The organism is Aeromonas sp. S16(2024) (genome assembly GCF_041403065.1).
Lineage (GTDB): Bacteria > Pseudomonadota > Gammaproteobacteria > Enterobacterales > Aeromonadaceae > Aeromonas.
On sequence record NZ_JBGLQX010000015.1, the window covers coordinates 1 to 115343 of the forward strand.

General features: G+C 62.4%; 79 protein-coding genes, 4 tRNA genes and 2 pseudogenes (1 of these 85 running past the window's edge). 32 read left to right on the forward strand and 53 right to left on the reverse strand.

What is annotated here, in order from left to right:
- Positions 1 to 103: 103 nt before the first annotated feature.
- Positions 104 to 1327 carry a DEAD/DEAH box helicase family protein gene (locus ACB030_RS12520; RefSeq protein WP_371160166.1) on the reverse strand — a complete coding sequence of 408 codons (1224 nt, stop codon included), beginning with the start codon at positions 1325 to 1327 and terminating at the stop codon, positions 104 to 106.
- A 326-nt stretch (positions 1328 to 1653) separates the two neighbouring features.
- Here ACB030_RS12520 and ACB030_RS12525 point away from each other — a divergent pair, with 326 nt between their 5' ends.
- Together ACB030_RS12525 and ACB030_RS12530 are read left to right on the forward strand one after the other, a co-directional pair.
- Positions 1654 to 2238, forward strand: coding sequence for a bifunctional 2-polyprenyl-6-hydroxyphenol methylase/3-demethylubiquinol 3-O-methyltransferase UbiG (locus ACB030_RS12525; RefSeq protein ID WP_024941336.1), 585 nt, complete (start codon positions 1654 to 1656; stop codon positions 2236 to 2238).
- The gene (locus ACB030_RS12530) at positions 2235 to 4805 is read left to right on the forward strand and encodes a DEAD/DEAH box helicase family protein (protein ID WP_041204617.1); all 2571 of its coding nucleotides are present in this window, start codon (positions 2235 to 2237) and stop codon (positions 4803 to 4805) included. Before ACB030_RS12525 ends, ACB030_RS12530 begins: the two co-directional genes overlap by 4 nt.
- A 123-nt stretch (positions 4806 to 4928) precedes the next feature.
- Here the strand turns inward: ACB030_RS12530 and ACB030_RS12535 are convergent, their stop codons facing one another.
- From ACB030_RS12535 to ACB030_RS12550, 4 genes are all read right to left on the reverse strand, one after another.
- Positions 4929 to 6146, reverse strand: coding sequence for a J domain-containing protein (locus ACB030_RS12535; RefSeq protein ID WP_041211539.1), 1218 nt, complete (start codon positions 6144 to 6146; stop codon positions 4929 to 4931).
- 160 nt (positions 6147 to 6306) lie between these two features.
- A tRNA-His gene (locus ACB030_RS12540) sits at positions 6307 to 6382 on the reverse strand.
- A gap of 124 nt (positions 6383 to 6506) precedes the next feature.
- A tRNA-Arg gene (locus ACB030_RS12545) sits at positions 6507 to 6583 on the reverse strand.
- 36 nt (positions 6584 to 6619) lie between these two features.
- A tRNA-Pro gene (locus ACB030_RS12550) sits at positions 6620 to 6696 on the reverse strand.
- A gap of 203 nt (positions 6697 to 6899) precedes the next feature.
- Between ACB030_RS12550 and folD the strand changes: the two genes are divergently transcribed.
- A complete protein-coding gene (gene folD / locus ACB030_RS12555; RefSeq protein WP_005326697.1) occupies positions 6900 to 7757 on the forward strand; it encodes a bifunctional methylenetetrahydrofolate dehydrogenase/methenyltetrahydrofolate cyclohydrolase FolD in 858 nt (285 codons plus the stop codon).
- A 115-nt stretch (positions 7758 to 7872) separates the two neighbouring features.
- On the opposite strand, the gene ACB030_RS12560 is transcribed toward folD, so the two are convergent.
- The 3 genes from ACB030_RS12560 to ACB030_RS12570 all read right to left on the reverse strand — a co-directional run bounded on the left by ACB030_RS12560 (position 7873) and on the right by ACB030_RS12570 (position 11200).
- A complete protein-coding gene (locus ACB030_RS12560) occupies positions 7873 to 9036 on the reverse strand; it encodes a PLP-dependent aspartate aminotransferase family protein (RefSeq protein ID WP_371160170.1) in 1164 nt (387 codons plus the stop codon).
- Positions 9037 to 9131: 95 nt separating this feature from the next.
- The gene (locus ACB030_RS12565) at positions 9132 to 10160 is read right to left on the reverse strand and encodes an isopenicillin N synthase family dioxygenase (RefSeq protein WP_371160172.1); all 1029 of its coding nucleotides are present in this window, start codon (positions 10158 to 10160) and stop codon (positions 9132 to 9134) included.
- Positions 10161 to 10561: 401 nt separating this feature from the next.
- Entirely contained in the window at positions 10562 to 11200 is a 639-nt protein-coding gene (locus ACB030_RS12570; protein ID WP_371160174.1) for an NAD(P)-dependent oxidoreductase, read from the reverse strand.
- Between the two features lie 101 nt (positions 11201 to 11301).
- Here ACB030_RS12570 and ACB030_RS12575 point away from each other — a divergent pair, with 101 nt between their 5' ends.
- Entirely contained in the window at positions 11302 to 12204 is a 903-nt protein-coding gene (locus tag ACB030_RS12575) for a LysR family transcriptional regulator (protein ID WP_371160176.1), read from the forward strand.
- 61 nt (positions 12205 to 12265) lie between these two features.
- Here the strand turns inward: ACB030_RS12575 and ACB030_RS12580 are convergent, their stop codons facing one another.
- Entirely contained in the window at positions 12266 to 13006 is a 741-nt protein-coding gene (locus ACB030_RS12580; protein WP_371160178.1) for an SDR family oxidoreductase, read from the reverse strand.
- A gap of 191 nt (positions 13007 to 13197) precedes the next feature.
- On the opposite strand from ACB030_RS12580, the gene ACB030_RS12585 reads away from it, so the two are divergent.
- The 3 genes from ACB030_RS12585 (at position 13198) to ACB030_RS12595 (ending at position 17447) form a co-directional block, all read left to right on the forward strand.
- Positions 13198 to 14184, forward strand: a complete 987-nt coding sequence (locus tag ACB030_RS12585; RefSeq protein WP_371160180.1) for a helix-turn-helix domain-containing protein — start codon at positions 13198 to 13200, stop codon at positions 14182 to 14184.
- Between the two features lie 267 nt (positions 14185 to 14451).
- A complete protein-coding gene (locus ACB030_RS12590) occupies positions 14452 to 16596 on the forward strand; it encodes a TonB-dependent siderophore receptor (RefSeq protein ID WP_371160182.1) in 2145 nt (714 codons plus the stop codon).
- A 65-nt stretch (positions 16597 to 16661) separates the two neighbouring features.
- Positions 16662 to 17447: a siderophore ferric iron reductase gene (locus ACB030_RS12595; protein WP_371160298.1), complete on the forward strand. Its 786-nt coding sequence runs from the start codon at positions 16662 to 16664 to the stop codon at positions 17445 to 17447.
- 66 nt (positions 17448 to 17513) lie between these two features.
- Here the strand turns inward: ACB030_RS12595 and ACB030_RS12600 are convergent, their stop codons facing one another.
- The gene (locus ACB030_RS12600; RefSeq protein ID WP_205641871.1) at positions 17514 to 18449 is read right to left on the reverse strand and encodes a LysR substrate-binding domain-containing protein; all 936 of its coding nucleotides are present in this window, start codon (positions 18447 to 18449) and stop codon (positions 17514 to 17516) included.
- 161 nt (positions 18450 to 18610) lie between these two features.
- Here ACB030_RS12600 and metE point away from each other — a divergent pair, with 161 nt between their 5' ends.
- On the forward strand, positions 18611 to 20875 hold the full coding sequence (gene metE / locus ACB030_RS12605) for a 5-methyltetrahydropteroyltriglutamate--homocysteine S-methyltransferase (RefSeq protein ID WP_371160185.1): 2265 nt from the start codon (positions 18611 to 18613) through the stop codon (positions 20873 to 20875).
- 282 nt (positions 20876 to 21157) lie between these two features.
- Positions 21158 to 22279 carry an HPP family protein gene (locus ACB030_RS12610; protein ID WP_371160187.1) on the forward strand — a complete coding sequence of 374 codons (1122 nt, stop codon included), beginning with the start codon at positions 21158 to 21160 and terminating at the stop codon, positions 22277 to 22279.
- A gap of 69 nt (positions 22280 to 22348) precedes the next feature.
- Here ACB030_RS12610 and ACB030_RS12615 read toward each other — a convergent pair whose 3' ends face one another.
- A complete protein-coding gene (locus ACB030_RS12615; protein ID WP_371160189.1) occupies positions 22349 to 24280 on the reverse strand; it encodes an amidohydrolase in 1932 nt (643 codons plus the stop codon).
- 183 nt (positions 24281 to 24463) lie between these two features.
- Between ACB030_RS12615 and ACB030_RS12620 the strand changes: the two genes are divergently transcribed.
- A complete protein-coding gene (locus ACB030_RS12620) occupies positions 24464 to 25162 on the forward strand; it encodes a TetR/AcrR family transcriptional regulator (RefSeq protein ID WP_162627377.1) in 699 nt (232 codons plus the stop codon).
- Positions 25163 to 25216: 54 nt separating this feature from the next.
- Here the strand turns inward: ACB030_RS12620 and ACB030_RS12625 are convergent, their stop codons facing one another.
- The 12 genes from ACB030_RS12625 to nrfA form a co-directional block, all read right to left on the reverse strand.
- Complete coding sequence (locus tag ACB030_RS12625; RefSeq protein WP_371160192.1) at positions 25217 to 26470, reverse strand: D-amino acid dehydrogenase; 1254 nt, start codon at positions 26468 to 26470, stop codon at positions 25217 to 25219.
- Positions 26471 to 26623: 153 nt separating this feature from the next.
- Entirely contained in the window at positions 26624 to 28144 is a 1521-nt protein-coding gene (locus tag ACB030_RS12630) for a cryptochrome/photolyase family protein (protein WP_371160194.1), read from the reverse strand.
- Positions 28144 to 28284, reverse strand: a complete 141-nt coding sequence (locus ACB030_RS12635) for a DUF2256 domain-containing protein (RefSeq protein ID WP_371160196.1) — start codon at positions 28282 to 28284, stop codon at positions 28144 to 28146. The genes ACB030_RS12630 and ACB030_RS12635 overlap by 1 nt, the downstream gene beginning before the upstream one ends.
- A 159-nt stretch (positions 28285 to 28443) precedes the next feature.
- Positions 28444 to 29364 (reverse strand): D-alanyl-D-alanine endopeptidase, encoded by a 921-nt coding sequence (pbpG, locus tag ACB030_RS12640; RefSeq protein ID WP_371160198.1) that lies wholly within the window; start codon positions 29362 to 29364, stop codon positions 28444 to 28446.
- A 353-nt stretch (positions 29365 to 29717) separates the two neighbouring features.
- Positions 29718 to 30170 (reverse strand): NUDIX pyrophosphatase, encoded by a 453-nt coding sequence (locus tag ACB030_RS12645; RefSeq protein ID WP_371160200.1) that lies wholly within the window; start codon positions 30168 to 30170, stop codon positions 29718 to 29720.
- An 82-nt stretch (positions 30171 to 30252) separates the two neighbouring features.
- Positions 30253 to 31434: a heme lyase NrfEFG subunit NrfF gene (gene nrfF / locus ACB030_RS12650; protein ID WP_371160202.1), complete on the reverse strand. Its 1182-nt coding sequence runs from the start codon at positions 31432 to 31434 to the stop codon at positions 30253 to 30255.
- The gene (locus ACB030_RS12655) at positions 31431 to 31994 is read right to left on the reverse strand and encodes a DsbE family thiol:disulfide interchange protein (RefSeq protein ID WP_371160204.1); all 564 of its coding nucleotides are present in this window, start codon (positions 31992 to 31994) and stop codon (positions 31431 to 31433) included. Before ACB030_RS12655 ends, nrfF begins: the two co-directional genes overlap by 4 nt.
- Positions 31991 to 33949 (reverse strand): heme lyase NrfEFG subunit NrfE, encoded by a 1959-nt coding sequence (gene nrfE / locus ACB030_RS12660; RefSeq protein ID WP_371160206.1) that lies wholly within the window; start codon positions 33947 to 33949, stop codon positions 31991 to 31993. Before nrfE ends, ACB030_RS12655 begins: the two co-directional genes overlap by 4 nt.
- Positions 33950 to 34235: 286 nt before the next feature.
- Positions 34236 to 35189: a cytochrome c nitrite reductase subunit NrfD gene (gene nrfD / locus ACB030_RS12665; RefSeq protein WP_371160300.1), complete on the reverse strand. Its 954-nt coding sequence runs from the start codon at positions 35187 to 35189 to the stop codon at positions 34236 to 34238.
- A 36-nt stretch (positions 35190 to 35225) separates the two neighbouring features.
- The gene (locus ACB030_RS12670; RefSeq protein ID WP_371160208.1) at positions 35226 to 35918 is read right to left on the reverse strand and encodes a 4Fe-4S dicluster domain-containing protein; all 693 of its coding nucleotides are present in this window, start codon (positions 35916 to 35918) and stop codon (positions 35226 to 35228) included.
- On the reverse strand, positions 35915 to 36514 hold the full coding sequence (nrfB, locus tag ACB030_RS12675; RefSeq protein ID WP_371160209.1) for a cytochrome c nitrite reductase pentaheme subunit: 600 nt from the start codon (positions 36512 to 36514) through the stop codon (positions 35915 to 35917). Before nrfB ends, ACB030_RS12670 begins: the two co-directional genes overlap by 4 nt.
- A 51-nt stretch (positions 36515 to 36565) precedes the next feature.
- Positions 36566 to 38008, reverse strand: coding sequence for an ammonia-forming nitrite reductase cytochrome c552 subunit (gene nrfA / locus ACB030_RS12680; RefSeq protein ID WP_371160211.1), 1443 nt, complete (start codon positions 38006 to 38008; stop codon positions 36566 to 36568).
- Positions 38009 to 38739: 731 nt separating this feature from the next.
- On the opposite strand from nrfA, the gene ACB030_RS12685 reads away from it, so the two are divergent.
- Positions 38740 to 54123, forward strand: coding sequence for a retention module-containing protein (locus ACB030_RS12685; RefSeq protein WP_371160213.1), 15384 nt, complete (start codon positions 38740 to 38742; stop codon positions 54121 to 54123).
- 79 nt (positions 54124 to 54202) lie between these two features.
- Here ACB030_RS12685 and glpC read toward each other — a convergent pair whose 3' ends face one another.
- The 4 genes from glpC to ACB030_RS12705 all read right to left on the reverse strand — a co-directional run bounded on the left by glpC (position 54203) and on the right by ACB030_RS12705 (position 59135).
- On the reverse strand, positions 54203 to 55405 hold the full coding sequence (glpC, locus tag ACB030_RS12690; RefSeq protein WP_371160215.1) for an anaerobic glycerol-3-phosphate dehydrogenase subunit GlpC: 1203 nt from the start codon (positions 55403 to 55405) through the stop codon (positions 54203 to 54205).
- Between the two features lie 99 nt (positions 55406 to 55504).
- Positions 55505 to 56788: a glycerol-3-phosphate dehydrogenase subunit GlpB gene (glpB, locus tag ACB030_RS12695; RefSeq protein WP_371160216.1), complete on the reverse strand. Its 1284-nt coding sequence runs from the start codon at positions 56786 to 56788 to the stop codon at positions 55505 to 55507.
- A complete protein-coding gene (gene glpA, locus ACB030_RS12700) occupies positions 56778 to 58451 on the reverse strand; it encodes an anaerobic glycerol-3-phosphate dehydrogenase subunit A (RefSeq protein WP_371160218.1) in 1674 nt (557 codons plus the stop codon). Before glpA ends, glpB begins: the two co-directional genes overlap by 11 nt.
- A gap of 228 nt (positions 58452 to 58679) precedes the next feature.
- Entirely contained in the window at positions 58680 to 59135 is a 456-nt protein-coding gene (locus tag ACB030_RS12705; RefSeq protein ID WP_371160220.1) for a YchJ family protein, read from the reverse strand.
- A 131-nt stretch (positions 59136 to 59266) separates the two neighbouring features.
- On the opposite strand from ACB030_RS12705, the gene ACB030_RS12710 reads away from it, so the two are divergent.
- On the forward strand, positions 59267 to 60934 hold the full coding sequence (locus ACB030_RS12710; RefSeq protein ID WP_371160222.1) for a methyl-accepting chemotaxis protein: 1668 nt from the start codon (positions 59267 to 59269) through the stop codon (positions 60932 to 60934).
- Between the two features lie 104 nt (positions 60935 to 61038).
- Entirely contained in the window at positions 61039 to 62250 is a 1212-nt protein-coding gene (locus ACB030_RS12715; RefSeq protein WP_371160224.1) for an ROK family protein, read from the forward strand.
- Positions 62251 to 62394: 144 nt separating this feature from the next.
- Here ACB030_RS12715 and ACB030_RS12720 read toward each other — a convergent pair whose 3' ends face one another.
- The 3 genes from ACB030_RS12720 to ACB030_RS12730 form a co-directional block, all read right to left on the reverse strand.
- Complete coding sequence (locus tag ACB030_RS12720; protein WP_371160226.1) at positions 62395 to 63909, reverse strand: transglycosylase SLT domain-containing protein; 1515 nt, start codon at positions 63907 to 63909, stop codon at positions 62395 to 62397.
- 208 nt (positions 63910 to 64117) lie between these two features.
- Positions 64118 to 65803 carry an aspartate:alanine antiporter gene (locus tag ACB030_RS12725; RefSeq protein ID WP_025327138.1) on the reverse strand — a complete coding sequence of 562 codons (1686 nt, stop codon included), beginning with the start codon at positions 65801 to 65803 and terminating at the stop codon, positions 64118 to 64120.
- A 772-nt stretch (positions 65804 to 66575) separates the two neighbouring features.
- A tRNA-Asn gene (locus tag ACB030_RS12730) sits at positions 66576 to 66651 on the reverse strand.
- A 132-nt stretch (positions 66652 to 66783) separates the two neighbouring features.
- Here ACB030_RS12730 and uvrB point away from each other — a divergent pair.
- The 3 genes from uvrB (at position 66784) to ACB030_RS12745 (ending at position 69781) form a co-directional block, all read left to right on the forward strand.
- The gene (gene uvrB, locus ACB030_RS12735; RefSeq protein ID WP_371160229.1) at positions 66784 to 68796 is read left to right on the forward strand and encodes an excinuclease ABC subunit UvrB; all 2013 of its coding nucleotides are present in this window, start codon (positions 66784 to 66786) and stop codon (positions 68794 to 68796) included.
- The gene (locus tag ACB030_RS12740) at positions 68793 to 69050 is read left to right on the forward strand and encodes a YkvA family protein (protein ID WP_025327135.1); all 258 of its coding nucleotides are present in this window, start codon (positions 68793 to 68795) and stop codon (positions 69048 to 69050) included. Before uvrB ends, ACB030_RS12740 begins: the two co-directional genes overlap by 4 nt.
- Before the next feature lie 80 nt (positions 69051 to 69130).
- Positions 69131 to 69781 (forward strand): DedA family protein, encoded by a 651-nt coding sequence (locus ACB030_RS12745; protein ID WP_371160232.1) that lies wholly within the window; start codon positions 69131 to 69133, stop codon positions 69779 to 69781.
- Positions 69782 to 69893: 112 nt separating this feature from the next.
- Here the strand turns inward: ACB030_RS12745 and dsbB are convergent, their stop codons facing one another.
- Both dsbB and nhaB read right to left on the reverse strand, forming a co-directional pair.
- A complete protein-coding gene (dsbB, locus tag ACB030_RS12750; protein WP_371160234.1) occupies positions 69894 to 70415 on the reverse strand; it encodes a disulfide bond formation protein DsbB in 522 nt (173 codons plus the stop codon).
- Between the two features lie 86 nt (positions 70416 to 70501).
- Positions 70502 to 72076, reverse strand: a complete 1575-nt coding sequence (nhaB, locus tag ACB030_RS12755) for a sodium/proton antiporter NhaB (protein ID WP_371160236.1) — start codon at positions 72074 to 72076, stop codon at positions 70502 to 70504.
- 333 nt (positions 72077 to 72409) lie between these two features.
- Between nhaB and fadR the strand changes: the two genes are divergently transcribed.
- On the forward strand, positions 72410 to 73123 hold the full coding sequence (fadR, locus tag ACB030_RS12760; protein ID WP_205641857.1) for a fatty acid metabolism transcriptional regulator FadR: 714 nt from the start codon (positions 72410 to 72412) through the stop codon (positions 73121 to 73123).
- A 59-nt stretch (positions 73124 to 73182) separates the two neighbouring features.
- Here the strand turns inward: fadR and ACB030_RS12765 are convergent, their stop codons facing one another.
- The 4 genes from ACB030_RS12765 to ACB030_RS12780 all read right to left on the reverse strand — a co-directional run bounded on the left by ACB030_RS12765 (position 73183) and on the right by ACB030_RS12780 (position 80417).
- Positions 73183 to 74703: a SpoVR family protein gene (locus tag ACB030_RS12765; protein ID WP_371160239.1), complete on the reverse strand. Its 1521-nt coding sequence runs from the start codon at positions 74701 to 74703 to the stop codon at positions 73183 to 73185.
- Positions 74704 to 74713: 10 nt separating this feature from the next.
- The gene (locus ACB030_RS12770) at positions 74714 to 75985 is read right to left on the reverse strand and encodes a YeaH/YhbH family protein (RefSeq protein WP_371160241.1); all 1272 of its coding nucleotides are present in this window, start codon (positions 75983 to 75985) and stop codon (positions 74714 to 74716) included.
- Between the two features lie 24 nt (positions 75986 to 76009).
- The gene (locus ACB030_RS12775; protein WP_005327853.1) at positions 76010 to 77932 is read right to left on the reverse strand and encodes a PrkA family serine protein kinase; all 1923 of its coding nucleotides are present in this window, start codon (positions 77930 to 77932) and stop codon (positions 76010 to 76012) included.
- A gap of 562 nt (positions 77933 to 78494) precedes the next feature.
- Positions 78495 to 80417 carry an ATP-dependent DNA helicase RecQ gene (locus ACB030_RS12780; protein ID WP_371160243.1) on the reverse strand — a complete coding sequence of 641 codons (1923 nt, stop codon included), beginning with the start codon at positions 80415 to 80417 and terminating at the stop codon, positions 78495 to 78497.
- Between the two features lie 337 nt (positions 80418 to 80754).
- Between ACB030_RS12780 and sstT the strand changes: the two genes are divergently transcribed.
- Positions 80755 to 82005, forward strand: a complete 1251-nt coding sequence (gene sstT, locus ACB030_RS12785; protein ID WP_205641853.1) for a serine/threonine transporter SstT — start codon at positions 80755 to 80757, stop codon at positions 82003 to 82005.
- A 764-nt stretch (positions 82006 to 82769) separates the two neighbouring features.
- Here sstT and ACB030_RS12790 read toward each other — a convergent pair.
- The 3 genes from ACB030_RS12790 to pabB form a co-directional block, all read right to left on the reverse strand.
- Positions 82770 to 84068, reverse strand: a complete 1299-nt coding sequence (locus ACB030_RS12790) for a serine/threonine transporter (protein WP_205641852.1) — start codon at positions 84066 to 84068, stop codon at positions 82770 to 82772.
- A 191-nt stretch (positions 84069 to 84259) separates the two neighbouring features.
- Positions 84260 to 84850: a CoA pyrophosphatase gene (locus tag ACB030_RS12795; protein WP_371160302.1), complete on the reverse strand. Its 591-nt coding sequence runs from the start codon at positions 84848 to 84850 to the stop codon at positions 84260 to 84262.
- 55 nt (positions 84851 to 84905) lie between these two features.
- The gene (gene pabB, locus ACB030_RS12800) at positions 84906 to 86282 is read right to left on the reverse strand and encodes an aminodeoxychorismate synthase component I (RefSeq protein ID WP_371160246.1); all 1377 of its coding nucleotides are present in this window, start codon (positions 86280 to 86282) and stop codon (positions 84906 to 84908) included.
- 210 nt (positions 86283 to 86492) lie between these two features.
- Here pabB and ACB030_RS12805 point away from each other — a divergent pair, with 210 nt between their 5' ends.
- Entirely contained in the window at positions 86493 to 88016 is a 1524-nt protein-coding gene (locus tag ACB030_RS12805; RefSeq protein WP_371160248.1) for a fumarate hydratase, read from the forward strand.
- 160 nt (positions 88017 to 88176) lie between these two features.
- Here the strand turns inward: ACB030_RS12805 and ACB030_RS12810 are convergent, their stop codons facing one another.
- Positions 88177 to 88656, reverse strand: a complete 480-nt coding sequence (locus ACB030_RS12810; RefSeq protein WP_371160250.1) for a cell division inhibitor — start codon at positions 88654 to 88656, stop codon at positions 88177 to 88179.
- Positions 88657 to 88889: 233 nt separating this feature from the next.
- Here ACB030_RS12810 and ACB030_RS12815 point away from each other — a divergent pair, with 233 nt between their 5' ends.
- Both ACB030_RS12815 and ACB030_RS12820 read left to right on the forward strand, forming a co-directional pair.
- A complete protein-coding gene (locus tag ACB030_RS12815) occupies positions 88890 to 89087 on the forward strand; it encodes a DUF4250 domain-containing protein (protein ID WP_005323525.1) in 198 nt (65 codons plus the stop codon).
- Positions 89088 to 89483: 396 nt separating this feature from the next.
- Positions 89484 to 91958: a glycogen/starch/alpha-glucan phosphorylase gene (locus tag ACB030_RS12820; protein ID WP_371160252.1), complete on the forward strand. Its 2475-nt coding sequence runs from the start codon at positions 89484 to 89486 to the stop codon at positions 91956 to 91958.
- Between the two features lie 64 nt (positions 91959 to 92022).
- Here the strand turns inward: ACB030_RS12820 and ACB030_RS12825 are convergent, their stop codons facing one another.
- The 3 genes from ACB030_RS12825 to trxC form a co-directional block, all read right to left on the reverse strand.
- Positions 92023 to 92577, reverse strand: a complete 555-nt coding sequence (locus tag ACB030_RS12825) for a cytochrome b/b6 domain-containing protein (RefSeq protein ID WP_205643365.1) — start codon at positions 92575 to 92577, stop codon at positions 92023 to 92025.
- 308 nt (positions 92578 to 92885) lie between these two features.
- Complete coding sequence (locus tag ACB030_RS12830; RefSeq protein WP_371160254.1) at positions 92886 to 94271, reverse strand: DASS family sodium-coupled anion symporter; 1386 nt, start codon at positions 94269 to 94271, stop codon at positions 92886 to 92888.
- A gap of 154 nt (positions 94272 to 94425) precedes the next feature.
- Positions 94426 to 94866 carry a thioredoxin TrxC gene (trxC, locus tag ACB030_RS12835; protein WP_371160257.1) on the reverse strand — a complete coding sequence of 147 codons (441 nt, stop codon included), beginning with the start codon at positions 94864 to 94866 and terminating at the stop codon, positions 94426 to 94428.
- A 154-nt stretch (positions 94867 to 95020) separates the two neighbouring features.
- On the opposite strand from trxC, the gene ACB030_RS12840 reads away from it, so the two are divergent.
- The 3 genes from ACB030_RS12840 to ACB030_RS12850 all read left to right on the forward strand — a co-directional run bounded on the left by ACB030_RS12840 (position 95021) and on the right by ACB030_RS12850 (position 101669).
- Positions 95021 to 97819 carry a response regulator gene (locus ACB030_RS12840; RefSeq protein WP_371160259.1) on the forward strand — a complete coding sequence of 933 codons (2799 nt, stop codon included), beginning with the start codon at positions 95021 to 95023 and terminating at the stop codon, positions 97817 to 97819.
- A 142-nt stretch (positions 97820 to 97961) separates the two neighbouring features.
- Positions 97962 to 99698: an ABC transporter transmembrane domain-containing protein gene (locus ACB030_RS12845; protein WP_371160261.1), complete on the forward strand. Its 1737-nt coding sequence runs from the start codon at positions 97962 to 97964 to the stop codon at positions 99696 to 99698.
- 219 nt (positions 99699 to 99917) lie between these two features.
- Positions 99918 to 101669 (forward strand): ABC transporter transmembrane domain-containing protein, encoded by a 1752-nt coding sequence (locus tag ACB030_RS12850; RefSeq protein ID WP_371160263.1) that lies wholly within the window; start codon positions 99918 to 99920, stop codon positions 101667 to 101669.
- A gap of 56 nt (positions 101670 to 101725) precedes the next feature.
- Here ACB030_RS12850 and ACB030_RS12855 read toward each other — a convergent pair whose 3' ends face one another.
- Positions 101726 to 102907, reverse strand: a complete 1182-nt coding sequence (locus ACB030_RS12855) for a hypothetical protein (protein WP_371160265.1) — start codon at positions 102905 to 102907, stop codon at positions 101726 to 101728.
- A 430-nt stretch (positions 102908 to 103337) separates the two neighbouring features.
- Between ACB030_RS12855 and ACB030_RS12860 the strand changes: the two genes are divergently transcribed.
- Positions 103338 to 103811, forward strand: a complete 474-nt coding sequence (locus tag ACB030_RS12860) for a DUF4442 domain-containing protein (RefSeq protein ID WP_371160267.1) — start codon at positions 103338 to 103340, stop codon at positions 103809 to 103811.
- Positions 103812 to 103981: 170 nt separating this feature from the next.
- On the opposite strand, the gene ybcJ is transcribed toward ACB030_RS12860, so the two are convergent.
- The 4 genes from ybcJ to ACB030_RS12880 all read right to left on the reverse strand — a co-directional run bounded on the left by ybcJ (position 103982) and on the right by ACB030_RS12880 (position 107016).
- Entirely contained in the window at positions 103982 to 104215 is a 234-nt protein-coding gene (gene ybcJ / locus ACB030_RS12865) for a ribosome-associated protein YbcJ (protein ID WP_010674882.1), read from the reverse strand.
- A 172-nt stretch (positions 104216 to 104387) separates the two neighbouring features.
- Positions 104388 to 104792, reverse strand: a complete 405-nt coding sequence (locus ACB030_RS12870) for a MaoC family dehydratase (RefSeq protein WP_371160269.1) — start codon at positions 104790 to 104792, stop codon at positions 104388 to 104390.
- Positions 104789 to 106573, reverse strand: a complete 1785-nt coding sequence (locus ACB030_RS12875; RefSeq protein ID WP_371160271.1) for a class I poly(R)-hydroxyalkanoic acid synthase — start codon at positions 106571 to 106573, stop codon at positions 104789 to 104791. Before ACB030_RS12875 ends, ACB030_RS12870 begins: the two co-directional genes overlap by 4 nt.
- A gap of 92 nt (positions 106574 to 106665) precedes the next feature.
- Positions 106666 to 107016: a phasin family protein gene (locus tag ACB030_RS12880; protein WP_205643364.1), complete on the reverse strand. Its 351-nt coding sequence runs from the start codon at positions 107014 to 107016 to the stop codon at positions 106666 to 106668.
- 302 nt (positions 107017 to 107318) lie between these two features.
- On the opposite strand from ACB030_RS12880, the pseudogene ACB030_RS12885 reads away from it, so the two are divergent.
- From ACB030_RS12885 to pdxY, 3 genes and pseudogenes are all read left to right on the forward strand, one after another.
- Positions 107319 to 107910 (forward strand): annotated as a pseudogene (locus ACB030_RS12885) (VC2662 family protein).
- Between the two features lie 78 nt (positions 107911 to 107988).
- On the forward strand, positions 107989 to 108744 hold the full coding sequence (locus ACB030_RS12890) for a DUF429 domain-containing protein (RefSeq protein WP_371160273.1): 756 nt from the start codon (positions 107989 to 107991) through the stop codon (positions 108742 to 108744).
- A 336-nt stretch (positions 108745 to 109080) separates the two neighbouring features.
- Positions 109081 to 109956 (forward strand): pyridoxal kinase PdxY, encoded by an 876-nt coding sequence (pdxY, locus tag ACB030_RS12895; protein WP_371160275.1) that lies wholly within the window; start codon positions 109081 to 109083, stop codon positions 109954 to 109956.
- 38 nt (positions 109957 to 109994) lie between these two features.
- Here pdxY and ACB030_RS12900 read toward each other — a convergent pair whose 3' ends face one another.
- The 4 genes and pseudogenes from ACB030_RS12900 to ACB030_RS12915 all read right to left on the reverse strand — a co-directional run.
- A complete protein-coding gene (locus ACB030_RS12900; RefSeq protein WP_025327104.1) occupies positions 109995 to 110288 on the reverse strand; it encodes an antibiotic biosynthesis monooxygenase in 294 nt (97 codons plus the stop codon).
- 113 nt (positions 110289 to 110401) lie between these two features.
- Entirely contained in the window at positions 110402 to 110908 is a 507-nt protein-coding gene (locus ACB030_RS12905) for an N-acetyltransferase family protein (protein WP_371160278.1), read from the reverse strand.
- A 101-nt stretch (positions 110909 to 111009) separates the two neighbouring features.
- A complete protein-coding gene (locus ACB030_RS12910) occupies positions 111010 to 111402 on the reverse strand; it encodes an NUDIX domain-containing protein (protein ID WP_371160280.1) in 393 nt (130 codons plus the stop codon).
- Positions 111403 to 111455: 53 nt separating this feature from the next.
- Positions 111456 to 111572: pseudogene (locus tag ACB030_RS12915) on the reverse strand (adenylate cyclase); the annotation flags it as partial.
- Positions 111573 to 111842: 270 nt separating this feature from the next.
- Here ACB030_RS12915 and ACB030_RS12920 point away from each other — a divergent pair.
- From ACB030_RS12920 to ACB030_RS12935, 4 genes are all read left to right on the forward strand, one after another.
- A complete protein-coding gene (locus tag ACB030_RS12920; protein WP_371160282.1) occupies positions 111843 to 112688 on the forward strand; it encodes a DUF5718 family protein in 846 nt (281 codons plus the stop codon).
- A 133-nt stretch (positions 112689 to 112821) separates the two neighbouring features.
- The gene (locus tag ACB030_RS12925; protein ID WP_371160284.1) at positions 112822 to 113154 is read left to right on the forward strand and encodes a YnfA family protein; all 333 of its coding nucleotides are present in this window, start codon (positions 112822 to 112824) and stop codon (positions 113152 to 113154) included.
- Positions 113155 to 113188: 34 nt separating this feature from the next.
- Complete coding sequence (locus ACB030_RS12930; protein ID WP_371160286.1) at positions 113189 to 113650, forward strand: N-acetyltransferase family protein; 462 nt, start codon at positions 113189 to 113191, stop codon at positions 113648 to 113650.
- 49 nt (positions 113651 to 113699) lie between these two features.
- The gene (locus tag ACB030_RS12935) at positions 113700 to 114137 is read left to right on the forward strand and encodes an acetyltransferase (protein ID WP_371160288.1); all 438 of its coding nucleotides are present in this window, start codon (positions 113700 to 113702) and stop codon (positions 114135 to 114137) included.
- Positions 114138 to 114210: 73 nt separating this feature from the next.
- Here ACB030_RS12935 and ACB030_RS12940 read toward each other — a convergent pair whose 3' ends face one another.
- On the reverse strand, positions 114211 to 115343 hold the 3' portion of the coding sequence (locus tag ACB030_RS12940; RefSeq protein WP_371160290.1) for a DEAD/DEAH box helicase. The gene runs 268 nt beyond the window's last position; the window shows 1133 of its 1401 coding nt (coding positions 269–1401); its start codon lies beyond the right edge, outside the window; it ends in the stop codon at positions 114211 to 114213.

Genomic DNA, 115343 nt, shown 5'->3' on the forward strand with positions numbered 1-115343 from the left:
AGACGGAAGCAAAAAATCGCAGGAATGAGCAGTGAATATCTGGAAACGGTACTCAATGCGGGTCTCAAAAAACTGGGTGAAATTTAACAAAATGTTCACGCTCTCACCCTGCCCCATAGGCTTGCGCCGCATTAAGGCTTGTGAAGTGGTGTGCTTCTCGATTGTCATGGTAGCCACAGGCTCTGCCAATGTTCGCTTGTACCACTGCCGCAACACTGGTTACCGTACTGTCCCAGGTGGCAATGAGCCGCTGTTTCATATCTTGACCAAAATTAATCCCTGCGCGACAGCCTGCTACGGTAATAGCAATGAGCTTTTCGTCAAAGTCGATGCATTCATCGAACTCTTTTTTAAATCGTTCAATGGTAGTTAATTGGTCTTCTGGGACACCGCTGAGATCTTTGCCAAGAATATGAACATTCTGATCTGCAAATCCTGCTTGAATAAAACCAGTTTTTGCCTCCATGGCGGCACCTGGCGGCACCCTGACCAATACCCATCCTGCACCTTCATGTTGTTTAAGTAAACTCAGCAGCTTCGCTTTGGCTGGTGAGTCATCGAGAATATTCCTCGAGTCAGAATCCAATCCCGTGACTTTATTGGAGCGCAGCATTTCCCTAACACCGTAGTACTCGTTACTGGTGCGATGGAATACCAATTTGGTATTAAAATCACGCCGTAAAATTGAGTTGCGAGCTGCCTCTTCGGCTGCTTCTGCTGCTTCAATAGCCTCTTTTTCTCTATGATTATGTTTTGCTATTTCTTCTTCGTGTTTGGCAACATCGTATTCTGTCTCTGCCGCATAGAGAGCCCCAAAAGGCGTCGCAGAGATAAAAACTACTTTGCAATCTTTATTCTCTTTTTCGAGGTAATCAAAAACCTTGCAGTACCGTATAGCTGCCGCATTTGAGCCATAGTGACACTCGTCGATCAGGATCAGTTTGGGCGGATTGCCTTTAAAGCTTCGCTCTAAATCTTGGTCGAATCGAATAAAGTTACTAACAACCACATTTTTAGCATCTGCCAGATCTTTTTCAGCCTGCTCTAACAAGGCAACGTCAGGCATGGTTACCAAATAGAGAGTATCTTTGAGCTTGGAGCGGTCGCAGACCTCTTCATCAGTCAGTGACAGACGTTGCAAACAACAAAGAGCGAGTGCCACACCAGACTTGCCTGCTTGCATCTCTGCCGCAGTGATAACTGCACGGACGTTTCCCTTTAGTGCATCGAATGTCTTTTGTGCTGCGATACGTTGGTGATCATGTAATTTCCCACCAGTCAAAATGAGGTAGATTTTTTGTCTCAGAGAGTCGGCTTTAGCTGTCATGGAAGAGAGGTCAGTTCAGTTAATGAATGATACCACTAGTTTCACACAGCTCGTTGCTGACTCCAACAAAGAGCCCGTAGAACGTACGATGCTTATCGCCGGTTTATTGGGGCGCGAACCGGCCTCAAGCCATCCAAGTGTAAATTCGTAGTGAAGATTCTACTTGTCCAAGAGCAGATCACTCTGGTCGCTGCAATCAGTGGGAAGATAATCAAGGTGCCAGTTGGCCTTCCCGTACTGCGGATTGTCTGAAATGGCGCTGACTCGATTTTTTTACCCCTATCTCTCTGTTAATCTGGGCGTTTTCTGCTAGGTGCCTGCTTACTATGTCTATCGATTACTACAACCAACACGCCGATAGCTTCGTCGAAGGCACGCTGTCGGTCGATATGCAACCGCTTTACCAGCGCTTCTTGCCTCTGCTCGCCGCCGGCGCTCATATCGTCGATGCGGGCTGCGGCTCTGGGCGGGACAGCCTGTATTTCCATCAGCAAGGTTTTCGGGTCACAGCCTTCGATGCCAGCGCGGAGCTGGCCCTGCGTGCCGAGCGCCTGCTTGGTCAGCCGGTGCAACTGTGCCGTTTCGAGCAGTTTGTGGCTCCCGTGCCGGTCGATGCCATCTGGGCCTGTGCCAGTCTGCTGCATGTTCCCCGCGCCGAATTGGATGCCGTAATGGCCCATCTGTGCCAGCAACTCGCCGACGGTGGTCTGCTCTATTGCTCGTTCAAATATGGGGTAGACGAGACCGAGCGCGATGGCCGAGCCTTCACCCAGTTGGATGAGGCGGGGCTGCACGCCCTGATCACGCCGTTGCCGCTGAGCGAGGTCGAGACTTGGCTGACGGCGGATCGACGCCCCGGCCGCGAGCAGGAGCGTTGGCTTAACGCCATCGTGCGCAAGGTCGGGTCATGAGTGCACCCGTGCTCATCAGCGGGGGAGAGGCGGGGGATCCGGAGTTCAACGATCCCCTGTTGCCACATCTGCTGGACGCCATCGCCCGTTGTGGCGAGGGTAGCCGCATCGAGTTGTGTGTCTCCTTTATTCGCCAAAGCGGGCTGGTGCTGTTGCGCGGTGCCCTGCACGAGGCGTTGGCGCGAGGAGCACGGCTTCGGGTGATCACCTCGGACTATCTGGAGGTGACTCAGCCGGTGGCGCTGCGCGAGTTGCTTAAATTTGATCCCGCTCGCTCTTGCGCGCTGATCTACCAGAGTCAGGGCAATCGCGGCTTTCACCTCAAGTCCTATCTGTTTGTCCAGCACGCAGCCCAGTATCTAGGCGAGCAAGTTGGCCAGGAAGGGTCGCCAGCGGTGCTCGGTGGCCAGGCGTTTCTCGGCTCCAGCAATATCTCTGCCGCCGCCCTCACCGAGTCGCTGGAGTGGAACTGGTCGCTCAGGGCTGAGCCGAGCGGCCCCAGCGAGCCGCATCACAGCCTGCGTCAGCTCGCGGCTCAAATCGATCGGCTGGCGCAAGACGCGCGGGTCGTGCCCCTTACCCACGACTGGATCGATGGCTACCTCGCTCGCTATCGGCAGAGCGCGCTGCGGGAGTTGCGGGTGCTCACTGGGGATCATCGCAGCAGCGCTGAGCAGCTGCGTGAAGCCCCCATCCCCAACAGCGTGCAGCAAGAGGCGCTGATGGCGCTGCAAGCCGCGCGGGCACAGGGGCATAAACGGGGTGTGGTGGTCATGGCGACCGGCCTTGGCAAGACTTGGCTCGCGGCTTTTGATGTGCGCCAGATGCAGGCGGCCCGCCTGCTGTTTGTTGCCCATCGGGAGGAGATCCTGACCCAAGCGCGCCAGACCTTCTTGCACATGGTGCCGCGGGCAAATTCGGGCCTCTATCATGGTCAGCAGCAGGATGAGGCCGACTGGCTGTTTGCCTCCATCCAGACCCTGGGCAAGAGTCAGCATCTGCTGCGCTTTGCACCGGATCACTTCGATTACGTGGTGGTCGATGAGTTTCATCATGCCGCCTCACCCTCCTACCGGCGCTTGCTAAACCACTTCAAGCCCCGCTTCCTGCTCGGGCTGACCGCGACCCCTGACCGCACCGATCAGGCCGATATTCTGGCGCTGTGCGACAACAATCTCGTCTTTGAACGGGGGCTGGCCCTCGCCATCGAGCAGAAGATGCTGGTGCCGCTCACCTATCACGGCATTTTGGATGACACCGTCGACTATGCCGCGCTGCCTTGGCGCAACGGTCAGTTTGACCCCCATGCGCTGGAGAGTGCCTTCGCCAGTCAGAAGCGGGCTCAGCACGCCCTTAGCCAGTGGCGACGTTTACGCCAGCAGCGCACGCTGGCCTTCTGCATCTCGACCCGTCATGCCGATTTTATGGCCAGCGTCTTCCAGCAAGCCGGTGTGCGGGCGATAGCCGTCTATGCGGGCTCCCGCCAGGGGCGACAAGCCGCCCTGGAGCAACTGGCCGCCGCCGAGCTTGATATCATCTTCTCGGTAGATTTGTTCAACGAAGGCACCGACTTGCCCGCCATCGATACCGTGCTGATGCTGCGCCCCACCGAGTCGCGCATCGTGTTCCTGCAACAGTTGGGGCGGGGCTTGCGCCTCTATCAAGGCAAAGAACGCCTGGTGGTGATCGATCTGGTGGGCAATCACAAGGCGTGTCTCTACAAGCCCCAGCTGCTGCAAACGCAATTGACCCGCCCACCAACGCACGCAAACAGGGCGATGCCGCTGGCGGCAGGTTGTTTTATCAATCTGGATCCCAAGCTGCTTCCGCTGCTGGCGCTGTTAAAAAAGCAGCAGAAACCGACTCTGATTGAGACCTATCAGACCCTCAAAGAGCACCTCGGCTATCGCCCCACCGCGCGGCAAACCTGGGCAGTCCGGCTGGGTGAGCAACTGCGTTTCGATACCCAAAAACAGGGGGGCTGGTTTGAGCTGCTCGCCCAAGCGGGCGATCTGGGGGAGGAGGAGCTGCGCGTGCTGAACCGGCACGGCGACTTTCTGCGTTCGGGGGTGGAGCACACCGCGCTCACCAAGAGTTTCAAGTTGATCCTGCTATTGGCGCTGCTCGAACTCGACGGCCTGCGTGAGCCACCCACCTTGGCGGCGCTGGCCAGCCACTCCCGTTACCTGTTTGAGCGGCATCCCGAGCTGGCCCGCCTCGATCTACCGGTCAAGCAGCAAGCCCTGAGCGCCGACAGCCCGGCTTGGCTCAGTTACTGGAAGAGCAATCCGATCAAGTTCAGCAGTGGCGGCAATCCAGGCGCCAAGGGGGAGTACTGGTTCGAGGTAAGGGAGGATCGCTTCTGCCCACGCTTCGCGGTGAGTGAGGAGGATATCGATCCTCTGCATCGCATGGTGCAAGAGCTGCTGGACTTGCGTCTGGCCCAATATCAGCAGCGCAAAATCGCATCGGCAGCCGCCATTTCCCCTGAGCCCTTCACAACTATCCACGATGAGGAACAGGCGCTGGCGCCTGATGCCAAAGCGCGTCAGGTGACCCTGATTTAAGGCTGGCTATCCGATAGCACGATCAGTGTAAAAACAAGCAGTGTAAAAACCAGCAGCGTGAAAGCAATCAAGGCGCCAGTGGCGCCTTGATTGTTTGGGGAGATGGTCGGTCAGCGCTGGCCGTTACCGAAACAGCCATTCCATATCGTCCTCTTCCTCACGCCACCTTATTTGCTGCTGATCCCAGCGGGCCGCCAGATAGGGTTTGAGGGTCTGCAGGGTGGTGATCTCGGCCAGCTGGGCAGTCAGGTGGTCGATATCACGCAGCAAATAGTCCCGATGTTCGGCAAAGGCCTGCTCGGTCTTTTTCTTGGATGATTGCTTGAATTTGTGCAGCACCGCGCCCATTAGCCCGTCTTGCCCGCCGTAGTAGCTGACTTCGAGCTCGCGTAGCTGGCGTTTCAGCATCGGGTTGAGGTAAGCGAGGTTCTCGTCACTGAGCAGGTTATCGAACTCGGGTAGGTGAGCGTGGGCCAGCTGTAACAGGGTGAACATCTCTTTGTTTTCCCAAGCCTGACTGAGTTGGCCCATGATGCGGGTCTTTTCCGCCTGCATGGCGGGGTCGGGTTCCCGATCCGGGTGCAGCGCCAGGGCGAGCTTGCGATAGAGCTGCTTGAGGCTGGATTTGCTGAACAGCTGTTCGATGCGCATCTCTTCCTCTTGCTCACGACGGGTGCGCGTGTGGGCAAAAGCATCTTGCTGCTCAGCGCCGAAGGGGGACTCATCGGCAAACAACTCATCATCGTCGAAGAGGGCATCCTCTTCCTCACCAGCGGTGTCACTCCCGTTGGCCATTTTCTGCTTCGCCGCGTTTATCAGGTACTCGTGCAACAGAGCGGGGTTTTTGACCATATCGCGCAAGGTGTCGATGTCTTCGGGGCAGTGACCACAAGTTTCCATCAGCATATGGGTAAGTTCATCACACTGATAGTCGAGCTGTTCGTCATCCATGTGCAGGGCGGTATTGGTTTGGATTTGGTGATAGAGGGGGGCCAAATCCATCTCGCCACGAAACGGATTGGACTCGAGATAGTTGATGAGATCGTGGATCCAGTGGTGCAAGGTCTCCCGTTGCCACTGGGTAAAGCTCTTGCGAGCCGTAAAGTCGGTCAGTCGCTTGGTGAGGGCAAAGATGAGCTCGCATTGTTGACGCTCAAGGGGTTCGATGTCGCTGGTGAAGCGCTGATAGATATCGCGGCCGTTGAGGGTTTGCTTGTCGATTTTTGCCTGTAGCTTTTCGAGCGCTTGCCAGTTGCGGTGGAAGAGATCGAGGGCGGGGTTACCCGTCGTGGGGGAGGGCTGGCGAGCGGGCTGCTTGCGAGCTGGATTACGAAGAGACATAGGCCGCCTCCATAGGCGTTATTTTGTTCGCTAAAACAAAAAAACCGGCGCGGGGCCGGTTTATCGCCGCGCATAAATAGCGCGAAGTCTGCCTTGCAGATGAGTTGCTGGCCATATTAAAGCCTTTCTTACGCAACAGATAGCAACAACAGAGAAATAATGGGGTGGCTGATGGGGCTCGAACCCACGACAACCGGAATCACAATCCGGGACTCTACCAACTGAGCTACAACCACCACTGAAATCATCGCCATTTTGTGTCTGCCAAGGCCTGGCCAAGGTCATCCTGAGATAATCTGCCGAATGGACGATAAGTCACACTCTTCATCAATAACTCAATGATTTAAAACACATTTTAAATGGCGCGCCCTGCAGGATTCGAACCTGCGACCCACGGCTTAGAAGGCCGTTGCTCTATCCGACTGAGCTAAGGGCGCTCTGTATCGAGCCGTCACAAGATGACTCGATGAACCTGGTCGGTGATAAAGGATTCGAACCTTTGACCCTCTGGTCCCAAACCAGATGCGCTACCGGGCTGCGCTAATCACCGAAATCTCATCGTCCAGCATACCGGGGGCGGTACGACTGGGCAACGGGCGGGCATCATACCCAAGCGTCAAAGTCAGCGTCAACGACTTTTTCCGCCAGTAAATTCAAATGCCTACTTATTGCCCGCCAGGCGAGAGCCGCTAACACCCGCGCCAAAAAAATGCGACAATGCGCGGCAGTTGAACACATGGTGAGTGAAGAACGATGTCTGCCAAAATCATTGATGGAAAACAGGTTGCGCAAACGATTCGCAATCAGGTCGCCGAACAAGTCCAACAGCGGTTGGCATTGGGCAAGCGGGCACCGGGTCTGGCGGTGATCCTGGTGGGGCTGGATCCGGCGTCCCAGGTCTATGTGGGCAGCAAGCGTCGTGCCTGTGAAGAGGTGGGGTTTGTCTCCCGCTCCTATGATCTCAGCGCCAATGCGACCCAGGAAGAGTTGTTGGCCCTGATCGATCGGCTCAATGAGGATGCGGAGGTGGACGGCATCCTGGTGCAGTTGCCCCTGCCGGCTCATTGCGACACAACCCAGGTGCTGGAGCGCATTCGCCCCGACAAGGACGTGGATGGTTTCCACCCCTACAATGTGGGCCGTCTGGCCCAGCGCATCCCGGCACTGCGTCCCTGCACCCCCAAGGGGATCATGACCCTGATCGAGGCGACTGGCGTCAAGACCCACGGTCTGCATGCTGTGGTGGTCGGTGCCTCCAACATCGTCGGTCGCCCGATGACGCTGGAGCTGCTGCTGGCGGGTTGCACCACCACCACCTGCCATCGCTTCACCCAGGATCTGGAGGCCCAGGTACGCCGTGCCGATCTGCTGGTGGTGGCGGTGGGCAAGCCGAACTTCATCCCCGGGGAGTGGGTCAAGCCCGGCGCCCTGGTGATCGACGTGGGGATCAACCGCCTGGCCGACGGCTCCCTGGTGGGGGATGTGGAGTTTGAAACGGCGCGCAATCACGCCGCCTTCATCACCCCTGTACCCGGTGGCGTGGGGCCCATGACGGTGGCCAGCCTGATGGAGAACACCCTGAGCGCCTGCCAGGATTATCACGACGCCTGAGCAGGGCGCCCCCCGCACTAGGGAAGGGATGAGAGAAAGGGAAGGCCTGGCCTTCCCTTTTTTATTGCTGGTCGAACGTGATGCTCTGCCGAGACGACTGGGCAGGGCGGCCTAGTCAGATCAGGGCCAGCGCCGCCGCCAGATCGGCGATGAGATCGTCGGCATCCTCCACCCCTATGCTGAAGCGGATGAGGTCGTCATTGACCCCGGCGGCGAGGCGGCTCGCCTCGTCCATGGCTGCGTGGGTGGTGCTGGCCGGATGGCAGGCCAGGCTCTCGAGATCGCCAAGGCTCACCGCCTGCACGAACAGCTGCAGGTTGTCTAGCAGGGTGGCGCAGCGGGCAAAGCCCCCTTCCAGCTCTATGCTCACCATGCCACCAAAGCCGCTGGCGAAGGCGCCGAGGGCGTCGTGGCCCGGATGGCTGGCAAGACCCGGGTAGATCACCTTCTTCACCGCCGGGTGGGCGGCGAGGAAGTCTGCCACCTTTTGTGCGTTGTGCAGGTGGGCATCCATGCGCAGGGGCAGGGTCTTGACCCCGCGCTGCAGCAGGTAGGCCTCCTGTGGGCCTATGGGGGAGCCGATGTGCTTGAGGGCCACGGTGCGTACCGACTTCATCAGCGCGTGGGAGCCGGCCACCACACCGGCGATGATGTCGCCGTGGCCGCCCAGATACTTGGTGCCGCTGTGCATCACCAGATCGATGCCGAGCTCCAGCGGGCGCAGCAGGTAGGGGGTGAGGAAGGTGTTGTCGCAGACGCTGATGGCGTCCACCTTGCGAGCCGCTTCCACCACCACCCGGGGATCCACCACCTTGAGGGTGGGGTTGGTCAGGGTCTCGAACAGGATCACCCTGGTGGCGGGGCTGATGTTGGCCAGCAGATCCTGATCGCTGTCGTAACTTGTGATGGTGATGCCGGCCCGGCTGAAGGTCTGCTTGAGAAACGCATCGGTGCCGCCGTAGAGGGGGCCGACATAGGCCACTTCATCTCCGCTGCTGGCCAGGGCATAGAGGATGGCGCTCACCGCCGCCATGCCGCTCGCTACCACCAGCGCCTCGTCGGCGCCCTCGAGAGCCGCCAGCTTCAGCTCCAGCTCGGCGGTGGTGGGGTTGCCGAAGCGGCTGTAGATAAAGCCCGGGGCCTGGCCTGCGAAGCGCTCCTTGCCCGCCTGGGCATTGACGTAGCTGAAGGTGCTGCTCTGGTAGAGCGGTGTGGTGAGGGCGCCGGTCTGGGGATCGATCCGCTGGCCGCTGTGCACGCTCATGGTCTTGAATTTCATCGTTTTGCTCCGTGGTCGCCAGGCTATGGCGTTGTTGTTCTGGTGTGGAAATCGGTGGACGGGATGGCGGCTTGTTGCCATCCCCCTTGATGGTGTCAGGCCGGTACCGGCTCCTGCGCTCCCCTGTGTTGCTGAGCATAGTGGCGCGCCGCCACATCCGGGTGGGAGCGCAGCCTGCCCTTGAGCACATTCTCCCCCACCTGATAGAAGAGCGGGTTGGCCGGGTCACTCTCTGGCCCTTGCGCCTGCGCCGCCAGCTCGGGGGAGAGCCGCAGCAGCGGCACAGTGGCATCGAGTCTCGCCGCCATAAAGAAGGCGCAGGAGAGACGCGAGACCCCGGGGGGCGGGCTCTGTACCCGGTGCAGGGTCGCCTTGAGGTAGCCGTTGGAGGCAAGCTCCAGCAGCTCGCCGATATTGACCACCAGGGCGCCGGGCAGGGGTGGCGCGGAAATCCAGCCGCTCGCCGTCTCCACCTCGAGGCCGGAGTGATCGTCCTGCATCACCAGGGTCAGGTAGCCGGGATCCTTGTGGGCGCCTACCCCCTGGCCGCTGCCTCCCGCTTCCCGTCCCGGGTAGTGAATGAGCTTCATGTGCTGATAGGGGGCGCCCTGGATGCTCTCATCGAACACCCCGGCCGGTTGCTCCAGCACCTCGGCAAAGGCGGCGAGCAGGGTGAGGGTGATGTCGCTCAGCCGCTCCTGCCACGCCAGCAGTTGCGTCTTCATCTCGGGCAGGGCGGCGGGCCACTGGTTGGGGCCTGTGAGCCGCTGCCAGGGGTGGCTTATCTGCGCCAGGGGGAGGGACTGCTCCTCGTTCATGATGTCGAACTGCTCTCGCCTGTCCGGCCGCTCCCGGGTGAGCTCGGCCCCCACCAGGTTGTAGCCACGAAAGTGGGGGGAGTGCACCATCTGCACCGCCAGCTTCTCCTGCAAGGGCAGGGCGAAGAAGCGGGCCGCCAGCGCCAGGGTTTCCCGTTGCTGCGCTTCGCTCAGACCATGGCCTGTCAGATAGAAGAAGCCCACCTCGCGGGCCGCCCGGCCAAGCTTGGCCAGCATCTGGTGACGCTCCTCGGGGGTGCCATTGAGCGCGGCATAGTCGATGATGGGCAGTGATGAATGTTCCATGTGCATCTCCTCAGGTGTCGGATGTCGGGTGCAGTCCCGAGGATCCGCGACAAAGATGGCGGTGTGGCTCGTGGCAGGACTCGGGTCCGTGGCTCACGATGGCACCATGTGGGTTTAAGGGGATGCTACTGTTCGGAGTTATAAGGTGGAAGCAACAAAATATTCTTAGTTATATACAAAAGTCGAAATAGGATTCGATCCCTTTGGGGGAATTTGTCGATTGCACGGAGAAAATGCGACCCAGCCGATCGCCTTGCCCATGAATCTGCCTGGGGCCAGGGAAGGCGCTGTGCCCATGGGAGGCGAATGAACAAAGGGGAGGCATCAGCCTCCCCTTGGGTAGTGTGGCGCAGAGGATAGAGGGTGAGCGCCCGCCCAGCGCGCCTAGATCAGCCTCTTCTTCAGTAACCCAGGGTGAAGCGCTGGCGCAGGTGCGCCGGTTGTTCAGCTTCGTTGATCACCGCGTCCGCCAGATCCCCGACCGTGATCCCGGCAGGCTTGTCGCCGCTAAAGAGCACCTGATCGCCCCCGAGACGGTAGCCGCCGCGCTTCTCGCCGGGTTCGAGGAACACCGGCGGGGAGACGAAGCGCCAGTCGAGGGTGGTTTCGCGGCGAAGTGCCGTGAGACCGTCGCGGGCCGCCAGGGCGCCCTGCTTCCACTCGGCCGGGAAGTCCGGGGTATCCACCAGCTGTACGCCGGGGGCGATTTCCAGGCTGCCGGCACCGCCGACCACCAGCAACCAGCTGTGGGCGGCGTTGGTTGCCTCGACGATGGCGCTGGCGCCCTTGAGGTACTGATCATGAATATCCGGGGCACTCCAGCCCGGGTTGTAGGCACTGATCACCCTATCGTGCCCCTTGAGCACCTCGGCCAGCGCCTGCGGGTCCTGGGCATCCACCGCCACGGCGGTGACCTGCGGGTGGAGGGCCAGCTTGCTGGTGTCGCGGACGATGGCGGTGACGTGATGGCCACGGCTGACGGCCTCGTTGAGGATGGCTGAACCGACAAAACCGCTGGCACCTATGAGGGCAATCTTCATGGATTTCTCTCCTTCACTGTGGGAATGGGGCTATCCTACGCCCCCGGATATGATTTAATAATCATCTGTAAATTGCATTCACTTGTAAGCTGGATTTAATAATGGATCAGCTCAGACGTTACGCCATCTTCGCCGCCGTGGTGGAGGCGGGCACCATGACGGGGGCCGCCAAGGCCCTCGGCATGACCCCCTCCGCCGTCAGCCAGCATATCGGCCAGCTGGAGAGCCTGCTCGGTCTCACCCTGCTCCATCGCTCCACCCGTCGCCTCAGCCTGACCGAGGCGGGGGAGGTGGTGTGGCAGGGGTGCCAGTCCCTGCAACAGACCCTCAACCAGACCGAGCTGCGCCTCTCGGAGGTGCGCGACAGCCTGCTCGGGGAGGTGCGGATCACCGCCCCCGTGGGGATGGCGGGCCAGCCGCTGGCGCTGGCCTTGTCGCCCTTGCTTCAGGCCCATCCAGGCCTGTGCATCCAGATCATCGCCGACGACGAGAAGCGGGATCTCATTGCCGAGCGCATCGACGTGGCGCTGCGGGTCGGCTCCCTGCCGGACTCCACCCTGGTGGCCCGCAAGCTGGGCCAGACCCGGATGCTGCTGTGCGCCGCCCCCGCCTACCTGGCGCGCAAGGGGACGCCGCGCACTCCCGCCGATCTGGCGACCCACGACTGGCTCTGCGGCGACATGCTGGGGAGCGGCTTGCTGCTCCTTGACGAGCGGGGGGGCGAGCACAGGGTGAGGTGCAAACCCAGGGTGCAATGCAACAACGTCCTGCCCCTGCGCCAGTTTGCCCTGGCGGGGCAGGGGATCTCCCTGCAACCCGAGGGGGAAGTTGCTGAGGATCTCGCCCAGGGCCGCCTGCTCGCCCTGCTGCCGGGCTTTCGGGTGCCGCCCATGGAGATCCACGCCATCACGCCGCAGCGGGAGATCCCGGAGAAGGTGCGGCGGGTGATCACCGCCCTGCGCAGCCATTTCGCCGAACCCGGGGGGACGGCGCGCCCGCTGTAACGCAGGCCAAAGAAGAGGGCAGCCCGTTGGCTGCCCTCTGTCTATCGCAATTATCCCGGCGTTACTTCATATAGAGGCCGCCGTTGATGGCCAGGGTCTCCCCCGTGATATAGGCACCTGCTTCGCTGGCGAGGAAGGCCACGGCGGCGGCTATCTCCTCCGGTTTGGCGAGGCGGCGCATGGGAATGTCGGCCTTGATGCTGTCGAGAATGTCGGTGCGGATCGCCGCCACCATGGGGGTGGCGGTGTAGCCGGGGGCGATGGCGTTGACCGTGACCCCGAAGCGGGCCCCTTCCGCCGCCAGCGCCTTGGTGAAGCCCAGCATGCCCGCCTTGGCCGCCGAGTAGTTGACCTGACCGAACTGCCCTTTCTGGCCATTGACCGAGGAGATGTTGATGATGCGGGCATCGCGCTGCTCGCACATGGCGTCGAACAGCGGCTGGGTCACGTTGTAGAGGCTGCACAGGTTGGTGTGGATCACCTCGAACCACTGCTCCGGCGCCATCCGCTTGAAGGCGCCATCCCGGGTGATGCCGGCGTTGTTGACCAGCACGTCCACCCGACCCTCCTCCTGCAACAGGCGGCCCAGGGTCTCGCGGCACATGGCGGTATCGGCCACGTCCAGTGGCAGCAGTCGCACCCGATCCGGTTGATATCCCTGCTCTGCGTACCAGTCGTGGGCCGCCGCACCGTTGGCGCTGGAGTGGGTGGCGATGATGCGATACCCCTGTGCCAGCAAGGCGGTGGTGATGGCGGATCCGATGCCGCCCCGGGCTCCGGTGATCAAGGCAATTTTTTTCATCTTGGCTTTCCCTGCATGTCACGAGTTGAACGGTGCCCCGGGGTCCCGGGGCAATTGACAACTTTGTTTGCAAACAATGTGGCAGGGAAAGGCGTCACTTTTGTGACAAGGGGCGTCTGGGGGCGGTTTTTCGCGAGGGGGATCCTGGCCGCCACAGGCCCGGCGCCGGGTTTGCCGAGGCCGAACAAGGCTTGCCCCCGGCACGGCGGCCATGTTTAATGTGGCCACTTGGGCGAATGCGCCCCTTTGCCGGCACAGAGCCCGATCACCCCATGACAAGCTCCCTCGCTTTCCCAGACCCGGCGCCACAGGCGCGCGCCCACTTCACCCGCATCGAGCGGCTGCTCGACTACATCCACACCCACCTGGATCAGCCCCTGTCGCTGGAGCAGCTGGCCGAGCAGAGCTGCTGGTCGCGCTGGCAGTTGCAGCGGGTCTTCTTGCACGAGACCGGCCAGACGGTGGCCCACTATGTGCGCGAGCTGAAGCTGAGCCTGGCGGCGGAGGCGCTGCTCTCGAGCCGGCAGCGGGTGCTGGATCTGGCGCTGAACCACGGTTTTGGCTCGGAAGTCAGCTTCAGCCGGGCCTTCAAGCAGCAGTTCGGCTGCTCGCCCCTGGCCTATCGCAAGCGGGGTCTTCGGCTGGGACTGCGCACCCCGCTGGTGCGAGCGCCTATGCCGCTCGTCAATGCTCCCCGATTGGTGCAGGTGCGGGTGGAGAGCCGGCCGGGGTTCACCCTGCACGGCGTCAGGGGGGAGATCCGGGGGCTCTTTGCCGAAGACCCGGACTTTCAGCAGACGGTCCCCGCCATCTGGGGTGCCTGGCGCGAGGCGGGAGGACGCCCATCGGCCAGCGAGCTGCTCGGGGTGGTGGACGTCTCGGGGGCGGGGGAGCGGCTGCCTTACTGGGCCGGGGTGGCGGCAGAGGAGGGGAGCGAGCCGCCGAGCGGGCTTGCGTGCCTCAGGGTGCCGGCACAGGAGTACGCCGTGCTGAGCCACCTGGGCCCCATCAGCCAGCTGGGGCAGAGCCTCAACTGGTTCATCCTGCACTGGCTACCGTCCTCCAGCTATCGCGGGTTGGATGGCTTCGAGCTGGAGCGCTATGCCTCGGGCTTTGACGGCCAGCAGCCCGATGCCTCCATGGAGTACTGGCTGCCCATCGCCCCCTGCTCGGGTTGAGTGCGCGCGCCCTCACCCAAGTCCCCCATCCCGGCGAGGCCGCTTGCGGCTGATGGCCGACCCACTTTGCACCCGCCAAAGATAGTCATTTGAATTCATAACCTTTTCCCATCGACATAAGGCATCGTCGACTGAGGCTTATCTCGCCTGTTTTTCGCCTCTCTGCCCGCCAAGATGCCCCAAATTGTTAATTCCGGGGCAAATTAGCACAATAAAATGCAAATGATATTTGTTACTATTCACATGCAGTAGGCAGTCGAGGATCAGATGCAACTTGTTCACCCCCCATTGACCCTGGTCGCCGCGACCATCTCCACCCTGTTGGCAGGCTCTGTGCTGGCCGCCGCGCCCGGCAGCCAGGACGCGGCGCTGGCCGACGAGACCCTGACCGTGCTGGGTCAGACCTATCGCAATACCGCGACCAAGACCCGGCTCGATCCCATAGAGACGCCCCAGGCGATCTCGGTCGTGGAGAGCGAGACCCTGGAACAGCGCGGCGTCAGCTCGGTGAGCGAGGCGCTGCGTTACGTGCCCGGGGTCAATACCGAGCTGCGAGGCGGGGCGGTCAACCGGCTGGATCTGTTCAACATTCGCGGCTTTGACAACTACCAGAACTTCTATGACGGCCTCTTGCTGCAATACAACGAGTGGAATCTGCAACCCCAGATAGATCCCGTGGCCATCGAGCAGCTGGAGGTGTTCAAGGGGCCCACGTCCGTGCTCTATGGCAGCATGCCCCCGGGCGGCATGGTCAACCTCATTGCCAAGCGCCCCCAGCGGGAGAGCAAGCACAACGTGAGCGTGGCGACGGGGACGGGCACTCTCAAGGAGATGACCCTCGACAGCACAGGCGCCATCAACGACCGGCTCGCCTACCGGGTGGTGGGGCTGGCCCGCCAGAAGGAGGGCCAGGCGGTGACCTCAGAGGAGGAGCGCTACGTCTTTGCGCCCTCCCTGGACTGGCAGCTCGGCGACCGCACCCTGCTGAACCTCAACCTCTACTACCAGAAGGATCCGCAAGCCGGCATCTACACCACAGTCCCCGCCAGCGGCTCGGTCAAGTCCAACCCCCTGGGGCAGCTTGGCAGCGACACCTTCCTCGGTGACGAGAACTGGAACGAATACAACCGGGACGTGACCCTGCTCGGCTACAAGCTGAGCCACGACTTCAACGCCAACTGGCAGGTGCTGCAGAATGCCCGCTACATGGATGCCTCCGCCTATCAGCGCAACACCTACAACGCGGCCCTGGCGGCGGACAACCGCACCCTGGCCCGCAACGCTTATTTGACCGACGAGGCGTCGAAGGGCTTTGTCATCGACAACCAGCTGGCGGGCAAGGTGCAGACCGGCGGCGCCCAGCACAACCTGCTGCTCGGGGTCGACTACCAATATCTGGACGCGCGGATCCTCTATCAGGACACCCTCGACTACTCTGCCCCCGCCATCGACATCTTCAACCCGGACCACAACCAGATCCGGCCGGATGCCCTGGCCTTCTCCTATGAGGATCGCAAGATCATTCGCCAGTCCCAGACCGGCGTCTATCTGCAGGATCAGGTGCGCCTCGACCGGCTGGTGGCCATAGGCGGCGCCCGCTACGACAGCTACCGGATGGACACCGACAGCCGCGGCCTCTACCTGGGAGCCGCCAGCCAGTCCCTGGCCCAGATCGATCAAGACAACCTCTCGTTGCGCCTCGGCGCCCTCTACGAGCTGGACTATGGCCTGTCACCCTATGTGAGCTATGCCGAGAGTTTTGAGCCGGTGCCGGGGGCGGACAAGAGCGGCAAGGCGTTCGATCCCGCTACCGGCCACCAGTGGGAGGGGGGGCTCAAGTTCCTCTCCGAGGATATGAGCAAGACGGCCACGATCTCGGCGTTCCATATCACCAAGCAAAACGCCCTGGTGACGGATCCGGACAACGTCTACGGGCCCAAGCTGCAGACCGGCGAAATCGTCTCCAGGGGGATAGAGCTGGAAGGGCGCGCCGATCTCACCAGCCGGCTGGATCTGGCGCTGAGCTATACCCGTCAGGACATGGAGATCACCCGCGACACCACAGACTTGCAGGGCAAGACCCCGGTCTGGGTACCCAGGCAGATGGCCTCCTTGTGGAGCAACTACCTGCCGGGCGGCAGCCTGGAGGGAATGCGGGTCGGCGCCGGCCTGCGCTACGTGGGGGAGGCAGAGCTCGATGCCGCCAACACCGACACAGTGCCGGATTATCTGCTGATGGACATGGCCGCCTCCTATGATCTCGCCGCCCTCAGCGCGAGTCTGAAGGGGGTGGGGGTGTCGCTTAGCGCCAGCAACCTGCTTAACAAGACCTACTTCTCCTGCTACGACCAGAACAACTGCTGGTTCGGGGCTGAGCGCAATGTGGAGGCTCGACTCAAATACGTATTCTGACCTTGCGCCCCGGACCTGCGCCGGGGCACGCCCTCTCTGCGGATCCCGATGGCCGCCAGCACGCCCTGCCTCGCGGCCTCGGCACCCTGGCGGTGCACAGCCAGCATACCCTGCTGGCGGATCACGACGCCCTGTTTGCGGCGGCGGCCGGGCTCATTCCCTCCCTCAAGGGACGGCTGGCGGGGGAGTCCCCCGCTCTGCTGATGGCGCCCCCCCATGGCGCCCCGAACGAGGTCGCGGCTGCCCTGCATGGCCACTGGCAGCAGGCGCACCCGGAGGCGGGGACGGCCTACTGGCTGACCCGCAGCTGGGGCATGCTCTGCTGGCAGTCCATCTACCTCGCCATGGTGGCCGTCTATCGGGTCGGCGCCGTGCCCGCCCTGGATCGCATGGGACAGGGCTATCAGGAGGGGCTGGTGTCCGGCTTCAGCCTGCCGGCGGAGCCCATGATCAAGGGGGAGGTAAAGACCCTGATCAAGACGGCGGGTGAGCGGTTGCAGGCTCATTGGCAGGAGTTGTTCGCGCTGCTGGGGGCGGTGCAGCGGCTGCGCCCCGGCTTCGTGCGCCCGCTCCTGGCGGACGATCTGCTGGCGGCCCTGGTGCGGGTGCCGGATTTCTTCGATGAGATAAGCCCGGAGGTGGTCGAAGCCCATGCGCCGCTCTGGCTCGCCGCCTGCGGCCTGCCCGCCGGGCATCTGGCGGGCTGGCGTTCGGCCTCGCTCCCCCGGGATGAGGCATTCCCTGGCTATGTGCGCCAGCGTTGCTGCCTGCACTACAGGCGAGGGGATGGGGAGCTTTGCGGCAACTGCCCGAGACGGCAGGGGGCCGCCAACTGCGACGAGGGATCCTGAGGCCCCTGAGAGCAGACGCATCGAGCAGCGTGAGTGCCGCCCCCTGGGGCGGCTTTTTCATGCCCTTTACTGCTCGGCCATCTGGGTGCGGATGCGCTCGAACAGGCTCTGCAGGCAGGGCTGATCCCGATCGGCGGCCCGCACGGCCCCATACATATGGCGGCGGATCCCGCTGCCCAGGGGGCGCGCCTCGAGCAAGCCCTGGCGCACGAACTCCTCGCTGGCCCAGCGCGGCAGGGCCGCGACCCCGAGCCCGGCGGCGGCCATTTGCAGCATGACCGAGGTGTTGTCCACCGGCTTGCAGCGGGCGGGCTCCACCCCGGCCGGTTGCAGGAAGCGGCTGAACACGTCCATGCGGGCCCGCTCCACCGGGTAGACCAGCAGCACCTCGGGCCGCAGATCGTCCGGGGCTATCCGGCCCTGCTGACAGAGGGGGTGATCCGGCGCCATCACCAGGGTGAGATCGAAGGCGAACAGGGGCTCGAAGTGGAGATCCCCGCGCGCCTGCACGTCCGAGGTGAGCAGCAAATCGAGCTGGCCGCCGAGCAGGGCGCTGATGGCATCGAAGCCGGGCACCGACTCCACCTCCAGGGCCACCCCGGGCCACTGGCGGCGAAAGCCCGGCAACAGCGGCAGCAGCCACTGGATGCAGCTGTGGCAATCGAGCGCCAGATGCAGCCTGCCCGCATCCCCGCTGTGCAGGGCCAGCAGCTGGCGCTCGGTCTGGGCCAGGGCGGGCAGCACCTGACGAGCCAGGGCCAGCAGATGCTGGCCGGCCGCCGTCAGCACCAGGGGGCGGCTCTTGCGAAGAAACAGCTCCAGGTTGAGGCGGGTCTCCAGCTCTTTGAGCTGGTGGGAGAGGGCGGACTGGGTGAGGTTGAGGCTGAGGGCCGCCCCCGCCAGGGAGCCCTGTTCGGCCAGGGCACTGATGGTCTTCAGGTGCTTGAGATCGATGCCCGCGTTGGTGTTCTGATGGCTGGTCGACTGGTTGGGCACACCCATGGCACTGCTCCTTTGTGCGTCAGTTGAGGATTTCTTGAGAGCCAGTTGAAGAGGATTCAATAGCCAAGGCCACCTTATCTTGTCATTTTGGATGTGTAAACATCTGGATGGCTAAATCATCCAGTTTCCCATCAGATGAATGAGCATAAGGAATTGGACCTATGACACGAGCACACACCCTGGGCTTCCCCCGTATCGGCGCCAAGCGCGAGTTGAAATTTGCCCTGGAATCCTACTGGCGTGGCGAGACCACCCAGGCCGAACTCATCGCCACCGGCAAGAGCCTGCGTGAGCGCCACTGGCAGGCGCAGCGCACCGCCGGGGTCAACCTGCTGCCGGTGGGGGATTTTGCCTGGTACGATCAAGTGCTCGGCACCAGCCTGCTGGTGGACGCCGTGCCTGCCCGTCACCGCCACGGCGACACCGATCTCGACACCCTGTTCCGGGTGGCCCGTGGTCGTGCACCGACCGGCCCGGCCGCCGCTGCCGCCGAGATGACCAAGTGGTTCAACACCAACTATCACTACCTGGTGCCCGAGTTCAGCCGCGATCAGCGCTTCAAGCTGGGCTGGAGCCAACTGTTTGAAGAAGTTGAAGAGGCCAAGGCCTTGGGGTTGCCGGTCAAGGCGGTACTGCTGGGCCCGGTCTCCTACCTCTGGCTCGGCAAGGAGAAAGAGAGCGGCTTCTCCCGTCTCGAACTGCTCGATCGCCTGCTCATCGTCTATCAGGAGATCCTGGCGAAACTGGCAGCACAAGGGGTGGAGTGGGTACAGATAGACGAGCCGGCCCTGGCGCTGGACCTGCCGGACGAGTGGCGTCTGGCCTACCTCAACGCCTATGAGCGCCTGGCCGGCCCCTGCAAGCTGCTGCTCACCACCTATTTCGGCTCGGTGGCCCATCAGCGCGACATCATCACCAGCCTCAAGGTCGATGGCCTGCACCTGGATCTGGTGGCCGCCCCCGAGCAGCTGGAGACGCTGGTGCCGCATCTGCCGGCCCAGTGGGTGCTCTCGGCGGGCGTCATCAACGGCCGCAACGTCTGGCGTGCCAACCTGGCCAAGCTGGCGCCGACCCTGAAAGCATTGAAAGCCAAGCTCGGCGAGCGCCTCTGGGTGGCCTCCTCCTGCTCATTGCTGCACAGCCCGGTGGATTTGACCCTGGAGCACGAGCTGGATGCCCAGACCCGCAGCTGGTTCGCCTTCGCCCTGCAAAAGTGCTACGAGCTGGGGCTGCTGGCGGACTATCTCGGCGGGGGCGAGCTCGACAAAATCGAGGCCTACAGTCAGCCCATCGTGGATCGGGAGTCCGACAGCCGGGTCCACAAGCGTGCGGTGCAGTCCCGTCTGGCCAGCCTCACCAACAGCGACTTCGATCGCCAGAGCGCCTATCCGGTACGCGCCGAGGCCCAGCGCAATGATCTCAAGCTGCCGCTCTTGCCCACCACCACCATAGGCTCCTTCCCGCAGACCTCCGACATCCGGTTGCTGCGCCAGGAGTGGCGGGCCGGTCGCATCGACGACGCAACCTACGAGGCGGGCATCCAGGCCCAGATCAAGGACGCGATTGAGCGCCAGGAGGCCATAGGGCTGGACGTGCTGGTGCACGGCGAAGCCGAGCGCAACGACATGGTGGAGTATTTCGGTGAGCTGCTGGACGGCTTTGCCATCACCCGCTTCGGCTGGGTACAGAGTTATGGCTCCCGCTGCGTCAAGCCGCCGGTGATCACCCGTGACATCGACCGCCCCACCCCCATGACGCTGGAGTGGACCAAATTCGCCCAGAGCCTGACCGACAAGCCGGTGAAGGGGATGCTGACCGGGCCCGTGACCATACTCTGCTGGTCCTTCCCGCGCGAAGACGTGAGCCGCGAGCAGTCCGCCCTGCAGATTGGTCTGGCCATTCGTGACGAGGTGGCGGATCTCGAAGCCGCCGGCATCAAGATCATCCAGATCGACGAGCCGGCGATCCGCGAAGGGCTGCCCCTGCGCAAGCAGGATCACCAGGCCTATCTCGACTGGGCGGTGCGCGCCTTCCGTCTGAGCGCCAGCCCTGTGGTGGACAGCACCCAGATCCACACCCACATGTGTTATAGCGACTTCAACCTCATCATAGAGGCGGTGGCGGCGCTGGACGCGGACGTCATCACCATCGAGACCAGCCGCAGCCAGATGCAGCTGCTGGGCGCGTTCGAGCGCTTCAACTACCCCAACGAGATCGGCCCTGGGGTCTACGACATCCACTCCCCGAACGTGCCGAGCCAGGGCTGGATTGAGGACCTCATCCGCAAGGCGGCCAAACAGATCCCGGCCGACAGGCTCTGGGTCAACCCGGACTGTGGCCTCAAGACCCGCGGCTGGGAAGAGACCGAGGCTGCCCTCAAGGTGATGGTCGATGCGACCCGGGCGCTGCGAGCCGAACTGGCCTGAGCAGCCTCTTACCGCTCGGCAGACAACGCAAGAGCACTGAGATAACGAGAGAGGGAAGGCGAAAGCCTTCCCTCTTTTTGCATGATGATCTTAAGCCCCTCAGAGCCGCAGGGGAGGGCCGGTTGGCAGGCAGGGTGCCGGGCTTTGCGATCCTCGATCACCAGATTGGCGGTGTGCCGCCCCCGGGATCCGGAGGCCGCGATGACACTCGTGTTGGTGCTGGACGGGGGAACTGGCTAGAATTGCGCATTTGAAATAAATGTTATCGTCTTCGGGAGCAGGATGCAGTTCAGGGATTTTTTGCCGGTATCGACCAATACCAGCCTCAAAGAGAGTTGTTACGGCGCCCTCGGCGCCTTCGTCGGCTTGCTGGGCACCGCCCTGCTCTGCCAGTGGGGGCTGGGGCTAGAGGTACACTGGCTGATCGCTCCCATGGGGGCTTCCGCCGTGCTGCTGTTTGCCGCCCCGGCCAGCCCCCTGGCCCAGCCCTGGTCCATCCTGGTGGGCAACGGGGTCTCGGCCCTGATGGGGGTACTGAGTGCCAGCCTGGTGCCGGACATGGCCCTTGCCTCGGCCCTGGCGGTGATGCTGGCCATCGCCGCCATGTTCCTCACCCGTAGCCTGCACCCCCCCGGCGGCGCCGTGGCACTCACCGCGGTCATCGGCGGCGAGGGGATCCGGGCGCTGGGGGTCGGCTATGTGCTGCTGCCGGTGCTGCTCAACTCCCTGCTGTTGCTGAGCCTGGGGCTGCTCTACAACCGCGCCCTGGGGCGCCGTTATCCCCATGGCGGCAAGGTGGCGCCCAATCGTCACCAGACGGCGGATCCCCAGCCGAGCGCCCGGCTGGCCACCCAGGACATCGACTTTGCCCTGGACAAGCACGGGGAGCTGCTCGACATCAGTCGCCAGGATCTGCAGGAGCTGCTGCAGGAGGCCCAGTTGCACGCCCTGCGGGGGCGAGTGGGCACGGTGCGCTGCCAGGAGGTGATGTCGCGGGATCTGGTGGTGACCTCCCCAGAGGCGTCCGCCATGACGGCCTGGGAGCTGCTCTCTCGCCATCAGATCAAGGCGCTGCCGGTGGCGGACGAGGGGGGCCGGTTGGCGGGCATCATCACCCTGCATGATCTGATGATCGACAGGGAGAGCCGCCAGCCCAGGGGGCGGGAGGCGCTCGAGCAATTGCGGGTGGCGGATCTGATGACCCGGGAGGTGCAGACGGCGCGGCGCTACCAGCCCCTCTACGATCTGGTGGAGGCCTTCTCCGACGGGGGCTTGCACCACATGCCGGTGGTGGAAGGGGAGCAACTGGTGGGCATCATCACCCAGTCCGACATGGTGGCGGCGCTCTTCACCCTGGCCCTGCAACCCGGGCAGGCGGAGGAGTCGCCCGTCTGTGAGCCATAAGAATGAGCCATAAGAATGAGCCATAAGAGTGAGCCATAAGAAGCGGGCCCCTTGCTGGGCCCGTGTCGTTCAGGGTTTGCGGTAGACGGTCTCCCCCATGAAGACCGTCTGCTCGACCCGGGTCTGGGCGATCTGCTCCGGCGTGCCGGCCTTGACCAGGGCGAACAGGTCCCGGTCCAGCACGATGAAGTCCGCCGACTTGCCCGCCTCGATGGAGCCGGTGATGTCGCCCTGACGCACCGCCCTGGCGCCGTTGATGGTATAGGCGGCCAGCATCTCGGCAAGGGAGGTGCGCTGACTGGCCCTGAAGTCGTCGCCGCTACCGGCCGCCTTCACTATGCCGGCGGCCATGTTCTCGAACGGGCGCGGGTCCCGGCTGTCCACCGGGGCGTCGCTGCCCGCCACCAGCACGGCGCCAGCCTGGCGCGAACTCTCGACCGGATAGAGGGCGTCATGGAGATAGCCCATGGGGTCGTAGATGGCTTCGCTCAGGGACTGTCCCACCCTGGTTGGCTGGATGAAGGGGCTGACCAGCATGTCGTAGGCAAGCTGGGGCGTGGTCCAGGCATAGGTGAAGGTGGGGTAGAGGCCAAGCTCGCCGAGGCGTTTCTGATCGTCCGGGTGCACCACCTGCAGGTGGGCAAGGGTGTGGGGGATGCCGCTGTTCCCGTTGCTGGCGCGGGCCGCCTCCAGGGCATCGAGGGCCACCCGGGTGCTGCGATCGCCGATGCTGTGCATGTGGATGCCAAATCCGGCCCCATCCAGCGCCGTGACGTAGCGCGCCAGATCCGCCTCCTGGTAGTTGACTATGCCGTTGCTGCCTGCATCCTCGCTGTCTGCAGTGATGCTCACCTCGCCGCTGTCGGGATCCAGGGCCAGATGGGGATGCTGGTAATTCCCCAGCATGCCGGCATTGGGCAGGAAGGGGGGGCTGGTGAAGGGATCCCCCTCCAGCACGCCGTCGAGGAAGATCTTGACCGCATCGGCCTTGATCAGGGGGTTGCCTGCGAAGGCGTCACGCACCTGGTTCGCCTTGGCCAGGTGCCCGTCGATGTCCAGCTTGCCGCTGTAGTCATCCTGGTTGAAGCAGGTGGCGGCGGTGACGCGCATGTGCAGCAGATCCTGGTCCTGCATCTTGAGCATCCGCTCCCGGATGAAGTCGTTGGCGCAGGCATCCTGCACCCCAGTGATGCCGCGGGACGCCATCAGCTCGGAGATGGCGGGGAGTATCTTGTCATACTGGGCCTCCGCCTGTTCCCCCTCCGCGCTCAGCACCCCGGTGTCGGGGACCGCAATGGCGCTGCGGGCCGCGTCCCGGATCACGCCGGTCGCCAGATCCACATAGGGGATGAAGGCCTCGAACACGCCGCCCGGGGCCAGGGTGGTGGCATTGAAGCCGACCACATTGCCGTCCTCGTCCTGTGCCAGCGCCAGCGCCTGGGAGTTGTAGCCGCCGGCATGGCCGTCGACCCCGGCCAGCATCACGGGGTTGTTCGGCGCCGCCACATCCAGGGCTGCCAGCAGGGTGGCATGGGTGGCGGTGGGGGTGTTGCCGTCATAGGGCGACCACTGATTGACCACCAGCCAGTCCCCGGGGGCCGGGGCGTAGCGGGGCAGGCACTCGCTGACCTTGGCCGCGAGCTGATCCAGGTTGACGCTCTGGCCGTCCAGATCGCACATGTCGAGCGCAACCGTGCCGAGCAGGTGGATGTGGTTGTCGTGCAGGCCGGGCAGCACCATCCTCCCTTGCAGATCCACCACCTGGGTCGCACTGTTCTTCAGGGCCTCGGCCCCCGCGCGGGAGCCCACGTAAGTGAACTTGCCCCCTTGCACCACCATGGCCTCGGCCTGGCTGCGTTGCCCATCCTGGGTGTGGATCTTGCCGTTGAGATAGAGGGTGTTGCCGGGAGGCGGCTCACTGCTGTCTTGCTGGCAGCCGAGCAGGCCACTCACCAGCAGGGCGATGGCGCCCAGCCTGAGACGGGGGTGTTTGCTATCCATAGCGCGCTCTCCTTGGGTTAATTGCAGTTTTTACTGCAGATATGAGCACTTATGGTTATTGCAGCTATTCTGAAAAATGCCAGTGATTACTGCACTTTTTTTGACTTGTGTTTACCTTGTCTCATCATGTAGTTATGACAACCAGTCGCCCCTTGGGGGCGGAGACCGCATCGGGGGAAGAGAATGTCACAACACGAGCTGCCGGCCGAACTGTGCATGCGGCGCCAACCCAGGCAACTGCGCAGCCAGGAGGTGGCGAGCCGCATCGAGCAGGCCACCCTGGCCCTGTTGCAGGAGCAGGGGTTTGCGGCCCTCAACACCAACGCCATCGCCGCCCGCGCTGGGGTGGGCATCAAGTCGCTCTACCACCTGTTTCCCAACAAGGAGGCCATCATCTGCCGGCTGGCCCTGGACTGGCTGGCGGCGGTGTGCGAGGCGCAGGAGAGCATCCGCGAGCAGGCCGACAGCTGGCCGCAGACCCTGCTGATGCTGGACGAGGCGCTGGAGGCGCTGGATGAGCGCTTCGTCGGCTACGGGGCGCTGTGGCAGGCGATGGATCTCATTCCCGCCCTGCACGGGGTCGAGCAGGAGCACGAGGGGCGACAGGTAGCCTTCTGGTCCGAGCGGCTGCGCCACTTTGGTTGCCGCTGGCCCGAGCCCGAGCTCACCACCCTGGTGCGCTACTTCTACCGCACCGCAGACGTGGCCAAGCAGTGCACCAAGGGGCAGGGGGAGGCGGGGGCGCAGCTGTGGCAACTGCATAGACGCTGGAGCGAGCAGCTGATGATGGCGGCCATCGAGGAGCCGGATCCCGCCCGGGTCTGGCAGTCGATGCCGGGGCTGGCGCCGGCTGGCCCAGTTCCGACGAAGAGGGATGAATAAAGAGAGGGAGTGCCAGGCACTCCCTCTCTTGCATCTGGCATTGCGCCCTGCGGGCTAGCCGTAGCGGGCCAGGGTCAGCCCCTCGTCGCTGATGGCCGGAGCGCTGCCCGAGATGAGGTCGCTGAGTAGTTGGCCCGAGCCTGCCGCCATGGTCCAGCCCAGGGTGCCGTGGCCGGTATTGAGCCAGAGTCCGGGGATGGGGCTGGGCCCCACCAGGGGGGTGCCGTCCGGGGTCATGGGGCGCAGCCCGGTCCAGAACTCGGCGCGGCTGATATCGCCCCCTTCGGGGAAGAGATCCCTCACCACCATGGCCAGGGTGTCGTGACGCCTCGGGTTGAGCGCCAGGTTGAAGCCCGACAGCTCGGCCATGCCGCCGACCCGGATCCGCTCATCGAAACGGGTGATGGCGACCTTGTAGGTTTCATCGAGCACTGTGCTGCGCGGGGCGCCATCGGCATCCGTCATCGGCAGGGTGAGGGAGTAGCCCTTGACCGGGTAGACGGGGAGCGCTATTCCCAGGGGCTTCAGGAAGCCGGTGCCATAGCTGCCCAGGGCACAGACGACGGCGTCGGCCTTGAAGCGTTGCTCACCGGCACGGACCGCCACGGCGCGTCCCTGGGCGAGCTCGACCTCGTCGATGGCGCAGTTGAAGACGAAGGTCACCCCGAGTTTCTCTGCCTCGGCGGCCAGGGCCTGGGTGAAGCGGAAGCAGTCCCCCGTCTCGTCTCCCGGCAGGCGCAGGCCCCCCACTATCTTGCCGCGCACCCGTGCCAGGGCGGGCTCGACCTCCTCGCAGCCGCTGGCATCCAGCGCCTCATAGGGCACGCCGTACTCTTCCAGCACTTCGATGTCGCGCTGGCTGGCGTCCAACTGAGCCTGGCTTCGGAACAGTTGCAGGGTGCCGAGCTGGCGCCCTTCATAATCCAGCGCCAGCTCGCTGCGCAGCTGCTTCATGCAGTCGCGGCTGTATTCAGCCAAGCGCACCATGCGCCCCTTGTTGACCGCATAGGCCGCCGGGGTGCAGTTGGCGAACATCCTCAGCATCCAGCTCAGCTGGAAGGGATCAGCGGTGGGGCGCACCGTGAAGGGGGCGTGTTTTTGCAGCAGCCACTTGGCCGCCTTGAGGGGAATGCCGGGGGCAGCCCAGGGGGAGGCATAACCCGGGGAGATCTGACCCGCATTGGCGTGGCTGGTTTCAAGGGCCACCCCGCCGCGCCGCTCCAGCAGGGTCACCTTGTGACCGGCCTTGGCCAGATACCAGGCGCTGGTCACACCGACCACGCCACCACCGAGTACCACTATGTCCATCTTGTCTCTCCTTGACTGGGGCCTCCACCTTAATCAGCCACCACAGGATATTCAACTGGTGTCGTTATCATTGGTGATTATCACCATTCACATTTTGTTAACTGGCTCTCAATGTTGTCATTTGCTCACTTTCTGGCATGAAATCTGGCCGACTCAGAGTCGTTCCAGGTGGAGCAGATGGTGCTCTGCCGTCGCCAGCATGGCCTGTTGCCGGGCCTCGGGCTGGCCGTCCCAGTTGGCATAGGGCAGGGCGAGGCGGGGATTGCTGCCAAGCTTGTCCCGATGGCGCCACAGAAAGTGCCAGTAGAGGCTGTTGAACGGGCAGCTCCCCTCGCCGCTGCGCTCCTTCACTTCATAGTGACACCCCTTGCAGTAGTGACCCATGCGCTCCAGATAAGCGCCGCTGCTGGCGTAGGGCTTGCTGCCCATCAGGCCGCCATCGGCAAACTGGCTCATGCCGCGGGTGTTGGGCAGCTCCACCCACTCGATGGCATCCACATAGATGCCGAGATACCAGGCATCCACCTCGTCCGGATGGATGCCCGCCAGCAGGGCAAAATTGCCGGTCACCATCAGCCGCTGAATATGGTGGGCGTAACCGTGCTCGAGAGACTGACGGATGGCGTGACGCACGCAGGCCATCCGGGTCTCTCCACTCCAGAAGAAGCCGGGCAGTGGCCGCTCGGCCCCCAGAACATTGACGCGACCATAATCCGGCATCTGCTCCCAGTAGAGGGCGCGGACAAACTCGCGCCAGCCGAGGATCTGGCGAATGAAGCCCTCCACCTGTGCCAGCGAAATAGTGGCCTGGTTGGCCTGCCAGTGAGATTCGGCGGCGCGGATCACCTCGAGGGGATGGAGCATCTTGCTGTTCATGGAAAACGACAGGCGGCTGTGGAACAGGCTCCAGCCCCGCTCGCTCAGGGCATCCTGATAGCGACCGAAGTGGGGCAGGCAGTGCACCAGAAAGTGCTCAAGCAGCGCGCGGCTCTGGCGCCGGGTGACGGGCCAGGGCAGGGCGCTGGCATCCGCATGGCCAATGGTGGCGACGCCGTGGCGGGTCAGCATGGCATCGATGTCGCTCACCTCGTTGGCAAAGGTGAGGGTTGCCGGGATGGGCTGGCGCTCCGGCAGTTTGGCGCGGTTCTCGCTGTCAAAGTTCCAGCGCCCGCCAAGGGGTTGGTCGCGTTCATCCAGCAGCACCCGATACTGCTTTCGCAGGGCGCGGTAGAAGAACTCCATCCGGCTGTGGGGGTAGCGCCGCCAGCCATCGCGGGGGGTGAGAAAATGCTCGCTGTCCACTTCGCGGGCCGGGAAGGCAAGGCCCGCTGCCCAGGTTTTCAACTGGTTGGCAAGGCGCCACTCGTCCGGGCTCTGCCAGGCAAAGCGCTCGGCTTGATGGTGGGCGATCTGGGCCGCCAGCAAGCTGGGCAAATCGGGCCAGGGGGCGCTCTCATCGAGGGTCAGGTAACAGACCCGGTGGCCTGCCTTGGTGAGGGCGGCGGCGAAGGCGCGCATGGCGGCAAAGAAGGCCAGCACCTTCTGGCGATGGTGGCGGCAGTAGTCGGTCTCCTGGCGCAGCTCCGCCATCAGGTAGCAGACCGCGGGGTCCGGGGTGCGAAACCAGCTGTGACCGGCGTTCAGTTGATCGCCGAGGATAAGGCGCAGCTCCATCAGGAGTGCTCCTTCTGACGGCGGCAGCGTTCGCTGCAGTAGCGCACGTCGTGCCAGCAGCGGGCCCACTTGCGCCGCCAGGTGAAGGGACGCTGGCAGACGGGGCAGACTTTCTCGGGTAGATGGGGTTTGAGGTGCATGTGCCGTCTCGTTCACTGGGTTGGCCAATCTCTGCCTGCTTAACGAAGCGCAGCCAGGATGGGATCACAGTGGGACGGGAAAGAGGTCGTGCCGGCTTGCGAGGGGAGAGGCGCAATGAGAAGGCCCCGCACCTGTCGGTGCGGGGCCTTCTGTGACCGTTACTGGTTGCTGAACAGCTTGGTGCGGGGCGTGGACTGGGCGGTCAGGGTCATGCGGCCCGAGGTCTCCAGCCAGGTTCTGATCTTCTTGGCGTCGGCCACCCGCTCATCCGTGGTGTTGGCGTGAAGCAGCACCATGACCACGGGTTCATTGTTGACCCGGGTGTCCATCACCAGGCAGCGGCCCGCCTCGCGGATGTAGCCGGTCTTGGAGACCATGATGGGCCAGCTCCCTTCCCGCACCAGGCGGTTGGAGTTGTGGTACTGCATCTGGCGTTTGCCGTTGCGCACCAGCCTGTGCTCTGTGGTGGAGTATTGGCGGATCAGCGGGTAGCTGGATGCGGTGGCCACCAGCTTGGCGAGATCGTGGGCACTGGAGACATTGCGCGGGTTGAGCCCGGTGCTGTCGGCGAAATGGGTGCTCCACATGCCGAGCATGCGGGCCTTGGCGTTCATCGCCTCGATGAAGGCGCGGCGGCCGCCGGGGTAGTGTCTCGCCAGAGCGGAGGCGGCGCGGTTTTCCGACGACATCAGGGCGATGTGCAGCATGTCGGCGCGGCTGAGGCGCGAGCCGATGGCCAGGCGGGAACCTGTTCCCTTGAGCCTGTCCACATCGTCCATGGTGACGGTGAGCATCTCGTTGAGACGCTGGTTGCCATCCAGCACCACCAGCGCCGTCATCAACTTGGTGATGGAGGCGATTGCCATCACCCGGTTGGCGTTGCGTTCAGCCAGGATCTCCCCGGTTCTGGGGTTGGCGACCACGTAGGCATCGGATCCCAGTGGCAGATTGGTGCGGGGTTGGAGCAGGCTGTTGGTGGAGGAGGAGGTCGCAGAAAAGGGGTTGGCATGGGCGCTTTCCATGCTGGCGGGAAGGAGGAAGGCGCCGAGCAGCAGGGGAAGAAAAGGACGAAGGTTCATGGTTTGGCTCTACTACGACTGACAGGGACATTTGGCTAAGTTATATGACGGTAATTGACGCTTCACAACGTCTGACGGCCCGATATTTCCATTTTATGGGATGGCTCACCTTGAAATAACCGCATTCATGGCTATGGCGTCTTTTAACGGGATTCATAATGGACCATGCATGACGCGCACTCTGGTCTGGCTCAGTCCGTCATGGGACGCACTATATGCCCTTTCTGACCAACCATGGCTACTCTTTTTGCGCCTTTGGGGGCGGCATTGGGCCGAAGGCGCCATTAATCCCCTTGGTGTCGGTGAAGACAGGCGCCGTCAGGGGCTGCGAGGGGGATGTCAGCCGACCCGGATCAGCGCAGCGCTACCCTCATCAGATGCGAGGGACTGTTTTCGACAAAATAGTGCCAGATATGGTCATAGAGCGCCTGCTGCCCGGGAAAGCTCACCAGCGCCTTGGCTTCGGTGAGCGAACACCAGCGATACCCGGTGTGCTCGTCGTTGAGAGTGACCGCCTGATTGGGCGGGCAATAGACCACGAACACAGGCACCACCATCACGGAATTGGTGGCCGCGTCGTAAAACTGCTCCAGATATTGGCCGTTATAGAGCTCGGTCACTTTGATGCCCGTCTCCTCGCCAAATTCTCGCACTATGGTCTGCCAGCCGGTTTCACCGGCCTCGACCGTGCCCGCCACATGGCACCAGAAGCCGCCCTTGACCCGGTTCATCAGCAGTATCTTTATCTGGCCATCGATGTCCGATAGCGCCACTCCGGCAACGGCGTTGCAGCGAATGGGGATCATGCCTGTACCTTGTCGTCGTGAAATCACGGTTTGCATTATGGGGTTGTTCGGCGCCCCTTGCCCCATTTTCTGCGTCCCCCGGTTAGCCCCCCATGATGCGGGCGGTCTGAATGGCCTGGATAAGGGCGGCGCGGTTGATGCGGGGGCGCTCCTCGTCCAGTAGCTGTTGCCACAGCGCAATAGCCTGGGTGTAGCGGCCGTGCAGGAAGTGATCGGCGGCGAGCAGCATCAGGGCGCTCACTTCCCCCTTGTCCTGCTTGAGGGCGTCATCGAGCAGGCGTTGCGACTGTGGGGTGAGTCGCTGGCCCGCCTGGTAGTAGAGCACTGTTGCCTGAGCGGCCTGGGTCGCGGCGCTGGCACCCCCCTCCAGCAGGGCGAGGCGCTGGTAGGCGAGCAGGGCGTTGTCGTACTCGTCCCGATACAGATACAACTGGCCGAGCTCGGCCCAGGCCTCGAGGTCGGCGGGGTTGCGCTGCAGCCGCTGGTGCAGGGCGCCGAGCGCCTTGTCCTGCAGATCTCGGGGGCTCATCCCCGCCAGGGGATCGGGGCGGGACTGATAGGCCTGCCAGGCCTGATAGCGGCCGCTGGCGGCATAACCGGCGGCAACGGCGCCTATCGCCACTATCCCGAGCAGCAGCAGGGCGCGCGCGTGCCGCCCGCTGCGGCCGGGGGCCTGGGTCAGTCGCTCGCGCAGGGCCAGCTCGGCGACAGGCGTGGCATTGGCAAGGTGGGCGGCTGCCAGCTCCCGATAGAGGGGCTCATGGGGAGTGAGGCCTGCCTGCTCCCTTGCCATGATGAGGCGATTCAATGCGCTGCGGGTATCTCTCTCACGCAGGTTGACCCTGCCATCGGGCGGAGCGGCCAGCTCTCCTCTGGCCTTCAGGCGGCGACGAAGGCGCTTCAGCGCCAGCCCCAGCAGCAGCAGGGGCCCTCCCCACAGCAGCGCTGTGCTGCCCTTGAAGGGGGGATCGTAGCGCACGAAATCGCCAAAGCGCTCCGTCATACGGGCGATCACCTGCTCGTCGCTCTGCCCCTCGTCTACCCAGCGGTAGACCTCGAGGCGCAGATCCCGGGCTATGGGGGAGTTGGACTCCACCAGGTTCTGGTTCTGGCACTGGGGGCAGCGCAGGGCACGGGCGAGATCCTGAGCCCTGGCTTGCAACTCGGGGTGCTGGAACTGGTAGGTGTCGACGCCGCTGGCCAGGGCCCCGAGGCTCAATGCCAGCAAGAGCGGCGCGATCAGGGCGTGGCCGAGACGGCTCATGGTTTACTCTCCCGTACTTGCTCCAGGCTAGGGGTTTTGCTGCGGGCCTTGGCAAGCAGGGGGGCAAACTGGCGTTGCCAGACCTCCTTGGTGAGCTCCCCCGTGTGGCGGCTGAGCAGGGTGCCATCGGCGGCAAAGAGATAGGTCTCCGGCGTGCCGTAGACGCCGAGCTCCATTGCCAGCTTGCCATCGGGGTCGGCCAGCACGGTGCGATAGGGGTTGCCCGCCTGCGCGAGCCAGGCTCGGGCGGCATCCCCCTTGTCCCGGTAGTTGAGGCCGTAGAGGGGCACTGTGCCTGCCAGCTCACTGAGCAGCGGGTGCTCGGCGCGGCAGCTCGGGCACCAGCTGGCCCAGACGTTAAGCACGAAGGGCTCCCCCTTGAGCGCCTCAGTGTGGATGGGGACGCCGCCAAGCAGATCGTCACTCTGCCAGGGGGGCAGGGTGCGCCCAGCGACGGCCTCATCCTGTCTGTAGGGATTGTTGCCCAGGCCGAGCCAGAGCAGGGCGCCGAGGCCCAGAGTGACTATCAGGGGGAGGAAGAGACGCAGGCGGGATCTCATGGCGCCTCCTTGGTGAGCAAGCCCGCGACTTGATGTGCAGAGGTCTGCGGTTGGGCTGCCAGCAATGGCTTGCGCCCCAGCAGACGCAGGGCGCCGCCCGTCATCATCAGCAGGCCACCCAGCCAGATCCAGCGCACCAGCGGCTTATGGTGCAGGCGCATGGCATAGGCATCGGGCCCCATCTTCTCGCCGAGCACCACGTAGAGATCGCCAAACAGGCCCCACTGGATGCCGGGTTCGTTCATGTTCATGGTGCGCACACTGTAGTGGCGCCGCTCCGGGGCCAGCCTTGCCACCTCCCGGCCATCCTTGTGCACGCTGACAGTGATGCGCTCGGCCGTGTAGTTGGGGCCGATCAGCGGCTCGCTCCCCTCATAACGAAATTCATGGGCGCCGAGGCGATAGGGGCGCTCTGCAGAGAGCACTGTGCCCCCCTCCTGGCTGTGGTGGCTCACCTGAGCGATGCCGAGGGCGCACACCGCCACCCCGAGGTGGGCCAGCAGGCTGCCGAGCCAGCTGGCACTCAGGTTGCGAGTCTTGAATGAGACATTGAGCAGCAGGCTCGCGATGAGCCAGAGGCTTATCATATTGGCGAGGATGCCGCTCCAGCCGAGAGTTCCCTGCTCGCGATAACCCAGGCTGAGCAGACCAGCCCCCAGCAGGCCGAGCAGGGGAGGCAGCAGCATCTTGAGGCGGGAGGATACCATCAGCCCCTGCCAGCGCAGGCGCGGGATCTGGGTCATGAGCGCCATCAGCACCAGCGCCAGCGGCACGAAAACAGCGTTGAAATAGGGTGCACCGACCGAGAGCGACCCCAGATGGAGTGACTGGAACACCATGGGGTAGAAGGTGCCGAGCAGCACGCTGGCGCAGGCCACGCAGAGCAGCAGGATGGCGGCGCCGAGCAGCCCCTCTTTTGACCAGAAGCCAAAGCGGGCATAGGGTGCGCGAATGTCCGCCCGCAGGGCAAACAGGGTGAGTGCCGTGGTCAATAGCAGGCCGAGCAGCAGCAAGAGGGTGAGGCCGCGATTGGGATCCACCGCGAAGGCGTGCACCGAGGTGAGCACGCCGGAGCGCACCACGAAGGTGCCGAGCAGGCTCAAGGCGAAGGTGAAGATGGAGAGCAGCAGCACGCCGTGGCCGTAAGCGCCGCGCTTCTCGCACACCACCAGGGCGTGCAGCAATGCAGTGCCCAGCAGCCAGGGCAGCAGGGAGGCGTTTTCCACCGGATCCCAGAACCACCAGCCGCCCCAGCCGAGCTCGTAATAGGCCCACCAGGAGCCGAGCAGTATGCCGGCGGTGAGAAACACCCAGGAGCCGAGCGCCCAGGGGCGGCTCCAGTGGGCCAGGGCGCCATCGAGCCTGCCCGAGTGCAGCGCCGCCATGGCGAAGGCGAAGTTGACCGCAAAGCCGACGTAGCCGAGATAGAGCAGGGGCGGGTGGATGATAAGGCCGATGTCCTGCAGCATGGGGTTGAGATCGCGTCCCTCAAGGGGCCCAGGGAACTGCCGGTCAAACGGGCTGGAGAAGACAAGGGTATAGAGTCCAAACAGCCCGACGATCAGCCCCATGATGGCCAGCACTCGAGTGGTGATCAATGGATCGACCCGTTTCGAGCAGAGTGCGACCAGCGCCCCCCAGAGGGCCAGCGCAAAGACGAAGAAGAGCATGGAGCCCTCGTGGCCGCCCCAGACCGCCGCCAGCTTGAAGCCCATGGGCAGGGCGCTGTTGGCGTGTTGGGCCACATAGGTGAGAGTGAAGTCATCCCGGGCAAAGCAGCTGGCGAGCAGCCCCAGCGCCGCCCCGAGCAGGGCGACATTGAGCAGCGCCAGCGGTTTGGCACAGCCCAACAGAGCCGGGGAGGCGATCCGTAAGCCCAGCCAGGGCAGGGCGCCTTGCAGCAGGGAGAGCGCCGTTGCCAGCAGCAGTGAGAGATAGCCGAGCTCCGCCAGCACACAACCTCCAGTCAATCATTCGTCTATGTTATGCCGCAGCGTCTGCACAGTACCGGCGCTGGGGAATAACGCCCACATTCCTGGAAACAACTCATCGCAACAACTCATCGCAACAAATAAGCGCCAGTCACCCGAGGGCGGCTGGCGCTGGTGATCATACCTTTAAACAACGGTCATCTGGCCGGCATACGAGGATGACGCAGAATCAGACAGCAGCATGCCCATCAGGGTCATGTTGCAAGCCGACGTCGTATGGTCGCTTTTGCTACAAATCATGCATTTCCCCTTATACAACCGTCATCTGACCGGCATAGAGCACGAAGTAGCGCAGCAGCAGTATCCCCACCAGGGTCAGGCTGCACACCAGCACCAGATGGCCGTTTTTGGCCCGCAGCGCGGCCGGAGCCAGCAGGGAGAGCAACTGAGGCAGCAGCATGCCGATGCCCACTACCCCGACCCAGAACACCTGGGCCCAGAAGCCGCCGCCGATGGCAGCCCACATGGCCACCTCCTTCTGGCCGCCACCAAAGTAGAGACCGGTAAAGAAGCAGACCAGCAGCAACACCTCCACCGCCAGCACGGGTCGCTCGAAGCGGTGCACGAAGCTCACCCCCTGGCTGTGGTGGTGTTCCTTGAACAGGGTCACCGCCAGCAGAATGGTGGAGGCGATGCCGGAGCTGACGCCGGACACCAGGAACAGCACCGGCAGCACCGGGTTGTTCAACAGCGGATAGGTCTTGAGCGCCGACAGCAGAAAGCCGGTGTAGGCCCCCAGCAGCACGGCGAGCAGCAACAACAGCGGTGCCAGCAGCCGCTCGAAACGAGCCAGCAGGCCTATCAGCCCATCCACAAAGGCGAACTTATCTTTCAGCAGGTGACGGCGCAGGGTCTCGATCTCGGCCCGAAACACCACTGCCAGCCAGGCAAACAGCACCGCCATGTAGAGCTGGAACAGCATGACCCCCATGGACATCACTGAGTCGAACTGGTAGTGGAACATCAGCTTCCAGAAGGTCCAGGGACGGGCCAGGTGGAAGATAAGGATAAGCAGCCCCAACACGACGCTCACCGGCGCCAGAATGGCGGTCGCCTTGATGATGCCGCTCTCGCTGCCAGCCCCTTTGCGGCGCAATAACACCGAGAGGCTGGTGGCCCCGGCGGAGATGCCGAGCAGGAACAGGTAGATGGCGATGGGCCAGTCCCAAACGAGGGAAGGGAAGTGAAATGCGTCATGCCACATGGTCATTCCCTCCCTGGGTTACTGCCGCTTGCATGGTCATGACGTTATCTCCCCTTTGGGCACGCGGTACATCTTGGGCGAGGTGCCGAGTGCCTGCTTGTAGCGATAGGTGGTCTCCTTCACCAGCCGTTTGGCGATGGGGCTGTCCGGGTCATCCAGATTGCCGAACACCAGCGCCTTGGTGGGGCAGGATTCCACGCATGCCGGCTCCTTGCCCGCCGCCAGGTTGGTCTTGCGGCAAAAGTCGCACTTATCGGCAACCTTGGTCACAGGGTTGATAAAGCGCACCTGATAGGGGCAGGCGGCCAGACAGTACATGCAGCCGACGCAGAGATCCGGGTCCACATCGACGATGCCATCCTCCTTGCGGATATGGGAGGCACCGGTCGGGCAGACGTGTACACAGGGAGCGTTGTCGCAGTGCTGGCAGGACTTGCGAAAGAAGTGGTACTCGGCATCGGGAAATTCTCCGATGGGGCCCGTGCGGATGATCTCGAGGCGCGAGACTCCTTCCGGCACCTGGTTCACCTCCCGGCAGGCATCCATGCAGGCGGTACAGCCGATGCAGGCCGTCTCGTCATGGATCATGCCAAAGCGCACTCCGTCTATGGTCTGGCTGTGGGCGAGGATGGCCGCGCCGGCGCGGGTGTTGGCACGAACAGTCCCCGTCATCATGATAAGGGCCCCCGCGCTTATCCCCGCCATGAAGTCACGACGAGAGCAGCTCATGGTGCCTCCTTGCTCACGCTCGCCTGCTGAGCGGTTGCCTTGGCCTCATGCTGCTTGCTGTGGCAATCGACGCAGAGCTTGATGCGGGATTTTTCCGGGATCCCCGCCATGGGCTCCTTGGTCGGGTGCAGCGCATGGCAGCTGGTGCAGGTGAGCCTGGTGGCGTGCACGTCGTGGGCCCAGAGCGCCTCGCGCAGCGGTTTGGGCTCGTGGCAGCTCATGCAGACCCCGTTCTGCTCGGCGATGGGGTAGCTCTCGGTACTCTGTTTGTTATTGAAGCTGTCGCTAAAGCGCATCACGTCCTTGACCCCTTCCCTATGCTGGGGGGAGGGCTGGCCGTGGCAGTTGGTGCAGGTGACCGGCGCCAGGTTGTTGGGATTGGTCGCCTGACCATGCTTGCCGTGCATCCCCTCGCTCTGCTCCTTGTGGCAGTCGGTGCAGGCCTTGTCGGGGCTGCGCAGAAATTCCACTTCATGCGTCGCGGGCAGGGCGGCGGGGGCGTTCGTCGCCACATCGGCGGCCTGGCCCTGCAGGCTGGTCAGCAGCATGGCCGCCATCAGCATCAGTCGTAAGAAATCCATCGTTAAATCACCCATAGGAAGCCTCCATCCGGCTGCGGGCCCGACACTGCGGGCCCGCATGCCTCGTCACTGTGCCAGCCGTCCGGCTGCCTTGGCCTCGGCATCCCAGGCGGGGACCGTGGTCTTGAGGAACTGGGCCTTGTCGCTGTTCATCTGCTTCATGTCCATGCCAAGGGCGGCCTGGGCCTTCTCCTTGCTGGAGATATCAGGAATGGCGATTTCCTGGCTGATCCCCTTGGCGGCCAAGAGGCGTGCCAGCTTGGTGCGGGCATCGGCGGCTTTATCCAGAGCTGTGCCCAGCATGCGCAGCGCCACTTCTGGGGCGTGCATCTGCACCCCGTGGGAGGCGATGGAGAAGTCCCAGCGCCATTGGGCGTGGCGGATGTCCTGCTGAATGTCCTTCATCTCGGCCTCGGTGGCGCCGGCATCCCAGGCCGCCTTGGCCTCGAAGTGGGCGTGCACCAGCTGCTTCTCGACTTTGAGTTTGATCTCGGTCACCGCATCCTTGCGCTGCTGGACTATGCCTTGCAGCATCTCCTTGCTCTGGGTGTGGCAGTTGCGGCAGGTTTGCTCGAAGCGATCGAAGGGGTTGCCCACCTTGTGATCCGTGTAGACCTTGCCCTGTTCGTTTTGCACCTTGGGCATGTGGCAGTCGACGCAGGCGACATTGTTCTGGCCGTGAATGCCTGCGCGCCAGGTCTCGTATTCAGGGTGCTGGGCCTTGAGCATGGGGGTCTTGGAGAGGGCGTGGGTCCAGTCGGCGAAACCAATCTCGTCGTAGTACTGCTCCATCTGCTCAACCGTGGTGCCCTTGTCCCAGGGGAATTTCACCGCCTTGGTGGGGCCATTGAAGTAGTACTCCACGTGGCACTGGCCACACACCTGGGATTGCTGATCGAAACGACCCTGCTCCTTGAACGGCTTGCCGATGGCGGTCATGGCGCGGTCGGCATAGGGACGGGAGAGGTGCAGGGCGGGTTTGCCCTCCTTGAACTCTTTCGACGCCGTGTCGTGGCAGTCGGCGCAGCCGATGGTGTTGACGATCTCCGGTCCGCCTTTTGCCCACATCCCCTTGAAGTAGCCATCCTCACCCTTTTCGTCGATGACGCGGGCCACGTCCGGGCCCTTGCAGCTCCAGCAAGCCATCGGCAGGGGGCCATCTTCGGCGGTCTTGGGGGCGCCGGTGCGCAGGGTTTCCCGCACATCGGTCAGGGCATAGAAGTGGCCGCGGGGCTTGTTGTAATCCTTGGAGAAGGGGTAGCCGGCCCAGAGCACCACCATCTGCGGATCGTCCGCCAGGGCGTCGGTGCGCTCCCGGCTCTCGCTGGTGCCTTTCCAACTGCTGAACTGATCGGCGTGATCCTTGGCGAACAGCTCGCTGCGCGCCTCTATCTTGCCCTCGGTGGCTGCCTCGTCTGCCTGCGCCAGCATGCTGGTGCCCAGCAGGGCAGTCAGCAGCAGGGCGGCCAGACCCGGCCGAAATGGCTTGTTATGTGAACCCACGGTCATCACTCCCAGATAAATTGTCCATGCCGAGCCTGACCGTTCCATCTTGGTGTGTGGACATCTGTGCCCATGGGCATGGCAGGCCGATTAATTGTTATGACTGCATATAAAATGATTTTTATGCACTTGCTCGTGGAGATAATACCAAATAGGTAAAATAGATAATTATTTATCCCTGTGGGAGTTGCGCTAGATCAATTGGCATGGGGGGCTAATGCAAAAAGTGAGATCCAGGTTGAATTATTGAGCCCAATCTAGCGGTTATCCCCATACTTTCCCCTTGATGATGCACTGCGGCTGGCCATTGCCTCGGGTGGAAAGAGGAATGACAGAGAGCGAGAGAACAATGGGATGGTTTCTTGGGCATGGGGCGCCCCCAAACATAATCGAATACTTATTCTTTATTCGTGCTTGGCATGGGCGCCTCGCCTTCCCCTGGTGACATCATGGGGAGGCAGGGTGGGCGCAGGCAGGTCAGAAGCTGTCGTATGAATGGGTGCCAATAGGGTTATATTCTTAATTTCAGGCGAAAAATTGAACTTATATCCTGAGATATTCAGTAAATGGCAGCGCTTTGTTGAATTTAATAGGATGTTTTAGGGGATTTACTTTCGATATTTTCGAAAATGACGAAGGGATCTGTGCCGATAGAGAGGGTAAAATAGCCGCCTGTCACGGTGATGTCCTGTACTCTTATGGGACTGATCTGTCTGTGTTTACCTGTTGGAGTATGTATGGCTGAGCTGCGAATAGAGAAACCGACTCTTGTTACCCAGGTAGAGGGTGCCGTGTTTGTGATGAATACCGACGGCTCCTTGCACCCTGCCACCCTGGGGATGCAGCTGCAGCCGGGGATGCGCCTGCTCACCGAGGGGGGTGGACGGTTCGAGCTGGCCGATCCCGCCGGTGAGACCCCCGACGTCGGTCAACCCGTGCCGGCGCAAGTAGAAGACGGCGCGGATCTGGCTCCCGAGCTGGCCAGTCTGCAGGACGCCATCCGTCAGGGTGCCGACCCGACAGCGCTGTTTGAGGAGACCGCAGCCGGTAACGCGGCAGCCGGCACTGTCGGTGGCGTGGCAGGATCCAGCGCCAGCGGCTTCGTGGTGGTGGACAGAGACAACGGCGCCACCCTGGCGGAGTCAGGCTTTGATACCGATCATCAGGGAGCCCTGCCGGGTAACGAACTGCTCTATTCGGAAGATCAGGATCTCCTGGCGGCCATCACCATCACCGAGCCCCAGACTGATGACAACATCATCAACGCCGACGAGGCGACTGGCGTCATCATTCGCGGCTTCGTCGAGGACGTCGAGGTGGGCCAGACGGTGACCGTCACCCTGATCGATCAGGATGGCAACCGTCTTACTACCACCACAGTGGTGCTGTCGGGCTTCGTCTGGGAGGCCAACTTCGGTGATGTGACCGGCAAGCTGGTGGACGGCCCCCTGACCATACAGGCCGATACCCAGGATGCGGCCGGCAACCGGGCCAGCGACACCGGTCAGACCCTGCTCGACACCATCACCACCATCACCCTGGATCTCACCGACGAGAGCGACACCGGCGCCAGCCAGGTGGACGATCTGACCCGCGACACCACGCCGCTGCTGCAAGGCAAGGGAGAGCCCGGCGCCACCGTCACCCTGAGTCTCGGCGGCAAGGTGCTGACCGTGCTCACCGTGGATGGCAACGGCAACTGGCAGTACCAGATCCCCGATACCCTGGCCGATAGCGCCTATGATTTTCGCGTCGATTCGGTGGACATCGCCGGTAACCGTGCCAGCGACACCCTGACCGTCACCGTGGACACCCGTGCCGGCATCGACATCGACGATCTCGACACCCAGAGCCTGCTGGGCCAGGGCAATGTCACCCTGAGCGGCAGCACCACAGAGGTGGAAGCTGGCCAGCGCGTCACCATCACCCTCATCGGCCAGAACGGCCAGACCCTCTACAGCGGCAGCGCCCTGGTGGGCAGCGACGGTCGCTGGCAGCTCAATGGCCTGGATCTCTCCGGCATTCAAGGCCCCTTCGAGGTACGTGCCGAGGTGACGGATCTGGCGGGGAACCGGGTAATCGACGGCGCCCCCCTCATCGGCCAGAGCGATACCCTGACCCTGTCCGAGGCGGATCTGGCCAAGGGCCCGGTGAGCGCCACCGGCTCCCTGCACACGGGGGCGGGTCTGGACGGCAACCTGCAGGTGAGTTTCGGCGCCGATCAGAGCGCCCTCGAGCAGCTCGGCCTCACCAGCCAGGGCGCGGCCCTCGGCTACCAGATAAGCGGCCAGACCCTGACCGCGAGCGCGGGGGGCGTCACCGTCTTCACCCTGACCCTGGCCAATGACGGCAGCTATCGCATCGTCTGGAACCAGAGTCTGGATCACGGCCAGGAGAGCCAGAGCCTGCCGTTCTCCCTTGAATACCGCGACAGCGACGGGGATCTGGTGAGTGCCAATCTCACCGTCAAGCTGGTGGACAGCACGCCGCCGGACTTCACCATAGCCCCCATCTCGCTCACGGAAGATGGCTTCACCCAGCAGGGCGCCGTGGTGGGTCAGAGCGAGTTCGTGGTCGGCCACCAGGCCGATCCCCTGCTGGCTGACTCCCTCGCCTTTGCCGATCAGGGGGCGACGCTCACTCGCCTGAACGGCAGCGGGCTCAGCAGCGACGGCCATGTGCTCAGCTTCGAATTCAGCGGCGCTCGCCTGCTGACCGGTTTTTACATCGATGATCAGGGCAATCGCATTGACGTGATCAAGGCCGAGCTGACCGCCAGCCAAAATGGCAGCGATATCGATGGCAAGGTCACCGTCTCGCTCAATGGCCCCCTGGATCACCAGGGCAGCGACCAGCTCTCCTTGGGGCTCACAGTCTCTGCCAAGGAGATAGACGGTGACGAGACCCGCGCCGATCTGGTGGTCGCCATCAACGACGGCGTGGATCCGAGCCTTGGCATCGACACTGGCATCAGCCTGCAGGAAGGGGCCGCCGGTCAGACCCTGGATGGCCAGCTACCGGTCAATGTGGGCAGCGATCGTCTGGTGTCCCTCAACTTCGAGGCAAGCCAGCCCGGCCTGGATAATCTGACCAGGGGCGGCAAGCCGACCAGCTATCAGGTCAATGGCAACCAGATCACCCTGCTGGATGCGGGCGGCAAGACGGTGCTGACCGTGACCCTGGATCTGGACGGCAAATATCACGTGCAGCTCGACGGCGTGCTGGATCAACCGGTCAATACCAACAGCGTCAACCTGGGGCTGCAGGTGCAGGGCACCGATTTTGACGGGGACAAGAGCAACCTCGGCACCTTGAATATCCAGATCACCGACGGCGCCCTGCCGAGCGTGGACGACGTCTCCCTGAGTCTGGTGGAAGACAGCGACTGGAGCGCGGGCCAGACCCTGTCCGGTGATCTGAACATCACCGCCGGCAGCGATCCCCTTGCCAGCATCAGCTTCGATGCCAGCCAGCCTGGCCTGCAGGGGCTCACCAGCGGCGGCCAGCCGGTGGTCATCAGCATCAGCGGCAACAGCATCAGCGGCGCCGTCAACGGCCAGAATGTCTTTACCCTCACGCTTGATCAGAGAGGTCACTACGTCTTCACCCTGAACCAACCGCTGGATCAGGGCAGTGCGGACAGCCTGCTGAAGGCGGGCTTTACCCTCACCGACAGCGATGGGGATACCGTGTCCTCTTCCCTGAGCGTCACCATCGGCGATGGCGCCAACCCGGTGATCAGCGCCGTGACCGGCACCAGCCTGACCGAGTCCAACCAGGGCGACGCCGCCGTGGTGGGCAATATGAGCTTCACCGTGAACCACGGATCTGATGCCCTGTCCCCCGACAGCCTCAGGTTCGATATCAACGCCATCCAGCAGAGCCTGGACGGCAAGTACAGCAGCCACGGCAGCCCGGTCACCTTCACCCTGGACGCCAATGGGGATCTGGTGGGCACCAGCGCGGACGGCCGCGAGGTGCTGCGCGCCGAGCTGGATCTGGTGGACAACAACGGCAACTGGAGCGTCACGGCCAAGGTTGTTTTAAGCGCCGAGCTGGATCATCAGGGCAACGAGTCTTTGGATCTGCCGCTCACCGTCACCCTGACCGACAAGGACGGGGACAGGGTCTCCACCCAGTTGCCGCTGAGCATCAAGGATGGCAATGCGCCGGGGTTTGTGGCGGGCAGCGGGGTAAGCCTCAACGAAGGGGATCTCGACGGGCAGGCGCCCCTGACCGGTACCGGCCACTTCGACATCCATGCGGGCTCGGATCGGGTGAGTGAGGTGTCGTTCGCCGACATCGCAGAGCAACCGGCCCTGACCGCCCTGGGCCAGAGCGTGAAATACGAACTGGTGGACGGCGATGCCAGCATCCCGGGCAACCAGATCCTCAAGGGCTATGTGGAAGTGAACGGGGGGCGGATCGAGGTGCTGCAGGTCGAAATCAGCGGCAAGCTCGACAACGCCGCCAGCAATGGCTTCGACTACAAGGTGACCCTGTTCGAGGGGGTGCACCAGGCCAATGGCAGCAGCACCGAGCTGCCGTTCAAGATCAATGTCGTCGACAGCGACAAGGGGGCGGGCAACAACGACACCACCTCGGGCACCCTCAACATCAGCATCAGCGAGGGGAGTAATCCCGTCATTACACTGACCGGCGTCACCCTGACCGAGGGGCGCTTCGATGGCACCGGCAGCAACCAGACCACGGACGATCAGCAGGCCACCGGCACCCTGACCATCACCGCGGATTCGGATCCCGTGGTGGATGTGCGCCTGACCCTGAGTGGTCAAGTTGTGGATGCCAGCGGCAAGGCCATCACCCACAACGGCGAGACCCTGACCTGGCAGGAGGTGCAGGGTAGCAAGGGTCACAGCTTCCAGGGGGTGACCGCGAGCGGCACCCTGGTGCTGAGCGTCACCCTGCCGAGCGTGCCGGGCAGCATAGCGGCCCACAGCACGGCGACCCTGGATTACCAGGTGACGGTGCACACCAACCTGGATCACGGGGTGGATGACAAGCTCAACCTGACCCTGCCGGTACAAGTGACCGACAGCGACGGCTCGGTGATCACCGGCAGCACCACGGCAGTGATCACGGATGCCGCCGACCCGAGCCTTGGCATCGACACTGGCATCAGCCTGCAGGAAGGGGCCGCCGGTCAGACCCTGGATGGCCAACTGCCGGTCAATGTGGGCAGCGATCGTCTGGTGTCCCTCAACTTCGAGGCGAGCCAGCCCGGCCTGGATAATCTGACCAGCGGCGGCAAGCTGACCAGCTATCAGGTCAATGGCAACCAGATCACCCTGCTGGATGCGGGCGGTAAGACGGTGCTGACCGTGACCCTGGACTTGGACGGCAAATATCACGTGCAGCTCGACGGCGTGCTGGATCAGCCGGTGGACAGCAACAGCGTCAACCTGGGGCTGCAGGTGCAGGGCACCGACTTTGACGGGGACAAGAGCAACCTCGGCACCTTGAATATCCAGATCACCGACGGCGTCCTGCCGAGCGTGGACGACGTCTCCCTGAATCTGGTGGAAGACAGCGACTGGAGCACGGCCCAGACCCTGTCCGGTGATCTGAACATCACCGCCGGCAGCGATCCCCTTGCCAGCATCAGCTTCGATGCCAGCCAGCCTGACCTGCAGGGACTCACCAGCGGCGGCCAGCCGGTTGTCATCAGCATCAGCGGCAACAGCATCAGCGGTAGCGTCAACGGCCAGAATGTCTTTACCCTGACCCTGGATCAAAAGGGCCACTATGTCTTTACCCTGAACCAGCCGCTGGATCAGGGCAGTGCGGACAGCCTGCTGAAGGCGGGCTTTACCCTCACCGACAGCGATGGGGACAAAGTCTCCTCTTCTTTAAGCGTCACCATCGGCGATGGGGCCAATCCGGTGATCAGCGCCGTGACCGGCACCAGCCTGACCGAGGCCAACCAAGGCGACGCCGCCGTGGTGGGCAATATGAGCTTCACCGTGAGTCACGGCTCCGATGCCCTGGCCCCCGACAGCCTCAAGTTCGATATCGCGGCCATTCAAAGCAGCCTGGACGGCAAGTACAGCAGCCACGGCAGCCCGGTCACCTTCACCCTGGATGCCAATGGGGATCTGGTGGGCACCAGCGCGGACGGCCGCGAGGTACTGCGCGCCGAGCTTGATCTGGTGGACAACAACGGCAACTGGAGCGTCACAGCCAAGGTTGTTTTAAGCGCCGAGCTGGATCATCAGGGCAACGAGTCTTTGGATCTGCCGCTCACCGTCACCCTGACCGACAAGGATGGGGACAGGGTCTCCACCCAGTTGCCGCTCACCATCAAGGATGGCAATGCGCCCGGCTTTGTGGCGGGCAGTGGGGTGAGCCTGGATGAGGGCAACCTCGATGGCAGCAATACCTTGACGGGCACAGGCGATTTCACCGTGGACGCTGGCTCGGATCGGGTGAGCGAGGTCTCCTTTGCGGATGTGAACGAGCAGCCGGCCCTGACTGCACTCGGCCAGAGTGTGAAATACGAACTGGTGGACGGCGATGCCGGCATCCCGGGCAACCAGATCCTCAAGGGCTATGTGGAAGTGAACGGGGGGCGGGTCGAGGTGCTGCAGGTCGAAATCAGCGGCAAGCTCGACAACGCCGCCAGCAATGGCTTCGACTACAAGGTGACCCTGTTCGAGGGGGTGCACCAGGCCAATGGCAGCAGCACCGAGCTGCCGTTCAAAGTCAATGTCGTCGACAGCGACAAGGGGGCGGGCAACAACGACAGCACCTCGGGTACCCTCAACATCAGCATCAGCGAGGGGAGCAATCCCGTCATTACACTGACCGGCGTCACCCTGACCGAGGGGCGCTTCGATGGGGCCGGCAGCAACCAGACAGCCGATGACCAGCAGGCCACCGGCACCCTCACCATCAAGGCGGATTCGGATCCCGTGGTGGATGTGCGCCTGACCCTGAGTGGTCAAGTTGTGGATGCCAGCGGCAAGGCCATCACCCACAATGGCGAGACCCTGACCTGGCAGCAGGTGTCGGGCAGCAACGGCCACAGCTTCCAGGGGGTGACCGCGAGCGGCACCCTGGTGCTGAGCGTCACCCTGCCGAGCGTGCCGGGCAGCATAGCGGCCCACAGCTCGGCGACCCTGGATTACCAGGTCACTGTGCACACCAACCTGGATCATGGCGCCGACGACAAGCTCAACCTGACCCTGCCGGTACAAGTGACCGACAGCGATGGCTCGGTGATCACCGGCAATACCACGGCAGTGATCGCCGATGCAGCTGACCCCAGCCTTGGCATCGACACTGGCATCAGCCTGCAGGAAGGGGCCGCCGGTCAGACCCTGGATGGCCAACTGCCGGTCAATGTGGGCAGCGATCGTCTGGTGTCCCTCAACTTCGAGGCGAGCCAGCCCGGCCTGGATGGTCTCACCAGCGGCGGCAAGCCGACCAGCTATCAGGTCAATGGCAATGTCATCACCCTGCTGGATGCGGGTGGCAAGACGGTGCTGACCGTGACCCTGGATTTGGACGGCAAATATCACGTGCAGCTCGACGGCGTGCTGGATCAACCGGTCAATACCAACAGCGTCAACCTGGGGCTGCAGGTGCAGGGCACCGATTTTGACGGGGACAAGAGCAACCTCGGCACCCTCAATATCCAGATCACCGACGGCGCCTTGCCCCAGGTCGACCCCGTTTCCCTCACCCTGACGGAAGACAGCGACTGGAGCGCCGGTCAGACCCTGACAGGGGATCTCGATATCACCGCCGGCAGCGATCCCCTTGCCAGCATCAGCTTCGATGCCAGCCAGCCTAGCCTGCAGGGACTCACCAGCGGCGGCCAGCCGGTGGTCATCAGCATCAGCGGCAACAGCATCAGCGGTGCCGTCAACGGCCAGAATGTCTTCACTCTGACGCTGGATCAGAAAGGTCACTACGTCTTTACCCTCAACCAGCCGCTGGATCAGGGCAGTGCGGACAGCCTGCTGAAGGCGGGCTTTACCCTCACCGACAGCGATGGGGACAAAGTCTCCTCTTCCTTGAGCGTCACCATCGGCGATGGGGCCAATCCGGTGATCAGCGCCGTGACCGGCACCAGCCTGACCGAGGCCAACCAAGGCGACGCCGCCGTGGTGGGCAATATGAGCTTCACCGTGAGTCACGGCTCCGATGCCCTGGCCCCCGACAGCCTCAAGTTCGATATCGCGGCCATTCAAAGCAGCCTGGACGGCAAGTACAGCAGCCACGGCAGCCCGGTCACCTTCACCCTGGACGCCAATGGGGATCTGGTGGGCACCAGCGCGGACGGCCGCGAGGTGCTGCGCGCCGAGCTGGATCTGGTGGACAACAACGGCAACTGGAGCGTCACGGCCAAGGTTGTTTTAAGCGCCGAGCTGGATCACCAGGGCAACGAGTCTTTGGAGCTGCCGCTGACCGTGACCCTGACCGACAAGGACGGGGACAGGGTCTCCACCCAGTTGCCGCTGACCATCAAGGACGGCAATGCGCCCGGCTTTGTGGCTGGCCCCGGCGTCAATCTGGATGAGCGTGGGCTCGATGGCAGCAATACCCTGACGGGCACAGGCCACTTCACCGTGGACGCAGGCTCGGATCGGGTGAGCGAGGTGTCGTTCGCCGATATCGCGGAGCAACCGGCCCTGACTGCACTCGGTCAGAGCGTGAAATACGAACTGGTGGACGGCGATGCCAGCATCCCGGGCAACCAGATCCTCAAGGGCTATGTGGAAGTGAACGGGGGGCGGGTCGAGGTGCTGCAGGTCGAAATCAGCGGCAAGCTCGACAACGCCGCCAGCAACGGCTTCGACTACAAGGTGACCCTGTTCGAGGGGGTACACCAGGCCAATGGCAGCAGCACCGAGCTGCCGTTCAAGATCAATGTCGTCGACAGCGACAAGGGGGCGGGCAACAACGACAGCATCTCGGGCACCCTCAACATCAGCATTGCGGAAGGGGACAAACCGACCCTCAGCCTCACCGGGGTGACCCTGAATGAAGGGCGCTTCGATGGCGCCGCGAATAACCAGACAGGCGATGATCAGCAGGCCACCGGCACCCTGACCATCACCGCAGATTCGGATCCCGTGGTGGACGTGCGCCTGACCCTGAGTGGTCAAGTTGTGGATGCGAGCGGCAAGGCCATCACCCACAACGGCGAGACCCTGACCTGGCAGGAGGTGCCGGGCAGCAACGGTCACAGCTTCCAGGGGGTGACCGCGAGCGGCACCCTGGTGCTGAGCGTCACCCTGCCGAGCGTGCCGGGCAGCATAGCGGCCCACAGCACGGCGACCCTGGATTACAAGGTCACTGTGCACACCAACCTGGATCACGGCGCCGACGACAAGCTCAACCTGACCCTGCCGGTACAAGTGACCGACAGCGATGGCTCTGTGATCACCGGCAATACCACTGCGGTGATCACCGATGCGGCTAACCCCGTGATCAGCTCCATCGGGAGTGTCACCGTCAATGAGTCGGATCTCAATGGTGGCACTGGTCAGCACGGGGGCACCAACCCTGCGGGTACAGGGGATAAAGCCACCGGGCAGGTGGTCATCGATGCGGGTAGCGACAAGGTGGTGGCCCTGCAACTGGATGTGGCCCGCTTCAACGCCCTCAACCAACTCAGCTCCGGGGGCAAGGCCGTCAGCATCAGCGCCGACAGCCAGCCGGGTGTCTATCTTGGCAAGGACAGCGGGGGCAAGCTCATCTTCAAGCTGACCCTGGATGTCTCCGGCCGTTATACCTTCGAACTGACCGGCAATCTGGATCACAGTGCTCAGGGCGATGATCTGCTGGATATCCAGCTGCCGTTGCAGGCCCTGGACAGCGATGGGGATCTCAGCGGCGAGGTGATAGGTCACGTCAGCGTGCGGGACGATGTGCCCGAGGCGGTGGATGCCGGCAAGACCCTGAACCAGGGGGCGAAAGTGAGCGGCGATCTGCTGGCTACCGCCAGCGAGGGGGCCGACGATGCGGTGGTGAGATCGGTCACCATCAATGGGGTCGAGCACCCCATCGCCGCCAGCGGCAACACCACTATTGCGGTCACAGACAGCACTGGACAGACCATAGGCACCCTGGTGATCAACGCCGAGGGGAATTACAGCTTCACCGCTCGGTCGGATATAGATCACAGCAACAACACCCTGGTGCAGAAGATCGATTTCCACCTGGTGGACGGGGATGGGGATACCGGTGATGGAGTGCTGACCCTGACCATCAGGGATGAGGCTGGTCTCCTTAACGTGACTGCTGCGACCGGGCAGGAAGATGAGGGGGCGCTGGATCCAAGCCAGGGCATTCCCATCGCCATGAACCTGGACATAGGCGACTATGATCGGGGCGAGTTCGTCGAGAAAATGCTTATCCAGGCGCCGGCCAATGCCCAGGGCACCTTCTACTACAACGGGGTGGCGCTCACGACTGTGACTCAGGGTGGCAAGACCTGGTATCAGGTGCCGCCAGCGGCCATGGTGACCAGCGACAACGAGCACTATCAGACCCAGGGGCTCACCTTCGTACCCGCTCACGACTATTCGAGCTACAACGATGGCGGCAGCCCGCTTCGCTTCCCGGTGCAGCTACAAGTCGGTGTCACCGAGGGAGACAAGCCCTCGGTGCTCAAGGGCAACCTGGACATCACTGTGCAGGGCATTGCCGACAAGCCGCTCTGGGATGGGGCGAGCACCCACCAGCACTACAGCACCAATGAAGACAGCAGCGGCGTTGCCCTCAATGTGCAGGCCAGGCTCACCGACTACATCGATGGCTCAGAGACCCTGAGCTACCAGATCAAGTGGGCATCCGGCGAGGGCAGCCTGACCCTGAACGGCAAGGTGCTCACACCCGATGCAAACGGCCTGGTGACCGTTTCTGCAGGGGAGATCAACAAGATCACTGTCGTGCCCGGCAAGGACTACAGCGGTGACATCAAGCTGGTCGTGACCCCGATCAGTACCGAGAAAGCCCCCGTGGTCACCGGCCATGAGACGGCCCTTGGGGACCCCATCGAGCTCATCATCAACGTCAACCCGCTGGCGGATGACGCCAAGCTGACGGTGCGCGACATCCAGGGCAAGGAAGACAGCCTGCTGGATCTGGGCAGCAAGATAGTGCTCGCCCATCTGGGGGATACCGCAGATGGCTCCGAGCAGATGTTCGTACGCATCAGCGGCCTGCCCGCCGGAGCCACCCTCTGGCTCGGCGGTGTGGCGGTCGCCCAGGATGTGAACGGTTATCACGAGGTGCCCTATGATCGCATCGGCGAGCTCAAGCTCGAGCCGCCCAAGGACAGCAACGTCGACTTCGATCTCGGCATCCAGGGGGTGGTAAAAGATACAGCCACCCTGACCGATGCCAATGGTTATCCCCATACGGTGGTCAACGAGAAGGTGACCGGCAGCCAGAACCTGCATGTGGATCTGGTGGGGGTGGTGGATGAGCCTCACTTCAATCTGGACAGCAGCGGCTGGACCCAGGATGGCAAGGGCTACACCACCACCATAGGGGAAGATGGCAAGGCGCCGCTGAACTTCAAGCTCGAATCGGGTGAGACGGCGCACGATGGTTCCGAAACCCTCAACCTGGTGCTGGAAGGCTTGCCGGAAGGGGCCAAGGTGCTCGATATCGATGGCAAGGAGCTCACCCTGACCTTCGCCGGGCTCGATGGCAAGGGCAACCCCCTCTATCAGGTCGACGTCTCGAGTCTGGGCAACCTGAAGATCCAGCCGCCCCCCAACAGCACCGCCGACATCCACCTCATCGGCCATGTGGTGGTGACCGAGAACGACGGGGATCACCAGCGTTTCGACGTACCGCTCACCATCAAGGTGGAGCCCGCGATCGACGCCGGCGACTATGCCAAGACCAGCCATGGCCTGGAGGATGAGTTCGTGGTGCTCGACTGGCAGCCGGACCTGACCGACGGCGCAGAACAGGTGACTCACCTCAGTCTCTCCGGCATAGAGCCCGGTTACGAGATCTGGATCCGGGTGGGCGGGGTCGAGACTCAGCTCAATGTGAACGGCGAGAAGGTGGAGTTGAGCGATGCGGATCTGAAGAGCCTGCTCGGCGGCGGTCAGCTGCTGGTCAAAGCACCACAAGACAGCGACAGGGACACCACCATCCAGAGCCATGTCACCGTGACTCAGAAGGATGTGGATTCCAATGTTGTAGTCAGCAAAGAGGTCAATGGTCAGCTGCATGTGGATATCCAGGCCGTGGTGGAGCCTGATGGTCAGTTACAGGTAGACAACCCTGTCTTGTTGGGTTTCCTCGATCAGCCGGTAGATCTGGTAGGGGCTTTCAGTTTTGAAGATCTCGACCCCAGCAGCAGTGAGAGGATCGATTATCTGGTGATAAGCGGCCTGCCTGCGGGATTCGTTGTCAATGGTGGCATCAGTGATGGCAAGGGCAACTGGACTGTTCCGGCTGGCAATCTGGGCAATTACAGTTTGCAGGCGCCAGATGGCTTTACTGGCCGGGTTAATTTCACGGTCAGCGCTCGGATTCTGGACTACAGCGATGACGGAGATATCAGTGCCCCCGTGGTTCGCGAAATGCCCGTATCGGCAATCTTCATCTTTGCCAATGCGACCGATGAAAAAGCCGCTCAAATCATATTCCAACCTGCTGCCGTAGTCGGGGTTGAGGATCATGCTGTCGATCTCGGGGTTCAGCTCAAATCGCAGATTGTGATTGCGAGCCAGGACAGTAGCCACGATGAAGTGAGTATTGTCATCACAGGGCTCCCGCCGGGAGTCACTTTGCAGGGGCTCAATTACGACTTCGTCAATGGCGAATACCTTATCAAACTGCCGACCAGTCTGAGTGGTCTGGAGAATTTGACGCTGGGGTTACCCAGGGATTACGCCGGCACACTCAATCTGAACGTGCGAGTCGTTAATACCGATACTACCAGCGGCGATACCAAGCTGGTCGATAAGCAAGTCACTCTCTCCATTACTCCGGAAGTGGATATCAACGGTGGCCAGGATGGTCTGCCCGAGCTGCACCTGCAGGTGAAGGATGTGAACGGCGACGGCCAGCCGGACAACCTGGAAGACACCAAGAACCACCTCGATCTCTCGGTCAAACTCGCCGACATCAGCCCCTCGGTGGCCAACGGCGGTCTCGAGACGGTGGAGAAGGTAACCCTGACCGTCGATGCCCAGTATGGCCACTTCCTCGATGGCAACGGCAATCCCGTCCAGTCGCTGGTGGTGGATGCCAATGGCCTCAGAGATCTGGTGTTCGTGCCCAAAGAGCACTTCAGCGGTCAGGTGCCGCTGGGGATCAAGGTCGACATTCTGGACACCGCCACCACGGGCACGGATCGCGGCAGCTGGAGCGGTCAGGTGAGCTTCGAGGTGCTGCCGGTCAATGATCCGGCCAACCTCAAGGTGCAGGATGTGAGCGGCAACGAAGATGGCAGCGTCAATCTGGCGGGCCTGGGGGCGACCCTGGTCGACAATGATGGCTCCGAGCAGATAGTGGCGCTGCAGATCAAGGGCGTGCCGGACGGCTTCACCCTGTCGGCCCCGGCAGCCAACAACGGCGGTGGCGTCTGGCAGGTGCCTGTGGGCACCGATTTCTCCAAGCTGACCCTGATCCCGCCCGCGAACTTCAGCGGCAGCGTGGAGCTCACCCTGAGCGCCTTTACCCTGGACAAGGGGCTCACCCTGCCCCTCGAGACCAAGGGCAGCTTCACCGTCACCGTCAACCCGGTGGGGGATGCCATCATCGCCGACCTGCAGGACAAGGCGAGCGGCACCGAGGGGGATGTGATCACCCTCAATCTGGGGCTGGAGACCAAGGACACTCAGGCCACCGGCGGCAGCGCCAGCAACGTCCACGAGAACAAGCCCGAGCAGGTGCGGGTCACCCTGGAAGGGGTGCCCGATGGGGCAGAGATCCGTCTGCCGAGCGGGGTGGCCGGCACTGTGGTGGATCTTGGCGGTGGCCGCTGGCAGGTGACCACGGATGGCGGCAAGCTCGACGCCATCGAGCTGGTGACCAATGACGCCAACGGGGCCATGGACATCAAGGTAACGGCCCAGAGCCTGGACAACGGTGCCCTCGGCCCCGAGGTCAACGGCACCATCCATATCGATGTGAGCCCGGTCAACGACGCCCCCATCAACGTGCTGCCACAGGATCCCCAGGTGGCTCAGGAGGACAAGCCTTTCGTCATCCAGGGTCTGCAGGTGAAGGACGTGGACGCCGGCAACGGCATCATGGAGGTGCGTCTGTCGGTGGAGCACGGCACCCTCAACCTGCCGGCAGGGAGTGGCGTGACCGTGACCGGCAACGGCACCGGCTCCCTGGTGCTGACCGGCACCCTGGCGGATCTCAACGCTCTGCTCTCGGGCGGAGTCACCTATCAGGGCAATGCCGACTTCCACGGTGATGACAAGCTGACCATGGTGACGGATGACAGAGGCAACACCGGCAGCGGCGGCGCCCTGAGTGACACCGACGTGCTGCCCATCGAGGTGCAGCCGGTCAACGATGCGCCGGTCAACGTGCTGCCGGACACCCCTCAGGTGGCGCAGGAGGATACCCCCTTCGTCATCAAGGGCCTGCAGGTACAAGATGTGGATGCGGGCAGCAGCGCCATCGAGGTGCGTCTGTCGGTCCTGCACGGCACCCTGGTGCTGGCGGACGGCAGCGGGGTGACAGTGGTCGGTAGCGGCAGCGATACCCTGGTGCTGAGCGGATCGCAAGATGCCATCAATGCCCTGCTGGCGGGCGGCGTGACCTATCAGGGCGAGCAGGACTTCAATGGCCAGGATGCCCTGACCATGGTGACCAATGATCAGGGCAACACCGGCAGCGGTGGCGCCCTGGTCGACACAGACGTGCTGCCCATCGAGGTGGCGGCGGTCAACGATGCCCCTGTGCCCCTGGTGCCGGACGCCATGCAGGTGAAGGAAGATGGTTCACTGTCGCTCTCCGGGATCAGCGTCAAGGACGTGGATGCGGGCGGTGCGCCCATCTCCATGGTGCTGCGGGTCGAGCACGGCGTGCTGACCCTGCTCGGGGCGGCGGGCGCCGTCTCGGTGCAGGGGGCGGGCAGCAGCGAGATCACCCTGGTGGGCTCCCTTGATGATCTTAACAACCTGCTCAATGGCAACCTGCACTACGAGCCGGCCAAGGACTTCTGGGGAGAGGACAACCTGACCATCACCACCTCGGATCTGGGCAATACCGGGTCGGGTGGCGCGCTGAGCGACAGCGCCCAGATTGGCATTCAGGTGACCGCAGAGGCAGACGATCCCCAGCTCAGCCTGGGTACTCACGACATCCATACCCTGCAAGGGGCCTGGGTGCCGCTCAACCTGAGCGCCAGCGTGGTCAACCCGGCCCCGGGTGAACTCTCCATTCGCATCCAGAATCTGGGGAGCGCCCAGGTGGTGGACGAACACGGCCAGAACGTCGGCCACGCGGATGGCAACGACTGGTTGCTGCCGGGAGATCACTCCGTGCCCCTCTACCTCAGCGGTCTGACGACGGGGGATCATGCCCTGACCCTGAGTGCGGAATCCAGCGTGGGTGGCAGCACCCTGAGATCGGCCGAGGAGACCCTCAACATCCACAGCCAGAGCGGCCATGACCTGCTGGGCTCGGATCAGAGTGACTGGCTGTTTGGCTCCACCGGCGACGATCGCATCCTGGGCGGCCTGGGGGATGACGTGCTCCGGGGCGGTCAGGGCAACGACATCCTGACCGGTGGTGCGGGCAGCGATCTCTTCGTGTGGGGCAGTGGTGATGAGGGGACGGCGGCCTTGCCGGCCATCGACACCGTCACCGACTTCCACCCGGAGGAGGGGGACAAGCTAGATCTGGCGGACTTGCTCAAGGGGGTGACCGACAACAGCGTGGATGGCTTGCTGGGCCACCTCTCTGCGTCTGTGACCACGGGCCGCGCGGGCCTGAGCGATGTGAATCTCTCGGTCTCTCCGGCGGGGGATGGTCAGGTGACCCAGCAGATCACCCTGAAGGACGTGGATCTGAGCGGCTGGAACCTGAGCGGCTCCTCCTCTCACGACATACTGCAGTCCATGCTGGATCAGCACAGCCTGATCATCCAGCACCCTTGATGGGGCAGATGGCGGGACAAGGTGAATGAAAAGAGCCGGCAATTGCCGGCTCTTTTTTATTCGGATTAACAGACAGTGATCAGGCCAGCGCCTGGGCCAGCAGGTGGATCGGGTGCTCACAGCGGAAGCTGGTGCTCATCTCGATCTGCCACTTGCAGGTCTCGCAGTCGGTGATGACCAGATCAGGCTTGAGGCGGTTTATCTGATCGAACAGCCCTTCACCTATGGTCTGGCTGGTTTCGTAGTTCTCCGACTTGAAGCCGTAGGTGCCGGCGATGCCGCAGCACTGGGAGTCCAGCACAGTCACCTTGACCCCGGGAATGGCGCGCAGCAATTCGAGGGTGTAGATGACGCCCCCCATCTTCTCCATGTGGCAGGGGGTGTGGTAGGCGATGTGCAGATTGAGCGGCTTCATGGCCGGTTTGTTGCCCTGGTAGAACTCGTTCCACAAAAAGCGCGTCACCAGCGAGATGCGATCCCGCACCTTGTGGTTGTCCTGCTCCAGCAGGTGGGGGTATTCGTCCCTCAGGGTGAAACCGCAGGTGGAGGAGGTGGCCAGCAGCGGCATCTCGTTGCCGAGCAGGGTGTTCTCCAGCTGCTGGATGTTGAAGGCCGCCTGGCGCTTGGCCTTGTCCATAAAGCCGTTGGCAATCAGTGGCACGCCGCAGCACTTCTCCCGCTCCAGTAGCTGGACGCCGATATTCATGGCATTGAGCACCTGCACCAGCTCCTTGCCGAGCTGCGGGTGGTTGTAGTTCACATAGCAGCCGTGGAAGTAGGCTATCTGGCGCGCATAACTGGCCTGGGTGGCCTTCTGCTTCTTGTACCAGCCGCGGAAGGTGCCCTGGGAGTATTTGGGCAGATCGCGGTGGGAGGAGACCCCCAGCGCCTTGTCCAGCACCAGCTTCATCGGCTTGAGGCTTGTGGTGAAGTTGACCACCGGGGCCATCAGGGTGGACATGCTGCCCATCAGATCCGTGTGGGAGAGTACGAACTCGCGTACTCCCGGTTTGAAGCCGCCGTACTGGTGCTTGGCCCGGGCTATGATGTCGCCGATGCGTACCCCGCTCGGGCAGGCCACCTCGCAGCGTTTGCAGTTGGTGCAGTGCTTGAGGGCGCTGTCAAAGAGCTCCGGGCTCTTGATACGTAGCCGCTCCCCGTCGGGACCGGCCTGTTTGGGGCCCGGGTAGGCGGGGTTAGCCTTGGCCACCGGGCAGTAGGCGGTGCAGACGGTGCATTTGATGCACTGATCGAAGGTTTGGTTGGCGTGATCCAGTAGCATGTCAGTTCTCCTCCCGGGCCGGATAAAAAGCGCAAGGGACGCGGCAATGGGATGATCTGGCGGACAGTCGACAGTCCGCAGTGGCATGGGGCAGGGCAGTCATCTCAGACCTCCCGACAGGATATGGCCGGCGGCCTGCCAGCCGGTGGCAACCGCCACGCCGGAGCCCGAGCCCTCTTTCACAGGGTCGTAGTGGGCCAGCACGCTGCCGGCGCCATAGAGGTTGGCCAGCGGCTTGCCGCCGCGCAGTACCCGCAGCTGGTCGTCGGTCTTGACCCCGAAGCCCATGAAGGGGTGGTGGTCGAACAGGCGGCGACCGGCCCAGGCGTCGCGCTCCGGGAGGCTCAGCACATCGGCATCGAAGATGGGCTCGCGAATGCCACGCAGACGGGACTCCAGCCCGCGGCTGAAGAAGCTGCCGGAGGCGAGCACGAAGTGGTCCGCCTCAAATAGCTGGTCGTCGCCATTCTGGCTGTGCACGCCTACTACCCGATCACCGTTGTAACGGGCGCCCAGCACCCGTTCGCTGGTGAGGAAGGTACCGCCAAGGGCGATGAAGCGGCGCTTGAGCGCCTCCTGCATCCGCATGCCGATCAGCGACGGCGGCATGGTGGCCACCTCCTTGATGGTGCAGCCGGTGCGTTTTTCCAGCTCAGCCAGGCGTGGGCCGACCAGCCCCAGCGACAGGCAGGCGGGCAGCACTATATGGCGGCAGCCCGGCTCGCCGCACTCCTTCACCATGCGGCCTATCTCGCGGGCCAGATCCGTCAGCAGGTCCTGCTTGTCGTGCTGCTGTTTGTCAAACAGGCGGGCGATATCGGCGGAGCGAAACTCGTGGGGATTGCGACTGAACTGTGCCAGCTGGGGCAGGCGAATTTCACCAGTCAGGATGCGGCAGTGGGCGAAGCGCGCGTGGGTTGCGAGATTCGCCGCCGCCAGCGCCGGGTGAAAGTCGCGAAAACCCTCCAGGGTGGCCAGCAGCAGGACGTCCGGTGCGGGTGCATCGGTGACGCAGGCGCAGGTCTCGGGGGAGAGCCAGGTGCGCTTGAGGGTGCCGATGGGGGTCAGGCGCTGGTGGTTGCGCTCCTTGCGAAACAGCGGCAAACCCTCCAGGGCGCAGTGGCGCTGCAGCGCATCCAGGCTCGCCTCGATATGGGTCAGCCCCACCTTGCTGTAGGGGTGCTCCGGCCGCTCGGCCATAAAGGTGGGCAGGGCTGCGCGGGGATCGCCCTCGCTCTCCAGCAGATCGACCGAGCCGGAGGAGAAGTGCAAGGCGCTCTGGCCCGAGGCCATCAGCAGCGTCTTCTGGCCCGCCTCGGCCAGGCGCAGGGCCGCCGACAGGCCTGCCATGCCACCGCCGATAACGATATTGTCAAACTTCATGACGGCTCTCCTTGTGAGTGGTCTCGCTGGTTGGGCCGCGAGGCGTATCGGCAACCAGCTGCGGCGCCGTCCATTCTCCCAGGCCAAACAGCCCTTCGTAGATCCAGTAGGTGAACTCGGCCTCGCGCAGGGCATCGCCCCACAGGACGGGACGGGTCCCCTTGTAACGCTCCTCCAGGAACTGGCGCAGCATGACGCAGGCCTCACGGCCGTCGGCCTTGCCGTACTCCTGCATCAGACCGGCGGCGCGATAGGCGCACAGCTCCCCTTGACAGGGGCCCATGCCGAGGCGAGTGCGGCGGCGCAGATCCACCAGGTTGTCCACATCGAGCTCCCGCAGGGCGTATTCGATTTCGCCGGCCGTCACCATCTCGCACTCGCAGATAAGGGCGTTGGCCTTGGGGTTGTCGCGAAAGAAGGCGATGACCCGCTCGCCGTGGCGATACTGGGCCGAGCCTTCGGCGGGCACAGAGAGACCGGGGGCGGAGACCTTCTCCGGATCCCGTGAGCCGGGCAGATTGAGTTCGGCGGTGCGGCAGGGCCGGGAGTTGCCGAGCTTCTTGGCGACGAGATCGGTGGCCCACTCCGCCATCAGGCGGTAGGTCATCAGCTTGCCGCCGGTGATGGTGTTGAAGCCCTTGAGGCCGTCGCGCTCGCTGTGATCCAGCAGCACTATGCCGCGGCTGATGTTGCGGCCGCTCTCGTCACCGTCCACCGCCACCAGGGGGCGCACCCCGGCATAGGCGCGCAGCAGACGGGTGCGGGCCATGATGGGGGCGAGCTTTATCCCTTCGCGCAGCAGCACCTCTACCTCTTCGGGTTCGACGGTGAGCTGGTCAATCTTGTTGTAATCGATGCGGCTGGAGGTGGTGCCGATGAGGGAGATGGTATCGCCCGGCACCAGAATGTCCGCATCCGCCGGCTTGCGGGCGCGGTTGAGCACCAGCTGGTTGATGCGGTAATCCATGATGAGCAGGGAGCCCTTGGCCGGGAACATGCGGATGCCGAGATCGGCATATTCGCAAATTTGCTGGCCCCAGATGCCGGCGGCGTTGATCACCTCCTGACACTCCACCTCGAACGCCTCGCCGGTGCGGGTGTTGATGGCCTTGACCCCGTGCACTCTGTCCTGAGTGCGGAGCAGCCCCAGCACCTTGCTGTGGGTGAAGATGCGGGCGCCATGTTCTTTCGCGTCCAAGACGTTTGCGGCGGCCAAGCGGAACGGATCGACGGTGCCATCCGGCACATGAATGGCACCTATCATCGCCGGATTGGCGTTGGGTTCGAGGCGCAGCGCCTCGCGGGGATCCAGCTGGCGGGTCTCTATGCCCGCCAGGGCGCAGGCCTCCATAAAGGTGCGTTGGAAATGAATGTCATCTTCCGGCAGGGTGAGGAAGAGGCCGCCGGTCGCCTCCACGCAGTGGCTGGCGATCCGCTTGAGGATGCGGTTCTCCTGAATGCACTCGCGGGCGGACTCCGGATCCGTCACCGCGTAGCGGGCCCCCGAGTGGAGCAGACCGTGGTTGCGCCCCGTGGTGCCTGCGGCGATATCGTCCCGCTCCAGCAGGATGCAGTCGATGCCGCGCAGTGCGCAATCGCGCATGATGCCGGCCCCGGTGGCGCCGCCGCCTATGATGACGACTTCTGTGGTTATTCTTTTCATTCTTGCCCGTCTCATCTCGTCCAGATGGGGCCAGTGTGGCGCCTGTCTGGCTAGAAATGTTTGATATGGGCCAAATTAATGTTCGCAAACGCTCACCAAAGGCGGGTTTAATGAGCGAACTGTGACCAGGGTCACGTCACCGCCGAGGCGGGGCAGGGGGGATCGCTGCGCGAGAAGAGGAGGGGAAGGCCAACCCGCGGGTTGGCCGGATGGCGGCGTGCGGGAGGGTCAGCCGCAGCACTTCTTGAACTTCTTGCCGCTGCCACAGGGGCAGGGGTCGTTGCGACCGACCCGCAGCGGTGCCGGATCCTGCTCGCCGTCGGTGTAGACCCAGCGCCCTTGGTGGCGCACGAAGCGGGAGCGCTCATGCAGGCAGTGGCGCTCGTCCCCCTCCCAAAACCAGGCCTTGAACTCCACCATGCCGGTCTCATCAAGGGGGCCGCCCCGGGCGGCCAGGATCTCCAGCCCGTCCCAGCGGGTGTCGGTGCGGGAGAGCTCATCTGCGGTCAGTCCGCTCAGATACTCCGGGTGCCAGCTGTGGACCAGGTACTCCCCCAAGCCCAGCACGAAGGCGCTGTAGCGGGAGCGCATCAGTTGCTCGGTGGTAGTGGCGGCCTGGCCTTCGTGAAGCGCGCCGCAGCATTGGGCGAGAGAAAGAGAGGAACCGCAAGGACATTGGCTCATGGGTCAGTTCATCGGGTCGATAATAGAAGGTGGCGGGATTGTAGCTAAGGCACTCCCCCTTCGGCCAGCACTCCATGGCTGAGCGAGTAGGAACGAAGCACCCACAATAAAATGGCTAAAGGAAGTACAAGATGACGCTAAAGCAGAAAATTCTGTTGCTGGGGGCCATCCCCGTGCTGCTGATGGCCCTGGTGGTCAACCTCAGCAACTACCTGGTGGCCAGGAGCGACCTGGAGTCCGAGCTGGTGGTGGCGAGAGACAAGGCGGTCAAGGAGCGCAAGGCCCTGCTCAGCAGCTACCTGATGCTCGCCAAGACGGCCATCGAGAAAGAGTATGCGGAGCCGGACAGCCCGGAGGCCCGTGCCCGGGTGAAGGAGCTGCTGCGCCCCTTGCGTTATGGCAGTGACGGTTACTTCTTCGTCTACGACTTCCAGGGCAATACCCTGCTGCTGCCCACCCGCCCCGAGGTGGAGGGCAAGAACCGCTGGCAGGACAAGGATACCAAGGGCACCTTCCTCATTCAGGAGATCGTCAAGGCGGCCCGTGAGGGGGATGGCTACTCGGAGTACTGGACCAACAAGCCCTCCATCGGGCGGGATGCGCCCAAGCTCTCCTTCAACCTGGTGCTCGACAAGTACCAGTGGGTGGTGGGGACCGGCTTCTACATAGATGACATCGACACCGAGCTGGCGGCCCTGCGCAGCGAGCGCGAGGAGAACATGTACGGCTCCCTGCAGAGCAGCGTGCTGCTCATTCTGGTGATCCTGGGGGTGACCCTGGCGGTGACAGTGGTGCTCGGCAACCGGGTCACCCGGCCGCTGGCGGATGCGGTCGCGGCCCTCAATGACATCGCCGACGGGGAGGGGGATCTGACCCGGCGCCTCAAGGTGCAGAGTCATGACGAGGTGGGCCAGCTGGCCAGCGCCTTCAACCGCTTCGTGGAGCGGATCCAGTCGGTGGTGAGCCAGGTCGGGGAGACCAGCCATCAGCTGTTGGGGGCCGTGGACAGGTTGCACAACTTAAGCGAGCACGCCGACCGGCAGATGCAGGGCCACGGCCGGGAGACGGATCAGGTGGTCACCGCGGTGACCGAGATGAGCTCCACCGCCCAGGAAGTGGCGGCCAGCGCCTCCAACGCGGCCACGGCCACCAGCGACGCGGCGCGGGAATCCGATGCCGCCCGCGAGGTGGTGGGCAGCGCCATCGGCAGCATCAACCGCCTGGTGGAGGAGGTGCACACCGCCTCCGGGGTCATCGAGCAACTGGCCCAGGAGACCGGCAAGATAGGATCCGTGGTGGAGGTGATCCGCGGCATCGCCGATCAGACCAACCTGCTGGCGCTCAATGCCGCCATCGAGGCAGCCCGGGCCGGTGAGCAAGGGCGCGGCTTTGCGGTGGTGGCGGACGAGGTGCGATCCCTGGCCGGTCGTACCCAGCAGAGCACCAAGGAGATCAACGAGATGCTGCAGCGGCTGCAGGGCGGGGTGCGCCAGGCGGTGGAGGTGATGCAGGCGAGCGAGGCGCGCAGCCAGGAGACGGTGCAGGAGGCGAGCCACATCGCCAGCTCCCTCGACAGCATGGTGACGGCGGTTGGCACCATCAACGACATGAACATCCAGATAGCGACCGCCGCCGAGGAGCAGCATGCGGTCTCCGAGGAGATCAACAAGAACCTGGTGGCCATACAGCAGATCGTCAGCGAGCTGACCGAGGCCGCCGGGGAGTCCAACACCACCACCCGCGCCCTGGCCGGCACGGGTGACAAATTGCGTCAACTCGTCTCCCGCTTCCGTTACTAGTCACATTTTTGCCGTCTGGACGTCATTTCCAGACGGCAAATTTGGGGATCGGCGCAGAATGTGGGAAAATCGCGCCATTCGTTCCTTTCGTTAGCCCCTACCCTATGAATGAGATCGTGAAAGGCAGTATCGATTTGATCCGTCAGCTCAACTACGGCCTGGTCTATGCCAGCCTGGAAGAGCACAAGGAACTGTCCCGTACCGATCTGTCCCGTTTGACCGGCCTCTCACCGGCCAGCATCACCAAGATCACCCGTGAACTGCTCGATGGTGGTCTGGTGGTCACCTGTGGCGAGAGCTCGGTGGGCCGTGGCCGTCGTCAGACCTTGCTTCGCATCAACGAGCGCCGCTTCCAGTTTCTCTCCATGCGCCTCGGCCGCGGTTATGTGGACATGGCCCTGTTCGATCTTGCCGGTCACTCCCTGGCGCGCCATCGCCACCTGTTCAGCGAGACCGAGCGCGGCAACCTGCTGGCCAGCCTGGTGCGGGCCATCGAGGTCTTTTTGCCGAAGAAGTCCCTGCGTCTGGCCTGCATCGCCCTCTGCCTGCCCGGACAGGTGGAGCGCCACTCCGGCATGGTGAAACACTTCCCCTTCTATGATCTGCGCAACTGGCCCCTGGGGCCCACCCTGCAGGAGGCCTTCGAGGTGCCGGTGCTGGTGAGTGGCGATGTGCGCACCTGGATCCAGGCCGAGAGGGAGTGGGGCGCCGCCAAAAATTGCGACGATGCGGTGCTGGTGTTCGTCCACAACGACATAGGTGTGGGCATGGTGGTCAACGGCCAGCTCATCGAGAGCGAGTCGGCCCTGCTCGGGGATCTCAGCCACCTGCAGCTCGAGCCCTATGGTCAGCGCTGCTACTGCGGTGGCTTCGGCTGCGCCTGCACCCTGGTCACCAACCAGGCCCTGGAGGCCCAGTACCGGGACCTGCGCGAGCGGATGCAGGAGCACGATCTGCCGGCGAGCGTCAACATCCGCGAGCTGTGCGAGCTGGCGCTGGCGGGCAACAGCCTGTGCCAGGACATACTGCACCAGGCGGCGGGCCGGCTCTCCCGGGTGCTTGCCAACCTCATCTGCCTGCTCAACCCGGGCAAGCTGTTGCTGGGGGGGGAGATCACCCGGGCCGATCGGCTGCTGTTCCCCATGCTGCACCAGTCCCTGGCGAGCCAGCTGCCGGCGGAGTACCTGGTGCGCCTGCAGATCGAGTCCACCCATTTTTACGAAGATCCCACCAAACCCACCTCGGTGCAGGTACACAAGGCCCTGCGGGACGGCAGCCTGCTGCTCGATCTGTTGCGAGGTGACAGGGAGGCTTAGCCACCTCGCCTGGCGCTGGCTGCGTTGGCCTTGACGCTGACTGCGACCGTCTGATGAATGGGGCGGCCTGGGTGGCGCCAGAAGCAGACGGGCCTCCCCGAGGGAAGGCCCGTCTGTAATGTGCAAACGCCGGGTATCGGCTGGCTAGGATTTTGTTTCCTTGTCTGCGGGATTTTCTTGCTGCTTGAGGGTCTCGGTGGCCTGCTCCTTGAGCTGCAACTGCTCCATCACCAGCTTGTAGGCGATGTAGTACTTGTAGATGTTGCCCACATAGGTCACGGTCTCGGGGCCTATTTTCTCCGCCGCCACGTACTCGACGTTGTGGAACCAGACATTGGGATCCAGCCCACGCTTCTTGGCCTCGGCCCGTAGCCGCGCCACCCGGGCGGGACCGGCGTTGTAGGAGGCAAACGAGAACAAGGCCTTGTCGAGAGCCGTCATGGGCTCGTCGGCGTAGTAGTGATCTATCATCCAGCGCATGTATTTGACGCCTCCGTGGATGTTGGGCTCGAGCTGGCGGATGTCCCCCACCTTGAGCCCCTTCCCGGTGGCGGGCATGATCTGCATGATGCCGATGGCGCCGACGTGGCTGCGCGCCTTCTGGTTGAGGGCCGACTCCTGATAGCCCTGGGCCGCGATCAGCAACCAGTCCACGTCGTATTTGCCGCCGTATTCACGAAACAGTTCCACCACCTGCAGGAATTTCTTGCGCTCGGCTTCGGCGGCGGCGCTCTTGATGAATTTGTTCTGCTTGAGATAGCGGGCCAGGATCTCTTCCCCCGTTGCCTTGCCCCGTATCGCCTTGATCTGCTCGTTGAGCATGGCGAGCAGTTGGGGGCTCTCCTTGCGCACCGCCCAGGCGATGATGCCGCCGTCGCGGAACACGGGCTCTTCGTGGATCTGGATAGCAGGGAAAATCTTCTGCCAGAAGCGGGCCTTGTGCTCATCCATGACGATGAAGGGGAGCAGGCCCGCATTGACCATCTCCACCAGATCTTCATCCTCCAGCACCTCGGAGGCGGGCTGGATGTCGATGAGGGGTTCCCCCGCCTCCTTGCGCGCCTGGTTGTAGGCCATCAGGCTCTCGAAGTAGCTGGAGGAAGGTCTGACATAGATGCTCTTGCCCGCCAGATCGGCGGCGCTCTCCACCTTGGGGGAGTCCGGCCCCGAGATGAGCAGCTCGCGCACGTTCTCGAGCAGGGGGGCACTGAACTCTACCCCCTGCTGCCTGCGCTTGTCCGTGATGGTGAGGTTGGCGGCGGCGATGTCCCCCTTGCCCTCGATGAGGGCCTTCAGCAGGTTTTCCCGGGCGACCGGAATGAAGACGAGATGGACCTTGAGGTGGCGCTTGATGGCCTTGTCCTTGCGCAGTTGCTCGTTGAGCCGCTTTTCAACCTGCATGAAGGCGTCGTAGGTGATTCCCCGTTGCACCCCCTTGTGGATGAAGTAGCCGGTCTTGTTGTAGGTGGTCAGCACCCGAATGGTGCGTCTCTCCATCATGGCGTCGAGGTCCCCCAGCATGGGTTTGGCGAGCTCCTCGCTGGCGAAGCTGAGGGCACTGCGCGCATCTTCTTCGACTGCCGCCTTGTCTGCTTCGGCGCTCCAGGCCAGTGGCAGGGAACCCAGTACCCAAACAAGGAAAATCCATAAGCGTTTCATAAAGATCACCTCACTCGTTTTACTGAGTGTAAGTGCCGCGCAGGGGGGGCTTTAGCTCTTTGAGTTTCATCGACGCCATCCGATAGCACGATTCTTGCTATCTCGCATCGAGCGCCCATTGGCCGTTGAAAAGCCGTCAGCCCGAGAACAGAAGAGGGAGCCCGTGGGCTCCCTCTGTGCGGTTTACATCCTGTCAAGGCGACCTGGGCTAGAACCAGAAGCCGATGATGAAGGAGCCCGCCAGGGTCAGCATCACGTTGGCCACCGCATAGGTGCCGGCGTAGCCGAGCGCCGGGATCGAGCTGTTGGCCGCCTCGTTCACCACATCCATGGCCGGGGCGCAGGTACGGGCCCCCGTGATGGCCCCGAGCAGCAGGGCCGGGTTCATCTTCAGCACCCAGACCCCGAACAGATAGCCCACCAGCACTGGCAAGGTGGTCACCAGCATGCCGGAGAAGAGCACCACCACCCCCACCTCGCTGAGGTGATCCAGGATGCCGCCCCCCGCTTTCAACCCTGTGCTCACCATGAAGACGGCGAGGCCGAGATCCTTGGCCAGCCGCAGGGCGCCCGGCGGCACATAACCGACGGTGGGGTGGTTGGCCCTCAGGTAACCCATCAGTATGCCCGCCAGCAAGAGGCCGACGGCGTTGCCGAGGCCGAACTCTATCTGGCCGAACACCAGGGAGACGGAGCCGATGAGCAGACCCAGCACGAAGAAGGTGGTGAAGGCCACCAGATCCGTGGTCTGGCTGTGGATGCTGATGAAGCCGATCTTGTTGGCCAGCAGCTTGACCCGCTGCTTCTCGCCGCTGATCTGCAGCACGTCGCCTTTTTGCAGCATGATGTTGCGATCGAACGGCATCTCGATCTGGGAGCGCACCACCCGGTTGAGGAAGCAGCCCTTCTCGGTGAGGTTGAGCTCCACCAGATGGCGGCCCACCACAGAGTCGTTCTTCACCACTATCTCTTCGGTGACTATCTGCAGATCCAGCAGGTTGCGGTCAAACACCTCTTTACCGTTGCGGTAGTTGACGTCGAGCTTCTCGTGGCTTTCGGGATAACCCACCAGGGCGATCTCGTCCCCCTCCTGGATCACGGCGTCCCCATCCGGGCTTGCCAGTATGCCGTTGCGGCGGATCCGCTCCACATAGCAGCCGGTGTGGGGGTAGATGCCGGTCTCCCGCAGGGTGCGGCCCCCAATCCAGGCGGCGAGCTCGGGGCCGACTCGGTAGGCACGAATGATGGGCAGATAGGTCTTGCGGCTCTCGCTGTCGGAGAGTCCCCGCTCGCGGGCTATCTTTTGCGCTTCTGTATTGAGATCGAGCCGCGCCAGGGAGGGGAGGTAGCGCACCACCAGCATCAGCCCCACCAGGCCCACCAGATAGGTCAGGGCGTAGCCGATGCCCATGTTGTCGAGCACGGGCTGCATGTCGGTGCCGTGGGGCAGGTTGAGCAGGCCGCTGCGCAGGGCATCCTGGGCCCCCACCAGCGCCGGGGTCGAGGTGAGCGACCCCGCCAGTATCCCCGCCGCCATGCCGGGCCCCAGGTTGAAGAACTTGGCCAGCCCCACCGTCAGCAGCAAGGCGGTCAGCAGGATCACCAGGGTCAGGGTGATGTAGTGGATACCGTCGCGCAGGAAGACACTGAAGAAGTGGGGGCCCGCCTCGATCCCCACACAGAAAATGAACAGCATGAAGCCGACGTTCTCGGTGGAGGTGGAGAACTGGAACCCCATCTGGCCAAACAGCAGGGCGGTGAACAGCACCCCTATGGTGTTGCCAATCTGGAAGTTGCCGATGCGTACCTTGCCCAGCAGCAGGCCGAAGGCCAGCACCACGAACAGCAGCAGGGAGTCGCTTTGATGTAGCAGTGTCACGAAATCTATGGTCATGCCCGGAAAAACCGAGGAAAAAAGTGGGGCCGATATTGTGCCGGATCCCTCATCAAGAAAGAAGCGCGAAAGCGGATTAACAGCCAGTTAAGTGCTGGTCTCTCCGGGGAGGGGAGGGATGCGCGGGCAACTTGGGAAAAATACCTCTATTTTCCGCTGCCATTCTCGCTGTCAATGAGTGATTTATGCTGTCGGCCGGAGGTGCCATGACAGCCCTGTGGACAATTTATTACCTGCTGCGCAGGGGGCGATTGAGCATGGTTTTCAGCATTTTTAACTGATGGGAAGCGAGGGATGCAAAAGAACCCTTTTTGCCGTCAGGAGGAGGCTGACCCATGGCACGGGGCATGGCGAAAAAAAAGCGGGAGAAAGAGGATGTCTCTCCTCCGTCCGACCCATTTAGGGGGGAGGGCAAAAACAGGAGAAAATGGGGGGCGAGGTGTGTCGCCTCGCCAAAGCGGAGACAATCGCTGCCAACCTAGGCCTGTATTGGGTTTGGCACACTTACCCACAGAAACTGTGGATAACCCTGTTCATGAAACTTGGTGATCAGCCTGCAAGCCGCGCCAATACTGGGGTGCAAGCGCTGTTCAAAAAATACCGGTAAAAAAATGTTTCTATAAAAATCAAATAGTTATACGCAGCAGAACAAAACGCTGCTGGCCAGGAACCGGGGATCAAAGGGGGAGTGCGCCGCGAGGGACGGCTTGTGCATTAAAATTGGCAGAGGAAAGCACTAAAGTGGATAACTTGCACCGAGATGGTGAGGAATTGGCTCCCCCGACTGGACTTGAACCAGTGACATACGGATTAACAGTCCGCCGTTCTACCGACTGAACTACGGGGGAACATCAGGCAAGGAGGAGCATCATACAGAGGTCGCATTTCGGGGTCAATAGCCGTCAGGGGCCGAGAGCGGATACCCAGGCCCGTCAACTCGGGGTACACTGCTCTCTTGCCGTTTTTTGTCGGGAGTCGTCATGAATAAGCCTTTCAAGCTGGCCAGCCAGTTTCAACCCGCGGGGGATCAGCCTGCGGCCATCGCCCGCCTGCTCGATGGCATAGAGTCCGGCCTCGCTCACCAGACCCTGCTCGGGGTGACAGGGTCGGGCAAGACCTTCACCATGGCCAACGTCATCGCCACCCTGAACCGCCCGACCATGATACTGGCTCCCAACAAGACCCTGGCCGCCCAGCTCTATGGGGAGATGAAGGAGTTCTTCCCCGAGAACTCGGTGGAGTACTTCGTCTCCTATTACGACTACTACCAGCCGGAAGCCTATGTGCCGACCACGGACACCTTTATAGAGAAGGATGCCTCCATCAACGATCACATCGAGCAGATGCGGCTGTCGGCCACCAAGGCGCTGCTGGAGCGGCGGGACGTGGTGATCGTCGCCTCGGTATCGGCCATCTATGGTCTGGGGGATCCCCAGGCCTACCTCAGCATGATGCTGCATCTCAAGGTGGGGGATGTGATCAACCAGCGGGACATACTGCGCCGCCTCGCCGAGCTGCAATACACCCGCAACGACATGGCCTTCCAGCGCGGCACCTTCCGGGTGCGGGGGGAGGTCATCGACATCTACCCTGCCGAATCGGACAAGCTGGCCCTGCGGGTGGAGCTGTTTGACGAGGAGGTGGAACGCCTCTCCCAGTTCGATCCCCTGACCGGCGCCATCGAGCAGACTGTGGTGCGCTACACCATCTATCCCAAGACCCACTACGCCACGCCGCGGGAGACCATACTCGGGGCCATCGATCACATCAAGGAAGAGCTCAAGGGGCGCCGCGAGCAGTTGCTCTCCCTCAACAAGCTGGTGGAGGAGCAGCGCATCAGCCAGCGCACCCAGTTCGACATCGAGATGATGCAGGAGCTGGGGTACTGCTCCGGCATCGAGAACTACAGCCGCTATCTGTCGGGGCGGGCCCCCGGCGAGCCGCCGCCCACCCTGTTTGACTACCTGCCGGGGGATGGCCTGCTCATCATCGACGAGTCCCACGTCACTGTGCCGCAGATAGGCGCCATGTTCAAAGGGGACAGATCCCGCAAGGAGACCCTGGTGGAGTACGGCTTCCGGCTCCCCTCGGCGTTGGACAACAGGCCGCTGAAGTTTGACGAGTTCGAGGCCCTGATGCCCCAGACGGTGTTCGTCTCGGCGACCCCTGGCCCCTACGAGCTGGAGAAGTCCGGCGGCGACGTGGTACAGCAGGTGGTGCGCCCCACTGGCCTGCTCGATCCTGTCATCGAGGTGCGCCCCGTCACCACCCAGGTGGACGATCTGCTCTCCGAGATCCGGCTGCGGGTCGCGGTGGAGGAGAGGGTGCTGGTCACCACCCTCACCAAGCGGATGGCGGAAGACTTGACCGAGTACCTGGCGGATCACGACGTGCGGGTGCGTTACCTGCATTCGGACATAGACACAGTGGAACGGGTGGAGATCATCCGCGATCTGCGCCTGGGCAAGTTCGACGTGCTGGTGGGCATCAACCTGTTGCGGGAAGGGCTCGACATGCCGGAGGTGTCGCTGGTGGCCATCCTGGATGCGGATAAAGAGGGCTTCCTGCGCTCCACCCGCTCCCTCATCCAGACCATAGGCCGGGCGGCGCGCAACCTCAACGGCAAGGTCATTCTCTACGGCGACACCATCACCAACTCCATGAAGGTGGCCATCGAGGAGACCGAGCGGCGCCGTGCCCTGCAGCACGCCCACAACCTGGAGCACGGCATCACGCCCAAGGGGCTCAACAAGTCGGTGGGGGACGTGATGGACATGGGGGGCAGCCGCACCGCCGGCAAACCCGGCAGAGGCAGTCGCAAGGCAGCCGAGCCGCAAGGGGAGTACCATGCCCGCTCCGCCAGCGAGATCGCCAAGGAGATCAAGCGGATGGAGGAGAAGATGTTCCAGCATGCCCGGGATCTGGAGTTCGAACAGGCCGCCGCCATGCGGGATCAGATCCAGCGGCTGCGCGGCGAGTTGATCGAATCATGAGCGGCAAACGCTGGCTGATCTGGCGGCGCCTGCGTCGCCTCTATGCCGGTTTTCGCCACCCGGACACCCCCTGGTGGGCCAAGGGGCTGGTGATCCTCATCCTCGTCTATGGCATCAGTCCGGTGGATCTCATCCCGGATCTGGTGCCCTTCGTTGGCTGGCTCGACGACGTCAGCCTGCTGCTGTTGCTGCTCTGGGGGTGGGAGTCCTGCCTGCCCGCAACGGTCAGGAAGGGGCTGGATACCCTTGAATGAGGGGAGAGGCGATGCCGCAGATTGTCGGGCACACGGCATTGGCGTAGACTCCACGCCGTTCACTTCATGGGTATGAAAAAATGGATCTGATCCTGTTTGCAATCGACTTTATTCTGCACGTTGACGTGCACCTGAAAGAGCTGTTCGAGCACTATGGCATCTGGGTTTACGCCATCCTGTTCCTCATCATCTTCTGTGAGACCGGCCTGGTGGTGACCCCCTTCCTGCCCGGCGACTCCCTGCTGTTTGCCGCGGGCGCCCTGACGGTGGGCAGCGTGCTGGACGTGCACACCCTGGCGGGGGTGTTGATCATCGCCGCCGTGCTCGGCAACGTGGTGAACTACACCATAGGCCACTTCTTCGGGGATCAGCTGTTTCGCAATCCGGACTCGAAGATCTTCCGGCGCGACTATCTGGTCAAGACCCACGCCTTCTATGCCAAGCATGGCGGCAAGACCATCATCATCACCCGTTTCCTGCCCATAGTGCGCACCTTTGCCCCCTTCGTGGCGGGCATGGGGGCCATGACCTACCCGCGCTTCCTGGCGTTCAACCTGATTGGCGGCTTGCTGTGGGTGCTGTCGTTCGTCTATGCGGGCCACTTCTTCGGCAACCTGCCGGTGGTGCGTCACAACTTCACCCTGCTCATCTTCGGCATCATCGGCATCTCGCTGCTGCCCATGGTCGTCGGCATGGCGAAGGCCAGGATGAATACCGCCAAGGCGAGTTGAGTGCGTGCTTGGGCAACCGTGCACAGAGACTGCGATCACAAGAAAGGGGAGCCACTTTGGCTCCCCTTTTCGTTATGCGAGCTTGTCTCTGCCTGTACCAGGCATGGCGGGTTCAGTTGCAGCAGCGGCCCTTGACCAGGTTGCCGACTGCCACTACCACGAAAACCAGCAGGTAGGCGGCGAAGATGGCGATCAACCACTGCGGCATCGAGAGACTCAGGAACTGCCAGCTGATCTCGCTGCAATCGCCGTCCGGGAAGAAGAGCCAGGGCACCCACTGATCGAGGGGAGCCCAGCTTGGGAAGTCGACAAAGCCTTCGCACACATTGAAGGGGGAGGGGTTCATCTGGTAATCAACATGCTTGAGTGCCAGCTTCAGGCCCCAGAAGGCGCTGTAACCCCACAGCAGCATGGCGCTCCAGCGGAGATACCACTTCTCTGGCGCCACCATGCCGAGCAGGCCGGCAGCGAACACCCCGAGGATGGCGAGCCGCTCATAGATGCACATCACGCAAGGGTGCAGACCCAGTACATGCTGGAAGAAGAGGGCGCACAGCTCGAAGCAGAGCGCTGTCGCGGCCAGCAGGCCCCAGGCCAGACGATGGCTGGCAATACGGCGAAGAAACTCGATCATCTGATTGATCTCACAGAGAAAAATAATGGCTGAATTAGAGCAGAGCCCCACTTAAAAAGAAAGGGGCCTCATGGCCCCTCGCTTCATCAGTGTGCCGCCGGTGCCAGGGTCGGCATGGCGCCTCCCTGCGTCAGCCAGCCGGCCTGGTAGAACCATTCGGTGGCAGGGGCGAGCAGTTGCTCTACCGCAAAGAACCCCACCAGCCCCAGCACCAGGGTGTAGGGCAGGGCCATCCACACCATGCGGCCATAGGAGAGGCGCAGCAGCGGCGCCAGCGCAGAGGTGAGCATGAACAGGAAGGCCGCCTGGCCATTGGGGGTGGCCACCGACGGCAGATTGGTCCCCGTGTTGATGGCGACAGCCAGCAGATCGAAATGCTCACGGCTGATGGCGCCATTGAGCAGGGCGGTCTTCACCTCGTTGATGTAGACGGTGCCGACGAAGACGTTGTCGCTCACCATGGAAAGCAAGCCGTTGGCCAGATAGAAGAGGGCGAGCTGATCCTCGGGTTTGGCGGCCAGTACCCACTGGATCACCGGCTTGAACAGCTGTTGATCGATGATCACCGCCACCACGCTGAAGAAGACGGTGAGCAGGGCGGTGAAGGGCAGCGCCTCATGGAAGGCCTTGCCGAGGGCATGCTCCTCGGTGACGCCGGTGAAGGACGTCGCGAGCACTATGACGGTCAGGCCGATCAGCCCTACCGCCGCCAGATGCAGGGCCAGACCTGTGATGAGCCAGATGGCGATCGCCGCCTGGACCAGCAGCTTGGCCTTCTCTTGCGGGCTACGCCCGGCATCTTCGTCGCGTTCATAGGCTTCCATGATGTGGCGCACGGGCTCTGGCAGCTTGGTGCCATAACCGAACCAACGGCATTTCTCCACCAGGATGCAGGTGAGCAGACCGCAGAGGAAGACGGGAATGGTGACCGGTGCCATGCGAATGGCAAATTCACCGAAATGCCAGCCCGCCTGCTCCCCAATGATGAGGTTCTGGGGCTCGCCGACCAGGGTGCAGACGCCCCCCAGGGCGGTGCCGATGGCGGCGTGCATCATCAAACTGCGCAGGAAGGCGCGAAATTCGTTCAGATGCTGGCGGGAGAGCTCGTCAATCTCTTCGTCATCATGATGCAGATTGCCGGATTCATCCCGGGAGGCCACTTTGTGGTAGATGGCGTAGAAACCGGTGGCGACGCTGATGACCACGGCAATCACGGTCAGGGCATCGAGGAAGGCGGACAAGAAGGCCGACACCAGGCAGAAGGCGAGGGAGAGCAGCGTCTTGGAGTGGATGCGGACCAGCATCTTGGTGAAGACGTAGAGCAGCAACTGTTTCATGAAATAGATGCCGGCCACCATGAAGACCAGCAACAACAGCACTTCGATGTTGGCCACCAGCTCATGCTTGATCTGGTCCGCCGAGGTCATGCCGATGAGCACGGCTTCGATGGCCAGCAGGCCGCCCGGTTGCAGCGGGTAGCATTTGAGCGCCATGGCCAGGGTGAAGATGAACTCGACGACCAGCAACCAGCCAGCCAGGAAGGGATCAATGTGGAAGACGATCGGATTGATCAGCAGGAATATGACGATGGCAATTTTGTACCATCGAGGGGCATTGCCCAAAAAATTCTTTGAAAAAGCGCGCCCTAGGCTGATTGGCATAATGATGGTTCTCTGTTCTGTTGTTGGTATCTGCGTCTATGCAGTCGAGCCCGACTCGACCCGAACATCCGGATATTCACCTTTATCAAATTGATTGCACATGATTTTAATCAAGGGAGCGCTAACTATAAATAACGTCGTGGTGCTTGCCCAGAGGTGAGGCGCCGATATCACCATCATTTGGTGTTGGTTGGCTCCGGCCATGTCATCGCATACATATTTTTAACAAAAAGATCGGGTTAATGTGAGCAGAGGACTGACCTTCTGCTTGCCAGCATGACCGGCTTTGCTATTATTCGTGAGCCTTTTTACGTACTACAACAGAGTCACTACATGGTCATAAAAGCGCAAAGCCCTGCCGGGTTTGCCGAGGAATACATCATCGAGTCCATCTGGAACAATCGCTTTCCTCCAGGATCCATTCTGCCGGCGGAGCGCGAACTGTCCGAGCTGATTGGCGTGACTCGCACTACCTTGCGCGAAGTGCTGCAGCGCCTTGCCCGCGATGGTTGGCTCACCATCCAGCACGGCAAACCGACCAAGGTCAACAATTTCTGGGAAACTTCGGGGCTCAACATCCTGGAGACCCTGGCACGGCTCGATCAGGACAAGGTGCCGGATCTGGTGGCCCAACTGCTGTCGGCGCGCACCAACATCTGCACCATCTTCATCCGTGGCGCCATTCGCAACAACCCGGAGCAAGCCGCCGAGATCCTGCGCGGGGCCGATGAGGTCGAGAATTCGGCTGAGGCCTATGCCGAGTTCGATTACCGTTTGCACCACCAGCTCTCGTTTGCCTCCGGCAATCCGATCTACGCCTTGATCCTCAATGGATTCAAGGGATTGTACAGCCGGGTCGGGCGCTATTACTTCTCTGACAAGCAGGCGCGCGAGACGGCGGATGCCTACTACAAGACGCTGCTGAAGCTGGCAGAGACCAAGGATCACGATGCCGTGTTCATGACGGTGCGTCAGTATGGTATAGAGTCAGGCAAATTGTGGACCCGTCTGCGCCAGGACATGCCGAGCAACCTGTGCGATAACTGATGTGTGTCACAACGAAAAACGCGCCTGATGGCGCGTTTTTTTATGCTCCTTGCCTGCTGTCAGGTCAGGCTCTTGCGATCCGGGCAGCGCCCTATGATGTCTGCGGTGAGCTCGCCGTTATCCTGTTCCAGCACCACATCGAATCCCCACAGCTGGTGCAGATGCTTGAGCACCTCGTGGCGCGACTCGCCGAGAGGGATCCGGTTGTGGGGGACATAACGCAGGGTGAGGGATCTGTCCCCCTTCACCGCCACGTTGTAGACCTGAATGTTGGGCTCCAGATTGCTCAGGTTGTATTGGGCAGACAGGGTGTTGCGCACCAGCCGGTAACCCTCCTCGTTGTGGATGGCGGAGACCTTCAGATAGTTCTTCAGATCGTCATCATCGATGGCAAACAGCTTCATGTCGCGCATCACCTTGGGGCTGAGGAACTGGCTGATGAAGCTCTCGTCCTTGAAGTTCTGCATGGCGAAGTGCAGGGTGTCGACCCAGTTGGTGCCAGCGTAATCGGGGAACCAGTATCTGTCCTCCTCGGTCGGGTGCTCGCAGATGCGACGCAGGTCGGTGAACATGGCAAAGCCGAGGGCATAAGGGTTGATCCCCGAGTAGTAGCGGCTGTTGTAGGGGGGCTGGTACACCACGTTGGTGTGGCTGTGCAGCACCTCTATCATGAAGCGATCGCTGATCTTCCCCTCGTCATACAGGTGATTGAGGATGGTGTAGTGCCAGAAGGTGGCCCATCCCTCGTTCATCACCTGGGTCTGTTTCTGCGGGTAGAAGTACTGGCTGATCTTGCGCACTATGCGCACCACTTCCCGCTGCCAGGGCTCCAGCAATGGGGCGTTCTTCTCGATGAAGTAGAGGATGTTCTCCTGAGGCTCGGGCGGATAGCGCCTGTCCTCGATACCGGCGGCCTTGTGCTGCTTGGGCAGGGTGCGCCAGAGCTCGTTGACCTGGGTCTGCAGGTAATCTTCCCGCGCCTTCTGGCGCCGTTTCTCCTCCGCCAGGGAGATCTTCTGGGGCCGCTTGTAGCGATCCACCCCGAAGTTCATCAGGGCATGGCAGGAGTCGATCAGCCGTTCGACGGCATCGATACCGTGTTTTTCCTCGCATTCGGTGATGTAGTTCTTGGCAAACAGCAGATAGTCGATGATGGAGGAGGCATCGGTCCAGGCCTTGAACAGGTAGTTATTTTTGAAGAAGGAGTTGTGGCCATAGCAGGCGTGAGCCATCACCAGGGCCTGCATCGGCATGGTGTTCTCTTCCATCAGGTAGGCGATGCAGGGATCCGAGTTGATGACGATTTCATAAGCCAACCCCATCTGGCCGCGCTTGTAGTTGCGTTCGGTGTGGATGAAGCGCTTGCCGAATGACCAGTGCTGATAGCCGATGGGCATACCGACACTGGAGTAGGCATCCATCATCTGCTCGGCGGTGATCACCTCGATCTGGTTGGGATAGGTATCCAGCCGATAAGACCTGGCAACCCGGGCAATCTCTTGGTGATAGGTTTCCAGCAGATCGAAGTTCCAGTCAGGACCATCGTCCAGCGGCGCTATTTTTCTCGCGGTTTCTACCATATGACGTCCCTCACGCCGCTTGCTTCTTGAACAGCTCACGGAAGACCGGATAGATGTCCTCCACCTTGCGAATGTGCTCCATCGCGAAGTGGGGGAATTGGCCAGCCACCGACTCGTATTCGTGCCACAGGGTCTGGTGGGCACGGGTGGTGATCTCGATGTAGGAGTAGTAGCGCACCCGCGGCATGATGTCGCGCATCAGTATCTCCCGGCACTGGGGTGAGTCGTCTGCCCAGTTGTCACCATCGGACGCCTGCGCCGCATAGATGTTCCACTGGTTGGCCGGGTAACGTTCGTTGATGATGTCGTTCATCATCTTGAGGGCGCTGGAGACTATGGTGCCGCCGGTCTCCTGGGAGTAGAAGAACTCGTGTTCGTCCACCTCCTTGGCCTGGGTGTGATGGCGAATGTAAACCACCTCGACGTTCTTGTAGGTCCGGCTCAGGAACAGATAGAGCAGGATGTAGAAACGCTTGGCCATCTCCTTGGTGGCCTGATCCATGGAGCCGGAGACATCCATCAGGCAGAACATCACCGCCTGACTGGAGGGCACAGGCCGTTTGACGAAGTTGTTGAACTTGAGATCGAAGGTGTCGATGAAGGGCACCGCCTCGATCCGCCGTTTCAGCTCCCGGATCTCTTTTTCGAGCTGTGCCATTTCGGCAAAATGTTCGTTGGGATCGACGGCCAGCAGGGCCAGCCGCTCCTCCAGCTCACGCAGCAGGCGCTTCTTGCCCGCCTGCAGCGCCATGCGACGCGCCAGCGAATTTTGCAGCGAGCGCACCACGTTGATGTTGGCGGGCACCCCGTTGGAGGTGTAGCCCGCGCGGTAGGTCTTCATCTCCATCAGCTGGTTGAGCTGGGTCTTCTGCAGCCGTGGCAGCTCCAGATCCTCAAACAGCAGGTCCAGGTACTCGTCTTTCGAGATCTGGAACACGAAGTCGTCTGCTCCCTCCCCCTGATCCGAGGCCTGGCCTTCGCCCCCGCCCTGACCGCTGCCCCCTCCCTTGGGGCGGTCAATCTTGTCACCGGAGATGAACTGATCGTTGCCCGGGTGCACCATCTCCCGTTTGCCGCCGTGCCCCTGATGGAAATGGGGCTCACCGATGTCCTTGGTCGGGATGCTGATGCTCTCGCCCTTGTCCACGTCCTGAATGCTGCGCTTGGAGACAGCATCCGAGACCGCTTGTTTGATCTGCTTCTTGTAGCGGCGGATGAAGCGCTGCCGATTGACAGCGCTTTTGTTTTTGCCGTTGAGCCTGCGGTCGATAAAATGCGCCATAACTCCCCCTTGAACACGGCAGGGTCAGGATGACTTGCGTACCCTGAGATACCATTCGGAGAGCAGGCGTACCTGTTTGCGGGTGTAGCCCTTCTCCATCATCCGTTCGACAAAGTTATCGTGCTTCTTCTGCTCCTCGGCCGAGGTTTTGCTGTTGAAGGAGATAACCGGCAGCAGCTCTTCCGTGTTGGAGAACATCTTCTTCTCGATCACGGTGCGCAGCTTCTCGTAACTGGTCCAGTTGGGGTTACGGCCTGCATTGTTGGCCCGTGCACGCAGCACGAAGTTGACAATCTCGTTGCGAAAATCTTTCGGGTTGCTGATCCCGGCCGGCTTTTCAATCTTCTCCAGCTCGCTGTTGAGGGATGCCCGGTCAAACAGCTGGCCGGTCTCGGGGTCACGGTACTCCTGATCCTGGATCCAGAAGTCGGCGTAGGTGACGTAGCGATCGAAGATGTTCTGCCCGTACTCTGAATACGACTCGAGGTAGGCGGTCTGGATCTCCTTGCCGATAAATTCCACGTAGCGCGGGGTCAGATAGCCCTTGATGAACTCGAGGTAGCGATCGTGCAGCTCCTGCGGGAACTGCTCTCGCTCTATCTGCTGCTCCAGCACATAGAAGAGGTGGACCGGGTTGGCCGCCACTTCCGCATGGTCGAAGTTGAAGACACGGGAGAGGATCTTGAACGCAAAGCGGGTGGAGAGGCCATTCATGCCCTCGTCGACGCCGGCGTAGTCGCGATACTCCTGATAGCTCTTCGCCTTGGGGTCGGTGTCCTTGAGGCTCTCGCCGTCATAGACCCGCATCTTGGAGTAGAGGCTGGAGTTTTCCGGCTCTTTCAGCCGTGACAATACGGAGAACTGGCCCAGCAGCTCCAGGGTGCCCGGGGCGCACTTGGCCTCGGTCAGCTCGCTGTTGAACAGCAGTTTCTCGTAGATCTTCACCTCTTCCGAAACACGCAGGCAATAAGGCACCTTGACGATGTACACCCGGTCGAGGAAGGCCTCGTTGTTCTTGTTGTTGCGGAACTGCTGCCATTCGGATTCGTTGGAGTGGGCAAGCAGGATGCCGTCGAAGGGGAGGGCGGAGAGTCCCTCGGTGCCGTTGTAGTTGCCTTCCTGGGTCGCGGTCAGCAAGGGGTGCAATACCTTGATGGGAGCCTTGAACATCTCCACGAATTCCATCATCCCCTGGTTCGCCTTGCACAGCGCCCCTGAGTAGGAGTAGGCATCGGCATCGTCCTGGGCATAGTGCTCCAGCATGCGGATATCGACCTTGCCCACCAGGGAGGAGATGTCCTGGTTGTTGTCATCGCCAGGCTCGGTTTTCGCGATGGCGATCTGATCCAGGATGGAGGGGTTGACCTTCTCCACCTTGAACTTGGTGATGTCACCGCCAAACTCGTGCAGCCGCTTGGCCGCCCAGGGGGACATGATGGGCCTCAGGTAGCGGCGCGGTATGCCGTACTCTTTTTCCAGGATCTCGCCGTCCTCTTCGATGTCGAACAGGCAGAAGGGGTGGTCGTTGACCGGCGATCCCTTGATGCGATAGATGGGCACTTTTTGCATCAGGGACTTGAGCTTCTCGGCCAGCGAGGATTTGCCGCCGCCGACGGGGCCGAGCAGGTAGAGGATCTGCTTCTTCTCTTCCAGTCCCTGGGCGGAGTGTTTGAGGTAGGAGACGATCTGCTCGATGGCCTCTTCCATGCCATAGAAGTCTTTGAAAGCGGGATAGCGTGCGACGACGCGGTTGGAAAAGAGGCGGCTGAGGCGCGGATTGACGGAGGTGTCTATCATTTCCGGTTCGCCGATGGCAACCAGCAGTCGTTCGGCGGCGGAGGCGTAGCAGGATTTGTCCTGTTTGCACATATCCAGAAACTCCTGGATGCTGTACTCCTCCTCTCTGGCCTTCTCATACCGCTGTTGATAGTGCTCGAAGATGCCCATAACTTAGCCCTCGTTATAGTCGCTTACCCTGAAAAAGAGTGGATCACTACTTTTGTTCTGTTTACCTCTTAAGCCTAGTCAACAGCCTCCAGTAATCCATCGCCATCATTGGTTTAAGTTTGTACGGGAGCTTCCCGATCCTCATGCGGGAAGAGTCAGTCAATGACATCTCTATGTTACTGACTGTTAAATTATTTTTGCCACGACAGTGATGCAAATGTCAAAGACATAAAAAATAAATGTTTGTGTGGCAGGCGAAGGAAATGATGGTTTTCCGGTGTGTGGAATCGAAGTGCAGGCGGGGCAAGGGCGCGCAGGGAGAATGGGTAAAATGTTATTACGCTTACGTTAACGTAATGCTTGTTGTTTGGTGTTTAAGCTCTAATTTTTACATTGACGCTACATTCTGGCTGCTCTAGATTGGCCCTGTGTCGAGCAGTCATCGCTTTAGCAAGAGAGTGGGTGATTGTGCAGATACTAAGCTCTGTTTAAGCACGTTTCCGTTGGCTTGACCCTCGCATCCGCGAGGGTCTTATTTTTTCAGCGTCCGGAAAACGTGTGATCAAGACTCGCCAGGATAGATCGCCGAGACCGCCGCCAGCACCTCGGCGAAGGGATGGGCCGCCAGCTGGCCAAAGCCGGCCAGGTTTCTCGCCTTGGTCCGGGTGGTCAGGGGGGTGGCGATACCGCACAGGAAGCGGGTCAGGATCCTGGGATGGCGCTGGTGACACAGGGCAATCAGAGGATCGCACCAGGCGCGCAAGCCGTGTTCGTTGGGCAAGCCCGGAGATGGCAATTGCGGCAGCACGGCTATCTCCCCCCGGCAGACGGAGCAGTGCCCGCACTGCTCGGGCGCCTCTTCATCGGCAAAATAGCGGGCCAGTTCATGGCTCAGGCAGCGGGTCGAGGTAAAGAACCCCAGCAGGGCCTGGAGTCGGGCCAGCTCGCTCTGCTCCTTCTTTTCAAACAGTCCATGCAGCTCTTCGGCCAGTGTCGCCGGGTCGATATGCTGGCGCAGCACCCTATACACCTCCGTCATCTGCTTGCTTTCCAGCTCTATCCAGCCCTGCTGCTGCAGATAGTCCAGCGCGGCGGCGGCTCGTTGCCGTTCCCCCTGATAACCTTGCCAGAGCGCATCGAAGTCCATGGTGCACCAGCTGCGCGCCTGGGGAGCACAGGCAAACAGCTGCTCCAGGAACTGGCGGCGATCGGGATTGAAGCGGGCCAGGATCTCCCGTTTCTCCAGCACGAACTTGAAACGGTACTCGGCAAAGTAGCTGTAGGCCGGAGCAATGATCCCCGCCATCTCCAGATAGACCAGCAGGGTCTTGAGGGGCAGCTGGCGAATGTTGGTCTCGTTGGAGAGGCGCAGCAGGCTGAATTCCCACTCGGCACCGCTCTGTTGCAGGATCTGGAGCAAGGTCAGGATGGCGTCCCTGTCCGGGGTATCCCCATAGACGAAGTTTTCCAGCACAGGCAGCTGGGCGCGGCTCGCCAGCACCATGCAGCGGGAGGGGAGGCCATCACGTCCGGCGCGGCCTATCTCCTGGCTGTAGTTCTCGATGGATTTGGGCAGATCGTAGTGAATGACACGGCGGATATCGGCCTTGTCGATGCCCATGCCAAAGGCGATGGTGGCGACGATGCAATCGAGCCGGCCGGCCATGAAGTCGTGCTGGATCTGGCTGCGCAGGGCGGGATCCAGCCCCGCATGATAGGCACAGGCGCGGATGCCGATGGCTTGCAGCAGCTCTGCGCACTGCTGCGCGCTGTGTTGCAGGGTGACGTAGACGATGGTGGGGGCCGCCGGATCGCGGCGCAACTCGTCACGCAGCCAGCCGTCGCGGGCACTGCCGGCCAGCGGAATGACGGCGAGATCCAGATTGGGGCGATAGAAACCCGTCACCACCAGATCCTCGGCCTCGATGGCGAATTTGGCCTGCATGTCTGCCATGACTGCCGGGGTGGCGGTGGCGGTGAGCAGCAGTACCTGGGGAATGGCCAGATCGCGGCGATGGTCCGGCAGCTTCAGGTAGTCGGGCCGAAAGTTGTGACCCCATTCCGAGATGCAGTGCGCCTCGTCCACCACCAGCAGGGAGAGCGGCACCTGGGCGATGAAGCGGCGAAAGCGCTCGTTCTTGAGGCGCTCCACCGAGATCATCAGGATCTTGAGCTGGCCGTCACTGGCCTGCTGCATCACCCGGCGGCTCTCCTCGGGGGTCTGGCTGGAGTCCAGGGTCGCGGCGGCAATCCCCTTGCTTTGCAAGAAGGCGAGCTGATCGTGCATCAGCGCCAGCAGGGGGGAGATGACCAGGGTCAGATGGGGCAGTGCCAGCGCGGGCAACTGGTAGCAGAGGGACTTGCCTGCGCCGGTCGGGAAGATGGCCGCCGCACTCTTGCCGGCCAGCAGGCGGCTGATCACCGCTTCCTGGCCGGGTCGCAGCCGATCGAAGCCGAAGTGTCGGGTCAATAGAGAGGTGATCATGGCAACAGGCTCCAGTGCAAAGTGAGCGGCATGATACCACTCTCGCCCCCACATCGGCCGATGATCGGACTGGTTTGGTGACAATTCGACCGTGGTTGATATTGTGTTATCACATTGTTGTAGATTTTTTGTGAGGTAACCCTGATATTTTTCAGTGATTATGTGGAAAAAAGCGGCGGCAGATGGGATATTCCTTGTCCGCAGCCCCACGCGTACTGGACAGATCCAGAAGAAGGTTTGCCAACGGCGGCACCGTCCACAGACCGGTGCCAATGCGCGTGGCAGGTTGCCAACAGGACTAATGATTCACGCACCATGAGTGCACAGGGACTATTTGATGACACAACAACACCCCCTCATAAAACTGGTCAACAGCACCAGTCTGGTTAGCCAGATCCTGGTCGGTCTGGTATTCGGTATCCTCCTCGCCATGTTCATGCCGGAATGGGCAAAGGCGGCGGGTCTGCTTGGCAGCCTGTTCGTCGGCGCCCTGAAGGCGGTCGCTCCGCTGCTGGTCTTCGTGCTGGTGATGGCGGCAATCATCGGCCACAAGCAGGGTCAGAAGACCAACATGAAGCCGATCTTGCTGCTCTATGTGCTGGGGACCTTCCTGGCCGCCGTGGTGGCCGTGATGGCGAGCTTCCTGTTCCCCTCCAACCTGCACCTGGTTGCCAGCACTGCCGAGATCACCCCGCCGGGTGGCATTACCGAGGTACTGCAGACCCTGCTGTTCAACGTGGTGACCAACCCGGTGAAGGCGCTGCTGGATGCCAACTACATCGGTATCCTGGCCTGGGCCATCGGCCTTGGCATCGCCATGCGTCACGCCAATGAGAGTACCAAGGCGCTGATTTCCGATGTGTCCCACGGGGTCTCTGCCATCGTCAAGGCCGTGATCCGCTGCGCCCCGCTCGGTATCCTGGGTCTGGTTGCCTCCACCCTGGCCGAGACAGGTTTCGATGCCCTGTTTGGTTATGCCCACCTGCTGGTGGTGCTGATCGGCTGCATGCTGTTCATCGCCTTCGTGGTCAACCCGCTCATCGTGTTCTGGAAGATCAAGCGCAATCCCTATCCGCTGGTGTTGACCTGCCTGAAAGAGAGTGGCGTGACCGCCTTCTTCACCCGCAGCTCCGCCGCCAACATCCCGGTCAACATGGCGCTGGCCGAGAAACTGCGTCTGCCGGAAGACACCTATGCGGTCTCCATTCCGCTGGGCGCCACCATCAACATGGCCGGCGCCGCCATCACCATCACTGTGCTCTCCATGGCGGCGGTGCACACCCTGGGGATGGAAGTGGATATGGCCACCGCCATTCTGCTCTCCGTGGTCGCCACCGTCAGCGCCTGTGGCGCTTCCGGCGTGGCCGGTGGCTCCCTGCTGCTGATCCCGCTGGCGTGCAGCCTGTTTGGCATCAGCAACGACATCGCCATGCAGGTCGTCGCCGTGGGCTTCATCATAGGTGTATTGCAAGATTCTGCCGAGACAGCCCTCAACAGCTCCACCGACGTGCTGTTCACCGCGGCCGCTTGCATGGCCGAGGATGAGAGCCTGCTGGAAGCGGCGCCGCTGCCCAGCCGCGAAGCCTGATCCCCTTAGCTTTTCCCTGAATGCTGGCGCCCTCTTCGGAGGGCGCTTTTTATTGCCTGCGATTTCATGCCAGCAACACTGGCTCCTTCCCTGAATCCAATCTGCCTGTCGCCGCTGTGGGCCTCTCATCCATGAGAGAACCCGGCGCCTGCTTGTGAGGGTGGTCGCGGCTATCCCTCTGGAAAGAAGGGCACCAGGCGCTGCGGGATCCCTGGGCTCAGGCGCTGATGGGCACTCGGCCGCAGCGTCGTCATAGCGGCAAGGCCCCAAGGCTCGTCAGCGAGCAGAGGGGCGCAGGATTGGTGCATCAGGGCGTTCGTTCTGCGTGGTCGCATCGGAGCCTTGGCGAGCGATGACATTCCGCGTCTAGGGTGCAAACCCAGGCCCCTGAGGGGGCTGGCTAGGTGTGCTGGCATCGCCCCCATCCTCCGTGCATGGGAACCCGGCAAAGGGCCGGCGAACGTCAGAAGGAGACATGAATGGACGGGGGGCGGGATCACTCGGCAGCAAGTGGGGCTGCCATCCCGGCGTTTCGCCCAAGCGCGGGGCCTGAGGAAAGGGGGCAGATTGCACGGGGGGTCACGCAACAAGCAGAAGGTGGGCGGTTGGGGAGCGCGGCTGATAGGGAAGATTGCCTTATCCTGGCCCTTGCCGAACCTCGGGGCACAGCAATGAAAACAGCCCGGCACGCTGAGCCTGCCGGGCTGTGGGTCTCTGCTCGGGTCAACCGGCGATCCGGTGGACCCTGGCTATCGGGGGCGGGGTTAGCCGACCAGTTGATAGAGGATGGCAGAGATGGCGATGAGGCCCATGGTTGCCACGAACACGTTGCTGATCTGGCCCTGGTATTTCGCCATGGCCGGGACGCGCTTGATGGCGTACATCGGCATCAGGAACAGGATGGTGGCGATGATGGGGCCACCCAGGGATTCGATCATGCCGAGGATGGAGGGGTTGATCACGGCCACGCCCCACAGGGTCAGGATGAAGAAGGCGATGATGAACAGCTCGATCTTCTTGTGGCTCGGCTCTTTGCCGGAGGAGCGCATCTGCTGCATCACCATGCCCTTCAGACCTTCACGGGCACCCAGGTAGTGGCCGAAGAAGGAGGAGACGATGGCCACGAAGGCAACCAGCGGACCGAAGTAGGAGATAATGGGGCTCGCATGCTGGTTGGCCAGGTAGGAGAGCACGGCAATGTTCTGGGACTTGGCTTCTGCCAGCTGGGCCGGAGTCAGGCTCATCACGCAGGAGAAGACGAAGAACATCACGAAGCCCAGCAGTATGATGGCGGTGCGCTTCAAGATGGCGTCGGACTTGGCGACGGCGTTGTCACCGTGATCACGGCGCTGGGCCAGGGCGAAGCTGGAGATGGCCGGGCTGTGGTTGAAGGAGAACACCAGCACCGGGATGGTCAGCCACAGGGTGGTGGCGAAATCCTTGGCGGAGGGCACCTGGGCCAGGGCGGCACCGGTCCAGTCCGGGATGAGGTAGAGGGAGATGCCCGCCAGGATGGCGATGAGCGGGTACACCAGGAACTCGGTGACCTTCAGCATCAGCTTCTCACCGGCCAGCATGACCGACATCATGGCCATGATCAGCACGATGGAGAGGATCCAGCGCGGTGGCGCCGTCATCTGCAGCTGGTTGACCAGGAAGCTCTCGACGGTATTGGTGATGCCCACGCCGTAGATCAGCACTATGGGGTAGATGGCGAAGAAGTAGAGCAGAGTGATTAGTTTGCCGGCGCCTACGCCGAAATGCTCTTCCACCACTTCGGTGATGTCGGCATTGGGCTTCTTGGAGGAAAGCACGAAACGCGCCAGGCCGCGGTGGGCCAGGTAGGTCATGGGGCCGACCAGCAGCGCCATCACCACCAGTGGCCAGAAGCCGCCCATGCCGGCGTTGATGGGCAGGAACAGGATGCCGGCGCCGACGGCGGTGCCGAACAGGCTGATAACCCAGGTGGAGTCTTGTTTGCTCCAACCGCGTGATTGGACCGAACTGATTCCTTGCTCCTGTGCGGCTGCAACGTCCTGTGCGCCAGTGACAGTATTGGACATGTGTCTCACCCCGAATGTGTGGTTTTAATTAGTCGGCGCAAGAATACTTTCTTTTTAATCAAAAATGTTGATCAGATTCACCTTTATGAGGCCGAAACCCGCACTTTCTTATGGAAATGTGATCAAAAGAATAAAAAATCAAAATTTATTTATCATATGCAGTGTTAGTTGAATGTTAAATGGATAATTTCTCACCTCGCAAGGTTATCAATATGTTGTTCTGACAGGTGCTGGGCCAGTTGGCGGATCATGCTGGCGGTGGCCCCCCAGATGAAAGAGTGTTGCCAGGGGATCCAGTAGATGGTGTGGCGCTTGCCCGCCCTTGGGAGGGTCAGGGCTATGTGGTGGGCCGGATCCAGCACATGGCTGAGGGGCACCTCGAAGGCCTGCTCCACTTCATCGGGGCTGAGGGCAAGCCGGTAGTCGGGATCTATCATGGCCAGCACCGGCAAGACGTCATACAAAGAGATGGTGTTGAGCGGGGTGAGGCTGCCGATGACCCGGATCTGGGAGGCGGGGATCCCCAGCTCCTCGTGGGTCTCTCGCAGGGCCGTGTGGATCAGGCTCTCATCTTCCGGATCCTGGCGTCCGCCGGGGAAGCTTATCTGCCCCGGGTGGTGGCGCAGGGTAGGGCTGCGGCGGGTCAACAACAGGTGCAGTCCCTGGGGGCGCTCCACCAGGGGGATCAGCACAGCCGCCGGCTTGAGCCCCGCCAGCATCAGACGGTGGGCGGGGGCGGGGCGCTGCAGCAGGAAGCGGGTCAGCAGCTCGGCGCGGTTCATCTCGATATCCATCTCGGTCCTGGTCTCCTTGAAGCGGGCGAGGGCAGTCACAGGCTCATTGGCGCAAGGCCGCCAGCAGCGGCAGGATGCGGGCCACCTTGTCGTAGGTCTCCTGATACTCGGCGTCCGGGTCTGAGTCGGCGATGATGCCCCCTCCCGCCCAGCAGTGGAGCCGGCCGGCTTCGGCTATCAGGGTGCGAATGCAGATGCTGGTGTCCATCCGGCCATGCTGGCTCAGATAGCCGATGCTGCCGCAATAGGCGTTGCGCCGCACCGGCTCCAGCTCCTCGATGATCTCCATCGCCCGGATCTTGGGGGCCCCCGTGATGGAGCCGCCAGGGAAACAGGCCCGCAGCAGATCCACCCCCTGCCAGCGCGCATCCAGCTCCCCGTGGATGGTGGAGACCAGGTGATGCACGGCGGGGAAGGACTCCACCGCAAACAGGCTTGGCACGCTGACGGAGCCCGGACGGCTGACCCGGCCTATGTCGTTGCGCAGCAGATCCACGATCATCAGGTTCTCCGATCTGTCCTTGTCGGCACCGGCGAGCGACTCGGCCACCTGTTTGTCGATGGCGGGATCCGGATGACGGGGCCGGGTGCCCTTGATGGGCTTGGTCTCGATGTGGCGGCCATCGAGCAGCAGGAAGCGCTCTGGGGAGAGGCTCAAAATGGCGCTCCGGGGCAGCCGGACAAAGGCCGAGAAGGGGGCCTTGTTGGCGGCGCTGAGGGCGAGATAGGCGGACCACTCGTCCCCTTCATAGGGGGCGCTGAAGCGCTGGGTCAGGTTGATTTGATAGCAATCCCCCGCCGCCAGATAGGCCTGGATGCGGGCGAACTTCTCGCCGTACTCGGCCCGGCTCATGTTGCTCTGCCACTCTCCCTGCAAGGCGAAGGGGGCGCCGGCCTGCGGGATTTGCGCCGCCAGCCACTGCAGGCGTCTGTCGAGCCCGGCCTCATCCCCCCAGTGCACCAGCTGCCAGCGACCGGTCGCAACCTCCCGCAGCAGTGCCCAGTCGTAGATCCCCACCGCCATGTCAGGTACCTGGATGTCCGCACTGGCCTGGGCGGGCAGACGCTCGAATCGCCGTCCCAGATCGTAGCCAAAGAGCCCAAGGGCGCCCCCGATGAAGGGCAGGTCATGTTCATCCTGCACCAGCTCCCCCAGCAGGGCTCGTTGGGTCTCGGCGAGCAGGGCGAGGGGATCTCCGTCATGATGGCTCTGGTGGCCAGCCTGGGTGAGGCAGGTGCTGGCGCCCCGGGTCTCCAGGGTGGCGAGCGGATCGGCGCTGATAATATCAAAGCGGTTGTCGGCGCCCGTTGGGCCTGCCGATTCCAGCAAGATGGCCCAGGCCTGGTGTTGCAAGCGGGCAAACAGGGCGTGAAGCGATGCTTGCGGGTCGAAATGGTGGATATGCAGTCTTGGTTTCATTTTTTGTTACACAGGCAACAGTTTGCACCCAGCTCCCTAGCCGGCTCGGGTGCTCAAGCGTATCATGGCCGCCGGCATTTTTAAGAAAAACACCGTCATAAAAACACGCCGTAGTCTGCCGGCTCTGTGCGCATTCGCCGCCTGCCGAAGGCCCGGCTCATATGGAAGCCCTTGCTCGCGCAAGCGATAACAAGGACCAGTGAGGATGATATGAGCATCATTAGAAAACAGGACTTTATCGATTCCATTGCTGACGCCCTGCAGTACATCTCTTTCTACCACCCCCTCGATTTTGTCCACGCCGCCAAGGCCGCCTATGACCGCGAGATCAACCCGGCCGCCAAGGATGCCCTGGCCCAGATCCTGATCAACTCCCGCATGTCTGCCGAAGGGCATCGCCCCCTGTGCCAGGACACCGGCATCGTCACCTGCTTCGTCAAGATCGGCATGCAGGTGCAGTGGGACAGCGACATGACGGTCCAGGAGATGGTGGACGAGGGCACCCGCCGCGCCTACACCAATCCGGACAACCCGCTGCGCGCCTCGGTACTGGCCGACCCGGCCGGCAGTCGCAAGAACACCAAGGATAATGCCCCTGCCGTGGTGCACATCGACATGATCCCGGGGAACAAGGTGGAAGTGAGCATTGCGGCCAAGGGCGGCGGCTCCGAGAACAAGTCCAAGATGGTGATGCTCAACCCCTCCGACGACGTGGTCGAATGGGTGCTCAAAACCGTGCCGACCATGGGCGCCGGCTGGTGCCCGCCTGGCATGCTGGGGATCGGCATTGGCGGCACCGCCGAGAAGGCGGCCGTGCTCGCCAAGGAAGCCCTGATGGAGCACATCGACATTCAGGAGTTGATCGCCCGGGGTCCAGAGACCACAGAAGAGAAGCTGCGGGTCGAGCTCTATGACAAGGTTAACCGACTGGGGATTGGTGCCCAGGGGCTGGGCGGCCTCACCACAGTGCTGGACGTGAAGGTCAAATCCGCCCCGACCCATGCTGCCTCCAAGCCGGTGGTGATGATCCCCAACTGCGCCGCCACCCGCCACGTTCACTTCGAACTCGATGGCTCTGGCCCCGCCGAATTGACTCCGCCGAAGCTGAGCGACTGGCCGGAAATCACCCGTGAAGCGGGCGGCAACGTGCGCCGGGTCAACGTCGACGGCATCACCAAGGCCGAGCTTGCCAGCTGGAAGAGCGGCGATACCGTGCTGCTCTCCGGCAAGATCCTCACCGGCCGTGACGCGGCCCACAAGCGCATTGCCGACATGCTGAAAAATGGCGAAGGCTTGCCGGAAGGGGTCGATTTCACCAACCGCTTCATCTACTACGTTGGCCCGGTCGATGCGGTACGTGACGAAGTGGTCGGCCCGGCCGGCCCCACCACCTCCACCCGGATGGACAAGTTCACCGACATGATGCTGGGGGAAACCGGCCTCATCGGCATGATAGGCAAGTCCGAGCGGGGTCCGAAAACCGTCGAGAGCATCAAGCAGCATCAGGCCGTCTATCTGATGGCAGTGGGCGGCGCGGCCTACCTGGTGGCGAAAGCCATCAAGAAGGCCCGTGTGGTGGCCTTCGCCGATCTGGGAATGGAAGCCATCTATGAGTTCGAGGTGGAAGACATGCCGGTAACCGTGGCGGTGGACTCTCAGGGCAACAACATCCATGAAACCGGCCCGGCCTACTGGTCTGCCAAAATTGCCGAGCTGGATACCAGGCTCGCCTGATCCGGTGCAAGCCCCTGGCGGGGCGCAGGGCAGATGGCAGCCCATCACAGGCCATATGACAGAAGGCGACCTCAGGGTCGCCTTTCTCGTCTTGGTTGCCGCCCTGCCGGACTGACGCAGGGGCGGGGAGCCCTGCCAGCCAGGGTCGGCACTATATGGCTCAATGGTTCAGATAGACGTCCTGCCCACCGTAGCAGAGGGGAACCCCTTGCGAAGGGGTGGGCTCGAAGAAGCGGGTCAGGACACCGGCACGCTGCCCCAGGGTGCTGAGGCGGCTGCGATCCAGGGCAACCCGTTCGGGCAGCCAGGTCAAGACGGCGGCACAATGGCCGTTGGCCAGGCTCTGCTCCAGCAGACGCTGCCAGTTCTTGATCTTGGGGCCGTGAACTACCAGTACCCGGGCGGGATTGATCCCCTGTGCCTGCAGTTGCTTGGCCACGGGCAGCCCTGGCGGGGCTATGAGCAAAATCCAGCCGCTGTCGCTTTGGCTCAGTCTTCCCAGCGCATCCAGCAGCGGGGCTTCATGGAGATCCATGGCCAGTCGATGCTCATGCTCCGCCTTGCCCTGATGGCGGGTGGGCCAGGTGGTGATCACACCGGCAGAGGAGGAGAGTGGGCGGTGACTCAGGGGCTGGCTCATGTGTGTGTCCTGTATGAATAACCATGCTGTATGTGCATACAGTAGTTCTATCTCATGCCAGTGACAAGGCGTTTGTGATTAAAAATGTGAGCCGACTAACAGAGATTTTTATTAACTTGTTGAATTAAAATGATATTTATCTTGATAGCAAGGTGGGTTTTTTTTAACCTGTAGACAAAGTGCGGGTCGGCGCTCATGGTTATACAGTATGTGTGGCAAGAGGAGGGACCAAGATGGATGTGAGCACCTTGCAACGGCTGGACGCCAATATTCTGCTCGGGATCATCAACGAGAAGCTGCGGCTGGAGTGCGATGGTCTGGAAGAGTTGCTGGCTTACTACGACATGACGGAGGATCAGCTGGCCACCCGTCTGCAGCAGATTGGCTATCACTATGACCCCATGAGTAACCAGTTCAAGGCCCATGGTTAATTCAGCTCAGGAAGCTGCCCCAATTGGGGCAGCTTCCTTTTATAGCCGTGCTGAGACACCAAGCATTGAAAGCGATTTCATCGCCAGCCGAGTCGGCGCTTATTTTCACGTATTTTCAGTCGCTGGCAATCATTGAAAACCTATTCATGAATCCATCTTTTTTAATTTCATTCAATGTTTTGATTTTTAAGGTTATTTTTATTTTGTTCAGGGAGGATATAGGAAAGGGTTTTCATGGTGAAACTGTCATTTTTATGCGTTAAAGTGTGACTCACGTTAACTTTTAAACCCCCGGCTTTAGCTAGTATGCCCACGCCGGAACATATTCTGAGATAACAACAGCGCCGGTCCCTCAAGGGGATAACATTTTTTATTTGTAACGAAGGAAAATGGTTTATGGCTACCAAGAAGAAGACAGACCAGGATCTCCAACTGGATAAAGATCAGCTCAAGGCGAGTATCGTGCGTCACCTGCGTTCTACCTTGGGTACAAGCGAACAGAAAGCCTCTCCCGAAGCATGGTGGAAAGCGACCGCTGCCGCCGTCAACGAACAGGTGTACGAGCGCCTGACCCGCACTCAGCAGACTCACTTCAAGAAAGATACTCGTGCGATTCACTATCTCTCTGCTGAATTCCTGATGGGGCGTCTGACCTCCAACAACCTGCACAACCTCTCCCTCTACAAAACCTGCGAAGAGGCCCTGGGTGAACTCGGTCTGGAACTGACAGATCTCTGCGAACAAGAGCCGGACATGGCCCTCGGCAACGGCGGCCTGGGTCGTCTGGCTGCCTGCTTCATCGACTCGCTGGCCACCCTGAACTATCCGGCGGTGGGCTACGGCATCCATTACGAGCACGGTCTGTTCCGTCAGGAGATCCAGGATGGCCGCCAGATCGAGCGTCCGGACTCCTGGCGTGAATATGGCAACCCCTGGGAGATCTGCCGTCCCGAGTCGGTGCAAGAAGTGCCGCTCTACGGCTACGTGGAAACCGTCTTCGGTGACAATGGCGGCCTGAAGAAGGTGTGGCACGCCGGTCGCAAGATCAAAGGGGTGCCTTGGGATATTCCGGTCGTCGGTTTTGGCGGCCACACCGTCAACATCCTGCGGCTGTGGGAATCCCGCGCCTCCGAGTTCTTTGACTGGGATGTGTTCAACGCCGGTGGTTACATCGACTCCCAGGCTGAAAAAGCCCAGGCCGAGACCATCTCCAAGGTGCTCTATCCGAACGATGAGACAGATGCAGGTAAAGAGCTGCGTCTGATCCAGCAGTACTTCTTCTGTGCCTGCTCCATCAAGGACATCATGCGCCGCTACAAGCGGGTTCATGGTGCCGATTTCAGCAACTTTGCCGCGCAAATTGCCATTCAGCTCAACGATACTCACCCGACTGTCGCCATCCCCGAATTGATGCGGGTGCTGGTGGACGAGGAAGACTTGAACTGGGATGCCGCCTGGGCCATCTGCTACCAGGTCTTCTCCTACACCAACCACACCCTGCTGCCGGAAGCGCTGGAGAAGTGGTCGGTCAGCCTGTTCGAGAAGGTGCTGCCTCGCCATCTGGAAGTGATTTACGAGATCAATGCCCGCTTCCTGAGCGAGCTGGTCGAGCCCAAGTGGCCGGGTAACGACGCCATCAAGGCCAAACTCTCCATCATCGAAGAGGGAGATGTGCGCAAGGTTCGCATGGGCAACCTGTGCGTGATCGGCTCGTCCAAGGTGAACGGCGTGGCCGAGATCCACTCCAAGCTGGTGAAAGAGGATCTCTTCCCCGAGTATGCCGAGCTGTGGCCCGAGAAGATGTGCAACGTCACCAACGGGGTGACCCCCCGTCGCTGGCTGCTGGCCTGCAACCCCGAGCTTGCCGCCCTCTACAACGAAGTGGTGGGCAAGGAGTGGCCGCTGCAGCTGGACAAGCTGCGCAGCGTGACCAAGTTTGCCGACGACAAGGCGTTCCAGCAGCAGTTCATGACCATCAAGCGTCACAACAAGGAGAAGCTGGTCAAGGTCATCAAGGACGAAACCGGCATCGATGTCTCGGCTGAGGCGATCTTTGACGTTCAGATCAAGCGCCTGCACGAGTACAAGCGCCAGCAGCTGAACCTCATTCACATCATGGCGCTCTACCGTCGCCTGCTGTCGAACCCGGACTATGACATGCATCCGCGGGTGTTCATCTTCGGCTCCAAGGCGGCGCCCGGTTACAAGCTGGCCAAGGACATCATCTACGCCATCAACAAGCTGGCGGAGCGGGTCAACAACGACGCCCGCATCCAGGGCAAGCTGAAAGTGGTGTTCATGCCGAACTACCGGGTGAGCCTGGCCGAGAAGCTGATCCCGGCGGCGGATGTCTCCGAGCAGATCTCCACCGCAGGTTATGAAGCCTCAGGGACCGGCAACATGAAGATGGCACTGAACGGCGCCATCACCATAGGCACCCTGGACGGCGCCAACATCGAGATCGCCGAAGAGGCGGGGGCCGAGAACTGCGCCATCTTCGGTCTGAACGTGGACGAGGTGAAGGCATTGAAGGGGCGCGGCTACAACCCGTACGACTTCTACTATGCCAACTCCGAGCTCAAGGCCGTGCTGGACTGGTTCGACACCGACTACTTCACGCCGGGTCGCCCGGGGGAGCTGGCCTCCATCAAGCGCTCCTTGCTGGAAGGGGGAGATCCCTACCTGACCCTGGCCGATTTTGCCTCCTACTCGGAAGCGCACAAGCTGATCGATACCTGGTATCGGGATCCGGCGCTGTGGGCGAAGAAGGCCATCATCAACTCGGCCACCATGGGCAAGTTCAACTCCGATCGCTCCATCCAGGACTACGTGGATCGGATCTGGAAATTGAAGAGCTGCAACGTCGGCTGACCACACCCAATATGAAAGAACCCCGCATCGCGGGGTTTTTTTATCTCCTCTGATCGAGGAAGCCTCAGCGCTTGTCGACGATCTCGGTGTCGGCCGGCACGCGCTTCTTGCCGGTGATCATGGCCCTGATGAGATCCCCCCGGCTCAGGCGATCGAGGACGATGACCGCCAGCACATGGATGAAGATGGCGATCTGCAGCGCCTTGGCAAAGAGCTCGTGGAGCTCCTCCATGAGCTCTTCATCAAACAGCTGCTCGTACCCCGTCATGATCCCGGTGACGGCGGTGCCCACCAGACAGGTCAACAGCAGCAGTATCATCAAGGCGCCCAGCGGATTGTGGCCGGCATGATAGGGGTGTTGGCCCTGCCAGCTGGCCTGCAGGTAGCGGCCCAGGCGGGCCGGAGTCGGAAACCACTGGGCAAACCTGGCGTAGTCGGAGCCGACAAATCCCCACAGGATGCGCAGCACCAGCAACCCGGCCAGGGCGTAGCCGACATAGCGGTGACTGCGTCTGCCCTCCTCCAGGATGAACAGGTTGAGCACGCACAGCAGGACGGTTGCCCAGTGAAAACCCCTGATCAGGGGATCCCATACCCTGATGGCCTTGCCGCTTCCCATCGCTTTCTCCATGATTTTTCCTCTCGTTGTGATCTATCCAGGCTTTCCATGCGCCTGTTGCCGAAGCGCCGTTGCTCGCATCATGGGGGCACTTTCTTAAGGCCGTGTTAATGGCGTCGGCGGGCTGAGGTGCGTCACAGGAACAGGGCCAGTGGCCAGGAGAGGGCGAGAGGCTGGAGGGAAGCACCAGGGGGGAGGAATAAACAGAGCCCCGACGGGGCGGGGCTCTGGTGTGTCAACGGGCTTGGGGGGGGTGGCGGCTCAGGGGCTGGGCCAGTCGGCATCCACAGGCCCAGCCTGGCCTGGGATCAGTGCAGGATGTCACCGAAGAAATAGGCCAGCATGGTCAGGATGACGGTGAAGACCAGGTTCAGCACCAGACCGGCCCGCATCATCTCCCGCTGCTGGATATGACCGCTGGCGAAGACGATGGCGTTGGGCGGGGTCGCCACCGGCAGCATGAAGGCGCAGGAGGCACCCACGGCGATCAGCACAGACACCACTATGGGGGAGACCCCCAGCGCCTCGGCCACACCGGCGAACAGCGGTACCAGCAGGGCGGCGGTGGCGGTGTTGGAGACCAGCTCGGTCAGGAACACCACGAAGGCGGCCAGGCAGAGCAGTATGATGAAGATGGGCATGGTGGAGAGTGCACTGGAGAGGTGCTCCGCCAGGAAGGCGTTGGCCCCGGTTTGCTTGAGGACGGCGCTTAAGGTCAGGCCACCCCCGAACAGCAACAGCACGCCCCAGTCGGTGTTCTGGTTGATGTCATCCCAGCTGGCAACCCGGCTCACGGCGATGGCCAGGATGGCACCCATGGCGATCAGGGTATCGAACTGGGGAATGCCGCCGAGCGCCGCGGCTAGGGGCTGGGAGCCAATCCACAGCAGCACCGTGGTCAGGAAGATGAGCAAGGTGGTCTTGCGCTGGCCGGTCCACTCTATGGTGATCTGCTCGGTGCTGACCTGGTGCGACAGGTTGGGGCGCGTCACCCAATAGAGCAGGCCTATGCCCACCGGCATGAAGATGAGCACCACAGGGATGCCGAATTTCAGCCAGTCGGTGAAGCCCAGCCCCATCTGGGCGGCGGCGATGGCATTGGGGGGGCTGCCCACCAGGGTGCCGATCCCGCCGATGCTGGCGCTGTAGGCGACGCCAAGCAGGACGAAGACCAGGGTGCGGCGCTCCTTGTGAAGATCGAGACCCTTGAGCATGCCGAGGGCGAGCGGCATCATCATGGCGGCCGTGGCGGTGTTGCTGATCCACATGGAGAGGGCGGCCGTGATGGTGAACAGCACTATGGCTGCCCAGCCAAGGTGACCCTTGGCCAGCTGCATCACCTTGGCGGCGATCTGGGTATCCAGCCCCTGCTTGGAGAGGGCCGCCGCCAGGGCAAAGCCGCCAAAGAAGAGGAAGAGGACAGGGTTGGCGAAGTCGGTCAGCGACTTGCCCATGTCGAACACCCCGAGCAGGGTGGCGAGCACCGGGATGGACAAGGCCGTGATGGTGATGTTCACCGCCTCGGTCAGCCAGAGGATGGCGATGAAGATCAGGATGCCGAGGCCTTTGTTGACCATGGGATCAAACGGAAGCCAGGCGAGCATGGCACAGAGCAGCAGAACGTCCAGGATGACGATCCCGGCCTTGATGTCCAGCCAGCGTGTAGGGGCGGAAGGGACTGCAGAGGTATGCATGTTGTTCTCTCGGTTAATTTATGGTTGTTGTTGTGTTGCCGAGATTACATTTATCCCCCTGTTTGAAACAGGGGGATGTGGTCAAAGCATGTGGCGACTCACAGAGTCAAGTGAAAATGGATCTGACATTAAACATAAATTAAACATTTTGTTTTCATTTGGGCTCTGCCGCGGTGGAGAGCAGCCACTCCTTGAACAGGCTCTTGGGCAGGGAGCCGCTGCGCTGCGCCAGGATCTGCCCCCCTCTGAAGATCATCAGGGTCGGGATGCTGCGAATGGCATAGCGGCTGGCGATGGCGGCTTCTTGTTCGGTGTCGAGCTTCACGAAGCGGATGCGGGGTTCGAGCGCCTGGGCTACCTCTTGAAAGACCGGGGCGAACTGCAGGCAGGGGCCGCACCAGCTGGCCCAGAAGTCGACCACCACCGGAATGTCGGACTGGATCAAGGCATCAAAGTGCGCCATGCGACCCGACACCGGAGAGTGAGAAAACAGGGGTTGGTGGCAGCGACCGCACTTTGCACTGGCATCGACCTTGTCGCCGGGCAGGCGATTGCGGGTGAAGCAGTGGCTACAATAGGTAGTGACAAGTGACATAATTGGTTCCTTTATTCATGGCCCGGCAACATCTTTATTGCATTCACAGAGCAGACTAACGGTAACATAGCGCTCAGTGGTTTTTCACACTCGGCTGTCTGGCCCTGACCCAGGGTCACCGGATGGCCGACCATGACATGAGAATCGAGACGGGATGAAGAGTGTTGCACGGGACAATGGTGTTGTCTTTGGCCTTATCATCGTATCGCTGCTGGCGTTTTCTGCCTATTGCTGGCAGTTGCTGAGCCAGCAACAACGCGCCTCCGATCTGAGCGTGGCCGCAGAGCTGGTCCTCAACCGGGTCAATACCGACACCGTCTATCTGCTGGGACGCGAGAAGGCCAGCGATGGCAGCGTACAGCAGCGCCTCAGCCTGCTGTCAAACAGCCTGGATCGCTTCGTGAGCCAGGTGCGCGAAGACCCGGGGTCGGTGGATGATCCCAAGTCCCTGGCGCTGCAACGGGATATCGACGGTTATCTGCTGGATCTCGCCAGGCTCTACACCATGGAGATGACCATCGAATACCTGGCCCCCCGTTTCCAGAGTCAGCTCAAGGCGCTGCTGGCAACGCTGCCGGCCGGGGCCGAGCAAGTTCGCGATCTCACCGAGCTCGCCCGCTTGAGCCACTACCTCAGGCGCAGCTGGGACACGAGCGAGCAGAGTCAACTGCGGCAACTGCAACTGCACCTGATGGAGACCTACCCCGGGCAACCCAGAGTCATGGCCCTCACCCAGCTCAGCCAGGAGCTCAATCAGCAGGTGATGGAATATCATCGCCTGCGCAACCAGATCGTCGAGATGAAGGGGCTCGCCTCGCTGCCGGCGTGGAAACAGAGCAAGCTGGACTTGGCCTCCTCCCTCAAGAGCCGCTTCTACCTGATGGTGCTGGGGGGGGCGCTGCTCTGCTTCTCGCTGGTGGCCGCGACCCTGTGGCGCCGCAACCAGAAGCTGAGCGAGCTGTCCCGCCACGCCGCCTTGCTGGCCCAGGCCAAGAGCGACTTCCTGGCCAACATGAGCCACGAGATCCGCACCCCCATGAATGCCATCATCGGCTTCAGCACCCTGGCGCTGCAGACCCACCTCGATCAGCAGCAGCGGGACTATCTCAACAAGATAAAGTCATCCTCTGACACCTTGTTGCTGCTCATCAACGACATCCTGGATCTCACCAAGGTGGAGTCCGGCAAGCTGACGCTCGAGGAGATCGACTTCGATCTCAGCGAGCAGCTCGACTCCCTGGCCGCCATGTTTGCGGATCTGGCGGAGCGCAAGCAGATCGAGGTCATCATCAACAAGTCGCCTGCGGTGCCCGATTTTCTGCGCGGCGATCCGCTGCGCCTCGGCCAGGTGCTGGTCAATCTGGTCAACAACGCCATCAAGTTCACCGAGCGCGGCGAGGTGGAAGTGGCCATCACCTTGACCAACCAGCATCCCATGCGGGTCTGCTTCAGCGTGCGGGACACCGGCATCGGCATAGCGCCGGAGAAGCAGGTGCAGCTGTTCCAGCCCTTTACCCAGCTGGAGGCGGGCAACACCCGCAAATATGGCGGCTCGGGGCTCGGGCTCAACATCTCCCAACGGCTGGTGGGGCTGATGGGGGGGGAGATCAGGGTGCAGAGCAAGCCCGGGGTGGGCTCCACCTTCCGGTTCGAGATCCCCCTGTCCCAGGCGGTCTATGGCGTCTCCGGGCGCCGGGTCTTCTTCGATCACCAGCCCCTCATCCTGATGATGGATGACAACGAACTGGTGCTGGAGCTCGCCAAGGACATACTGGGCCGGGCCGGCGCCTCGGTGATCGCGGTCAACAGCCTCTCCCGTGCCCGCCAGGCGCTGCGTGAGGAGGGCCACCACATCCGGCTCGCCATCCTCGACTGGCGCATGGGACAGGAGGACGGCCTGGATCTCGCCCTCGAGATGTATCAGCACAGCCAGTGGCGGCGCCTGCCCATACTGATGACCAGCGCCTGGTCCAGGGAGGGACTGCACGGGCGCATGGAGAGCATGGGGCTGACCCACTTCCTGGCCAAGCCCATGACAGAGAACGCCCTGCTGGCCAAGGTCGATGAGCTGCTCAATGGCAGCTCCCACGACAGCAAGGTCCGTCAGGCCGAGGCGCAGGGGGATCAGCAGCACTTCAGAGATCTGCTGCACGGGACCCGGGTGCTGCTGGCCGAAGACAACCGCGTCAACCAGCAGCTCATCATGGAGTACCTGCGCCGGGTCGAGGCCGTGGTCACAGTGGTGGACAACGGGCGCGAGGCGGTGGAGCAGGTGGCGGAGCAGCCGTTTGACGTGATCCTGATGGATTTGCAGATGCCGGTGCTCGATGGCCTGGATGCCACCCGACAGATCCGCAAGATGGTGGACAAGCATGACGTCCCCATCATAGCGCTCACCGCCAGCGCCATGCCGGGCGATCGGGAGCGCTGCCTCGGGGTCGGCATGAATGGCTATGTCACCAAGCCGGTCAGCAAGCTGGATCTCTACAACAACCTGCTGCAGTGGGTGAAGAGCGCCAGCGGCGAGCGGCGGGCGCCGCTCGAGGTCAAGCCGCCGGATCTGATGGGGGTGCTGGATCTGGAGGATGCCCTGCGCCGGTTGGAGCAGGACAGGGAGGCGCTGCAGATCCTGTTCAAGCTGTTCCTCTCCGAGCACAAGGACGATCTGTGGGACATTCGCTCCGCCCTGCGCCGCCAGCAACCCGAGGTGGCCTGCCGCCTGCTGCACACCCTGAAGGGGGTGTCGGCCAACATATCCGCCTCCCGCCTGCAACTGCTGGCCGGCGAGCTGGAGTGGCGGCTGCGGCTGCAAGAGGAGTTGAGCGAGGGGGAGCTGACCCAGTTGCAGCAAGTCTTCACCCAGACCCGGGAGGAGGTCTCCCACTTCCTGCTGACCGGCGAGCAGCAGGAGTCGGTCGCCTTCCCGTTCTCGCCCCCGGACAAGCGGCTGTGAACCGGTGAGATAGCAATCGTTCTCAAGTCGTCCGCTTCAGGCTATGATGACCCACTCCCATCGCCCCCACCTCGGGGGCGATTGTATTGAGCTTCTCTTATGACCAAGCGGCCCCCGCTGTGCCGCGAGCAAGGACTTTACTGTGAGCGTATTTTTGCGGCTTGGCTGGTTTTTCAAGGATCAGTGGCGGCGTTATCTGATGGCCATCTCATTGCTGATGATGGTGGCCTTGTTGACCGTGATCCCCCCCAAGGTGGTGGGTTGGGTGGTGGATGGCATCGCCAGGGGGGAGCTCGATGACGGCACCCTGATGGGCTATCTGGCGGGGCTGCTGGGTCTTGGCCTGCTCATCTATCTGCTGCGCTACGTGTGGCGGGTCATGCTGTTTGGCGCCTCCTACCGGCTCGCCTATGTGCTGCGCAACCGGCTCTTTACCCACTTCACCCGCATGAGCCCGGATTTTTACCAGCGCCACCGCACCGGCGATCTGATGGCCCACGCCACCAACGATATCCAGGCGGTGGAGATGACCGCCGGGGAGGGGGTGCTGACCCTGGTGGACTCCTTCATCGTCGGTATCCTGGTGCTCTCCATCATGTGCAGCCAGTACTCCTGGCAGCTGACCCTGCTCTCCCTGTTGCCGCTGCCGGTGATGGCCTTCTTCATGAACCGCTTTGGCACCCAGATCTACAAGGAGTTCAAGGCGGCGCAGGGGGCCTTCTCGAGGCTCAACAACAAGACCCAGGAGGCCCTCTCCGGGGTGCGGGTGCTCAAATCCTATGCGGTGGAGTCCCTCGAGGATCAGGGCTTTGCCGAGCTGACCCGCCAGGCGGGGGAGCGCAACATGGCGGTGGCCCGCATCGACGCCAAGTTCGATCCCGTGATTTATCTGTGCATCGGCTGCTCCTACTTCCTGGCGGTGGCTGGCGGCAGCGCCCTGGTGCTGCAAGACAAGCTGACCCTGGGTGAGCTCACCAGCTTCACCATGTACCTGGGTCAGCTCATCTGGCCCATGTTCGCCATCGCCTGGCTGTTCAACATCATAGAGCGGGGCAGCGCCGCCTATTCCCGCATCGAGAGCATGCTGGGGGAGCGCAGCGACATCGAAGAGCCCGCCCGGCCCGCGGCCTTTGTCTCGGCTCTGCCCCTTGAGGCCAGGGGGCTGGGCTATTGGCTGGAGCAGCGCAGCCTGCTTGCGGGCATCGACTTTGTCCTGCAACAAGGAGGCATGCTGGGGGTGGTGGGGCGCACCGGGGCGGGCAAGAGCTCCCTGCTCAAGCTCTTGATGCGCCTCGCCAATCCCACGGCCGGTAGCATTGCCATGGGGGGCGTGCCCATCGAGCAGCTGCCCCTGGGCACCCTGCGCAGCCAGTTTGCCTACGTGCCACAGGAGCCCTTCCTCTTCTCCACCACCATCGCCGCCAACATCGCCCTCGGCAAGCCGGAGGCCAGCCGGGAGGAGATAGAGCGGGTGGCGTGCATCGCCTGCGTCCACGACGACATCGCTCGTTTCCCCAAGGGGTATGAGACCGAGGTGGGAGAGAAGGGGGTGACCCTCTCCGGTGGTCAGAAGCAGCGCCTCGCCATCGCCCGCGCCCTGCTGCTGGCGGCGCCTGTTCTGGTGCTGGATGACGCCCTGTCGGCGGTGGATGCCCACACAGAGCAGCAGATACTGCTGGCGCTCAAGGCCCACAGACGGACCCTCATTCTGGTGAGCCACCGTATGACGGCGGTGGAGCAGGCCGACGAGATCCTGGTGCTGGAGCAGGGAGCCATCAGCGAGCGCGGTACTCACGGCGCCCTGATGGCCCACAACGGCTGGTACGCGGACATGGTTCGTTACCAGCGGCTGGAGCAAGACGTGGAGGAGGGTCTGTGAGTTCGATGATGACAAGGTGTCTCACCCTTTGTGCCCCTTATCCGCAGGGCTGGTATGCCAGCAGGGGGCGCTATCAGCGGCTGGAGCAAGACGTGGAGGAGAGCCTGTGAGTTCGATGATGAGACGCGTGGTTCCCCTCATCCCCACCCCTTCTCCCGCGAGGGGAGAAGGGGGAAAAGAGAGTCAATTCCCTGAGAGTGCTGTGCTGGAGACAAGTCTGTGAATCCAACCATCAAACGGCTGCTCGCCTACTGCGCCCGCTATCCCCGCTGGCTGGTGCAGGCGGGCATCTGCCTGCTGCTGGCCACCGGCGCCGAAGTGGCCGGGCCCCTGCTCATCAAGCTCTTCATCGACGACTATCTGGCGCCGCGCCAGCTGGTGTGGCCCCACATCGCCGCCCTGGCCGCCGGTTATCTGGGGTTGCAGGTGCTCTCGGCGGCGGGTTTCTACCTGCAATCCCTGCGCTTCAACCGCATCGCCCAGGCGGTGGTGCAGACTCTTCGCGAGCAGGTGTTTGCCACCGCCATCCGGCTGCCTGCCCGCTATTTCGACAAGCATCGCTCGGGCTCCCTCATCTCCCGCATCACCAACGACACAGAGGCGATCATGAACCTCTATGTGCAGGTGATAGGGCTCCTGGTGCAAAAAGTGGTGCTCTTGTGCGGCATCCTCATCTCCATGGCGCTGCTGGATCTGCGCCTGATGCTGGTGTGCGCCACCCTGCTGCCGGCGGTGGGGGCCGTGATGTGGCTCTACCAGAAATTGAGCGTGCCCGTGGTGCGGGCGACCCGCAGCCTGCTCTCCGACATCAACAGCCGGCTCAACGAGTCCCTGCAGGGGATGCCGGTGATCCAGGCCATGGTGCAGGAGCGCCACTTCGCCAATGCCTTTGCCGAGGTGAACCAGCAGCACTGGCAGGCCAGGATCAAGAGCCTCAAGATCAACGGCATACTGCTGCGCCCCCTCATCGATCTCTTCTACATGATGGTGCTCATCGGCCTGCTGGCGCTGTTTGCCCACGAGGGGTTGAGCACGGGCAGCGCCATCCAGGTGGGGGTGCTCTACGCCTTCATCAGCTATCTGGGGCGCATGATCGAGCCCCTGATCGAGATGACCAACCAGCTCAACCAGCTGCAGCAGGCCATGGTGGCGGGGGAGCGGGTCTTCGCCCTGCTGGACGAATCCCGGGAGAGCACGCAAGGGGAGAGCCCTGCGTTGCAGGGGCGGGTCAGCTTCGAGGGGGTGAGCTTCTCCTACGATGGCCAGCAACCGGTGCTGCAGGAGGTGAGTTTTGCCACCCGTCCCGGCCAGATGCTGGCGCTGGTGGGCCACACCGGCAGCGGCAAGTCCACCATCATCAGCCTGCTGATGGGCTTCTACCCGCTGGATCAGGGCTGCATCCGTTTCGATGATCACCCCATGAGCGCGCTGTCGCTCTCGGCGGTGCGCCGCAGCATAGGCCTGGTGCAGCAGGATCCCTTCATCTTCGTCGGGACCCTGGCGGACAACCTGCGCCTTGGCCGTGACGGCATCGACGAGCAGAGGCTCTGGCAGGCCCTGGAGGAGGTGCAGCTGGCCGCCTTCGTGCGCCACCTGCCAAAGGGGCTGGAGACCCTGATGGAGGAGGGGGGCAAGAACCTCTCCGCCGGTCAGCGCCAGCTGCTCTCCTTTGCCCGCGCCCTGGTGGGGGATCCGCGGATCCTCATCCTGGACGAGGCGACCGCGAGCGTGGACTCCCAGACCGAGCTGGCGCTCTCCCAGGCGCTCTCGGCGGCGCGCCGTGGCCGCACCACCATCGCCATCGCCCACCGGCTCTCCACCATAGTGGATGCGGACGAAATCCTGCTGCTCTCCCGCGGTCAGGTGAGCGAGCGCGGCACCCATGGGGAGCTGATGGCGCTGGGGGGCCACTACGCCCAGCTGTTCGAGATGCAGAGCCAGGGGGCCTGGCTCGAAGAGAAACGGGCCTGAGGTTCCTCATAAAAAACAGCCGGCAGATGCCGGCTGTTTTTATATGGGAATGTGCCTCAGACCGTGGCCTTGCGCCGTGCGATCAGCTTGGGCTCCAGGGGCGGGAAGTCGTCGTTGAAGAAGGTGTCGGCTTCCTCGATCTGGGCCTTGCGCTGCTTCTGGATGAAGCTGTCGAAGTCGCGCTTGATCTCCGGATCCTTCAAGGCCTCGTAGTCGAACACGTTGGCGGCATAGAGGTAGTTGAAGTGGATGTCGACGAAGTCGGCGCTGGCACAGGCGGAGGTGAACTTGCTGTTCTGGCGGTCGAAGTTGATGCGGTACTGCTTGATCTTCGGCACATAGACCAGCTCGCTGCCCACCTTGAACACTTCCACCGTGATGCCGACCGTGATGGTCTTGTAGAAGTCCTTGTTGTTCTCCACCCCGAAGCGGATGGCATCCCCCTGTTTTTGCAGGAACTTGTTGAAGCTCGCCAGCGCCGTGGTGCCCTGGCTCACCACCACGTCCATGATGAAGTTGATGAAGTCGGTGGCGATGCTGAGCCCCTTGATGTGGCGGCTGTAGCTCTGCTGATCGATCTTGCTCGGCCCCATCAGGGGGATCTTGGAGAGGGCACGGGCCCAGAGATCCGCGTCCGTCTTGTACTGCTCGCCATAGGCCTCGGCGTAGCGGTTGATGTAGGCGGTGACCACTGAGGTGATGGCGATGAGGTAGGCCTTCTGCTCCGCCAGCTTGGCCATGACGGCGGGATCGTCCAGCAGCTCGTTGGCCACGATGAACTCCACCAGGCCGTCCTTGTCGGCATAGGGATCGCTCCCCACATTCTTGGCTGTGGTGGGCAGGTTGACGTCATTGAAGAAGGCCTCGGCCTCGGCGAACTGATCATGGTTGCTCAGGCGGCTGGCCGGGGCCTCGCGCATCAGCTGGCAGAGCACTATCTCGGCCTCGTAGTCCGACTCGCGCCACAGGGGAGCCTGGGCCTGGTTGCCGAAGGTCTTCTTGTAGGCGAGGTTGAAATCGATCAGCACAGAGCTGCAGCCGCAATCCATGGCGAAGTCGACGGCGTAGCTGAGCGGCCCGGTGGGCAGGGGCTTGCTCATCTTGCCCTTGACCGCCAGGTTGGCGTAGCACTTGAGGTACTCCCGGCCAAACAGCTCAAAGGCACGGTTGTTGTTGAAGTTGAGCAGGAAGGTACCGGCGCTCTCGCCCCCGTTGAACAGCTGTTGAACGTTACTCATCTCTCTATCCTTATGCTGAGATTGGTGTCACAGGATGACTCGGTGCCGAATGGCCATGCACGAGCCAGCAGAGCCTAGCGAGGGGGGCGGCATTTCGTTACTGTGACTAATCCCAGTGGCGCTGGCGGATGAGTGGGCTAGCGCCGGGGCAACCCGGTTTATCGTTAGCTTTCATCCGGCTAGGATTGTCATGAAAGTGCCATATGAGTTCTTTCTTGAAAAAAACCTTCGCCATCGGGGGGAAATGGCGTCGCTGTGGCGGCGAATAACGGGGCTCGTCATTTGCCCATCGAATGCAACGGCGCCCATCATGTGATTTTCAAATGCACCCGGGAGCCGATCGCCCTCACAAGGACGGCAATGGAGGCTTGTCTATTGGGGTGGGGACTGGCAACATTTCGTTCACACTCACTCATCGGATCAGTTTGCAATGGACCTGCAACGCTTCAAAGCCAATCTGGCACTGCGCCTGTTCGCCTGGCGCTATATTCCCGTCATCGGATTCTGTGCCCCCGTCATCGAGCAGATGAACGCCAAGGCGCTGCGCATCCGCATTCCGCTGGGCTGGCGCACCCGCAACCACTTGGGCAGCATGTACTTCGGGGCTCTGGCGACCGGCGCCGATCTGGTGGGGGGCCTGCTGGTGATGGAGAAGGGGCGGGCAAGACGCAAGAAGGTGCACTTTGCCTTCAAGGATGTGCAGGGGGAGTTTCTGAAGCGCCCCGAGGGGGACGTGCAGTTTGACTGCGCGGCCGGGGAGGCCATCGACGCCATGATAGACGAGTCCCTGGCGACCGGGCAGCGCATCAACCGCCCCATCCAGGTGGTGGCCACCTGCCCGTCGCTCAACGGGGATGAGGCGATGGCGCGCTTCGTGCTGACCCTGTCGATCAAGGCCAGCTAGTCCGCCACAGTGTGCTGGCAGGGCGGGGGCAAGGGTCCGCGGATCTCGGGGTGGGCCCTTCCTTCACTACTGTCTTGATGCCCCTGGCCCGGCGACAGGCTGACCGCCAGCCCGGCGACTGTGCTGGGCAGCGCTTGGGGGGCAGATCTCGGGCTTAGAGAATCTCGGGCTTAGAGGATCTCGGGGCTGACGCCTTCCTTCACCACGACCTTCATGCCGTTGAAGTTGACCACCTGCTCGGCCACTATCTTGCAGCGTTTGCGGGTCTCGACCTGACCGTCCACTTCCACCAGGCCCTCGGCGACCAGCGCCTTGGCGGCACCGCCACAATCGGCCCAACCCTGATGCTTGATCAGGTCACACAAGGCAACGAAGGGGTGACCTTCGAGCAGAAACGTCTCCATGGGAAATCCTCTAGCTGGATGAATGCCTACACGGCAGGGCGGCCATTTTAGGCAGTTAGGCGGGGCAGGGAAAGGGCTCTGGCCCAATTGCCCCGAAAAAGGGGTAAGCGGAGCGGGACAAACAATCAGCCCGGCGAGGGCCGGGCTGATTGTGTCTGTGTGCCGTCGGTGCTCAAGGCAGCTTGACCACGGCTTCCCCCGTTACGGCGAGGGCGCCGCCTTGGGTGAAGATGCGGGTGGCCAGGGTGGCGATGGGCTTGTCATCTCGCAGGGCAATCACCTCCACCTCGGCCGTCACCTCGTCCCCGACAAAGACCGGCAGCTTGAAGCTGAGGCTCTGGCCCAGATAGATGCTCCCCTTGCCCGGCAACTGCTGGCCCAGCAGCCCTGAGAAGAGGCTGGCCAGCAACATGCCGTGGACGATGGGCCGCTCGAACACCGTGGTGGCGGCGAAGTCCGGGTCCAGGTGCAGGGGGTTGAAGTCTTCCGAGAGCGCGGCGAAGGCGGCCACCTCCGCCGCCCCGAACCGCTTGCTGAGGCGCGCCTTCTGACCCACCTCAAGAGGCAGTGCACTCATGCGGCGTCCTCCTCGGTGGCGCAGGCAAACACGGGGTTTAGCCGCACCTTGACATAGTGGCCGGGGGCGGGGGCCAGCCCCTCCTCGGGCACTCGCGCGGGGACGGGCTCCGACCCTTCGTCACGGCTCTGGATAAAGCCCATCATCTCGGGCCACCAGGAGCCGCTCTGGTGCGTCGCCCCAGCCAGCCAGCCTTCCGGGCTCTCGGCCTCTGCCGTGTTTTGCCAGAAGCCGTACTTGTTGGCGGCCGGCGGGTTGATGATGCCGGCGATGTGGCCGGACTCTGCCAGCAGGAAGCGCTGCTCCCCGCCAAACAGCTTCATGCCCTGCCAGGTGCCCTGCCAGAGGGCGATGTGATCGTCCACCGCCGACACCAGCAGCACCGGGGTCTTCACCTTGGCGAGATCGATGCGGGTGTTGCGGATCTTGAGCTCCCCCTTCACCAGCTGGTTCTCCAGGTAGAGACGGCGCAGCAGGCTGTTGTGGGTCTTGCCCGCCACGTTGGTGCTGTCGCTGTTCCAGTGCAGCAGATCGAAGGCCACCGGGCTCTGGCCCTTGAGGTAGCTGTCGATGTAGTAGTTCCAGTAGAGGCTGTTTTCCCGCAGCAGGCTGAAGGAGACAGCCAGCTGGCGCCCGTCCATGATGCCCTTGGCCTCATTTTGCGCCTCGAGCGCCGCTATGATGGGCTCGTGGATGAAGATGCCAAGCTCCCCGGGCTGGGAGAAGTCCAGCAGGGTGGTGAACAGGGTGGCGGTGCGCACCCGCTGCTTCTGGCGCCGCGCCGCCAGCCAGCCCATGGCGAGCGACAGGGCGGTGCCGCCGATGCAGTAGCCGATACCGTGCACCTCCCGCTCGCCGGTGGCCGCCTCCACGGCGTCCAGGGCGGCGATGACGCCATCCACCACGTAGTCGTCGAGATCGACCTGCGCCTGTGCCACCCCCGGGTTGCGCCAGGAGATCATGAACACCGTCTGGCCCTGGGCGACCAGCCAGGCGACCAGGGAGTTCTGGGGCCGCATGTCCATGATGTAGTACTTGTTGATGAAGGGGGGCACGATCAGCACCGGCGTCTTGCTCACCGTCTCGGTGCTCGGGCTGTACTGGATCAGCTCATAGAGCTCGGTGCGCTGCACCACCCGGCCCGGGGTGGTCGCCAGATCCCGCCCCAGCTCGAAGGCGGACTCGTCGGTCAGGCGGATGTTGAGCTGATCGGCGCTGCGCTCCAGATCCTCGGCCAAGAGGGCCAGCCCGCGCACCAGGTTCTGGCCGTCGGACTCCAGGGTCAGCTTGAGCAGCTCCGGGTTGGTGGCCAGGAAGTTGCTGGGGGCCATGGCGTTGACGTACTGGCGGGTGAAGAAACGCAGTCGCTCCCGGCTCTTCTGGGGCACACCGTCCAGGGCATCCACCGAGGCCAGCAGGTGCCTGGCGGTGAGCAGATAGGACTGCTTGAGGTAGTCATAGATGGGTTGTTCGCTCCAGGCCTCGGCCTTGAAGCGGCGATCGCCGCGCTCCGGGGTGATCACCGGCTCGCTCTGCTGGCCTGCGCTCTTGAGCAGGGTGTGCTGCATCAGCTTGAGCTGATCCTGCCACCAGTTCATCTGGGCCTGGATCAGTTGCCAGGGTTGCTGGCTGCCCTGCTCCAGCACCTGGCCCAGATCGTCCAGATTGGTCTGCAGCAGCGCCTGGGCAGTGCGCTCTGTCTGGGCCTTGGCCATGGCCAGCAGCTTGTCATTGTAGTGGGCCAGGGCCTCGAACAGCGGGCCATAAGATGGTTGGCTCATGTGCTCTCCTTCACCCACACCCGGGGCGGGAACGAGCCCGCACCGTCGAGTCGTGGGGAGATGTGGCTGCCCGAACGGGCAGCCAGGGGTTATCAGGCCTTGCCCGTGCTCTTCTTGATGCCGTCAGCGGTCAGGGCATCCAGCTCTTCCTTGAACTGCACCCCGAGGGCGTTCAGCTTCTGGATGTCGTCCAGCATCTGGCGGGAGAGCTGGCTGGCGGTCTCCAGTTGCACTGTGCCCAGGGCCGCCAGGCTCTGGGTGTCCTGCACCTTGCTCACGGCCTGCAACTGGTTGAGGCCCAGTTCGGCGTAGGCGTTGGCGGAGGCCAGCTGCAACCGGGTCAGCTGCTCTATGTTGCTGGCCAGCAGCTGGTTGTAGCGGGTGAGGGGAGCGGCGAAGCCTTGCATCTGCTCGGTAAAGCTCTTGATCACGTCCATATTCATCATCGGTCTCCAGTTCGGCAGAACAGTGTTGTTGTGGGCCGTTGGCCCCTTTTACGGGTACTGCATGTCATCCCTGTTTACGTGTTGCTTGCTCTGTTCAAACACACGTTTGCGCATTCTGCAACCAAATATGGTTTGGTGTAAATGACATAAATGTTAATTTCTGTTTGAATTTTTATGTCAGCGACGCCCGCCCGCTGAGGGGGTCAGACGAGAGGTGACGCACTGGACCCGGCGCGCCCTCGCCGCGTATCCGCCGCGCTGGTAGGCTGGCACGTCATTCAGACTGCCAAGGAATCCCGATGAAACCTCTCGCCCTGCTGCTCGGTTGCTCCGCGCTGACCCTCGCCGGCGTTGCCCAGGCCAGCACCCCGGTCCAGATCTCCCTGCCCGGCATCAACCTGCCCTCCTCCCACCAGGTGGAAGGGGCGCGCGCCTCCTTCCTGTATGGCCGCACCGGTCAGGTGAAGGGCATCGATCTGCCGGTGTTCGCGCTCTCCGACGTGGATCAGTTCACCGGCCTGCAGCTCGGCATCTTCTTCGGCGCCGCCCGGGTGCGGCATCTTCTTCGGCGCCGCCCGGGTGCGTCATCAGTTCGGCGGGGTTGCCATCAACGCCGTCAACTGGCATGAGGGGCAGGACACCGGGGTCAACCTGGGCTTCGTCAACCTGACCAACAATGTGCAGGGGCTGAACTGGGGGGCGGTCAACATCGCTCAGGGCAACGCCCTGGCCAACGTCGGCTTCGTCAACTATGCCGAGCGCACCACCTTCCAGCTTGGCTTCATCAATGCCACCAAGCACCTCGATGGTCTGCAGATAGGCCTTGCCAACTACGCCGAGAACGGCATCTTCCCCATCTTGCCGCTGATCAACTTCAAAAAATCCTTCTAAGCCGTGCCGCCAGCCTTGCTTTGAGGGGCGCAGCCATTACCCTGTGCTCCATCAATAGTGCGCAAAGGTGACAGGGGCATGACAACGGAACACTTGGATGCGATCGGCATCGGTTGGGATGTAAGGGGCTGGCAGGGCAATGCCCAGGCGGTGGCCGTGGTGGGCTGGCAGGCCCGCACGCAGCAGTTGCACTGGCTCGGGATCTCCCCCCTGTTTCGGTTGAGCTCCCGGGTGGCGCCGGATCTGGACGCCTTGCTGCGCCCGGCGCTGCAAGACGAGATGGCGCTGATGCAGGTGCTGGCCTGCCCGCGATTGGCGCTCGGCATCGATGCCCCGCTGGCCTTTCCCCGTGCCCTCGGCGAGTTGCTGGCGGGGAGGGGAGTCGAGTGCGCCGTGCCCCAGCGGGAGATAGACAACCCCTATGCCTATCGGGACTGCGAGCGCTGGCTGCATCGGCAATACGGCAAGAAGCCGCTGTCGGCCACCTTCGACAGGCTCGGCAACAACGCCACCCTGGCGCTCTCAATCTTGCCGCGCCTCGGGGATCTGCAGCTGGTGCCAACGCAGGTGAGGGAGGCGGAGCGCGCCGTGCTGGAGGTCTATCCGGCCCTCGCCAAGGTAGCAGGCAAGGCCTCACCGGCCAGGGAGGAGATAGCAGCCTCCTTGCCACCTGATGTGGTGGCCGGGACGGATCGTTACGACGCCGCCCTCTGCGCCCTGATGGCGCTGCAATATGCCGCCGGTGGGGCGGTTGCTTCCCTGCCGGCTCTTGTCTCTGCGCCCCCCGACTTCCCCCTGGACGAAGGCTGGGTCTATCACTTCGCCAGGCCTTAAGCCTTAAGTACAAAGCCCGGGGCGTCGGCCCCGGGTTCAGAGCTATCCACGCCTCGTCGCTCTTCCTCGACTCTTTCTCCCGCCATCCACCACCTGGTATTAAAAACGCGCTCATATGCCATCAAGCAAGAGTGTGGAGAGCCCCTATCACACCGACGAGGCCGAGGCGGTCTTGGCTTGCCGGGTTGAGCAGGAGTGGGGGGAGGTTGGCGTAACACTCCAGTGAATGGCGTTTTTGCCGCATAAATGGCGAGGGTTGCCGGGAATCGCTGGCAGAGCCCGCTCTGCATCCGATATATTGCCCGCTTTCCTCATGCTTCTTCAGTGGTGGTGTCGATGAAACGCATTCTCTCTATCCAGTCCCACGTGGTATTTGGCTGTGCCGGCAACAGCGCCGCCGTCTTTCCCATGCGCCGTCTCGGCATGGAGGTCTGGCCCGTCAACACGGTGCAGTTTTCCAATCACACCCAGTACGCGGCGGGATGGCAGGGGATGGCGATGCCCGCCGGCCATATCAGCGCCCTCTGTCAGGGGCTGATGGATATCGAGGTGCTGGGGCGCTGCGATGCGGTGCTGAGCGGCTACCTGGGATCGGCGGAGCAGGGGAACGAGATCCTGGCGGTGGTTGCGGCCGTCAAGGCGGCCAATCCGGCGGCCATCTATTTTTGCGATCCCGTCATGGGCCACCCGGAGAAGGGGTGCATAGTCGCCCCCGGCGTGACCCGCTTCCTCACCGAGCAGGCGCTGCCGGTGGCGGACATCATGGCCCCCAACCTGCTGGAACTGGAGACCCTGTGTGGCGCCCACCTGACGACCCTGGCCCAGACCCGCGCCGCCGCCCACCAACTGCTGGAAAGCGGCGTCAAGATGGTGCTGGTCAAGCACCTGGGGCGCGCCGCCAGTGATCCCGGCCGTTTCGAGATGCTGCTGGCCACCCCCGAGGGGGATTATCTCATCGCCCGGCCGCTCTACCAGTTTGCCCGCCAGCCGGTGGGGGTGGGGGATCTCATCAGCGCCCTGATGCTGGCCAACCTGCAGGCGGGGTTTGATGCGGTGGCGGCGTTTGAGCGCACCAACGCGGCCGTCGATGCGGTGCTGCGCCAGACCTGGCAGGCGGATGCCTACGAGTTGCAGCTGATCGCGGCCCAGGCCGACTTTGCCGAGCCGCGGATCGCACACAGGGCCGAGCGCCTTGCAGGCGAGGTGGCGTGATGCCTCAACCCTGATCGGCCAAGCTCATCCTGGGCTGATCAAGGTTGTACGGCCTGAAAGTGCTCCACAGTGGGGAAGGGATCGTAGAAGTGATGGAGCAGCGCCTTCCACTCCTGGTACTGGGGGGAGCCGCGAAAGCCCTGGGTGTGATCCTCGAGCCGTTGCCAGTTGACCAGCAGCAGGTAGCGGTGCGAGTCGGTCAGTGAGCGTTGCAGCTGGTGGCCGGCGTACCCGGGCAGGGTGCTGATGATGCGCTGGGCCTGCGCGAATGCCTGCTCGAAGGCGGCAGCCTGGCCCGGGATGATCTGCAGCGGGGCGACTTCCAATATCATGATGGCTCCTTGCCGTCTCTGGATGAAGGGGTCATTTGAGCAGTGAACGCGCCATTAAACAAGGCCAGCCTCGGGGCTGGCCTTGTTGCGTGGGGCTTTGGGCTTCTCGCCCCTCAGAGCTGCTTGTAGAAGAACTGGGTTGCCGCCAGGGTGCCGTCGGCGCTCTTGGCGAAGTCCGGGATCTGGCCGGCCTCCTGGTAGCCCAGCTGGCGGTAGAGGGTGGAGGCGATGTCGCCAACCCGGGTGTCCAGCACCAGCAGGGTGCGCCCGGCCTCCCGGGCCCCTTGCTCCATGGCCTGCATGAGGGCGCGGCCCACCCCCTTGCCGCGGGCCTGGCTGTGTACCATCAGCTTCTCCACCTCGGCCCTGTGACCGCCGTTGGCCTTGGTGCACAGGGAGAGCTGCAGGGCGCCCACCAGATGGTGCTGATCGAAGGCCACCCAGAGCCTGCGCACCCCGTCGACCAGCTCCCCTTCGATGCCTTGCCAGTACTCCAATCCCCGCTCTTCCTGCAGGGGCGGCAGGAAGCCCACCGAGGCGCCGCTGGCCACGCAATCTTGCAGCAGTGTGATCAACGCAGGCTTGATGCCTCTGGTGCTATCGACCTCAAGGATCTCCATTGAAACTCCTCTTCTTGTATCCAATTGCCAATCAATTCGGGATTGACGGTTCAATCTTGCTTTGTCAGCCGGCGCTAAGAGGCTGTTCACGAGCCATCTCCCTAGCGGATCAGCCCCTGCTCAGCCAGCCACTGGAACAGCAGGCGGGAGACCGGGGAGATCTCGTCCAGATGGCGGCTGTCCAGCCAGCGCAGCTCGGCGATCTCCGCCGAGGCGGTGGGGCTGCCGTCAGCCTCGCCGGTGTAGCAGCGCAGCCTGACTTGCACCCCTTGCGGCTTGCCGTCGGCCTGGGCGCTGAACTCGCAGGCGAGGCGCAGGGTCTCGGGTTTGAGGCTGACCGCCAGCTCCTCCGCTATCTCGCGCACCAGGGCCGCTTCGTCGCTCTCCCCCGGCTCACGCTTGCCGCCGGGGATGTAATAGAGGGCCTTGCCGTGGGAGCGGGCACAGAGCAGTTGCCCCTCCTTGAAGGTGAGCCAGGCGAGTTTGTCGATCATGGGGCTGATTCCTCTTGTAGAAGGTGAGCGGACTGCTCGCACAGGGTGCGATAGGAGCGGGTTTCCCGCATCTCGGGGCCGAGGGCCTCGAGGGCACGGAGGAAGGCCGCGCCATCCGTCAGGCGGTATTTGAACTCCACCTCGAAGCGACCCTGAAAATGTGTGGTCATGGCTCGGCACCGGCACCCAAACGGAAAATGAATAGGGCAGACTAGCAAAAGCGCGGGGCTCGCCCAAGCATCGGGATCACAGCTTGGCGCTGACTGCTCTCTTTATGACCACCTGGTGAGGGAAAATCCGCCCTGGTGCACAGCTTGCGGCCGGGCAACTGGGCGCCGCCAGGGGGCTGTGCTCTAATAAGCTCCCTCTTTGGCGGTAGTGCTGCCGCCCTGAACATAGACAACGAGGCAGCGGCCCGGGCCGCGCCAATGGAGCCACAGATGCAGATCACCAAATTGAGCGACTTTATCGGATTGGGGGTGGCGGGCAACTTCGCCGGCCATCTGGAGCAGGCCGGGGAGGCGGCGGACTTCGTCGCCGTCAAGGTCGCGGACAAGGTTGCCCCCAAGGCGCTGTTCCCCTTCTATGTGCCGGATCATCCGGGCCAGCTCGGCGTCTTCCCATTGAGCGGCGAGGCCATCTTCCTGCCAGAGGCGGCGGTGAGCGGCGACGAGAAGGTGCAAATCGAACCCGAGGTGGCGCTCTGGTGCGAGCTGGAGTACGCGGGGGAGCAGGTGGTGGCCATTCATCCCAAGGCGTTCGGCGCCTACAACGACTGCTCCATCCGTCGCCCCAACGCCAAAAAGATCAGCGAGAAGAAGAACTGGGGGGAGGAGAGCAAGGGGCTGGCGGCCACTCTGCTGCCCCTCGGCCATTTTGCCCCGGGTTGCGAGCTCGACGACTACCGCATCGCCTGCTATCTGGAGCGCGATGGGGAGCTGCACCCCTATGGGGTCGACAGCGCGGCGGTGGACTACAGCTACTTCCATCAGCAGCTGCTCGACTGGGCCATCGACAAGTTCAACCATCAGCAGGATGAAGGCCCGGCCGAGCATATCCAGGGGCTGCTGGCCCAGGCGGGGCGCCCGGCCCACGCCCTCATCAGCATAGGGGCCACCCGCTACACCCCCTTCGGCGAGACTCACTTCCTCGCCCCCGGTGACACCGCCTGCGTGGTGGTCTACCCGGCCAGCCGTTACGGCGAAGCGGATATTCGCAAGGCCATTGGCAGCCGAACCTTTGGCCCGGATGTCTCTGCCTTGCTCCAGGCAGTCAGGGTCCGTTGACGCCTCCCTTCCCCCGCGCCCGTGGGGGAAGGCTCTCCTCCCTTCCTCCTGGCCTGCTGCGCCGCCGTGCTTACATAACCCCATGCGTTGTTTTAACATTCAGCCTCTGTCACACCCTTGCTAGAGACCCATGATGCTGGAGTTCAAAACGATCGGGCTGTTTCTGATCACCGCGGTGGCCGAGATCGTCGGCTGTTATCTGCCCTATCTGTGGCTGACCCAGGGGCGGAGCGCCTGGTTGCTGCTGCCGGCGGGCCTGAGTCTTGCCCTCTTTGCCTGGCTGCTCTCCCTGCATCCAACCGCCGCCGGCCGTGTCTACGCCGCCTATGGGGGCGTCTATATCTTCGTGGCCATCCTCTGGCTCTGGGCGGTGGATGGCATCAGACCCACGATGTGGGACTGGGTCGGTTCCGGGGTCGCCCTCACGGGCATGGCCATCATCATGTTTGCCCCCAGATCCGCATAGGACGACAGGGACGCAGAAGATCAGGAGGGTTGCCATGGTGGTGATCAGAGAGTGCAGGGAGCAGGATCTGGCGGGTTTGCTCAGTCTTTACGCCGAGCTCAGGCCCCGGGATCCCGTGTTGACGGCGTCGGTGGCGAGAGAGGCGCTGAGGCAGTTGCTGGCCGAGCCCGGGGTGCGACTCCTGGTGGCCGAGGTGGAGGGGCAGCTCGCCGCCACCTGCCAGCTCGGGGTGATCCCGACCCTGACCAACGGCGGCAGGCCCTTCGCCATCATAGAGCACGTGGTGACGGCCTCTGCGTTTCGGCGTCAGGGGTTGAGCGAGCGGGTACTGGTGCAGGCCCTGACCCTGGCCTGGGAGCTGGATTGCTACAAGGTGATGCTGCTGTCGGGGGAGGGACGCGAAGAGGCCCATCGGCTGTACGAAAAGCTGGGTTTCAAGGCCGGCATCGAGAAAGGCTTTGTCATCAAGCAGGCCGAGGCCAGGGCAACCCCCTGACGCTGGGCACCGCATTGCCAACGTTTACCAGAGCTTGAGTCACAACATCATGAAGATTGAACAAGCGCAAACAGGGGATTACCAGGCCCTGATCGCCCTCTGGGAGGCCTCGGTGCGCGCCACCCATCACTTCCTGCAAGAGACGGATATCATCACGCTCAAGCCCCTGATCCTGGAGCACTATTTTGCGGCGGTGGATCTGGTCTGCGCCAGGGGAGAGGAGGAGATAGCCGGTTTCTGCGGCGTGCACGATGGCAACATCGAGATGCTCTTCATCACCCCCGAGGCGAGAGGGGGCGGGGTAGGCCGCCTGCTGGTGGCCCATGCCATCCAGCGGCAAGGGGCGAGAAGGGTGGACGTCAACGAGCAGAATGCCCAGGCCCTCGGTTTCTATCAGCACCTGGGTTTCGGGGTGACGGGGCGCACCCCCCTGGATGGTCAGGGCAAGCCCTATCCCTTGCTGCACATGGCCCTGGCCGCCGAGTAGGGGCGTCAGAGCAAAAAAACCGCCCTCGTGTGAAGGGGGCGGTTTTTTTGTGTCAGGTCGGCAACAGCTTGCCTTACTCCTCGCTGGAGTTGTCCTGATAGTCATCGCGCTGGGCCTTGGGCAGGCGGCGCATGGGGGTGAAGCCGATGTCTTCCCCCACGACCTCGCGCTTGCGGGCCGGGGCCGGCTTCTTGGGGCCGTCCCCTTTGGCCTTGCCCTTGCCTTTGGCCGCGTCAGGCTTGCCTTTGGCATTGTTGCTCTTGGCGTTGGCATGGGCGCGGTCACGGGGCGGGTTTTGCACCGGCTTGCTGCCTGGCAGGGTCTGGCGGCTTGGCTTGCCGCTCGGCTCGTACCCTTCCATGATCTCTACGGTCAGGGATTGGCCGATCAGGGCCTCGATATCCTTGAGCTGGCCCAGCTCGTCCTGGCTCACCAGGGAGATGGCCTCGCCGCCACGGCCGGCACGGCCGGTGCGGCCGATGCGGTGGATGTAATCCTCCGCCATCTGGGGCAGCTCGAAGTTGATCACATGGGGCAGCTGATCGATATCCAGGCCGCGTGCGGCGATGTCGGTGGCGACCAGCACCCGCACCTTGCCCTCGCGAAAATCGGCCAGCGCCCGGTTGCGGGCACCCTGGCTCTTGTCACCGTGAATGGCGACTGTGTCCAGGCCATCCTTTTGCATCTGCTGGGCGAGGCGGTCGGCTATCTGCTTGGTACGCACGAACACCAGCACCCGCTGCCAGTTGCCACGGCCGATCATGTGGGAGAGCATCTCGCGGCGGCGTTCCCGGTCGACCTGGATGACGCGCTGGGTCACCTGATCGGCGGCGGTGTTGCTGGGATCCACCTCGATCAGGGTGGGGTCCTTGAGCAGATCGTCCGCCAGCGCCTTGATGTCGTTCGAGAAGGTGGCGGAGAAGAGCAGGGTCTGCCGCTCTTCCGGCAGCGCCTTCATGATGCGACGAATGTCGACGATGAAGCCCATGTCCAGCATGCGATCCGCTTCGTCCAGCACCAGCACTTCCAGGGCGCTCAGGGTGAGAGCCCCCTGGGTCAGCAGATCCAGCAGGCGGCCCGGGGTGGCGACCAGGATGTCGACCCCGAGCTTGATGGCGTCCAGGTTCGGCTTGATGCTGACGCCGCCATAGGCGATCAGGGTGCGGAACGGAAGATGATGGGCGTATTTGATGATGCTCTCGCCCA

Coding starts and splice junctions, on each gene's coding strand:
- ACB030_RS12610 (WP_371160187.1), top strand. CDS start 21,158: ATGCAGTTCAGGGATTTTTTGCCGGTATCGACCAATACCAGCCTCAAA.
- fadR (WP_205641857.1), top strand. CDS start 72,410: ATGGTCATAAAAGCGCAAAGCCCTGCCGGGTTTGCCGAGGAATACATC.
- ACB030_RS12875 (WP_371160271.1), bottom strand. CDS start 106,573: ATGAGCCAACCATCTTATGGCCCGCTGTTCGAGGCCCTGGCCCACTAC.
- ACB030_RS12635 (WP_371160196.1), bottom strand. CDS start 28,284: ATGCACCTCAAACCCCATCTACCCGAGAAAGTCTGCCCCGTCTGCCAG.
- dsbB (WP_371160234.1), bottom strand. CDS start 70,415: ATGATCGAGTTTCTTCGCCGTATTGCCAGCCATCGTCTGGCCTGGGGC.
- ACB030_RS12765 (WP_371160239.1), bottom strand. CDS start 74,703: ATGGTAGAAACCGCGAGAAAAATAGCGCCGCTGGACGATGGTCCTGAC.
- ACB030_RS12925 (WP_371160284.1), top strand. CDS start 112,822: ATGCTGGAGTTCAAAACGATCGGGCTGTTTCTGATCACCGCGGTGGCC.
- ACB030_RS12670 (WP_371160208.1), bottom strand. CDS start 35,918: ATGAGCTGCTCTCGTCGTGACTTCATGGCGGGGATAAGCGCGGGGGCC.
- ACB030_RS12805 (WP_371160248.1), top strand. CDS start 86,493: ATGAGCATCATTAGAAAACAGGACTTTATCGATTCCATTGCTGACGCC.
- pbpG (WP_371160198.1), bottom strand. CDS start 29,364: ATGAACCTTCGTCCTTTTCTTCCCCTGCTGCTCGGCGCCTTCCTCCTT.
- ACB030_RS12900 (WP_025327104.1), bottom strand. CDS start 110,288: ATGATATTGGAAGTCGCCCCGCTGCAGATCATCCCGGGCCAGGCTGCC.
- ACB030_RS12840 (WP_371160259.1), top strand. CDS start 95,021: ATGAAGAGTGTTGCACGGGACAATGGTGTTGTCTTTGGCCTTATCATC.
- folD (WP_005326697.1), top strand. CDS start 6,900: ATGTCTGCCAAAATCATTGATGGAAAACAGGTTGCGCAAACGATTCGC.
- glpB (WP_371160216.1), bottom strand. CDS start 56,788: ATGAAGTTTGACAATATCGTTATCGGCGGTGGCATGGCAGGCCTGTCG.
- ACB030_RS12530 (WP_041204617.1), top strand. CDS start 2,235: ATGAGTGCACCCGTGCTCATCAGCGGGGGAGAGGCGGGGGATCCGGAG.
- trxC (WP_371160257.1), bottom strand. CDS start 94,866: ATGTCACTTGTCACTACCTATTGTAGCCACTGCTTCACCCGCAATCGC.
- ACB030_RS12705 (WP_371160220.1), bottom strand. CDS start 59,135: ATGAGCCAATGTCCTTGCGGTTCCTCTCTTTCTCTCGCCCAATGCTGC.
- nrfD (WP_371160300.1), bottom strand. CDS start 35,189: ATGTGGCATGACGCATTTCACTTCCCTTCCCTCGTTTGGGACTGGCCC.
- ACB030_RS12810 (WP_371160250.1), bottom strand. CDS start 88,656: ATGAGCCAGCCCCTGAGTCACCGCCCACTCTCCTCCTCTGCCGGTGTG.
- ACB030_RS12685 (WP_371160213.1), top strand. CDS start 38,740: ATGGCTGAGCTGCGAATAGAGAAACCGACTCTTGTTACCCAGGTAGAG.
- nrfF (WP_371160202.1), bottom strand. CDS start 31,434: ATGAGCCGTCTCGGCCACGCCCTGATCGCGCCGCTCTTGCTGGCATTG.
- ACB030_RS12580 (WP_371160178.1), bottom strand. CDS start 13,006: ATGAAAAAAATTGCCTTGATCACCGGAGCCCGGGGCGGCATCGGATCC.
- ACB030_RS12720 (WP_371160226.1), bottom strand. CDS start 63,909: ATGAAACGCTTATGGATTTTCCTTGTTTGGGTACTGGGTTCCCTGCCA.
- ACB030_RS12775 (WP_005327853.1), bottom strand. CDS start 77,932: ATGGGCATCTTCGAGCACTATCAACAGCGGTATGAGAAGGCCAGAGAG.
- ACB030_RS12725 (WP_025327138.1), bottom strand. CDS start 65,803: ATGACCATAGATTTCGTGACACTGCTACATCAAAGCGACTCCCTGCTG.
- ACB030_RS12575 (WP_371160176.1), top strand. CDS start 11,302: ATGGATCAGCTCAGACGTTACGCCATCTTCGCCGCCGTGGTGGAGGCG.
- ACB030_RS12890 (WP_371160273.1), top strand. CDS start 107,989: ATGACAACGGAACACTTGGATGCGATCGGCATCGGTTGGGATGTAAGG.
- ACB030_RS12920 (WP_371160282.1), top strand. CDS start 111,843: ATGCAGATCACCAAATTGAGCGACTTTATCGGATTGGGGGTGGCGGGC.
- ACB030_RS12630 (WP_371160194.1), bottom strand. CDS start 28,144: ATGGAGCTGCGCCTTATCCTCGGCGATCAACTGAACGCCGGTCACAGC.
- ACB030_RS12815 (WP_005323525.1), top strand. CDS start 88,890: ATGGATGTGAGCACCTTGCAACGGCTGGACGCCAATATTCTGCTCGGG.
- ACB030_RS12790 (WP_205641852.1), bottom strand. CDS start 84,068: ATGTCCAATACTGTCACTGGCGCACAGGACGTTGCAGCCGCACAGGAG.
- nhaB (WP_371160236.1), bottom strand. CDS start 72,076: ATGCCAATCAGCCTAGGGCGCGCTTTTTCAAAGAATTTTTTGGGCAAT.
- ACB030_RS12770 (WP_371160241.1), bottom strand. CDS start 75,985: ATGGCGCATTTTATCGACCGCAGGCTCAACGGCAAAAACAAAAGCGCT.
- ACB030_RS12935 (WP_371160288.1), top strand. CDS start 113,700: ATGAAGATTGAACAAGCGCAAACAGGGGATTACCAGGCCCTGATCGCC.
- nrfA (WP_371160211.1), bottom strand. CDS start 38,008: ATGACCGTGGGTTCACATAACAAGCCATTTCGGCCGGGTCTGGCCGCC.
- ACB030_RS12520 (WP_371160166.1), bottom strand. CDS start 1,327: ATGACAGCTAAAGCCGACTCTCTGAGACAAAAAATCTACCTCATTTTG.
- ACB030_RS12620 (WP_162627377.1), top strand. CDS start 24,464: ATGTCACAACACGAGCTGCCGGCCGAACTGTGCATGCGGCGCCAACCC.
- pdxY (WP_371160275.1), top strand. CDS start 109,081: ATGAAACGCATTCTCTCTATCCAGTCCCACGTGGTATTTGGCTGTGCC.
- ACB030_RS12910 (WP_371160280.1), bottom strand. CDS start 111,402: ATGATCGACAAACTCGCCTGGCTCACCTTCAAGGAGGGGCAACTGCTC.
- glpA (WP_371160218.1), bottom strand. CDS start 58,451: ATGAAAAGAATAACCACAGAAGTCGTCATCATAGGCGGCGGCGCCACC.
- ACB030_RS12745 (WP_371160232.1), top strand. CDS start 69,131: ATGGATCTGATCCTGTTTGCAATCGACTTTATTCTGCACGTTGACGTG.
- nrfB (WP_371160209.1), bottom strand. CDS start 36,514: ATGGGTGATTTAACGATGGATTTCTTACGACTGATGCTGATGGCGGCC.
- ACB030_RS12615 (WP_371160189.1), bottom strand. CDS start 24,280: ATGGATAGCAAACACCCCCGTCTCAGGCTGGGCGCCATCGCCCTGCTG.
- ACB030_RS12870 (WP_371160269.1), bottom strand. CDS start 104,792: ATGAGTGCACTGCCTCTTGAGGTGGGTCAGAAGGCGCGCCTCAGCAAG.
- ACB030_RS12655 (WP_371160204.1), bottom strand. CDS start 31,994: ATGAGATCCCGCCTGCGTCTCTTCCTCCCCCTGATAGTCACTCTGGGC.
- ACB030_RS12830 (WP_371160254.1), bottom strand. CDS start 94,271: ATGCATACCTCTGCAGTCCCTTCCGCCCCTACACGCTGGCTGGACATC.
- ACB030_RS12795 (WP_371160302.1), bottom strand. CDS start 84,850: ATGAACCGCGCCGAGCTGCTGACCCGCTTCCTGCTGCAGCGCCCCGCC.
- metE (WP_371160185.1), top strand. CDS start 18,611: ATGACACGAGCACACACCCTGGGCTTCCCCCGTATCGGCGCCAAGCGC.
- ACB030_RS12525 (WP_024941336.1), top strand. CDS start 1,654: ATGTCTATCGATTACTACAACCAACACGCCGATAGCTTCGTCGAAGGC.
- ACB030_RS12820 (WP_371160252.1), top strand. CDS start 89,484: ATGGCTACCAAGAAGAAGACAGACCAGGATCTCCAACTGGATAAAGAT.
- ACB030_RS12570 (WP_371160174.1), bottom strand. CDS start 11,200: ATGAAGATTGCCCTCATAGGTGCCAGCGGTTTTGTCGGTTCAGCCATC.
- ACB030_RS12905 (WP_371160278.1), bottom strand. CDS start 110,908: ATGGAGATCCTTGAGGTCGATAGCACCAGAGGCATCAAGCCTGCGTTG.
- ACB030_RS12880 (WP_205643364.1), bottom strand. CDS start 107,016: ATGAATATGGACGTGATCAAGAGCTTTACCGAGCAGATGCAAGGCTTC.
- ACB030_RS12715 (WP_371160224.1), top strand. CDS start 61,039: ATGAATGAGATCGTGAAAGGCAGTATCGATTTGATCCGTCAGCTCAAC.
- ACB030_RS12590 (WP_371160182.1), top strand. CDS start 14,452: ATGCAACTTGTTCACCCCCCATTGACCCTGGTCGCCGCGACCATCTCC.
- ACB030_RS12860 (WP_371160267.1), top strand. CDS start 103,338: ATGGACCTGCAACGCTTCAAAGCCAATCTGGCACTGCGCCTGTTCGCC.
- ACB030_RS12780 (WP_371160243.1), bottom strand. CDS start 80,417: ATGATCACCTCTCTATTGACCCGACACTTCGGCTTCGATCGGCTGCGA.
- ACB030_RS12930 (WP_371160286.1), top strand. CDS start 113,189: ATGGTGGTGATCAGAGAGTGCAGGGAGCAGGATCTGGCGGGTTTGCTC.
- ACB030_RS12565 (WP_371160172.1), bottom strand. CDS start 10,160: ATGGAACATTCATCACTGCCCATCATCGACTATGCCGCGCTCAATGGC.
- ybcJ (WP_010674882.1), bottom strand. CDS start 104,215: ATGGAGACGTTTCTGCTCGAAGGTCACCCCTTCGTTGCCTTGTGTGAC.
- ACB030_RS12825 (WP_205643365.1), bottom strand. CDS start 92,577: ATGGGAAGCGGCAAGGCCATCAGGGTATGGGATCCCCTGATCAGGGGT.
- ACB030_RS12740 (WP_025327135.1), top strand. CDS start 68,793: ATGAGCGGCAAACGCTGGCTGATCTGGCGGCGCCTGCGTCGCCTCTAT.
- sstT (WP_205641853.1), top strand. CDS start 80,755: ATGACACAACAACACCCCCTCATAAAACTGGTCAACAGCACCAGTCTG.
- ACB030_RS12535 (WP_041211539.1), bottom strand. CDS start 6,146: ATGTCTCTTCGTAATCCAGCTCGCAAGCAGCCCGCTCGCCAGCCCTCC.
- pabB (WP_371160246.1), bottom strand. CDS start 86,282: ATGAAACCAAGACTGCATATCCACCATTTCGACCCGCAAGCATCGCTT.
- ACB030_RS12710 (WP_371160222.1), top strand. CDS start 59,267: ATGACGCTAAAGCAGAAAATTCTGTTGCTGGGGGCCATCCCCGTGCTG.
- ACB030_RS12645 (WP_371160200.1), bottom strand. CDS start 30,170: ATGATCCCCATTCGCTGCAACGCCGTTGCCGGAGTGGCGCTATCGGAC.
- glpC (WP_371160215.1), bottom strand. CDS start 55,405: ATGCTACTGGATCACGCCAACCAAACCTTCGATCAGTGCATCAAATGC.
- uvrB (WP_371160229.1), top strand. CDS start 66,784: ATGAATAAGCCTTTCAAGCTGGCCAGCCAGTTTCAACCCGCGGGGGAT.
- ACB030_RS12600 (WP_205641871.1), bottom strand. CDS start 18,449: ATGGGTGTGCCCAACCAGTCGACCAGCCATCAGAACACCAACGCGGGC.
- ACB030_RS12855 (WP_371160265.1), bottom strand. CDS start 102,907: ATGAGTAACGTTCAACAGCTGTTCAACGGGGGCGAGAGCGCCGGTACC.
- ACB030_RS12625 (WP_371160192.1), bottom strand. CDS start 26,470: ATGGACATAGTGGTACTCGGTGGTGGCGTGGTCGGTGTGACCAGCGCC.
- ACB030_RS12560 (WP_371160170.1), bottom strand. CDS start 9,036: ATGAAATTCAAGACCATGAGCGTGCACAGCGGCCAGCGGATCGATCCC.